84 protein-coding genes, 1 tRNA gene and 3 pseudogenes are annotated in these 100,915 nt (G+C 66.4%); 25 read left to right on the top strand and 63 right to left on the bottom strand.

Annotation, left to right across the window (positions count from 1 at the left end; all coding sequences use genetic code 11):
• The first annotated feature begins 209 nt into the window (after positions 1–209).
• Positions 210–638 (top strand): OsmC family protein, encoded by a 429-nt coding sequence (locus ACFTR6_RS16525; protein ID WP_377958657.1) that lies wholly within the window; start codon positions 210–212, stop codon positions 636–638.
• 98 nt (positions 639–736) lie between these two features.
• Here the strand turns inward: ACFTR6_RS16525 and ACFTR6_RS16520 are convergent, their stop codons facing one another.
• The gene (locus ACFTR6_RS16520) at positions 737–4,348 is read right to left on the bottom strand and encodes a S41 family peptidase (RefSeq protein ID WP_377958656.1); all 3,612 of its coding nucleotides are present in this window, start codon (positions 4,346–4,348) and stop codon (positions 737–739) included.
• A 73-nt stretch (positions 4,349–4,421) separates the two neighbouring features.
• Between ACFTR6_RS16520 and ACFTR6_RS16515 the strand changes: the two genes are divergently transcribed.
• Positions 4,422–5,315, top strand: coding sequence for a TIGR01777 family oxidoreductase (locus ACFTR6_RS16515; protein ID WP_377958655.1), 894 nt, complete (start codon positions 4,422–4,424; stop codon positions 5,313–5,315).
• Between the two features lie 58 nt (positions 5,316–5,373).
• On the opposite strand, the gene ACFTR6_RS16510 is transcribed toward ACFTR6_RS16515, so the two are convergent.
• Positions 5,374–7,362 carry a protein kinase gene (locus ACFTR6_RS16510; RefSeq protein ID WP_377958654.1) on the bottom strand — a complete coding sequence of 663 codons (1,989 nt, stop codon included), beginning with the start codon at positions 7,360–7,362 and terminating at the stop codon, positions 5,374–5,376.
• Positions 7,363–7,605: 243 nt separating this feature from the next.
• Here ACFTR6_RS16510 and lipB point away from each other — a divergent pair, with 243 nt between their 5' ends.
• The 4 genes and pseudogenes from lipB to ACFTR6_RS16490 form a co-directional block, all read left to right on the top strand.
• A complete protein-coding gene (gene lipB, locus ACFTR6_RS16505; protein WP_076797993.1) occupies positions 7,606–8,274 on the top strand; it encodes a lipoyl(octanoyl) transferase LipB in 669 nt (222 codons plus the stop codon).
• Positions 8,271–9,290 (top strand): lipoyl synthase, encoded by a 1,020-nt coding sequence (gene lipA, locus ACFTR6_RS16500; protein ID WP_377958653.1) that lies wholly within the window; start codon positions 8,271–8,273, stop codon positions 9,288–9,290. Before lipB ends, lipA begins: the two co-directional genes overlap by 4 nt.
• A gap of 88 nt (positions 9,291–9,378) precedes the next feature.
• Positions 9,379–10,131, top strand: coding sequence for a DUF4191 domain-containing protein (locus ACFTR6_RS16495; RefSeq protein WP_087874073.1), 753 nt, complete (start codon positions 9,379–9,381; stop codon positions 10,129–10,131).
• Between the two features lie 132 nt (positions 10,132–10,263).
• Positions 10,264–10,575: pseudogene (locus tag ACFTR6_RS16490) on the top strand (DUF3817 domain-containing protein); the annotation flags it as partial.
• Positions 10,576–10,596: 21 nt separating this feature from the next.
• On the opposite strand, the gene ACFTR6_RS16485 reads toward ACFTR6_RS16490, so the two are convergent.
• Entirely contained in the window at positions 10,597–11,034 is a 438-nt protein-coding gene (locus tag ACFTR6_RS16485; RefSeq protein WP_377958652.1) for an RDD family protein, read from the bottom strand.
• 316 nt (positions 11,035–11,350) lie between these two features.
• Between ACFTR6_RS16485 and glnA (ACFTR6_RS16480) the strand changes: the two genes are divergently transcribed.
• Complete coding sequence (gene glnA / locus ACFTR6_RS16480) at positions 11,351–12,775, top strand: type I glutamate--ammonia ligase (RefSeq protein ID WP_076797997.1); 1,425 nt, start codon at positions 11,351–11,353, stop codon at positions 12,773–12,775.
• A 119-nt stretch (positions 12,776–12,894) separates the two neighbouring features.
• Here glnA (ACFTR6_RS16480) and ACFTR6_RS16475 read toward each other — a convergent pair whose 3' ends face one another.
• From ACFTR6_RS16475 to glnA (ACFTR6_RS16445), 7 genes are all read right to left on the bottom strand, one after another.
• On the bottom strand, positions 12,895–13,122 hold the full coding sequence (locus tag ACFTR6_RS16475) for a tyrosine-type recombinase/integrase (RefSeq protein ID WP_377958661.1): 228 nt from the start codon (positions 13,120–13,122) through the stop codon (positions 12,895–12,897).
• Positions 13,123–14,179: 1,057 nt separating this feature from the next.
• Entirely contained in the window at positions 14,180–14,803 is a 624-nt protein-coding gene (locus ACFTR6_RS16470) for a hypothetical protein (protein WP_157365084.1), read from the bottom strand.
• A gap of 666 nt (positions 14,804–15,469) precedes the next feature.
• A complete protein-coding gene (locus ACFTR6_RS16465; protein ID WP_377958651.1) occupies positions 15,470–15,925 on the bottom strand; it encodes a hypothetical protein in 456 nt (151 codons plus the stop codon).
• A gap of 283 nt (positions 15,926–16,208) precedes the next feature.
• A complete protein-coding gene (locus ACFTR6_RS16460; RefSeq protein ID WP_076798003.1) occupies positions 16,209–16,724 on the bottom strand; it encodes a GNAT family N-acetyltransferase in 516 nt (171 codons plus the stop codon).
• Positions 16,725–16,730: 6 nt separating this feature from the next.
• Complete coding sequence (locus tag ACFTR6_RS16455) at positions 16,731–17,156, bottom strand: VOC family protein (RefSeq protein ID WP_377958650.1); 426 nt, start codon at positions 17,154–17,156, stop codon at positions 16,731–16,733.
• Positions 17,157–17,177: 21 nt separating this feature from the next.
• Positions 17,178–20,189 (bottom strand): bifunctional [glutamine synthetase] adenylyltransferase/[glutamine synthetase]-adenylyl-L-tyrosine phosphorylase, encoded by a 3,012-nt coding sequence (locus ACFTR6_RS16450; RefSeq protein WP_076798005.1) that lies wholly within the window; start codon positions 20,187–20,189, stop codon positions 17,178–17,180.
• Positions 20,190–20,198: 9 nt separating this feature from the next.
• Complete coding sequence (glnA, locus tag ACFTR6_RS16445) at positions 20,199–21,539, bottom strand: type I glutamate--ammonia ligase (RefSeq protein ID WP_076798006.1); 1,341 nt, start codon at positions 21,537–21,539, stop codon at positions 20,199–20,201.
• 242 nt (positions 21,540–21,781) lie between these two features.
• Between glnA (ACFTR6_RS16445) and panB the strand changes: the two genes are divergently transcribed.
• Positions 21,782–22,687: a 3-methyl-2-oxobutanoate hydroxymethyltransferase gene (panB, locus tag ACFTR6_RS16440; RefSeq protein ID WP_076798007.1), complete on the top strand. Its 906-nt coding sequence runs from the start codon at positions 21,782–21,784 to the stop codon at positions 22,685–22,687.
• A gap of 15 nt (positions 22,688–22,702) precedes the next feature.
• Here the strand turns inward: panB and ACFTR6_RS16435 are convergent, their stop codons facing one another.
• The gene (locus ACFTR6_RS16435) at positions 22,703–22,867 is read right to left on the bottom strand and encodes an SPOR domain-containing protein (protein WP_140416644.1); all 165 of its coding nucleotides are present in this window, start codon (positions 22,865–22,867) and stop codon (positions 22,703–22,705) included.
• A gap of 125 nt (positions 22,868–22,992) precedes the next feature.
• Between ACFTR6_RS16435 and map the strand changes: the two genes are divergently transcribed.
• The 3 genes from map (at position 22,993) to ACFTR6_RS16420 (ending at position 26,015) form a co-directional block, all read left to right on the top strand.
• A complete protein-coding gene (map, locus tag ACFTR6_RS16430) occupies positions 22,993–23,871 on the top strand; it encodes a type I methionyl aminopeptidase (RefSeq protein WP_377958649.1) in 879 nt (292 codons plus the stop codon).
• 81 nt (positions 23,872–23,952) lie between these two features.
• Positions 23,953–24,756: a polyphosphate--glucose phosphotransferase gene (ppgK, locus tag ACFTR6_RS16425; RefSeq protein ID WP_377958648.1), complete on the top strand. Its 804-nt coding sequence runs from the start codon at positions 23,953–23,955 to the stop codon at positions 24,754–24,756.
• A gap of 173 nt (positions 24,757–24,929) precedes the next feature.
• A complete protein-coding gene (locus tag ACFTR6_RS16420) occupies positions 24,930–26,015 on the top strand; it encodes a LacI family DNA-binding transcriptional regulator (protein WP_076798010.1) in 1,086 nt (361 codons plus the stop codon).
• A 73-nt stretch (positions 26,016–26,088) separates the two neighbouring features.
• Here ACFTR6_RS16420 and ACFTR6_RS16415 read toward each other — a convergent pair whose 3' ends face one another.
• From ACFTR6_RS16415 to ACFTR6_RS16385, 7 genes and pseudogenes are all read right to left on the bottom strand, one after another.
• The gene (locus ACFTR6_RS16415) at positions 26,089–27,510 is read right to left on the bottom strand and encodes a glycoside hydrolase family 32 protein (protein ID WP_377958647.1); all 1,422 of its coding nucleotides are present in this window, start codon (positions 27,508–27,510) and stop codon (positions 26,089–26,091) included.
• A gap of 32 nt (positions 27,511–27,542) precedes the next feature.
• Positions 27,543–28,445 (bottom strand): carbohydrate ABC transporter permease, encoded by a 903-nt coding sequence (locus ACFTR6_RS16410; RefSeq protein WP_076798012.1) that lies wholly within the window; start codon positions 28,443–28,445, stop codon positions 27,543–27,545.
• An 8-nt stretch (positions 28,446–28,453) separates the two neighbouring features.
• Positions 28,454–29,452, bottom strand: a complete 999-nt coding sequence (locus ACFTR6_RS16405) for a carbohydrate ABC transporter permease (protein WP_377958646.1) — start codon at positions 29,450–29,452, stop codon at positions 28,454–28,456.
• On the bottom strand, positions 29,449–30,870 hold the full coding sequence (locus tag ACFTR6_RS16400; protein ID WP_377958645.1) for an extracellular solute-binding protein: 1,422 nt from the start codon (positions 30,868–30,870) through the stop codon (positions 29,449–29,451). Before ACFTR6_RS16400 ends, ACFTR6_RS16405 begins: the two co-directional genes overlap by 4 nt.
• Before the next feature lie 465 nt (positions 30,871–31,335).
• Positions 31,336–31,827, bottom strand: a pseudogene (gene nrdR / locus ACFTR6_RS16395) (transcriptional regulator NrdR); the annotation flags it as partial.
• 125 nt (positions 31,828–31,952) lie between these two features.
• Positions 31,953–33,347, bottom strand: coding sequence for a histidinol dehydrogenase (gene hisD, locus ACFTR6_RS16390; protein WP_377958644.1), 1,395 nt, complete (start codon positions 33,345–33,347; stop codon positions 31,953–31,955).
• A gap of 77 nt (positions 33,348–33,424) precedes the next feature.
• Positions 33,425–33,982, bottom strand: a complete 558-nt coding sequence (locus ACFTR6_RS16385) for a hypothetical protein (RefSeq protein ID WP_377958643.1) — start codon at positions 33,980–33,982, stop codon at positions 33,425–33,427.
• Positions 33,983–34,109: 127 nt separating this feature from the next.
• Between ACFTR6_RS16385 and ACFTR6_RS16380 the strand changes: the two genes are divergently transcribed.
• The gene (locus ACFTR6_RS16380; protein ID WP_377958642.1) at positions 34,110–34,634 is read left to right on the top strand and encodes a flavin reductase family protein; all 525 of its coding nucleotides are present in this window, start codon (positions 34,110–34,112) and stop codon (positions 34,632–34,634) included.
• Between the two features lie 30 nt (positions 34,635–34,664).
• Here the strand turns inward: ACFTR6_RS16380 and dnaE are convergent, their stop codons facing one another.
• From dnaE to dinB, 23 genes are all read right to left on the bottom strand, one after another.
• Complete coding sequence (dnaE, locus tag ACFTR6_RS16375) at positions 34,665–38,222, bottom strand: DNA polymerase III subunit alpha (RefSeq protein ID WP_377958641.1); 3,558 nt, start codon at positions 38,220–38,222, stop codon at positions 34,665–34,667.
• Between the two features lie 52 nt (positions 38,223–38,274).
• A complete protein-coding gene (locus tag ACFTR6_RS16370; protein WP_076798020.1) occupies positions 38,275–39,201 on the bottom strand; it encodes an RluA family pseudouridine synthase in 927 nt (308 codons plus the stop codon).
• On the bottom strand, positions 39,194–39,766 hold the full coding sequence (lspA, locus tag ACFTR6_RS16365) for a signal peptidase II (RefSeq protein WP_076798021.1): 573 nt from the start codon (positions 39,764–39,766) through the stop codon (positions 39,194–39,196). The genes ACFTR6_RS16370 and lspA overlap by 8 nt, the downstream gene beginning before the upstream one ends.
• An 82-nt stretch (positions 39,767–39,848) precedes the next feature.
• Positions 39,849–40,541 (bottom strand): DivIVA domain-containing protein, encoded by a 693-nt coding sequence (locus ACFTR6_RS16360; RefSeq protein WP_076798022.1) that lies wholly within the window; start codon positions 40,539–40,541, stop codon positions 39,849–39,851.
• Positions 40,542–40,706: 165 nt separating this feature from the next.
• Complete coding sequence (locus tag ACFTR6_RS16355; protein WP_003801741.1) at positions 40,707–40,994, bottom strand: YggT family protein; 288 nt, start codon at positions 40,992–40,994, stop codon at positions 40,707–40,709.
• Between the two features lie 132 nt (positions 40,995–41,126).
• Positions 41,127–41,657 carry a cell division protein SepF gene (locus tag ACFTR6_RS16350; protein WP_076798023.1) on the bottom strand — a complete coding sequence of 177 codons (531 nt, stop codon included), beginning with the start codon at positions 41,655–41,657 and terminating at the stop codon, positions 41,127–41,129.
• An 89-nt stretch (positions 41,658–41,746) separates the two neighbouring features.
• Positions 41,747–42,484, bottom strand: coding sequence for a YggS family pyridoxal phosphate-dependent enzyme (locus ACFTR6_RS16345; protein WP_377958640.1), 738 nt, complete (start codon positions 42,482–42,484; stop codon positions 41,747–41,749).
• A complete protein-coding gene (locus tag ACFTR6_RS16340; protein ID WP_377958639.1) occupies positions 42,477–43,190 on the bottom strand; it encodes a polyphenol oxidase family protein in 714 nt (237 codons plus the stop codon). Before ACFTR6_RS16340 ends, ACFTR6_RS16345 begins: the two co-directional genes overlap by 8 nt.
• A 67-nt stretch (positions 43,191–43,257) precedes the next feature.
• Positions 43,258–44,490, bottom strand: a complete 1,233-nt coding sequence (gene ftsZ, locus ACFTR6_RS16335) for a cell division protein FtsZ (protein ID WP_076798026.1) — start codon at positions 44,488–44,490, stop codon at positions 43,258–43,260.
• 219 nt (positions 44,491–44,709) lie between these two features.
• A complete protein-coding gene (locus ACFTR6_RS16330) occupies positions 44,710–45,738 on the bottom strand; it encodes a cell division protein FtsQ/DivIB (RefSeq protein ID WP_377958638.1) in 1,029 nt (342 codons plus the stop codon).
• Positions 45,731–47,107 (bottom strand): UDP-N-acetylmuramate--L-alanine ligase, encoded by a 1,377-nt coding sequence (gene murC, locus ACFTR6_RS16325; protein ID WP_377958637.1) that lies wholly within the window; start codon positions 47,105–47,107, stop codon positions 45,731–45,733. The genes ACFTR6_RS16330 and murC overlap by 8 nt, the downstream gene beginning before the upstream one ends.
• Complete coding sequence (gene murG, locus ACFTR6_RS16320) at positions 47,104–48,204, bottom strand: undecaprenyldiphospho-muramoylpentapeptide beta-N-acetylglucosaminyltransferase (protein ID WP_377958636.1); 1,101 nt, start codon at positions 48,202–48,204, stop codon at positions 47,104–47,106. Before murG ends, murC begins: the two co-directional genes overlap by 4 nt.
• An 11-nt stretch (positions 48,205–48,215) precedes the next feature.
• Positions 48,216–49,562 (bottom strand): putative lipid II flippase FtsW, encoded by a 1,347-nt coding sequence (gene ftsW / locus ACFTR6_RS16315; RefSeq protein ID WP_377958635.1) that lies wholly within the window; start codon positions 49,560–49,562, stop codon positions 48,216–48,218.
• A gap of 2 nt (positions 49,563–49,564) precedes the next feature.
• A complete protein-coding gene (murD, locus tag ACFTR6_RS16310; RefSeq protein ID WP_377958634.1) occupies positions 49,565–51,193 on the bottom strand; it encodes a UDP-N-acetylmuramoyl-L-alanine--D-glutamate ligase in 1,629 nt (542 codons plus the stop codon).
• Entirely contained in the window at positions 51,175–52,284 is a 1,110-nt protein-coding gene (gene mraY, locus ACFTR6_RS16305; protein ID WP_076798032.1) for a phospho-N-acetylmuramoyl-pentapeptide-transferase, read from the bottom strand. The genes murD and mraY overlap by 19 nt, the downstream gene beginning before the upstream one ends.
• Positions 52,281–53,753: a UDP-N-acetylmuramoyl-tripeptide--D-alanyl-D-alanine ligase gene (gene murF, locus ACFTR6_RS16300; protein ID WP_377958633.1), complete on the bottom strand. Its 1,473-nt coding sequence runs from the start codon at positions 53,751–53,753 to the stop codon at positions 52,281–52,283. The genes mraY and murF overlap by 4 nt, the downstream gene beginning before the upstream one ends.
• Before the next feature lie 6 nt (positions 53,754–53,759).
• Positions 53,760–55,427, bottom strand: coding sequence for a UDP-N-acetylmuramoyl-L-alanyl-D-glutamate--2,6-diaminopimelate ligase (locus ACFTR6_RS16295; protein WP_377958632.1), 1,668 nt, complete (start codon positions 55,425–55,427; stop codon positions 53,760–53,762).
• A gap of 115 nt (positions 55,428–55,542) precedes the next feature.
• The gene (locus ACFTR6_RS16290) at positions 55,543–57,351 is read right to left on the bottom strand and encodes a penicillin-binding protein 2 (protein ID WP_087874094.1); all 1,809 of its coding nucleotides are present in this window, start codon (positions 57,349–57,351) and stop codon (positions 55,543–55,545) included.
• A gap of 44 nt (positions 57,352–57,395) precedes the next feature.
• A complete protein-coding gene (locus ACFTR6_RS16285; RefSeq protein ID WP_377958631.1) occupies positions 57,396–58,070 on the bottom strand; it encodes a hypothetical protein in 675 nt (224 codons plus the stop codon).
• Positions 58,067–59,065: a 16S rRNA (cytosine(1402)-N(4))-methyltransferase RsmH gene (gene rsmH, locus ACFTR6_RS16280; RefSeq protein ID WP_076798036.1), complete on the bottom strand. Its 999-nt coding sequence runs from the start codon at positions 59,063–59,065 to the stop codon at positions 58,067–58,069. Before rsmH ends, ACFTR6_RS16285 begins: the two co-directional genes overlap by 4 nt.
• Positions 59,066–59,236: 171 nt before the next feature.
• The gene (gene mraZ, locus ACFTR6_RS16275) at positions 59,237–59,665 is read right to left on the bottom strand and encodes a division/cell wall cluster transcriptional repressor MraZ (RefSeq protein ID WP_076798037.1); all 429 of its coding nucleotides are present in this window, start codon (positions 59,663–59,665) and stop codon (positions 59,237–59,239) included.
• A 393-nt stretch (positions 59,666–60,058) separates the two neighbouring features.
• Positions 60,059–60,430, bottom strand: coding sequence for a DUF3040 domain-containing protein (locus tag ACFTR6_RS16270; RefSeq protein ID WP_076798038.1), 372 nt, complete (start codon positions 60,428–60,430; stop codon positions 60,059–60,061).
• 316 nt (positions 60,431–60,746) lie between these two features.
• The gene (dinB, locus tag ACFTR6_RS16265; protein WP_377958660.1) at positions 60,747–61,907 is read right to left on the bottom strand and encodes a DNA polymerase IV; all 1,161 of its coding nucleotides are present in this window, start codon (positions 61,905–61,907) and stop codon (positions 60,747–60,749) included.
• A gap of 141 nt (positions 61,908–62,048) precedes the next feature.
• Between dinB and ACFTR6_RS16260 the strand changes: the two genes are divergently transcribed.
• On the top strand, positions 62,049–62,606 hold the full coding sequence (locus ACFTR6_RS16260) for a hypothetical protein (RefSeq protein ID WP_377958630.1): 558 nt from the start codon (positions 62,049–62,051) through the stop codon (positions 62,604–62,606).
• On the top strand, positions 62,603–63,697 hold the full coding sequence (locus tag ACFTR6_RS16255) for a polyprenyl synthetase family protein (RefSeq protein ID WP_087874097.1): 1,095 nt from the start codon (positions 62,603–62,605) through the stop codon (positions 63,695–63,697). Before ACFTR6_RS16260 ends, ACFTR6_RS16255 begins: the two co-directional genes overlap by 4 nt.
• A gap of 89 nt (positions 63,698–63,786) precedes the next feature.
• Here the strand turns inward: ACFTR6_RS16255 and ACFTR6_RS16250 are convergent, their stop codons facing one another.
• Positions 63,787–64,140: an Rv2175c family DNA-binding protein gene (locus tag ACFTR6_RS16250; protein WP_087874098.1), complete on the bottom strand. Its 354-nt coding sequence runs from the start codon at positions 64,138–64,140 to the stop codon at positions 63,787–63,789.
• A 249-nt stretch (positions 64,141–64,389) separates the two neighbouring features.
• Here ACFTR6_RS16250 and ACFTR6_RS16245 point away from each other — a divergent pair, with 249 nt between their 5' ends.
• Together ACFTR6_RS16245 and ACFTR6_RS16240 are read left to right on the top strand one after the other, a co-directional pair.
• Positions 64,390–65,709, top strand: a complete 1,320-nt coding sequence (locus ACFTR6_RS16245) for a LysM peptidoglycan-binding domain-containing protein (RefSeq protein ID WP_377958629.1) — start codon at positions 64,390–64,392, stop codon at positions 65,707–65,709.
• Between the two features lie 113 nt (positions 65,710–65,822).
• Positions 65,823–68,108 carry a PASTA domain-containing protein gene (locus ACFTR6_RS16240; RefSeq protein ID WP_377958628.1) on the top strand — a complete coding sequence of 762 codons (2,286 nt, stop codon included), beginning with the start codon at positions 65,823–65,825 and terminating at the stop codon, positions 68,106–68,108.
• Positions 68,109–68,200: 92 nt separating this feature from the next.
• Here the strand turns inward: ACFTR6_RS16240 and ACFTR6_RS16235 are convergent, their stop codons facing one another.
• Together ACFTR6_RS16235 and ACFTR6_RS16230 are read right to left on the bottom strand one after the other, a co-directional pair.
• Entirely contained in the window at positions 68,201–69,592 is a 1,392-nt protein-coding gene (locus ACFTR6_RS16235; protein WP_087874101.1) for a class II 3-deoxy-7-phosphoheptulonate synthase, read from the bottom strand.
• 90 nt (positions 69,593–69,682) lie between these two features.
• Positions 69,683–70,453 (bottom strand): 1-acyl-sn-glycerol-3-phosphate acyltransferase, encoded by a 771-nt coding sequence (locus ACFTR6_RS16230; protein WP_076798045.1) that lies wholly within the window; start codon positions 70,451–70,453, stop codon positions 69,683–69,685.
• A 110-nt stretch (positions 70,454–70,563) separates the two neighbouring features.
• Between ACFTR6_RS16230 and ACFTR6_RS16225 the strand changes: the two genes are divergently transcribed.
• From ACFTR6_RS16225 to ACFTR6_RS16215, 3 genes are read left to right on the top strand one after another with little or no spacing between them, the layout of a single operon-like run.
• The gene (locus ACFTR6_RS16225) at positions 70,564–71,352 is read left to right on the top strand and encodes a carboxylesterase (RefSeq protein WP_076798046.1); all 789 of its coding nucleotides are present in this window, start codon (positions 70,564–70,566) and stop codon (positions 71,350–71,352) included.
• Positions 71,349–72,161 (top strand): carboxylesterase, encoded by an 813-nt coding sequence (locus ACFTR6_RS16220; RefSeq protein WP_087874103.1) that lies wholly within the window; start codon positions 71,349–71,351, stop codon positions 72,159–72,161. The genes ACFTR6_RS16225 and ACFTR6_RS16220 overlap by 4 nt, the downstream gene beginning before the upstream one ends.
• On the top strand, positions 72,154–72,852 hold the full coding sequence (locus tag ACFTR6_RS16215) for a hypothetical protein (protein WP_076798048.1): 699 nt from the start codon (positions 72,154–72,156) through the stop codon (positions 72,850–72,852). The genes ACFTR6_RS16220 and ACFTR6_RS16215 overlap by 8 nt, the downstream gene beginning before the upstream one ends.
• A gap of 8 nt (positions 72,853–72,860) precedes the next feature.
• Here the strand turns inward: ACFTR6_RS16215 and ACFTR6_RS16210 are convergent, their stop codons facing one another.
• Complete coding sequence (locus tag ACFTR6_RS16210; RefSeq protein WP_377958627.1) at positions 72,861–74,039, bottom strand: ROK family glucokinase; 1,179 nt, start codon at positions 74,037–74,039, stop codon at positions 72,861–72,863.
• Positions 74,040–74,231: 192 nt separating this feature from the next.
• Here ACFTR6_RS16210 and ACFTR6_RS16205 point away from each other — a divergent pair, with 192 nt between their 5' ends.
• Positions 74,232–76,052, top strand: coding sequence for a long-chain fatty acid--CoA ligase (locus ACFTR6_RS16205; RefSeq protein WP_076798049.1), 1,821 nt, complete (start codon positions 74,232–74,234; stop codon positions 76,050–76,052).
• 33 nt (positions 76,053–76,085) lie between these two features.
• On the opposite strand, the gene ACFTR6_RS16200 is transcribed toward ACFTR6_RS16205, so the two are convergent.
• On the bottom strand, positions 76,086–77,528 hold the full coding sequence (locus tag ACFTR6_RS16200; protein WP_377958626.1) for a hypothetical protein: 1,443 nt from the start codon (positions 77,526–77,528) through the stop codon (positions 76,086–76,088).
• A gap of 162 nt (positions 77,529–77,690) precedes the next feature.
• Positions 77,691–81,086 carry a pyruvate carboxylase gene (locus ACFTR6_RS16195; protein ID WP_377958625.1) on the bottom strand — a complete coding sequence of 1,132 codons (3,396 nt, stop codon included), beginning with the start codon at positions 81,084–81,086 and terminating at the stop codon, positions 77,691–77,693.
• Between the two features lie 357 nt (positions 81,087–81,443).
• Between ACFTR6_RS16195 and ACFTR6_RS16190 the strand changes: the two genes are divergently transcribed.
• Positions 81,444–82,265: a ParA family protein gene (locus ACFTR6_RS16190; protein WP_377958624.1), complete on the top strand. Its 822-nt coding sequence runs from the start codon at positions 81,444–81,446 to the stop codon at positions 82,263–82,265.
• Positions 82,266–82,348: 83 nt separating this feature from the next.
• Here ACFTR6_RS16190 and ACFTR6_RS16185 read toward each other — a convergent pair whose 3' ends face one another.
• The 5 genes from ACFTR6_RS16185 to gcvH form a co-directional block, all read right to left on the bottom strand.
• Positions 82,349–82,945 carry a MerR family transcriptional regulator gene (locus tag ACFTR6_RS16185; protein WP_076798053.1) on the bottom strand — a complete coding sequence of 199 codons (597 nt, stop codon included), beginning with the start codon at positions 82,943–82,945 and terminating at the stop codon, positions 82,349–82,351.
• Positions 82,946–83,196: 251 nt separating this feature from the next.
• On the bottom strand, positions 83,197–83,700 hold the full coding sequence (locus ACFTR6_RS16180) for a bifunctional nuclease family protein (protein ID WP_076798054.1): 504 nt from the start codon (positions 83,698–83,700) through the stop codon (positions 83,197–83,199).
• On the bottom strand, positions 83,700–84,416 hold the full coding sequence (locus tag ACFTR6_RS16175; protein WP_043418625.1) for a MerR family transcriptional regulator: 717 nt from the start codon (positions 84,414–84,416) through the stop codon (positions 83,700–83,702). The genes ACFTR6_RS16180 and ACFTR6_RS16175 overlap by 1 nt, the downstream gene beginning before the upstream one ends.
• Before the next feature lie 22 nt (positions 84,417–84,438).
• Positions 84,439–84,915 carry an FHA domain-containing protein gene (locus tag ACFTR6_RS16170; protein WP_076798055.1) on the bottom strand — a complete coding sequence of 159 codons (477 nt, stop codon included), beginning with the start codon at positions 84,913–84,915 and terminating at the stop codon, positions 84,439–84,441.
• A gap of 146 nt (positions 84,916–85,061) precedes the next feature.
• On the bottom strand, positions 85,062–85,448 hold the full coding sequence (gene gcvH / locus ACFTR6_RS16165) for a glycine cleavage system protein GcvH (RefSeq protein ID WP_076798056.1): 387 nt from the start codon (positions 85,446–85,448) through the stop codon (positions 85,062–85,064).
• A gap of 152 nt (positions 85,449–85,600) precedes the next feature.
• Here gcvH and ACFTR6_RS16160 point away from each other — a divergent pair, with 152 nt between their 5' ends.
• On the top strand, positions 85,601–86,473 hold the full coding sequence (locus ACFTR6_RS16160; protein ID WP_076798057.1) for an Fpg/Nei family DNA glycosylase: 873 nt from the start codon (positions 85,601–85,603) through the stop codon (positions 86,471–86,473).
• 48 nt (positions 86,474–86,521) lie between these two features.
• Here the strand turns inward: ACFTR6_RS16160 and ACFTR6_RS16155 are convergent.
• From ACFTR6_RS16155 to ACFTR6_RS16110, 10 genes are all read right to left on the bottom strand, one after another.
• Positions 86,522–86,598 (bottom strand) — tRNA-Pro (locus ACFTR6_RS16155).
• Between the two features lie 138 nt (positions 86,599–86,736).
• Positions 86,737–88,287: a ribosome biogenesis GTPase Der gene (gene der, locus ACFTR6_RS16150; protein WP_087874125.1), complete on the bottom strand. Its 1,551-nt coding sequence runs from the start codon at positions 88,285–88,287 to the stop codon at positions 86,737–86,739.
• A 10-nt stretch (positions 88,288–88,297) separates the two neighbouring features.
• Positions 88,298–88,981 carry a lysophospholipid acyltransferase family protein gene (locus ACFTR6_RS16145; protein ID WP_377958659.1) on the bottom strand — a complete coding sequence of 228 codons (684 nt, stop codon included), beginning with the start codon at positions 88,979–88,981 and terminating at the stop codon, positions 88,298–88,300.
• Positions 88,982–89,057: 76 nt separating this feature from the next.
• The gene (gene cmk, locus ACFTR6_RS16140; RefSeq protein WP_076798060.1) at positions 89,058–89,771 is read right to left on the bottom strand and encodes a (d)CMP kinase; all 714 of its coding nucleotides are present in this window, start codon (positions 89,769–89,771) and stop codon (positions 89,058–89,060) included.
• A complete protein-coding gene (locus ACFTR6_RS16135; RefSeq protein ID WP_076798061.1) occupies positions 89,771–90,883 on the bottom strand; it encodes a prephenate dehydrogenase in 1,113 nt (370 codons plus the stop codon). Before ACFTR6_RS16135 ends, cmk begins: the two co-directional genes overlap by 1 nt.
• 3 nt (positions 90,884–90,886) lie before the next feature.
• Positions 90,887–92,107: a pseudouridine synthase gene (locus tag ACFTR6_RS16130; protein ID WP_377958623.1), complete on the bottom strand. Its 1,221-nt coding sequence runs from the start codon at positions 92,105–92,107 to the stop codon at positions 90,887–90,889.
• A gap of 107 nt (positions 92,108–92,214) precedes the next feature.
• Positions 92,215–92,844, bottom strand: a complete 630-nt coding sequence (locus tag ACFTR6_RS16125; protein WP_377958622.1) for an SMC-Scp complex subunit ScpB — start codon at positions 92,842–92,844, stop codon at positions 92,215–92,217.
• The gene (locus ACFTR6_RS16120) at positions 92,841–93,680 is read right to left on the bottom strand and encodes a segregation and condensation protein A (protein ID WP_377958621.1); all 840 of its coding nucleotides are present in this window, start codon (positions 93,678–93,680) and stop codon (positions 92,841–92,843) included. The genes ACFTR6_RS16125 and ACFTR6_RS16120 overlap by 4 nt, the downstream gene beginning before the upstream one ends.
• Positions 93,681–93,685: 5 nt before the next feature.
• On the bottom strand, positions 93,686–94,585 hold the full coding sequence (locus ACFTR6_RS16115; protein ID WP_003801831.1) for a ParA family protein: 900 nt from the start codon (positions 94,583–94,585) through the stop codon (positions 93,686–93,688).
• 241 nt (positions 94,586–94,826) lie between these two features.
• Positions 94,827–96,170: a cation:dicarboxylate symporter family transporter gene (locus tag ACFTR6_RS16110; RefSeq protein ID WP_076798065.1), complete on the bottom strand. Its 1,344-nt coding sequence runs from the start codon at positions 96,168–96,170 to the stop codon at positions 94,827–94,829.
• A gap of 140 nt (positions 96,171–96,310) precedes the next feature.
• Here ACFTR6_RS16110 and ACFTR6_RS16105 point away from each other — a divergent pair, with 140 nt between their 5' ends.
• From ACFTR6_RS16105 to ACFTR6_RS16095, 3 genes are all read left to right on the top strand, one after another.
• Entirely contained in the window at positions 96,311–98,047 is a 1,737-nt protein-coding gene (locus ACFTR6_RS16105; protein WP_377958620.1) for an ATP-binding protein, read from the top strand.
• A complete protein-coding gene (locus ACFTR6_RS16100; RefSeq protein WP_087874134.1) occupies positions 98,044–98,757 on the top strand; it encodes a response regulator in 714 nt (237 codons plus the stop codon). The genes ACFTR6_RS16105 and ACFTR6_RS16100 overlap by 4 nt, the downstream gene beginning before the upstream one ends.
• Positions 98,758–98,878: 121 nt before the next feature.
• Complete coding sequence (locus ACFTR6_RS16095) at positions 98,879–99,160, top strand: pentapeptide repeat-containing protein (protein ID WP_377958658.1); 282 nt, start codon at positions 98,879–98,881, stop codon at positions 99,158–99,160.
• Positions 99,161–99,381: 221 nt separating this feature from the next.
• On the opposite strand, the pseudogene ACFTR6_RS16090 reads toward ACFTR6_RS16095, so the two are convergent.
• Positions 99,382–100,371 (bottom strand): annotated as a pseudogene (locus tag ACFTR6_RS16090) (DUF222 domain-containing protein); the annotation flags it as partial.
• Positions 100,372–100,915 lie beyond the last annotated feature (544 nt).

Genomic DNA, 100,915 nt, shown 5'->3' with positions numbered 1-100,915 from the left:
GTTTGTATCTGCCCGTATGTGCCGGCCTCCAACCCCGCCCTGGGGGCCTCCCCCTTCCGCGGGGGCGTCGCCGTCGTCGTTTGGGCGCGTCCGGTCATAATCCTCTGACAGCGGACAACCCGTGCAAGGGCGGCACCGAATCCATAGGATTGGTAGCGGCGGGGCTCGGCAGGTGCCGGCCCCGGATCGAATCAACGTTGAGGAGTGACATGGCTACAACACGCAACGCGCACACTGTATGGACCGGAAGCCTGGTTGAGGGCTCAGGCAACACCACGCTGGACAGCTCCGGCCTCGGCACGTTTGATGTCACCTGGAAGGCCCGCACCGAGGCGGCCGAGGGCAAGACCAGCCCCGAAGAACTCATCGCTGCGGCGCACTCCGCCTGCTTCTCCATGGCCTTCAGCCACGAGCTGAGCCAGGCCGGCTTCACCCCGGAAGAGGTCAACACCAAGGCAGAGGTCGGCTTCCAGCCCGGCACCGGCATCACCGGCAGCCACCTGACCCTGAACGCGCGCATCCCCGGCATCTCCGAGGAGGACTTCCAGCGCATCGCGGAATCTGCCAAGAAGGGCTGCCCGGTATCCCAGGCCCTGACCGGCATCGAGATCACCCTGGACGCCACGCTCGCCTCCTGATCTTAAGTCCCAGGTCTTTCGGGATCAGAAAGGCCCTGTTCCCGCTGGTGCATCCAGTGGGGAACAGGGCCTTCGCTTTTTTGGCTGTGCCGGCTTTTCTAGCTGTGCCGGCGGGCCGGCAGCGGAGCCGGGCGCAGCCGGCGGTAGCCCTCACGGGCCGGCGGCCGGTCCGTCGGCAGCTCCTGCACCATCTCCTTCAGCGCCGTGATGCCGGATTCCAGCTGCGGGTCCTGGCGGGCCGCGTAGGCGTGCGGCGGGAACGTCACCTCAATGTCGGGAGCGACGCCGTGGTTTTCGACGCTCCAGCCCACGCCTCCGCCGAACCAGGTGGCGTACCGGGGCTGGGTCACGCCGGTCCCGTCGGCCAGGGTGAACCGGTTATCGATGCCGACGACGCCGCCCCAGGTTCGGGTGCCGATCACAGGGCCGATGCCCCGCAGCTTGGAGACCTGGGTGATGATGTCGCCGTCGGAGCCGGCAAATTCGTCGGCGAGGATGATGACGGGACCGCGCGGGGCGTGGTGCGGATAGGTCCGCGGCTTTTCGCCACGGGGCATGCTCCAGCCGGTCACTTTGCGCCCGATCAGTTCGGCCACGAGCTGGGAGGTGTGCCCGCCGCGGTTGCGGCGGACGTCCACGATCAGGCCGTCCAGCGCCGTCTCGGTGTCCAGGTCCCGGTGCAGCTGCGCCCAGCCGTTGGCCAGCATGTCCGGGATGTGCAGGTAGCCGAACTTGCCGTCGGATGCCTCACGCACCGTGCGGCGGTTGGCATTGACCCAGTCCTGGTACCGGAGCCGCTCCTCATCCCTGATCGGGACGACGGCGATGCGACGCTGCTCCCCCGCTGCCGGGCCGTGGCCGGCGCCGTTGCGAATGGTCAGCTCCACCGCACGCCCGGCCGCGCCCACCAGCTGCATGGCCGGGGTCAGCGAATCCGTGAGGCGCACGCCGTCGATCGCCAACAGGACGTCGCCTGCCTTGGCGTCGGCGCCCGGCCGGGTCAGGGGCGATGTGGCCAGCGGGTCCGATGATTCGCCGGCCAGGATGCGTTCGATTTCCCAGCCTTCGCCGGTGAACGCGAGGTCGGCGCCCAGCCGGCCCTGGCCGTTGCTGCCGTTTTCGGTGGCAGCCGCAGGGCGCACGTAGGCGTGCGACGTGCCCAGTTCGCCGTGCAGCTCCCACAGCAGGTCCACGAGGTCGTCGTAGGATCCGAGCCGGTCCACGATGGGACGGTAGCGGGCGTGGACGGAATCCCAGTCCTGACCCGCCATGTCCTCGGTCCAGAAGAAGTCGCGCTGCAGCCGCCACGCCTCGTCGAACGCCTGCCCCCACACGCTGAGCGGATCCATCAGGACGCGGATGCGGGTCAGGTCCACCTTGACCACCTGGCCGGAGTCCTCGTCGGCCTTGGCGTCCGAGGGCACCACCCGGATCTGCTTGTCGTGGACCAGGACCACCTTCTTGCCGTCGCCGGAGAGGCGGTAGCTTTGCAGGGCCTCCACGAGGGTGGTGGTCTTGCGCTTGGCCAAGTCGAAGCGGACCAGGCTCGGGGCGGCGTTCTTGTCCTCCAGGCTGGCCCTGCCCTCCCCGGTGACTCCGGCGAGGGCGCTGTCGAGCCACAGCAGCGCACCGTCGGCGGCGGCCAGGGCGGAGTAATTCCCCTGCGGGACCGGGACGCTGATCACCCGGTGGGCGAGGCCTTCTGCGTCCACCCTGACGGCGGGCACGGGCTGCCCCTCAGCGGCCGCGTCAGCCTGAACTGCTCCCTCGTCCTCCCCGTCGGCGCCGTCTGGCAGCGCCACGCTGGGCCCGAACGGCGAGGCGGTGTCCGCTGCCAGGGCCACGAGGTAGGGCTTGATCGGGCTGGGGAAGGACAAGTCAAAGGAATGGCCGTCGTACACGGGATCAAAACTGCGGTTGGAGAGGAAGGCCAGGAACTTGCCGTCCGGGGAGAACGACGGCGATTCGTCCCGGAAGCGCCCGTCCGTCACCTCGACGATCGCTGGCTTCCCGGCCTGGCCGTCAGTGCCTTTGGCATCAGTGGCTTGGGCATCGGCGGCTTTGGCCTCCGCAGCGGCGGCGCGGACCAGCCGCAGGCGGCTGCGCGACCCGAATGACGTCACGGGTTCGGACCAGGCGAGCCAAGCGGAGTCCGGCGACCACGCGAGGTCCTCGATGCTGCCCTCGCCGATGCTGGTTACGGCGGTCAGCGTGCCGTCCCGGGTGTCAGCGATGTACACGTCCCCGAACGCGGTGCCGACCGCGAGCCAGCGGCCGTCCGGGCTGGCTTCCATCGCACTGGCCCGTGTTGGTTTGGGGAACCGGACCGTGAAGGGGCTTGATCCGGCCGCAACACTGCCGGTGGCCTGGCTGGCCGCGGTCCCGGCTGCTGCCTCCGCGGGAGCGAGGTCGGCGGCGGCGTCATCGGCCACCGGATGAGTGGCGCGGGCACCGGCGGCACCTGGCCCAGCTATGCCGGCGGCGGAAACGGGCCTGGGCAGGGACACGGGCGGGGACACTGCCTCCTGCTGGACACCGGCGGATGCAGTCCCGGCGGCAGCGCCGGCATTGACAGCTGCGGCCGGTTTTGCAGCGCCGGCCGCGCCATCGTGGGCAGGAACCTGCGGGGCGACTTCCCGGATGAAAAGGGCTTCATCGCCGTCGTGATCCGCCACGTAGGCGATGCGGCCGTCCGGAAGGGGACGCGGCAGGCGGGCGCGCACGCCTGCCGTAGCCTCGACCACGCGGGACGGGCCGTCCTTGTGCCGCAGCCAGTGGATTGTTCCATGGGACTCCACCGCGCTGGCGTCCCCCTTGGTGTCCGGCCGCACGTCACCGAGGTGCTTGGAGACCTTGAGGAGCGCAGGACGGCGGCCCTGGGACGCCGATCCGAGCGTTATGTCCAGCCGGACAGCGTCCGATCCAAGGTCATGCAGCAGCCAGAGTTCACCCGCCGATTCGAAGACCACGCGCTTGCCGTCCGTGGCGGCGTGGCGGACATAGAAGTCCTCGTGGTCGGTGTGGCGCCGCAGGTCCCCGCCGCCAGGCAGGACCGAGTACAGGTTGCCGTAGCCTTCGTGGTCCGAGAGGAAGGCGATGCGCCCGTCCACCCACATGGGGTCGGCGAGGTTGCCGTCGAGTTCCGGGAGGAGCCGCTCGAACTCGCCGTTGCCGTCACTGTCGATCCAGAGCTTTCCGGCGGTGCCGCCACGGTAGCGCTTCCACCAGGCCGGCTCGCGGGACAGCACGCTGCCCACCACCACGGGCTTTTCGTCACCGAGTTCCGGGCCGAACGCCACGGACTCGACCGGTCCCAGCGGCAGTTCCTCAGCCCAGCCTCCCTCCGTGGACAGCCGGTAGGCGTGGGTGTGGCGGCTCTCGGCCTGGCGGAAGGCGCTGGTGACCACGATGTCCCCGGCAGGCGTAAACCCCTTGACGCGGGTGGTGCTGTGCCCGAAGAAGGTCAGCTGGCGGTATCCCCCGCCGTCGACGTCGGCAATGACCACCTCCGGGGCCGTCCCCTGCACGACCGTCCAGACCAGCTTCTTTCCGTCCGGCGTGAAGCGCGGGTTGCGGGCCGGAAGCTGGAGCGACGAAACACGCCACGCACGGCCGCCGCTGATGGGGGCAATCCACACGTCGTCCTCGGCCACAAACGTGACCAGATCGCCGTGAACATGAGGGAACCGGAGGTAACTCGAAGAGGTCATCGTTCGATCATAGTCAAGGTGCGCCTGGCCATCCGGGAAGTGCCCCGCCGTGCCGGACATGGTGAGATGGATCATGCGCATCGTCATGGCCGGCGCCTCCGGGCTCATTGGAACCGCACTCTCTTCCCGCCTCTCCTCAGACGGGCACGACGTCGTCCGGCTGGTCCGCCGGGCGCCGTCGTCGCCGTCGGAGATCCCCTGGGATCCCGCCACCGGAACCCTGGATCCGGCCTGCCTGGACGGAGCCGACGCCGTCATTAACCTCTCCGGCGCGAACATCGGCGCCAGACCGTGGACGCCACACCGGATCGATGAGCTGTTCCGTTCACGGCTCGACCCCACCCGCACGCTCGCGGCAGCCATGCGCCGCCTCGACTCCCCGCCGCTGACCTTCATCAGCCAGTCCGGGGCGGGCTACTACGGCGACGCCGGCCACGACCTTTTGACGGAAAGCGCCCCTGCAGGGCAGGGCATCATGGCGCGCATCTGCGTGGAGTGGGAAGCGGCAGCCCACGAAGCCCCCTCAGGCGTCCGCGTGGTAACGCCACGGACCGCCGTGGTGCTGAGCAGGTCCGGCGGAGCCCTGGGCCGCCTGCTGCCCCTGCTGCGGGCCGGCATTGGCGGACCGCTGGGCAGCGGCCGGCAGTATTGGCCGTGGATCACGCTCCCCGACCTCAGCTCCGCGTTCGGGTTCCTCCTGACATCCGGGACCTCGGGCCCCGTGAATGTGGCGGCGCCGGAAACCTCGGATGTGAACACCCTGGTGGCCGCCCTGGCAGGGGCGCTCCACCGTCCCGCCCTGCTGCGCGTGCCGGCCCCGGCGCTGCGCCTGGTCATGGGCAAGCTGGCGGATGAACTCCTGCTCGCCAGCCAGCGGATCGAGCCCACGCTGCTCCAGGACAGCGGGTTCACCTGGCAGCATCCGTCGATCGCGAGTGCCGCCGATTGGGTGGCCAGCGACAAGTAGTCCCTTCGCTGCCAGTCCGCCTTCTGTTTCAGGACGCTTCAGCCCGCCTCAGGCCGACTCAGTCCGCGAGGATATCCGCGATGCGCCAGCGCCCCTCCACCTGGACAAGCACCAGCCGCAGCCGGACAGCCTGCTGCGGTGCGCCCGTCGCCCCGACTCCGCCGTCCACTCCCTGCTCCTCGTAGCCCGTCGCCGACGATGTCGCGGCCACCACCGCCCTTGTGGGCGTGCTTTCGGGCAGGCGGCGGAGACCGGTCAGGCTGGTCCTGAACCCGGCAAGCACTGTTCCGGATCTCTCGAGACGTGTGCGGATTGCCCGGTCCGCGGCATGGGCAGGGGTGTTCGGTGCGTTGACGTCGTCGAGCCAGTTCAGCCTGCCGTCCCGCAGCGCCAACGAACGCAGCTCCGCCAGGCCGCGCACCGCTTCGACGGGATCCTTTGCCGCGAGCTGCCGCCGTACGTCATCCGGGACGCCGGCTTGTTGCTGCACAGCGCCCTGCGGGGATCCGGGGCCGCCAGCCGGAAGGACGCCTTGGCCGCTGGCGGCTGGTTGCCCGGTTTCCGGGCCCGGATTCTGCGCCACTGGGCCTGACTGCTGTGCAGCGCCGGGCAGTTCCACGCCAGGCAGTCCCAGAAGTGCGGCGCCGGAAAGTACCGCCGCCGTACACGCACCGCCCGCCACGGCCAGCCGCCGGCTGCGGCGCCCGGCGCCGACGGTCCTGCGGACCCGTGCGGGCGAAGCGACAGACGCCGTGCTGTCCGTGGTTCGCTTCTCTGCGCTGTCTCTGACGGAGGAGCGCCTGTCGGATGAATGCCTGACGGAGGAGCGCGTAGCGGAGGAGTGCCCGACCGCTATGTGTCTGCCTGCAGCAAGTCTGGTTGCAGTCTCTCTGCCAGCAGTGTGTCTGGCTGCAGTGTGTCTGGCTGCCCGGCTGACAGCGTCCCGCCGGCCGGTCGCGTGCCCAACGCCTTGGTTGAGCCGGGCAGACCCGGACCCGGATTCCCTTGCCACCGCACGCGGGAGCGGTGGCAAGGGAACCGCGGTTTCGCCGCGCGGCGACAGCCGGATGACGGCCCTGACCCAGCCTGTGGTCTTCAGCCGTCTGGCCCAGGAGTGGAGGCAGTTCCGGAGCCGTCCACCGGGCGGCGGGAGGGGCCGTCGCGTCAGCAGCTCTGGCAGGACGGTGTCATGCACTGAACGGGACAGGTCTACGGGGACCGCGGCCGCGCTGCAGTACACGGCCCTGGCAAACTCACCCGCGGCGGGACGTTGCCGCCGGTCATCGCTGAGGCCCGCCTCCAGCGCTGCCGCCAGCTCGGCGGGGACTTCCGGAACAAGCAGGGACAGCGGCGGCCTGGCCGCTGACGGCGGTGGAGGCTGGCCGGTGAGACAGTACCAGCCCAGTGCAGCGGCCGCGTAGACGTCGCGTCCCGGCTGGAGTCCTGCCCGGACCGCATCCAACGGAGCCGGATCCGCGAAGCCGTCAGTACGCTGGTCCGGAACTCCGGAGGCGTCGCCCACCATCCGCGCGACACCCAGGTCGGCCAGCAGAGGCTTTCCGTGGGCGGTGAAGAGAACGTTGCCGGGTGCCACGTCGGAGTGAGTGAACCCTTTGCCGTGCAGATAGCCCAGAACCTGCGCGATCGGCGTCAGGACGGTGACGGTCTCGCCGACGCCCAACCGGCCCCTCGCGGTGACCAGCTGCTGGAGGGAGCCCCCGGCGGCATAGTCCATCAGGAGCCCGAAGCTGCCCTCCTGGGGTTCACCGGTTCTGACAAGGCCGTAGGCCTTAACCAGGTGTTCGTGGTCCAGGACGGACATCACCAGGAGTTCACGGCGGACATCCTCCTCGCGGGCGGTTCCGCCACCGGCTTCGAGAGTGCTGGATCCCTCGCTGCCTGCCGGCCTGCCGAAGCACTTCAGGGCCAGCTTCACTCCTGTGGAGTCCTGCGAGACCAGCCACACTTCGGCATTGCCGCCGTGGCCCAACCGGCGGCAGACGGAGTAGCCCTCGACAGCAGGCGCCTCCCCCGACGGAACCCGCATTTGCGCTCTCTGGCTTTCCGGGCTGAAGCTCTCCTGGCCGGTGCATTCGGGATTGTGATGCTCCAAGTTCTGCTGGTCCATGGTTAAGGAGTACCGGAAAGCCGCATTTCCTGCAGAAGTTATCCACAGGCAGACCTGGCCGTTTGCCCGGCACCCGGGATGGCGCGGAATGTGACCGGGAACAGGGTGAGAGCTTGGGCACACTATCGGGCAGGATGGCGGCTGAGGTCTAAGCTGGAATGCATGACTCTTGAGTTCACAAAGCTCGGTCTTGCCCCGGATTTCGTCGATTACAGCCACGCCTGGGACATCCAGCGCGAAATCCATGAAAATGTCCTGGCCGGCAAGGCCCCCAGCACAGTACTCCTCCTCGAACACGCCGCCGTCTACACGGCCGGAAAACTGACAGAGGATCATGAGCGGCCGTTCGACGGCACCCCCGTGGTTCCCGTGGACCGCGGCGGCAAGCTCACCTGGCACGGACCGGGCCAGCTCATCGGATACCCGATTATCAAGCTGAAGAACAAGGCCGGAATCCGTGACTATGTGGAGCGCCTGGAGGCCGTGATCATAGCGGTCCTCGCTGACTACGGCATCGCTGCCGTCCGGATCAAGGGCCGCGCAGGTGTGTGGATCGAGGCGGATGCCAAGGGTCCCGACCGCAAGATCGCCGCCATCGGAATCAGGGTCAGCCAGGGCGTCACTATGCACGGATTCGCCATCAACTGCAATAACGACCTCGCACCCTACGGCCAGATCATCGCCTGCGGAATCACGGATGCCGGTGTGACCACCATCGCCCAGGAAACGGGCCGCGATGTGTCCCCGGCCGATCTCGTTTCGCGGATCATCGAGGAACTGCGCAACAATGAAGACGCCCTAGTTGCAACCCCCGAAGGAGCTCTCCTGTGACCCTGGCACCAGAAGGCCGGAAAATGCTGCGGATCGAGCAGCGCAACGCGGCCACCCCGGTGGAACGCAAACCGGACTGGATCAAGGCCAAGGTCCAGATGGGCCCGGAATTCGTCGGCCTGAAGAACCTGGTCAAAAAGGAGGGCCTGCACACCGTCTGCGAAGAGGCCGGCTGCCCCAACATCTTTGAATGCTGGGAAGACAAGGAAGCCACCTTCCTCATCGGCGGCTCCGAATGCACCCGCCGCTGCGACTTCTGCCAGATCGACACCGGCAAACCCTCCCCCGTGGACCGGTTCGAACCCACCAAGGTCGCCCGCTCCGTGCAGTCCATGCAGCTCCGGTACGCCACCGTCACCGGCGTCGCCCGCGACGACCTCGAGGACGAAGGCGTCTGGCTCTACGCCGAAACGGTCCGCAAGATCCATGAACTGAACCCCGGCACCGGCGTCGAACTGCTCATCCCCGACTTCTCCGGCAACCCCGGCCACATCCGTGCGATCTGCGACTCCAAACCTGAGGTGTTCGCGCACAACGTCGAAACCGTGCCCCGGATCTTCAAGCGCATCCGCCCCGCGTTCCGCTACGAACGCTCCCTGGACGTCATCACCCAGGGCCGGAACCTGGGCATGGTCACCAAATCCAACCTCATCCTGGGCATGGGCGAAACCCGCGAGGAGATCTCCGAGGCCCTGCGCGACCTGCACCAGGCCGGCTGCGACCTGATCACCATCACCCAGTACCTCCGCCCGAGTGAGCGGCACCTGCCCGTGGACCGCTGGGTCAAGCCCCAGGAATTCGTGGACCTGCAGCACGAAGCCGAAGAGATCGGCTTCCTTGGCGTCATGTCCGGGCCCCTGGTCCGCTCCTCCTACCGCGCCGGCCGGCTCTGGGCCACCGCCATGCGCAAAAAAGGCCGCGACATCCCCGCCGAACTCGCCCACATCGCCGAGGGCATCCAGGACTCCGGAACCACCCGCCAGGAAGCCAGCACCCTGCTGGCGGCGCACCAGTAGCACCAGGCATTTCCCACGGTCAGGGGCCGGACACCGGAACATTCCGGCGTCCGGCCCTTTGTCGTGAATCACGTAGAATTAAGGCACTATGGCGAAATCCCCTGACTCCAGCAACAACACTCCTGCGGCCGCTGACGCCTCCAAGCGCGGACTTTTCGGGCGCAAGCCCAAAACCGTGAAGGCGAAGAAGCCCAGCCGGCTCAAGCAGATCCGCGAGGTCTTCAACATGACCCGCCGCCACGACCCCATGGTTCCGTGGCTCATGCTGCTGGCGTTCCTGGGCGTCGTCGCCGTCAGCTTCCTCGTCGGCTTCCTTCTGGACAACTGGATCACGGGCCTGATCATCGGCATCCCGCTTGGTTTCCTGGCGGCCACGCTGATCCTGTCGCGCCGGGCCGAACGTGCTGCGTTTGCGCAGATCGAGAACCAGCCGGGTGCCTCGGGCGCCGCGCTGGGCACGCTCCGGCGGGGCTGGATTACCGAGGAGCAGCCCGTGGCTGTGAACCCGCGGACCCAGGACGCCGTTTTCCGCGCGATCGGGCGTCCCGGCGTCATCCTCGTTAGTGAGGGACCCACGCATCGCGTGCGCCCGCTGATCGAAGGCGAGCGGAAAAAGCTGGCCCGCATCCTTCCCAACGTCACCATCCACGTCATCGAAACAGGGCGCGGTGAGGGTCAGGTCCCCATCAGCCAGGTGGCGAAGAAGATGAACAAGCTCAACAAGGAGCTCACCAAGACCGAGGTCAGCGCCGTGTCCAAGCGCATTTCATCGCTGGGCACCCGCCTTCCGATCCCCAAGGGCGTGGACCCCTACAAGGCCCGCCCCCAGCGCGGACGCTAATCCGCCTGAACCGCCCCGGTGGCCGCCGCATCTGCGCCGGCCCCGGGGCGTTTCCTTTGAGCGGCAGGTTCCATTTGAACCAAATGCTGCAAACCAGCCAGACCCCAGCAACTACAGAAGCCGGAGCCTCCTGTGAAATTCCCGTCCCCGTCCGCCGTCATCCGTGCGTTCCGCCTGCTTGCGGTCGCCGAGGCCTTTAGCTGGGCCGCCCTTCTGGTCGGCATGTACTTCAAATGGATCGCCAAGACCACCGAACTCGGCGTGGAGATCGCCGGACCCGTGCACGGTGCACTGTTCATCGGCTACAGCGTGGCGGCCCTCGTCCTGTGGCGGCTGCAGCGCTGGCCATTCGTCGTGGCGCTGTTTGCCGGCCTCTCCGCAGTCTTCCCCTTCGCCACGGTCCTGTTTGAGCGGTGGGCGCTCCGCCGCGGGCACCTCTCGGCCCGCCAGCTGGATGCGGACCAGCTACATGCGGACGAGGACCGTGTTCATGGCCTTGTCATGGAGCCCGCGCTGGTCGGGGTCGAAGATGACCGCAGGGATCACCAGGCAGAGCAGGACGGTGCGGACGAGGGCGGCCAGCGGGCCGGCCGCTGAGCCGTCCGGCTTCACCACGTGGATGCCCATGGCACGGTGGCCGATGCTGTAGCCGAGGGTTCCGATCAGCAGGATCTGTTCAACTGCGAATACGGCGAGCGTGGCCATGGAGTTGCCCGACAGGAACACGTTGCTGATCAGCAGGGCAATGGTCCAGTCAATGATGATCGCCAGGATCCTGCGGCCAGCGCGGGCCATGGATCCGGGGCCTGATTCGGGGAAGCCCAGGCGTTCCCCGGGGTACCTGGAAATGCCGGAAGTGTCCGGTCCGGTGAGCCACGAACCGATGTCTTTGCGATCTACCACCTACCAAGTTTAGCGAGCCACGTGCGGCCTCGTTTACCCAAGCGCCTGCGGTCCTGTTACCCAGGCGCCGGCGGCAGGGAACGTTCACACTCTGGATGGGCGTGGACCACAGTGTGGACTCCGTATAGCGTTTACATATCAGGAGGTTCTGTAACCTGCCGGAAACAATGTGGACACGGACGGGAAATCCCGAATCCCTAGGGTGGTAACAGTTGCCAGCGAGCCGGGAGCGGGGCACTTTTGTGCTTCCGCCCCGTGGATTGCGCCGGACCACTTGGCTTTTCAGCCAGTTATTACATATGCGTAAGGAGCATAGATGTTCAAGACTGCGGACGAAGTCCTCAAGTTCATCAAAGATGAAGACATTCGGTTTATCGATATCCGCTTCACCGACCTCCCCGGCGTTCAGCAGCACTTCAACGTGCCCGCCAAGAGCGTGGACGCCGACTTCTTCGTCAACGGCCAGCTGTTCGATGGCTCTTCCATCCGCGGCTTCCAGGGCATCGCCGAGTCTGACATGCAGCTCATCCCGGACGTCACCACCGCGTTCCTGGACACCTTCCGCATGGAGAAGACCCTTGCGCTGAACTTCTCCATCGTGAACCCCCGCACGGGCGACCCGTACCACCGCGACCCCCGTGGCGTGGCAGAGAAGGCTGAAGCCTACCTCGCCTCCACCGGCATCGCCGACACCGCGTTCTTCGCTCCCGAAGCAGAGTTCTTCGTGTTCGACAACGTCCAGTACCAGTCCTCCCCCGAGGGCAGCTTCTACAAGATCGACTCCGAAGAAGCCCACTGGAACACCGGCCGCGAAGAAGAGGGCGGCAACCTGGGCTACAAGACCCCCGTCAAGGGCGGTTACTTCCCGGTTTCCCCGACCGACAAGCAGGCCGACCTGCGTGACGCCATGTGTGTCGCCCTGGACGAGGCCGGCCTCGAGGTTGAGCGCAGCCACCACGAAGTTGGCTCCGCCGGCCAGGCCGAGATCAACTACAAGTTCACCACGCTGACCCACGCGGCTGATGACCTGCAGAAGTTCAAGTACGTCATCAAGAACACCGCCGACGCCTGGGGCAAGTCCGTCACCTTCATGCCGAAGCCGGTCTTCGGTGACAACGGCTCGGGCATGCACTGCCACCAGTCGCTGTGGAGCAACGGCGAGCCGCTGTTCTACGACGAGAAGGGCTACGCCGGCCTGTCCGACACCGCCCGCTGGTACATCGGCGGCCTGCTGAAGCACGCCGACGCCGTGCTCGCGTTCACCAACCCGACGGTCAACTCCTACCGCCGCCTGGTCAAGGGCTTCGAGGCCCCGGTCAACATGGTGTACTCGCAGGGCAACCGCTCCGCCGGTATCCGCATCCCGATCACGGGTTCCAACCCGAAGGCCAAGCGCATCGAGTTCCGCGCTCCGGACCCGTCCTCCAACCCGTACCTGGCCTTCGCTGCCCAGCTGATGGCCGGCATTGACGGCATCCGCAACCGCATCGAACCCCCGGCTCCGATCGACAAGGACCTCTACGAGCTGCCCGCCGAGGAAGCCAAGGACATCCCCAAGGCTCCGGGCACCCTCGAGGAAGCCCTGGAGGCCCTGCGCGAGGACAACGAGTTCCTGCAGGCTGGCGGCGTGTTCACCCAGGACCTGATCGACACCTGGATCGAGTACAAGTACGAGAACGAGATCCGCCCGCTGTCGCTGCGCCCGAACCCCTACGAGTTCGAGCTCTACTACGGCGTCTAGCTAGATCACGCGGCTAAAGCGGCCGTAGTCCGCAGGCAGTCCGCAAGAATCCCGCTACAGAAAAGGCCGGCCCCAGGTTTCACCACCTGAAGCCGGCCTTTTTACTTCCCCGCATGCGCCTATGCCCGCTGCTCACTCCGTGAGTTCAGCCGCTCCCCTAGCACCTTGGCGACAGCCGCTCTGGCGGATTCCTCCTTATCGGGCCACATACGCCCGTAGGTGTCCAGCGTGGTCTTTGCCGATGAATGTCGCAGGCTCTTCTGAACAACCTTCACGTCAAGGCCTTGGGCAATAAGCAGTGAAGCGAAGTAGTGCCGAAAATCGTGGAACCTGAAGCCCTCCGGCAGGTCTTTGACAGTTGCCCGCGCCTCTCGGAAATAGTGCTCGAGGCGGTACGGCGACAGGGCCCGCTCCCCACTCGTCGGTAACGAGCGTTTCGCTCCCCCACTTCACATGGTTTACCGACAGCTCGAGGCACAGAATCTGAGGGATCGGGATTGGCGTCCTGGACTCCTCAGTCTTGAGCTCCACGCCGGGATACTGAATGGCGGGTGAGATAAGTCCGCGCATGAAGTCCACGTCGGAAACACGCAGCGCCACGGCCTCAGCAACGCGAAGCCCTGCGAACGCGGCTAGTAGAACGGCGGGACGTTGACCAGCCGGCATCGCATCATGTAACGCCCACACCTGCTCGGTGGTGGCGACATACGGCCTCTGTTTTCCGGCCTTCGGCGCCGTGCGCCGACTCAACGGCGACTTTGGCAGCAGCCCGTCATGGACGGCATCAGAAAAAAAGCTGCCCCATCCGGGAGTGCAGGGCGTACACCGTAGAATCAGCCAGACCTTCGGCACTGAGTTTCGCCGTCCACGCCTTGACCTCGGATGGCCGCACACTCTTCAGCGCACGTTCCCGAAAGCATCATTAATGTGGCGTGGTGAAACAGGACGTTGCAGCGCTCCCGCGGCTGCTAGGGAACATGGGCCGCCGACGCGGATGTATTGGGTTCATGCCCATGTTTCCCTTGCCGGCGTCGAGTATGACTTTCTGGCGCCGGAGGTGGAGGGTGACCGTGCCGACATTCGTTCTTGGGAGTATGGGCACTGGCCGAGGGTGGAGGCTGCTGTTCCGCTGAAGGGCGGCGGCAGCGTCAAGGTGTATGCGGAGGCTATGCGCTGGGGACCAAACCAGGTCACTGCCCGGTGGCAGGATGACGAGGGCGTTACCACTCGGCTTGGATCCCCGCGGCCAACGTTCGCCGCCTCACAGCCTCGGAGTGGGACATCATCCAATATCACCAATGCCCGCCCGAACTACGCTCCATCCAATGGGGAAAGCGGCTCCCCGGATTCCTGCCAGAGTAGACGTGCGCAGCGGTGCACCGCACTATTAGCCCGGCCGGTGGCTCAGGACGACAGGACCTTGCTAGCGTTATCGGCGAACTTCTGACGTAGTTCCACGATCTTTACCCGTCCGTTTCGGTCTACGCGGTCTGTCAGCGCCTGGAACTGAGCGCTCGATCCGTTGTAGTTTGTCAGCATCAGGTACCGCTCATACAGCTCGGTCGTCAGCGCCCTCGCCGTATCTTGAAGATCCTGTGGGGAAAAGAATTCCATACCCCATGCCGAATTGACGAACTGCCTGTTCTTCACTTCCAGTTCAGTTAGGTAGGCGTTCACATTGTGGGTCTCCTGGTGCGATAGGGCATACAGATAGTCCAGTTGTGCGTCCTCAAACAACCTCGAGTTCGTCAGGAATTCCTTGTAAGAAGTCGCACGCTGATCCCTCAGAAATTCATCACGTTTCCGCTTGTTCTCTTCCTGAATGCTTCGTTCAGTGGACTGCTGTGCCCGGTTCGCGGCGTTTTCGCTCGCTTGGTAAGCCATCTGTGCATTGACTACAGAGAAGGCTCCGCTGATGAGGGAGCCAGCTAAGACCCCAATCAAACCCCACAGGGCCGGATTTCTGTCTTTACTCGACTTCGTGCCCCCCGGCGTCCCTGAGTCGAGCGATTTATCGCTTGAACTCATAGTGAAAAGGATAAGCCCGTTACGGATTTACCGGAATGAATACGAGAGGACATTGCCGGACCTTGGGCCTATTGACGGTCGAACGTGGGAACCCGCTGTCTGGATGGGTGACTCGACCGCCGGTTAGCATCTACCCATGACAGATACCCCTGACACGACAAGCACAGTTCCTGAGCCTGGTAGGGATGATGGGCGGAGGGGCAGGTACCCGGCGCATCTGGTGTTGTGGAACCTTGACGATGTTGTTCGAATGTTGGGTATTAGCCGCAGCACGGCTTATCGGCACCTGAAAGAAAAGCCTTGGTCGCATCACCGTATCGGCACGGATCTTAAGTTTTCTGAGGCGGACATTGAAGTTATCCACGCCCTATATAAGCAGCCGGTGCCTGAACCGCGGAGGACGCCGCGTGTCGGGACACGGGCAAACCGAGCCCGTAGGAATAGCGGCAAAGATCACCTCTAGTCCGCAGAGAGTCCGCAAAAAGTCCGCAAGAAGTCCGCAAACCGTCGAAATCAAACAACCATTGCCAACAACAAAAACCGCGGAATCTAGCGGTATGCGGCATCATCCGACAACAGCCAACCAGGTTGTTTTAGTTCGAGCTCTACTACGGCGTCTGGTCTGACTCGTCTGACTATTTTTCCCGGCTATGCGCCACGTTCCGGTTATGCACCCCGGCAGGATTCGGCTGCGTACCGTCCCCAGAGCGAGTCCGGACCGGTGCCGCCAAAGGCCTCCCGGTCATCCCGCAGCGCGCGGCACAGAACGGGTGAGTCCGCGAAACTCCGGCGCATGTACGCCTCCCAGTCCGTCTTCTCGGACGTGAAGGCCTGCGTTCCCATCTGGTACTTCAGGTGGGCAAAGTGATCCAGGATCCGGTGGGCCGTCGCTTCGGCCCGGCCCGCCAGCTGCTGTGCCTCCTGCTTCGCCGCAGGATCCCGGATCGCCGCCGCGTCCGGCAGCTCCTGGCGGTGCCAGAAGTAGGGCTGCAGGTCCACGTTGTCCACGAAGATCCTGTCGATTTCCTGTTGCTGGGCATAGAGGGAGGACGCGGTGCTGCTTTCCAAGGTGCTCCTGATGCCGAGGTACTGGTAGGCCGCCGCGATGAGCGTGGCGGCCACGCCTGCCCCGATGAGGAGCAGCTCTGCCCTCCTGAGCCTGCGGGCACCGTTTCCCTTCGCGCGCGCCCGTGCGTGATCCTCATCCTGGCGCCGTTGGTGCGCCGAAAGCTGGCTCCAGGCGTGCTGAGACCGGGAGCCAGCCTGTTCCGGCGAGTGCCTCCGAGACGAAGACCCTTTCAAGCCTTCCCCCCAACAAGGTTTGAAGTGCACTGCCAAGACCCAGCGTAGGCACGCCCCCGTGCCGGCGCAACGTTCCGGCGGTGTTTTCGGGCAGGTTCGACGGTCAGAAGGCGGCGTACATGGTCCGCTGCGGACCGGCCTCGCTGCCCAGATAGGCGCCTTTGTCGGCAAAACCCGCCTTCAAGTACGCTCCCTGCCCGGCGGGGTTGTGCTCGTTGACTGAAAGCACGACGCCGGCCTGCCCGCCTCCCAGCCTGGCTGTCAGTTTGGCGGCCGCCGCCACCGCCGCTGAGGCTGCCGCCTGTCCCAGGCCCTGGCCCTGCCGCCGCCTGTCGATCAGGAACCCGCGCAGCAGCCATGCGGAGTCGTCGTCGGGCCAGCCCGCGAGGCGGGCTGCCCCCGACTGCAGGGTCAGCACCCCGGCTGCCCTGCCGCCGGCCTCGATGACATAGGGCCTGCGGGACGGGTCCTCGAGCCCCGCCAGCATCATGCGCAGGGGGTCGCCCACAAACTCCTGCTGGCCAGGGGCGAGTTCCAGTTCCGCCACCGCACCCAGCTGGATGGCCCGGGCATCGGCATCCAGGTCGCGCAATGGAATGAGCCATACGTCCGGACACATACGCTGTCAGGAAGCAGGTGCCGTCCCGTCCGCGGGCGGGCCTGCCGGATCCATCCACATGACCTCCCACAGGTGCCCGTCGGGGTCCTGGAAGCTGTGGCTGTACATGAAGCCGTAATCCTGCACCGGCTGTGATTCTGTTCCGCCTTCTGCCAAGGCCTTGCTCACCATCTGGTCCACAGCCTCCCGGCTGTCCACGGAGAAGGCCATGATGGCTTCATGGGCCGAGGTTGCGTCCACAATCTCCTTCGAGGTGAACGTCTTGAAGAACTTCTCCACGAGGAACATGACATAGGCGTCGTCGTTGATCACCATGCACGTGGCGTTCTCGTCCGTGTAGTCCTGGTTGAACGTGAAGCCCAGGGCGGTGAAGAAGCGCGTGGACCGGTCGAGGTCCTTGACGGGCAGGTTCATGAAGATTTGGGTAGCCATGCGCCCAAACCTAGCACCGGTTTACTGGCCGTAGAAGACCTTCTCAAAGACCCCCCGGGCACGCCTGCTCACCCGCAGATAGTTCTCCTCGAACGCCGTGGCCATCCCTTCCTCGTAGCCGCACCATCTGGCCACGGCCTCCAGGTCGCGGCGGGACGAGGGCAGCAGGTCGGAGGCGCGGCCCGTCCAGATCACGTTCGCAGAACGGATCCGGCTGGCGAGCCGCCACGCGTCGGCCAGCAGGGCGGCGTCACCGTCTTCCAGCAGCCCGAGTGACGCAGCCGCGCGGAGGGCCTTCAGTGTGGATGTGGTCCGCAGTTCGGGATGTTTTCCGGCGTGCTGCAGCTGCAGCAGCTGAACGAGCCATTCCACATCGCTGAGGCCGCCCCGCCCCAGTTTGAGGTGCCTGGCGGGATCGGCACCGCGGGGAAGCCGCTCGGACTCAACCCGTGCCTTGATGCGCCGTATCTCCCTGACATCCGCGTCGGAGACGGTCTCCGGGTACCGGATGGGATCGATCAGCTTCACGAAGTCGGCCGCGAGCCCGTCGTCGCCGGCGATCGGCCGGGCACGGAGCAGTGCCTGCGCTTCCCAGATGAGCGACCAGCGGCGGTAGTACTCGCTGTAGGACTCCAGCGACCGCACCATGGCGCCGCTCTTGCCCTCCGGGCGGAGGTCGGCGTCGACGGCCAGGACCCGCTCAGCCATGATCGCCGGCTTGAGCGGCTGCGTCAGGAGGCTGGACACGTGGGCCACGATCTTGGCGGCCTGCTGCTGGGCTTCGTCGTCGGAGGCACCGGGCAGCGCACGGTGGACGTACAGGACATCGGCGTCTGACCCGTAGCCGATCTCCTGCCCGCCCTGCCTGCCCATGGCCACCACCAGCACCGAGGTCTTCAGCGGGCCGGCGGCGGAGACAATGTTTTCTGCCACCCGCAGGGCACCCAGGATGGCGGCCCGGTCCGTTTCGGCCAGCGCCTCCCCCACCTGGTCCTGGGCGAGGAGCCCGGCGCTGTCCGCGATGGCGATCCGCAGGATTTCCCGGCGGCGGATGAGCCGGATGAGGCGCATGGCGCTTTCCGGGTCGGCGTGCCGGGACATCTTGGAGGCGATCTCGCCCCACTGGGCCTCGAAGCTGAGCGGCGTCAGGTCCTTGTCCGTTCCCAGCCAGGACACTGATTCCGGCGATACTTCGAGCAGGTCGGCGATGAGGCGCGAGTTGGAGAGCATGTGGCACAGCCGTTCGGCGGCTGCGGCCGAGTCGCGGAGCATGCCGAGGTACCAGTGGGTTGTGCCGAGGGACTCGCTGATCCTGCGGAACGCGAGCAGCCCGGCGTCGGGGTCTACGCCCTCGGCCAGCCAGCCGAGGAGGATGGGCAGCAGCTGCCGCTGCAGCGCGGACCGTCGGCTGACCCCGCCCGTCAGTGCCTCGATGTGGCGGAGGGCGCCCTGCGGGTCCCGGTAACCGAGCGCCGCGAGCCGGCCCTGCGCGGCTTCCGGCGTCAGGCGCGCATCCTCGCTGCTGAGCTTTGCGGCCGTGTTCAGGAGCGGACGGTAGAAGATCCGGTCGTGGAGTTCGCGCACCGAGCGCTTTGTCCGCTGCCACGCGGCCAGCAGCGCATCCGGGTGGGGCCGGTCGGTGGAGAACGGTCCCAGCACCGCCTTGGCGAGGGTCCGGAGGGCTTCCTCTTTGACGGGCATCAGGTGGGTGCGGCGCAACTGGAAAAGCTGGATGCGGTGTTCGAGGAGCCGCAGATACCGGTAGGCGCGGTCGAATTCGGCTGCGTCCGCCCGGCCGATGTAGCCGCCGGTCGAGAGCGCAGCGATGGCCGACGTCGTGTCCCGGCGCCGGAGCGATTCGTCTGATTTGCCGTGCACGAGCTGGAGCAGCTGGACGGTGAATTCAACGTCGCGCAGCCCGCCCCGGCCCAGCTTGATTTGCCGCTGTTCCTCGGCCGGGGGGATGTGTTCGGTCACCCGGCGGCGCATGGCCTGAACAGATTCCACGAATCCGTCCCGGCTCGCCGAGGTCCACACGAGCGGTGAAACGGCCTCCTCGTACCGGGCGCCCAGCTCTGCGTCACCCGCAATGGTCCTGGCTTTCAGAAGTGCCTGGAACTCCCAGCTTTCCGCCCAGCGGGCGTAGTAGCTCTGGTGTGAGGCGAGCGTCCTGACCAGCGGGCCGGACTTACCCTCCGGGCGGAGGTTGGCGTCAACTTCCCACAGGCCCGGTTCACGGGCCGGGGAGGAAATGGCGCGCGAGATGCCGGAGGCCAGCGCCGTGCCGATGGTGTTGGCCCGGGCGTCGTCCAGCTCCCCTGCCTCCACCACGTAAATGACATCGACGTCGGAAATGTAGTTAAGTTCGCGGGCACCGCACTTGCCCATCCCGATCACTGACAGTGCGACGTCGGCGACCTCGCCGGCGTCGAACTTTTCCGCCGCTTCAGCGCGGGAGACCGCGAGGGCGGCCTCGATGGCGGCCCCTGCCAGGTCGGCAAGTTCGGCACCGACGGCGGGCATGAAGTCCAGCGGGTCAGCGGCGCAGAGGTCCTTGACGGCGAGGTCCACCACGCCCCGGCGGTACGCGGTGCGCAGTGCCTCATAGGCCTCCGGGCCGGCGATGCCTGCCACCGGACGGGCGGCGCTGGGGTCGGCGCGGACGGACCTGAGCAGCTGGGCGCGCAGCTCGGCGGGGTCTGCCGGGAGCGGTTCCGGACTGGCGTTCACGCTGAACGCGTCCAGGTGCTCCGGACGCCTGATCAGGAACTCACCAAGGGCCTCGCTGGCGCCCAGGACCCGGTACAGCGGTTCGCTCACGTCCGTGTCCGCCGCTGCCAGCTTCCGCAGGTCGGGGTGCTTTTCGATCAGCCGGACAAGCGACTGCAGGGCGGCATCCGGGTTGGCCGCCAGTTGCAGGCCGGCAAACAGGACATCCTGGTCAATGCCCTCCAGCTCGGGGGCGGCGAGGAACCGCTCCCCCTTCTCCAGGTCACTGAAGCCGGCGGTAATGAGCCGGCGGGCCAAGCTCACCGCGGCCGCCTACAGAATGGCCAGGTTGCGCTGCAGCTCATAGGGGGTGACCTGCAGGCGGTAGTCCTGCCATTCCGCGCGCTTGTTCCGAAGGAAGTGCTCGAAGACCTGTTCACCCAGGATCTGCGGCATCAGTTCGGAGTCCTCCATGGCACGGATTGCGTCATGCAGGCTGGCGGGAAGGGGGTCATGTCCCATTGCCCGGCGCTCGGCGGAGCTCAGCGACCAGATGTCGTCCTCCGCCGCGGCGGGCAGTTCGTAGCCTTCCTCGATGCCCTTCAGTCCCGCACCCAGAAGCACCGCGTAAGCCAGGTAGGGGTTGGCAGCGGAGTCGATGCCGCGGTATTCGATCCGCGCGGACTGTCCCTTCCCGGGCTTGTACAGCGGGACCCGGACGAGGGCGGAACGGTTGTTGTGGCCCCAGCTCAGGTAGCTGGGCGCCTCTCCCCCGCCCCAGAGGCGCTTGTAGGAGTTCACGAACTGGTTGGTGACCGCCGTGAACTCGGGGGCATGCTTGAGGATGCCCGCGATAAACTGGCGCGCCGTCTTGGAGAGCTGGAACTCCGCGCCCGCCTCGAAGAAGGCGTTGGTGTCACCTTCGAAGAGCGAGAAGTGCGTGTGCATGCCGGAACCCGGGTGCGCGGTGAAGGGCTTGGGCATGAACGTGGCGTATGTGCCCTGCTGCAGCGCCACCTCCTTGATGACGGTGCGGAACGTCATGATGTTGTCCGCAGTCTGCAGGGCGTCGGCGTAGCGCAGGTCGATTTCGTTCTGGCCGGGGCCGGCTTCGTGATGGCTGAACTCCACGGAGATGCCCACGGATTCCAGCATGGTCACGGCCGTGCGGCGGAAGTCCTGGGCCACGCCGCCGGGCACGTGGTCAAAGTAGCCGCCTTCGTCCACCGGAATGGGTGATCCGTCGGGGCCGGGCTCCTGCGACTTGAGCAGGTAGAACTCGATCTCGGGGTGCGTGTAGCACGTGAACCCCATGTCGGCTGCCTTGGCGAGGGTGCGCTTGAGGACGTTGCGGGGGTCCGCCGCGGAGGGCTCGCCGTCGGGAGTAAGGATGTCGCAGAACATGCGGGACGTCTGCTCCGTCTCGCCGCGCCACGGAAGGATCTGGAAGGTGGACGGGTCCGGCTGGGCCAGCATGTCCGACTCGAAGACCCGGGCCAGGCCCTCGATGGCTGAGCCGTCAAAGCCAAGGCCCTCATCGAAGGCACCTTCGACCTCGGCGGGTGCCAGCGCCACCGACTTGAGCGAGCCCACGACGTCGGTGAACCACAGGCGCACAAAGCGTACGTCGCGCTCTTCGATCGTGCGCAGGACAAACTCTTGCTGGCGGTCCATTAAGCCTCTTCTCCGGTCTGCATCCATGCCCTGGTCCGTCCACAACGGAGCAGCGGCAGCTCACGAATCACTTTACTAAGCATTTAGGTGTAATGCTGGCCGGGCTCCACCGCGTAACACAGCGTTAACACGCGGACGGTGAACGGCAAGCCAAGGACAGGCAAACCGGCTATGACACGAATCACCCATGATCCCGTGGCGCCCGGTGGCTAGCACAGCGGGTCGCGGACTACGCTCTTGGCATGGCCTCAACCAGCAGTCCCGATCCAAGCACGTCCGCTGAAGTACCTGCACCTTACGGGAACGGCCCCGCAGCAGCTGCGGCACCGGCGTCGGAACCCGCCAAAAAGCCCCTTTCCCGGATCCGCACGCACCACCTGCAGCAGGCCAAAACCAGCGGCGAACGCTTCGCCATGCTCACGGCGTACGACCAGTACACGGCTGAGATCTTCGACCAGGCCGGCATCGAGGTCCTGCTGGTGGGCGACTCCGCGTCCAACAACGTCTTCGGCAACGAGACCAGCCTGCCCGTCACCGTCGATGAACTGCTGCCGCTGTGCCGTGCGGTCACCCGTTCGGCCAAACGGGCCCTGGTGGTGGCGGACCTCCCCTTCGGCAGCTATGAGGTGTCGCCGCAGCAGGCCGTTGCCACCGGCGTGCGTTTCCTCAAGGAGGGCCTCGCGCACGCCGTGAAGCTCGAGGGCGGCAAGTTCTACGCTGACACCGTCAGGGCGATGGTCCAGGCCGGAATTCCGGTCATGGCGCACATCGGCTTCACGCCCCAGAGTGAGCATTCCCTGGGCGGCTACCGCGTGCAGGGCCGGGGCGACGACGCCGCGCGCCTCATTGAGGACGCCGCGGCGCTGGCCGACGCCGGCGCGTTCTGCGTCCTCATGGAAATGGTTCCTGCTGAAACAGCAAAGGCCGTGGACGCCGCCATCCCCGTGCCCACTATCGGCATCGGCGCGGGCAACGCCACCACGGGCCAGGTTCTGGTCTGGCAGGACATGGCGGGCCTCCGCGGCGGCAGGATGGCCAAGTTCGTCAAGCAGTACGCGGATCTCCGGACCATGCTGGGCGACGCCGCCAGGGCCTATGGCGACGACGTCCGCTCGGGACAGTTCCCCGGGCCGGAACACTCCTTCTAAAAGCGGGAGTTCCTTTCAGTCCTCGTCGCCCTTTTCCCAGGCTTCATTGCGGGCCTTGACCTTCTCGAGGGCGTGTTCCGCCTCTTCCCGCGTCTTGTACGGACCGATCAGCTGGGTCCAGTCCGACATCGCGTCTTCCTCCACCATGTGGGTCTTGACGTTGTACCAGTACTCGGGCATCGGGATTCCTCGCTTTCCGGTTTAACAGCAGGCCGGGGCCGTGATCCACGTAACTTAACCCGCAACGGCTGGCACCGGGCGCATTAATTTACATGGCGTTCTGTACTGCCTTATATGATCAATCTATGCCTTCCTTAGCCTCGACCGCACCCACCGGCACGCTTACGCCGGGAACCGTCAGCCCGCAGCGGCCGGTTCCCGCGTCGATCCCGCGGCCTGAGTATGTCGGCAAGCCAGGCCCGGCCAAATTCACGGGCTCGGAGGTCAAGTCACCCGAGACCATCGAGAAAATCCGGGTGGCGAGCAGGATCGCAGCCCAGGCCATCGTGGAGGTGGGCAAGCACATCCGGCCGGGCATCACCACCGACCAGCTGGACGCCGTCGGCCACGAGTTCCTGCTTGACCACAACGCGTACCCGTCCACGCTGGGGTACCGCGGCTTCCCCAAGTCGCTGTGCTCTTCGCTGAATGAAGTGATCTGCCACGGCATTCCGGACAGCACAGTGGTGCAGGACGGCGACATCATCAACATCGACATCACCGCCTTCATCGGCGGGGTCCACGGCGACACCAACCACACCTTCCTGGTGGGCGATGTGGACGAGGAGTCGCGGCTGCTGGTTGAGCGGACCAGGGAGTCCCTCAACCGTGCCATCAAGGCCGTTGCCCCCGGCCGCCAGATCAACGTCATCGGCCGCGCCATCGAGTCCTACGCCAGGCGTTTCGGCTACGGCGTTGTCCGCGACTTCACCGGCCACGGCGTAGGCGAGGCCTTCCACACCGGACTGATCATCCCGCACTATGACGCCGCGCCCGCCTACAACACCGTGATCGAGCCCGGCATGGTGTTCACCATCGAACCCATGCTGACCCTCGGCACCATCGAATGGGACATGTGGGCCGACGACTGGACCGTAGTAACCAAGGACCGCAAGCGCACCGCGCAGTTCGAACACACGCTCCTCGTCACCGAATCAGGTGCCGAAATCCTTACCCTTCCCTGACGCCAGGCGACCGCCCGCGTCTTTGAGGGCAATTCACCCTTGCCCAACCCGAGCCCCTACCCTGCCACGAACGGAATCCCATTGGCCAAGAAGGACGAAAAGACCCGCAAGAACGCCCCGCTGATCGGTATCGACATCGGCGGCACCGGAATCAAGGGCGGCATCGTAGACCTGAAGAAGGGCAAGCTGATCGGCGATCGTTTCCGCTTGGCAACCCCGCAGCCGGCCACGCCGGAAGCGGTGATCGAGGTCGTGGCCAAGGTCGTCGAGGAACTCTCGGCACGTCCCGACGCGCCGGCTGCGGACAGCCCCATCGGCGTGACGTTCCCTGGCATCATCCAGCACGGCGTGGTCCACTCCGCCGCCAACGTGGACAAGAGCTGGCTCAACACGGACATTGATGCGCTGCTCACGGCGCGCCTTGGCCGGCCGGTGGAGGTCATCAACGACGCCGATGCGGCCGGCCTGGCCGAAGCCCGGTACGGTGCAGGCGCCGGAATCGGCGGCACTGTCCTGGTCATCACGCTGGGCACCGGCATCGGTTCCGCGTTCATCTTCAACGGCCACCTCGTGCCTAACGCCGAACTCGGCCATCTGGAAATCGACGGCTTCGACGCCGAAAGCAAGGCGTCCGCAGTAGCCCGGGAACGGGACGGCCTCAGCTGGGAAGAGTACAGCGTCCTGCTGCAGCGTTACTTCTCCCACGTCGAGTTCCTGTTCTCCCCCGAGCTCTTCATCGTCGGCGGCGGCATCTCCAAGCGCGCCGACGAGTACCTGCCGCGACTGAAGCTGCGCACGCCGATCGTTCCTGCTGAGCTGAAGAACGAGGCCGGCATCGTGGGCGCTGCCCTGGAGATCGCCGTCAAGCACGAGCTGGCGAAATAGACCCGCTTACCCCAGCAAGCCCGAAGGCGGCAGACAGGATGTCTGCCGCCTTCGGCGTTTCGTCAGCGCCGCCCACAACGGGTGCGGACAGCCCACAACAATGCGGACAGAGCTCACACGAGTTAGGTAAACTGCAGCCAGGCAGTGATATTCACACACCAAAGGATGAGCCCATGAAGCGCAAGGCCACCGCCCTCGACGTCGCCAAGCTGGCAGGCGTCTCGCGGAGCGCTGTGTCGCTGGTGCTGAACGGCCGCGGCAACGGCAATGTGGCGCTCGAAAGCCAGCAGCGGATCCGCGATGCGGCCGCTGCCCTCAACTACTCCCCCAACAAGATCGCGCTGAGCCTGCGCAACCAGCAGTCGCGGATCATCGGAATCGTCTCGGACCAGGTGGTCACCAGCCCGTTCGACGGCAACATCATTGCCGGCGCGGACGCCGTCGCCCGGGAACACGGCTTTGTCACCGTGGTCATGGATACGGAACTGGACGAGTCCCGCGATGAAAGCGCCGTCGAAACCCTGCTGGACCGCCAGGTGGACGGCCTGATGTACGTGACCGTGGGCCTGCGCCCGCTGCATGTGCCCCCGAACATGGCCCGGGTCCCGTCGATCCTGGCCAACTGCTTCGATGACCGGCCGAACGCCGGGCTGCCGGCGGTGATCCCCGACGAAGTCCGCGGCGGCCGGGAAGCTGCCGGGCACGTCATGGGCCTTGGCCACCGGGACATCGCCTTCCTTGCCGGCGACTCCCTGACCCCTGCCGCGCCCCGCCGGATCGAGGGCTACCGTCAGGCCTTCAGCAGCGCCGGGATGCCTGTTAATGAGGACCGGGTCCTCCAGGTGGGCTGGGACATCGACGCCGGATTCCACGGCGCCATGAAACTCCTCGATGGCACGGAGCCAGGGGCTCGGCCCACCGCCATCCTGTGCGCCAACGACCGCCTGGCCATCGGCGTCGTGCTGGCCTGCTACCGTCTGGGCCTGAGTGTCCCGCAGGACGTGTCGGTCATGGGCTACGACGACGAATTCCGTGTTGCGAAGACCATGGTCCCGGCGCTCAGCACCATGGCCCTGCCGCTTCGGGAGATGGGGGCGGCGGCCATGACGTCGCTGCTCGCCGAGGTCGGGTCCGTCCCGGGCGGAGAGAACCCCGACGACGGGGCGCCGGCTACCGCCCCCAGTTCCGCAACCGAGACCATGGTTCCCTGCCAGCTGGTGGTGCGGGACTCCACCGGGCCGGTCCCCGCCGGGCGCTGACCTGGCCGGACGCTCCAGCCCGGCCGGCCCGGCCGGCCCAGCCCGGCCGGCCCGGCCGGGTCAGGCCGGCGGGCTAGGCGGGCTGCGTGAGTTCCCAGACGTCGGCCGCAGCTCCCGCGGGGAGGCGCAGCTGCCATTCCTCACCCGCTGCCGGGTAGGCCCGGAGCGTCGTCGCGACGGAACCGGCCCGGTAAACCTCCACGAGCGAGGCATCCACGAACACCCGCAGCTCCTCCCCCGGCCGGATGTTCCCGCTGAAAACGGTCTGGCTGTTGCCGTTGCCGGCCAGCAGGAGTTCGACGGCGGTGTCCGGCGACTCTAATGCACCTGCCGTCACCACGGCCTCGGCAAAGCCCGGCAGTGTCACCGTCCCCGAAGCCTGGCTGGCGCGCAGCGCTCCACGGTAGGCATTCACCTCGGGGGCGGGGCTGACGGCCAGGGAACCATCCACCACGGAAAGCTCGCGGGGGAACGTCAAAACCCCGGCCCAGCCGGCGGCATCGATGTCCTCCTGGCTGCGGCCGCGCCGGCCGTCGCGCCCCGGGCCCTCGTTGGCCCAGCCCCACAGCAGGGCCCGGTCCTCCAGAGCCACCACCTGCGGAGCGTAGAAGTCGCGGCCAAGGTCCGACTTTCCGCCGGCCCGGGGCGTGAACACGGGCAGTCCAGTCGCGGGGTCCTCGGTCAGCGACCCGATCAGGTGGCCCACCCCGTTGGCGTGCTCGTGCGCGTCACCGGAAAGCCACAGCGAGAACATCATCACCCAGGTGCCCGGTTCTGTGGAGCTGCCATCGGGCACGCGCACCAGCTGCGGGCACTCCCATATCTCGGCCGGGGTGAACTCCGAGGCCACCGGGTGGTCGGAGGTCAGCCAGATGCCTTGGTACTTCCAGTCGGACATGTCCTCCACGCTGTACAGGAGCAGTGCGGCCTGCCCCGTGGCCAGCCCGGCGCCCTGGATGGCGTACCGCTTGCCCTTGAACGTGAAAATGAACGGGTCCCGTACCGCCGTCACCATCCCGTCCACCGGCATTGTGGCCGCCACATGCCCTGTCTGTTCCCAGTGGACCAGGTCCTCCGAGCCGCGGGCGATGACCACCTGCGAGTGGCCGCCGTCGCTGCGGACGCCGGAGTAAGCTGCGGTGGGAACACCGCCGTCGTCCGTCACCACGCCTGTCCAGCAGCCGTACTCGTCCGGGCCGCCGTCCTGCGGGCGGAGCGCGACCGGGTGTTCCTCCCAGCGGACCAGGTCGGCCGAACTCACGTGGCCCCAGGCGATCTTGTGGTGCCGGGCCGAGTCCGGGTTGTACTGGAAGAAGACGTGGTACCGGCCGTTGATGAAGCTGATGCCGTTGGGGTCGTTGATCCAGCCCTGTGCGGGGCGCGGGTGGAACCGGGGGAAGGCGGGGTCGGGGTGGGTGGCGGCGACATCGGCAAAGTGAACGGTGTTGGAGTGAACGGTGTTGAAGTGAACGGCGGCGAGGTCCGGGGAGGGCATGGCGGGGCCTTTCGGGCTTGAAGGAATTGGGGCTATTTGCCGGTGCCGGCCGTGAGGCCGTCCTGCAGTGCACGCTGGCCGAAGATGAAGACCACCAGCGCAGGAATCATGGACAGGACCACGCCTGCGAGCACCACTGAGATGCTGCCGGTGCCGAGATTGCCCTGGAGCGAGACGAGTCCCAGCGGGAGGGTGAAGTTCTGTTCGGAAATGGTGAGGATGAGCGGGCGGAAGAACTCGTTCCAGTGGAAATTGAAGGCGAGGATTCCCACGATCGCCATGCCGGGCAGCGCCAGCGGCGCATACACCGAGCGGAAGGTGCGCCAGGGGCTGGCTCCGTCAATCGACGCCGCCTCGGCAAGTTCGGCCGGGAGGCCCATGAAGTACTGGCGCATCAGGAAGGTGCCGAACGCCGTCGGAATGGCCGGCAGGATCAGGGCGAGCAGCGTGTCCGACAGGCCCATGCCTCGGATGAGCATGAAGACGGGCACAATCGTCACCTGCACGGGCACCATCATGGTGGCCAGCACGATCGAGAACAGCGCCCCGCGGCCGCGGAACTTCAGGTGGGCGAACGCGTACCCCGCCAGCGCTGCGGAAATCATCTGGCCGACTGCGATCAGCCCGGTCACCAGGGCACTGTTGAGGACGAGGAGGACGATGTTCAGCTGCTGGAAGACCTCCCCGTATGAGGTGAAGTCCGGGTTCCAGGGGATGAACGACGGCGGCAGCCTGAAGGATTCCGACGGCGAACGCAGCGACGTGGACAGGGTCCACAGCACCGGGCCCAGCGTCAGGGCGGCCGCGAGCACCAGCAGGAGGATCCGGACGGCGAAGCTCCAGTTGAACCTTTTCCGGCTGGGCGCCGTTACGGGGAGGCCTTCGGACAGCCGGGGGGAATGTCCGGCCAGGCCGTGGTCAGTTGTGGTTGTCATGGCTGGCCTTACTGGTAGAAGACGAATCGTTTGCTGAGCCGGAACTGTGCGGCTGTGATGGCCATGATGATCAGCGTGAGCAGCACGCCAATCGCGGACGCCTGGCCGAATTCGAGCCGCTGGAAAGCCGATTCGAAGATCACCATGACGGCGGTCCGGGTGGAGTCGCCGGGGCCGCCGCGGGTCAGGACGTAGGGCTGGTCGAACAACTGCAGGGCGCTGATGATGGCCATCACTGAAGCCACCAGCGTGGTGGGGCTCAGCAGCGGCAGGGTCACGTGGAGGTGCTTGCGCCAGCCGGTGGCGCCGTCAATCGAGGCCGCTTCGTACGTCTCGCCGGGAATGGAAGCCAGGCCGCCGATAAACAGCAGGAAGGAGAAGCCGAAGTTCTGCCACACGTAAACAAGGATCACGACGGCGGCGGACCCGCCCGGTGTGGTCAGCCAGGGCACCGCGGGGATGCCCGCGAGGGACAGGAACCAGTTGACCACGCCGAACTGTTCGTTGAAGAGGTACCGCATGAAGATGGACACCGACGCGGCGGAGAGGATCAGCGGAAAGAAGAACGCGGACCGGAAAAACACGCGCAGCCACGCCGGCATCTTCTCCTGCACCATGATCGCCAGCGCCAGTGCGAGGCCCAGCTGGAGGGCCACGGCCACCACCACGAAAACGATGGTGTTCAGGAATGACACGCGGACGGTGGGGTCCTGGACGACTTCGGAGAAGTTGTCGAAGCCAACAAAGGCGGGCGCCGAAATGATGTCCCACCGGAAGAAGGCCAGGACCACGGAGGCCACGATGGGGATCAGCGTGAACATGCCCATGCCCAGGATGGTGGGGGCCAGGAAGATCCAGGCCAGCCAGCGCTGGCTGTGCCTGCCGTTGTTTCCGCGCGGGGTGCGGGCGCCGGGGGCGCCGCCGGCGCCTTCAGTACCGGCCGCCGTCGTGCTCCTGCGCTTTACGGCCCGCTTGGGCCGCTCCCGCGATGGCGTGGTGGTGCTCATGACTGCCTCCTCAGGGCAAGTTCAAGGTCGCGCTGCATGGAGGCGAGGGCCTGCTTGAGCTGCCGCTCGTCCCCGCTGACTGCGAGCGATACGTTTTTCATCAGGGCCGTTTCGACGGCGGCCTGCTGGGGCGGTGCCGGGATGGGGCCGGTGGTCGGGAAACGGTCCAGGGTGTCGTAGAAAACCTTCCAGTGGGCGGGCCCCTTGCCGGCGTACAGCTGTTCGTTGACCATGGATCGGCGCGCCGGCGTCGTAATCGGGTTGGGGAAGATCAGTTCCATGGCCTCGCGGCTGGAGCTGAACTTGACCCATTCCCAGGCTGCATCCTTGTCCTTTGCGGTCTTCATGATGGCGTAGCCGGCGGTGCCGAACTGGTGGCGCTGGGTCTTCCAGCGCGGGAAGAACTGGACGTCGAAATCGTTCGCGCCCATGCCTGCCTCGTGCAGGCCCTGCACCCAGTAACCGCCGGCGGGCGTGGTGCCGATCCGGTTGGAGGCGAACAGGCCCACCAGGGAGCTGCCGCCGCCTTCCTCGGGGCGGACGCCCAGGCCGTCCTTGACCAGCCCGCGGAGGTAGTCGAAGGACTCAAACACGCGGTCGTCGTCGGCATTGGGTTCCAGCCACTGGTAGCCGCCGGAACGGAGGCTGCGTGAGGGGTCGTCGGCGTAGAAGCCGTCCCAGAGCCACTCGCCGCCCGCCGACCTGGTCTCCTTGAGGAAGCTGGTGTCGTTGGCGTAGAGCCACGGCACCACGCCCCCGAAGAGGCGGTTGGTCCAGTAGTAGGGCGTGAAGTCCGAGGTCCGGGCCTTGCGCATGGCCGCGAGGCTGTTGCGGAAGTCCAGGTGCGTCCAGTCGTCCGCCGGCCGCTCCAGTCCGGCCTGCGCAAAGGCGGCGGAGTTGTAGTACATGTTGGCCGCGTTCCAGTCCATCGGGAGCTGGTAGAGGCTGCCCTTGTACATGAAGGCTTCCACCAGGCTGGGGTGGACGTCATCGAAGAACTCCTTCATGTCCGTGGCGTCGCGACGGATGTATTCGTCCAGCGGGTGGGCAAGCTTTTCCGCGAACAGCTGGGCGCCCTCGGTGGCCACGTACACTACGTCCGGCGGAGTTCCCGCGGCCACCATGGTGAGGATCTTGGTGAAGAAGTCTTTCCAGTCCACGGCCTGGATGGCCTGGACCTTGACCCTGAGCTCCGGGTGGAGCCGGGTGAAGGCGTTGATGGCACGCTGGCGGGCGGCGGCGTCTGCGGCGGTGCCCATAATGGCGATGCTGAGGCTGTTGTCTCCGCGGCCCGGAATGTCGGTGCCGGAGAGCCGGGGCCACGACGCCACGGTTGCTCCGATGATTCCCGCGCCAAGGGCACCGAGGGCGGTGCGGCGGGTGATTTCCCGCAGGTGCCCGTTTGGAACTCCGGTCATGTTCGTTTTCCTTCCTAACACGTGTTAGGAACTGTAGAGGAGTCACCTAACACGTGTCAAGCATCACAAGGGAACGTGCAGGGAGTCCTGCCCGCATTTATGGATTTGCTGCCCGGCGGCATCCCAGGATGGACGCCCGCACGGGGATGCCTAGCAGTCTGGAGCGTCAAAAGGAGCCGATAAGGCAGAAGCACCCGGCCTTGACCCGGTCGGGTGCTTCTGGTGCTTACGCATCGGCCGCCTGCGGCGTCTGCACTGGAGCCGGTGGCGGCTGCGGCTTCCCCTCCGCTGCCGCCACCGGAGATTTTAGAGCGTGCTCTTCGCGGTGTTCTTCGCTGCCGGGCTCTTGCCTGTACTCTTCGCGTCGGCGTGCTTGGCGTCCGGGTTCTTGGCGTCCGGGGTCTTCGCATCCGGGCTCTTGGCGTCCGGGCTCCTGACCGCGGAGTCCTTGTCCCCGGGCTCGGACGCCTTGCCCCCGGCCCCGGGGGCTGCCGCCTCCTTGGCCTCGGCGTCGGACTCGTGCCGGAGCAGCGCAATGGCTGATTCGAAGTCCTCGAGCGATTCAAACGCCTGATAGACGCTGGCGAAGCGGAGGTACGCCACCTTGTCCAGCTTCTGCAGCGGACCGAGGATGATCAGGCCAACCTCGTGGGCGTCGATTTCCGCCGCACCGGAGGCCCGGATGTTCTCTTCGACTTCCTGCGCGAGCATGGCGAGGTCGTCCTCGCTGACGGGCCTTCCCTGGCAGGCCTTGCGCACGCCGTTGATGACCTTGCTGCGGCTGAAGGGTTCGCCGACGCCGGAGCGCTTGATCACGGACAGGCTGGTGGTTTCCACGGTGGTGAAACGGCGCCCGCACTCGGGGCACTGCCGGCGGCGCCGGATAGCGGAGCCGTCATCGGCCATCCGGCTGTCCACCACGCGCGAGTCAGGGTTGCGGCAGAACGGACAGTACATGTTGTTCCTCCCCCGTTCTTTCCCCGCTGTTTAACAGACGCTTCCGGCACCATTTTACGGCTACATATGGCCGAATAACAAGCCTGTAATTACTACATGTAGTGGGTCACCACTACATGTAGTGGTCAGCGCCCAGCCTGGAAGCGGACCGTGACCGCATCGCCGTGCGCCGGGAGATCCTCCGCTCCGGACAGGCTGACGATGTGCCCGCTGACCTGCCCCAGTGCAGCCTCCGAGTAGTTGATGACCTGGATGGCGCGCAGGAACGTCGTGACGTTCAGCCCGGACGAAAACGCCGCCGTGCCGCTCGTGGGAAGCACGTGGTTGGAGCCGGCGCAGTAGTCACCCAGGCTGACCGGGCTGTAGTCGCCGACAAAGATGGCACCGGCGTTGCGGATCCTCGCAGCCACGGCGGGAGCGTCCGCCGTCATGATCTCCAGGTGCTCGGCCGCGTACGCGTCGCACGCCGCGATGCCCTGCTCGAGGTCGTCGACAAGCACGACGCCGGACTGCGGACCGGACAGCGCCTCGCGGACCCGCTCGCTGTGCTTGGTGGATGCCGCCTGCAGTTCCAGCTCCTCACGGACGTCCGAGGCGAGCTTGAGCGAATCCGTGATCAGGACCGAGGCAGCCTTCGGGTCGTGCTCGGCCTGGCTGATCAGGTCGGCGGCAACGAAGGAGGGACGGGCCGTGGAGTCCGCAAGGATGGCGATTTCGGTGGTACCTGCCTCGGAGTCGATTCCCACCACGCCCTTGACGAGGCGCTTTGCTGTGGCCACGAAGATGTTCCCGGGCCCGGTCACGACGTCGACCGGTTCCAGCGCGGCGGCGCCGGCATCACCGGGCACACCGTAGGCGAAGGCGGCGATGGCCTGCGCCCCGCCGATGGCGTACACCTCGTCAATACCCAGCAGCGCCGCGGCGGCCAGGATGGTCGGGTGCGGAAGACCGCCAAAGTCCTTCTGCGGCGGCGACGCCAGCGCGATCGATTCCACCCCTGCGGCCAGCGCCGGAACGACGTTCATGATCACGGAGGACGGATACACCGCCAGGCCGCCGGGAACGTAGAGTCCCACGCGTTTAACCGGCACCCACTTCTGGCTCACCACCGCGCCGTCGCCGAGGGAGATGTCGACGTCGGCCGGGCGCTGCCCGTCCGCGAACCGCCGGGCGCGGCTGATGGACTCTTCCAGCGCCGAACGCACGGCCGGATCAAGCCCTTCGAGGGCCGACTGGAGCGCCTCGGCCGGAACACGCGGGTGGGCCTGCTCCACGCCGTCGAACTTCTGCGCGAAGTCCGCAAGGGCGGCAAAGCCGCGCTGCCGGACAGCCGTGATGATGTCCGTGACCTTCTGCTCGGCGTCCGCGACCGTCTGCTGCCGGGCCCGGGGCACCGCCTCGCGGAGTTCGGCCAGGCTGAGGCTGCGGCCGCGCAGGTCAACGGTGCGGAAGTCGACGGCGGGGATATTCTGGCGTCCCTGCGAATCTGGGCTGGTGGGGCTGTCCGGAGAAGTGGTCACCGGTTCATTTTACGCGCCGCCGCTCCGGTCCTGATTCTGTTGCCGGCCCTTGTTGCGGCCGTTAGTTACAGCGGCCGTTACTGCCAGGTGCGGGCGTCATCCGCGTCGTGGTCCGCGGAGGTGCGCAGGAGCCCGATGATGCGCAGGACGAAGAAGCCGGCTGCGACTGCCGCGGGCCACAGTACGAGGACAGTCAGGGACCGCAGCGAGAAGGCAACACTGGCGTTGGCCGATGTGTCCTGCGGACCGCCCAGCCAGCCGCCCGCCAGCACGCCGGTCTGCCATGCCAGGACAGCTGCAGCGGCGCTTGCCGCAACGGAGAGCAGCAGCAGCCGCCGCGTTCCGCCGTCGCGCCGGCCGGACAACAGCACAGCCACAAGGCAGCCAGCCAGCACGAACAGTCCGGCCAGCACCAGGTCCCGGGGCAGCCAGCCCTGGCTGTTGGTTCCGGATGCCAGCGCCGCGTTTCCCGACATGAGGTTCTTTCCGCCCGGGGCCAGGAGCCACCACAGGAGCCCGGCCGGAATGCCTGCCGCGATGATTCCCGACACCCATAGCCAGTCCCGCCGTGTACCCCGGCGGATGCCCCGGGCCAGGTCGGACGAACGGACCGGAGGGGGTGCAGGGTGGGTCATGAAGAAACGTTAACAAATGTGGCCGGCAAATGTTGGCCGGCGGCCGCGGCACATGCCTGCCATCCGCCGGTGTGCCCCATCGGGCCGGAAGCCCAATAGTCTTGTAGTAGAGGCACAACCGGCACGGATGAAAGCAGGGAGATCGATTTCAGTGACGTCAGATGAAGCCGCCTTCGAGGGCACGTTCAAAGAGATGTTCCGCCGGCATGCAGCAGGCGTTGCCATCATCACCGTGAACTACGACGGCGTCCCTTACGGCTTCACGGCAACCTCAGTTGCCTCGCTGTCCGCCAAGCCGCCGCGCTTCACCTTCAACATGGCGCGCAGTTCCAGCTCGTGGCCGGCGGTCGCCAACACCACCTACATCGGCGTGCACATGCTGGGGCTGGAGAACCAGGAACTGGCCGACCGGTTCGCCCGGACCAAGGAACGCTTCGCCGGCGACCACTGGGCCCACGGACCCCATGACGTGCCGGTGCTCAAGGACGTTGCCGGCTGGCTGATAGGCAAGATCCAGATGCGCCTGTCCTTCGAGAACAACGCGGTCGTGGTGGTCGAGGTGGTGGAAGGGCAGGTCGGCGAGGACGGCTCACCGCTGCTGTACCACTCGGGAACCTACGGCCAGCCGGTTCCGCTCGACTACGAAATCTAAGCGTCGGGGCTACCTAGGCGTCGGGGCTACCTAAGCGTCGAGGCAGGCCGGCCCCAGCAGCACCTTGAGGTCGCCGAACAGCGACGGGTTCGGGTTCACCCGCAGGTGCACGGGAAGTGCCATGACCTCGATGCGGCTGTCGCCCTGCAGGTTCACCCGCACCTCGGAGTTGCCCCGGTGGTTGCGCAGCACGTCCCCCAGTTCCGTGACCACGGCCTCGGTGGCCTTGTGCGTGGGCATGGTGATCACCAGGGGTCCGTTGGTGCCCTGGCTGAGGTCCGGCACGGAGAGCTCCATGCAGTTCAGGGTCACGGCACCGTCATCGCGCCGCTGCAGCCGGCCCTTGACCACCACGATCAGGTCCTCGGCAAGAACCGAGGCGATCGGGCCGTAGACCTGGCCGAAGAACATGACCTCCATGGAGCCGCCGAGGTCCTCGATCTCCGCCCGTGCGTAGGCGTTGCCGCTGGCCTTCGCGATCCGGCGGCTCAGGGAGGTGATCATGCCCGCGATGGTGACGATGGCGCCGTCGTGCGGGCCGTCCTCGGCGATGATCGAGGTGATGGACTGGTCGGCGTGCTGGCTCAGGACGCCTTCCAGGCCCTGCAGCGGGTGGTCAGAGACGTACAGGCCCAGCATGTCGCGCTCAAACGCGAGCTTGTCCTTCTTCTCCCATTCCGGCAGGTCGGGGATCTCGATACTCAGCGATGACTCGGACTCGGCCTCATCGAAGCCGGCAAAGAGATCGAACTGGCCGATGGCCTCGTTGCGCTTGAGAGTGATGACGGAGTCGATGGCTTCTTCGTGGACCATGGCCAGCGCGCGGCGGTGGTGGCCGAGCGAGTCAAAGGCTCCGGCCTTGATCAGGGATTCAATGGTGCGCTTGTTGCACACCACCGCCGGGACCTTCATGAGGTAGTCCTTGAAGGAGGTGTAGGCGCCCTCCTTTTCCCGTGCCGCCACCATGGCCTCGACGACGTTGACGCCGACGTTGCGGATGGCGCCCATGCCGAAACGGATGTCCTCCCCGACCGGGGTGAAGTTCAGTGCCGACTCGTTGACGTCCGGCGGCAGCACCGTGATGCCCATGCGCCGGCATTCGTTCAGGTAGATCGCCGACTTGTCCTTGTCGTCGCCCACCGAGGTCAGCAGCGCGGCCATGTACTCCGGCGCGTAGTGCGCCTTCAGGTACGCCGTCCAGTAGGAAATCACGCCGTACGCGGCGGAGTGGGCCTTGTTGAAGGCGTAGTCGGAGAAGGGCAGCAGGATGTCCCACAGGGTCTTGACGGCCTCCATGGAGTAGCCGTTGTCCTGCATGCCCTGGGAGAAGCCGGCGAACTGCTTGTCCAGCTCGGATTTCTTCTTCTTGCCCATCGCGCGGCGCAGAATGTCTGCCTGGCCCAGGGAGTAGCCGGCGAGTTTCTGCGCCACGGCCATAACCTGTTCCTGGTACACGATCAGTCCGAACGTGCCGCCGAGGATCTCCTCCAGCGGCTCCGCCAGCTCCGGATGGATCGGCACGACCTCCTGGATCCCGTTTTTGCGCAGCGCGTAGTCGGTGTGGGCGTTGGCGCCCATGGGGCCGGGCCGGTACAGCGCCAGCACCGCGGAAATGTCCTCGAAGTTGTCAGGCTTCATGAGCTTCAGGAGGGAGCGCATGGGCCCGCCGTCGAGCTGGAACACACCCAGCGTGTCACCCCGGGCCAGCAGCTCGTAGGAGGCCGCGTCATCCAGCTCCAGCGTTTCGAGGTCCAGCTCGATGCCGCGGTTCATCTTGATGTTTTCCAGGGCGTCGGAAATGATCGTGAGGTTCCGCAGCCCCAGGAAGTCCATCTTGATCAGGCCAAGGCCCTCGGACGTCGGGTAATCGAACTGCGTGATGACCTGGCCGTCCTGGAAGCGGCGCATGATCGGAATGACATCGATGATGGGGTCCGAGGACATGATCACGCCGGCGGCGTGAACGCCCCATTGCCGTTTCAGGCCCTCGATGCCCAGCGCGGTTTCGAAAACCTTGGCGGCTTCGGGATCGGTGCTGATCAGCTGGCGGAAGTCCCCTGCCTCGCTGTAGCGCTTGGCATCCTTGTTCTGGATGTCGGCGAGCGGAATATCCTTGGCCATCACGGCAGGCGGCAGTGCCTTGGTCAGCTGCTCGCCCATGCTGAAGGGATAGCCGAGCACGCGGGAGGAGTCCTTCAGCGCCTGCTTGGTCTTGATGGTGCCGTAGGTGACGATCATGGCCACGCGCTCGTCGCCGTACTTGCGGGTCACATAGTCGATGACCTCAGGGCGGCGCCGGTCATCGAAGTCGACGTCGAAGTCAGGCATGGAGACGCGGTCCGGATTGAGGAAGCGCTCGAAGATCAGGCCGTGCTGCAGCGGGTCAAGGTCGGTGATACGCATGGCATAGGCCACCATGGAGCCTGCACCGGAGCCGCGTCCCGGGCCCACGCGGATGCCGTTGTTCTTGGCCCAGTTGATGAAGTCGGCCACCACAAGGAAGTAGCCGGGGAACCCCATGGACGTGATGACGCCAAGCTCGTAGTCTGCCTGCTTGCGGACGTTGTCCGGGATGCCCTTGGGGTAGCGGTAGTGGAGTCCCTTGTCCACTTCCTTGACCAGCCAGGACGTTTCGTCCTCACCCTCCGGGCAGGGGAACCGGGGCATGTAGTTGGCGCCGGTATTGAAGGACACCTCGCACCGCTCGGCGATCAGCAGCGTGTTGTCGCACGCTTCCGGGTGGTCGCGGAACAGTTCACGCATTTCCTGCGGGGACTTCAGGTAATAGCCGCTGCCGGAAAACGCGAAACGGGAACCGCCGTTGTCATAGGTCGGCTCCAGCAGGGTCGAGCCGGACTGGATGGCCAGCAGGGCCTCGTGCGCCTTGGCGTCGTGTTCGTGCGTGTAGTGGAGGTCGTTGGTGGCAACGAGCGGAAGGTTCAGTTCCTTGGCCAGCCGCAGCAGGTCGCCGGTGACACGGCGTTCGATGTCCAGCCCGTGGTCCATCAGCTCGCAGAAGTAATTCTCTGCGCCGAAGATGTCCCGGAACTCCGCCGCGGCCTCCAGCGCTTCGCGGTACTGGCCGAGCCGCAGCCGGGTCTGGATCTCGCCGGACGGGCATCCGGTGGTGGCGATGAGCCCCTCGGAGTAGGTGTTCAGCAGTTCGCGGTCCAGGCGTGGCCATTTGCCGAAGACGGAATCCAGGGAGGCGATCGATGATGCCCGGAACAGGTTGCGCATGCCCTTGTTGTTGTAGCTGAGCAGCGTCATGTGGGTGTAGGAGCCGCCGCCGGAGACGTCGTCCTTCCGCTGGCTCTCATCACCCCAGCGGACGCGGCTCTTGTCCCCGCGCGCGGTCCCCGGCGTTACGTAGGCTTCGACGCCGATGATGGGCCTGATGCCCTTGTCCGTGGCCTTCTTCCAAAAGTCGAAAGCACCGAAGAGGTAGCCGTGGTCGGTGGTCGCCAGCGCGGGCATTCCCAGCCGCTCGGTTTCGTCGAACAGCTCCCCGAGCCGGGCGGCGCCGTCCAGCATCGAGTACTCGGTGTGGGTGTGGAGATGTACAAACGAGTCATTGCTGGAAGTCACCGGACCATTCTAGTGCCGACCCCCTGACAATTAATGCCGGCGTGCCGCAGGCTCAGGCCTTGCCGGACCCCAGGACTTCCAGCGCATAGGCGAGGTCCTCGGGGTACTCGCTGGTCACGGTGATGCGCTCCCCGGTGCGCGGGTGGTCAAAGCCCAGTTCACGGGCGTGCAGCCACTGCCGGGTGAGCCCCAGGGTGGCGGCGAGCCGCGGATCGGCCCCGTAAGTGAGGTCGCCGGCACAGGGATGGCGGAGGGCAGCGAAATGGACCCGGATCTGGTGGGTCCTGCCGGTCTCCAGATGCACCTCCACCAGGGTTGCCTTGCCGAACGCCTCGAGGACCTCATAGTGGGTCACCGACGGCCGGCCGTCCTCGATGACGGCGAAACGCCAGTCGTGGCCGGGATGGCGGCCGATCGGCGCGTCGATGGTGCCCTGCAGGGGATCCGGCAGGCCCTGGACCACAGTGTGGTAGACCTTGTCCACGGTGCGTTCCTTGAACGCCCGCTTGAGGGCGGTGTAGGCGGGCTCCGTCTTGGCCACCACCATCACGCCTGAGGTCCCGACGTCGAGGCGGTGGACAATGCCTGCACGCTCCGGGGCGCCGGATGTGGAGATGCGATAGCCCGCGCCGGCCAGTCCGCCGACCACAGTCGGGCCCACCCAGCCCGGCGAGGGGTGCGCCGCGACCCCCACCGGCTTGTCGACCACCACAAAGTCGTCGTCATCCAGCAGGATCTTCAGGCCTTCCACAACTTCCTCCACGACTTCAAGGGGATCCCGGCGCTCAGGGACCGTGATGTCCAGCACTGTTCCGGATGCGAGCTTGGCTGACTTGCCCACCGGTTTCCCGCCGCTGGTGACATTGCCTTCGGCGATCAGGGTGGCCGCGGATGACCGCGACATGCCCATCAGCTTGGCCAGCCCGGCGTCGACCCGGCTGCCGTCCAGCTCCTCGGGGACCACGACCCGCTCAGACATTGTCGCCGCCTTCCCGCTTGGCGACGCTGTGGTGGGATCCGTCCAGCGCGATCCCCCGCAGCGTCAGGAGGCAGATGATGACCACCGACGACACAACGGCCGAGTCGGCGATATTGAAGATGGCAAAGTTGGGCAGCTGGATGAAGTCCACCACGTGTCCCATTCCGAACGACGGCTCCCGGAACAGCCGGTCCGTCAGGTTTCCCAGGGCGCCGCCGAACAACAGCCCAAGCGCCAGCGCCCACCACACGGACCCGAGTTTGCGCAGCTGGAACAGGATGGCGACGGCGACCACCACCATGATGATCGTGAAAACCCAGGTCACGTTCTCGCCAATCGAGAAGGCAGCGCCCGAGTTCCTGATGTAGTACCAGTGCAGCAGCGGGGGCAGAACCGGGATCCGTTCGCCCTCCACCATGGTGCTGGTCACCCACAGCTTGGTGAGCTGGTCGAAGACGTAGGCGAACACTGCCAGCCCCGCGAACAGGGACAGCAGGACGCCGCGCCGGGGCCGGGGAGATGATGAGGCTGGATGCGCTGCGTCAGCGGCAAGGTCGTCAGTCATGGTGCTTTCATTCGGGGGACCGTCGTTAATGGCAAAGGCCGGTGGCCGAGGAATCCTCAGCCACCGGCCTTCAGAATACGTGCTAAACGGCGGCGCTGCTGCTTTCGCCAACCTCAGGGGCGGCAACGGAACCGCGGGCGTCGAGGTCGCGCAGCTGGCCTTCGATGTAGGCCTTCAGGCGTGAGCGGTAGTCGCGTTCGAAGCCGCGCAGCTGCTCAACCTTGCGCTCGAGGACCGAACGCTGCTGCTCCAGTGCCCCCAGAATCTTGCGGGACTTCTCCTGCGCGTCGTTGACCAGGCTGCTGGCTTCAATCTGCGCCTCGGCGATGATCTTGTCGCGCTGCTGCTGGCCCTCGGCAACGTGGCGGTCGTGCATCTGCTGCGCCATGGCCAGCAGGCCGGCAGCGGACTCGGAGACGTTGGTGCTGGTGACGGGTGCCTGGGCTGCGACGGGCGCTGCCTGCTCGGTTTCCTTCTTCTTGGCAGCTTCGGCGGCCTTGGCCTCGGCTTCTGCCTTCGCGCGTGCTTCGTCCTTTTCGGCCTTGGACGGCGTGGGGACCTTCTCGACGACGGGGGCGACGGCGGAGGTGGCTGCCGGCGATCCGGAGCCGACTTCGGCGAGCTTCTTGCGAAGTTCTTCGTTCTCCTGGTTCAGGCGCCGCAGTTCGACGACGATCTCGTCCAGGAAGTCGTCAACTTCGTCCTGGTCATAGCCTTCGCGGAACTTGGTCGGCTGAAAGCGCTTGTTGACAACGTCTTCTGGCGTCAAAGCCATCTGGTCACCTCGTTGGTCTAGTTCGTCAGGAGGCCTTCCGGCCGTCAAAACTACGGTACCTAAATATGGTCTGGTTCCTCTAATTCAACACCGTGGCGTCGAACAAAAGGTCTTTTGCGCCCGGGGATCCCAGCGGATCCCCCAGCGCCGCAAGCTGATATGAAGTTATGCAAATGACTTGGTGATCGCCATGGCAATGCTCAGGCCGATGAACAGCACCAGGAACCCGAGGTCCAGCGATACGCCGCCCAGCCGCAGCGGCGGGATAAGGCGGCGCAGGACCTTCAGCGGCGGATCGGTCACTGAATAGACCGCATGGGCCGCCACCAATGCTACCCCGCGGGGACGCCATTCCCGGGCGAACATCTGGACCCAGTCATAGACGAGGCGGACGATCAAGGCGACGAAAATGAACAGCAGGACGATGTAGACGAGCCCGAATAGTATTCCCATGAGCTAACCCATTGTCTCCATGTTCATCGCGGGCACCTCGGTGCCCTGGGGTTCCTGCCTGATTGTGCTGCTCCCCTATTTCAGCACGGATGCCAGGCAGGTGCTTCCCTGCCTGGCATCCGGAGAGCCTTTTTAGCTTTGGTTGAAGAAACTGGCGGTGCCGTCGCTGGCTTTCTTGTCATCTCCGATGACTTCAACGTACGACGGCGACAGCAGGAAAACCTTGTTCGTCACGCGCTCGATGCTTCCGCGCAGACCGAAGACGAGGCCGGCGGAGAAGTCGACCAGCCGCTTGGCGTCCGCCTCCCCCATGTCCGTCACGTTCATGATGACGGGGATGCCGTCACGGAAGCTTTCGCCGATGAGCTTGGCGTCGTTGTAGGAGCGCGGGTGAATCGTGGTGATCTGCCGCAGTCCGGTGGTCTCTTCGCGGCTCGATGCCGCACGCTTGATGGGTGTCACGGGTGCGCGGTATTCCTCTTCGGCAGCTGGTGGCGCTTCACGGGTGACCTCCCGGAGCGGCGCCGGTGCGCGGCGCTCTTCGCGGTCATGCTCCATGGAGTTGTCCTCGTCCTTTTGCTGGGTGGAAAGCTCAGACTCGTAGTGTTCATCGCCGTCGGCGAGCCCAAGATAGATCATTGTCTTGCGCAGAGCGCCAGCCATGGTCGACTCCTAATCGTGTCCGGAAGCGGGCCGCCCAAAAGTCAAGACAGCATTGGAATCCCCGCCATTCTCTTCCAATACGACAGACGCTACCGCACGGCCGGGCGGGAACCGAGAATATCTGAGCCAATTCGGAGGTGTGTCGCACCGAATCGGACAGCGGCTTCCAGGTCCTGGCTCATGCCGGCCGAAATACCTGAGGCGCCGGGGAAATCCCGCTGCAGGCCAGTTGAAATGCCGAGCAGTTTTTCGAAGGCCCGGTCGGGATCCGCCCCGAGTGGCGCCACCGCCATGACGCCTGCCAGGCGAAGGCCGCCCGCGGCTTCAAGCTGCTCCGCCAACTGCGGCACCTCGTCAGGGGCCGCCCCGCCGCGGTGGGCTCCGGCGTCCTCATCCAGGCTCACCTGGATGAAACAGTCGAGGTCGCCGCGGCCGGTCAGTTCCTGCTGGGCGGCCATGGCCCGCTCCAGGGCAGTCACGAGCTGGGCGCGATCCACGGAGTGAACGGCAGACGCGTAGCGGACCACCGTCTTGGACTTCTTGCTCTGGAGCTGCCCCACGAAGTGCCAAGTGAGGTCCAGGCCCTCAAGTTCCTCGGCCTTTGCGGACGCTTCCTGGTCCCGGTTCTCCCCGAAGTCCTTGACCCCGAGCGCGGCCAGCCGCCGCACGTCCTCAGCCGGGTGGAACTTACTGACCACTATCAGCCGTGGCGGGTTGTCTCCGCGGCCAGCCGCCGTGGTGGCACGGTCGATACGCTGGCGTACGGCATCCAGGCGTTCCTGCAGCTGTACTGTCCGGGCATCCCCGGGTACCGCGTTTTCAGTCATGGGTCCACACCAGCCCGGCGAAGCGGCCGGACCGGGAGTCGCGGCGGTAGGAAAACAGGGAGTCGCTTTCAAGCGTGCACGGCCCGCGGTACTCGACGGGAACGCCCAGGGCCTCGAGCTGGCTGGCGGCTCCGCCCGGAAGATCAAGTGCCGGAGTTCCCCAGGACGTGGTTGACCGTGCCGACGGGAGGACGGCAGAGACCTCGTCGCGGAGTTCAGCGGGCACCTCGTAGCAGTTGCCGCAGACGGACGGCCCAAGCCAGGCCCGGATATCGGTGGCGCCGGCGGAGCGCATTTGTTCCACCGCCGCCGGAATGACGCCGGAGAACAAACCGGGCCGCCCGGCATGCACGGCAGCCAGCACCGGGCCTGAAGCAGCGGAGCCCACCAGGACCAGCGGAATGCAGTCCGCCACCATCACGGCAAGCGGCCCGCCGAGCGAAACGAGCGCGTCGGCCGTCGGCGCATCACCGACGGCACCAGAGTCAATAACTTCAGGTTCAACGACAAGGGACACTTCGTTGCCATGGACCTGGTTCATGTACTGGAACCTGCGCGGAGCGACGCCGGTGGTTTCCTCAAGGCGGGCCCTGCGGCGCAGCACCGCGCCGGCGTCGTCGCCCACGTGCAGGGCGAGGTTGCCGGCACCCGTATCGGTGAACGCCACGGACACACCCGGCTTCACTTCAGCACGCCACAAAAACAATCGGAACTCCGGCAGTCAGGGTCAGGAAAAGGGGTAACTGCCGGGCGGATGTCCGCCCGGCAGCCTCCTACTTCAGGAAATCAGGGACGTCGAGGTCGTCAGACCGGCTGCCGGTCAGGTCGGGCTCCACCACCGACGGAAGGTCGACGTCGAAGCCCGAGTCTGCGGGGACAGCCGACGGGCGCTGCTGGCCCCAGCTGCTCAGGCCTGCGGCACCGACACCGGCGTGCACGGGCTGGACGTGGACCTGCTGGTTGCCCGCGGACGGCTGGCTCTGCGGCGCAGCCGCCGGAACGGCGGGGCGCTGCGGCGCAGCCTGCTGCTGCGACTGGTCCATGGACGGCGAGGTGGCCTTGACGTCGTCGAAGCCGGCCGCAATGACGGTGACGCGGGCTTCATCGCCGAGGGCGTCGTCGATGACCGCGCCGAAGATGATGTTGGCTTCGGGGTGGGCAACTTCCTGCACCAGGCGTGCGGCCTCGTTGATCTCGAACAGGCCGAGATCGGAGCCGCCCTGGATGGACAGCAGGACACCGTGGGCGCCGTCGATGGAGGCCTCGAGCAGCGGGGAGGCAATGGCGAGCTCGGCTGCCTTGACCGCGCGGTCCTCACCGCGGGCCGAACCGATGCCCATCAGGGCCGAGCCTGCACCCTGCATGACGGACTTGACGTCGGCGAAGTCAAGGTTGATCAGGCCGGGGGTGGTGATGAGGTCCGTGATGCCCTGGACACCGGACAGCAGAACCTGGTCAGCGGAGCGGAAGGCGTCCAGGACGGAGACGTTGCGGTCGCTGATGGACAGCAGGCGGTCGTTGGGGATCACGATCAGCGTGTCCACTTCGTCGCGCAGGGCGTCGATGCCTGCCTCCGCGGAGCCTGCACGTCGCCGCCCCTCAAAGGTGAACGGGCGGGTGACCACACCGATGGTCAGGGCGCCAAGGGAGCGCGCAATGCGGGCAACGACGGGCGCGCCGCCGGTTCCAGTGCCGCCGCCTTCACCGGCGGTCACGAAGACCATGTCGGCACCGCGGAGGACTTCCTCGATCTCGTCGGCGTGGTCCTCGGCAGCCTGCTTGCCGACCTCCGGATTGGCCCCGGCACCCAGCCCGCGCGTCAGCTCGCGTCCGACGTCGAGCTTAACGTCGGCGTCACTCATCAGCAGGGCCTGGGCATCGGTGTTAATAGCTATGAATTCGACACCGCGGAGACCCACCTCGATCATGCGGTTGACTGCGTTCACGCCACCGCCGCCGATGCCGACGACCTTGATGACGGCCAAGTAATTCTGCGGAGCTGCCACGTTACGTGTCCCTTGTTAGTGTCCAATTGCGAAAACTGATGGAGTCGGGCTTGAAGCCCTGAACCTTGAAGTTCCTAAACCTTAACCCTCCACTTGAAGGTTATAGTTATGTCAAGTAACTCACGTCTGTGACGCTATTTCCTATGCTGGCTACATTCAATAACCGCCACCGCGTGTCGTCCTAATCCCCGTGAAATACACCGGCATCACCTTGTCGCATCACCGTGTCACCGGATGCCGCGGCACGCTCACGTCATAGGTGCTAACCGGGTTCGCGGGGTCGGCCGGCACCTTGAGCAGCGCCTCGAGCACGCGCGCCTTGAGCTCCTTCTCCCCCGCGTTGCCCCAGATGACGGTCTGGCCGTCCAGCAGCTTCAGCTCCACCGCGTCGACGGACTTGGCGGAGGCGTTGGAGAGCTTGGCAAGCACGTTGGCCGGCAGCGCGCCGAGGACCTCGGCGGTGGCCTGGAACAACTCCTTGCCGATGGTGCCGGCTCCGCCGTCAATCACCGGCAGCTTCACCGAGGCGGGGTCGGCGGTGGTGCCGAGCCTCACGCCGTCGACGTCCACGAGCATGTACTCCTTGCCGCGCTTGATGAGGGCGACGGGGACGCGCTCCTGGACCTGCACCACGAGGACCGACGGCGGATGGGCCTGGGTCTTGACGGACTTGATCTGGACGAGCGGCTTCAGCAGCGAGTCGACCTGGGAGTCGCTGACCTGCGGCAGCGGCGTGCCCAGCAGCGGCTTGAGTGCGGCCTGCACCTGGGCGGGCTTGAGGAGCTTCGTGCCGGTGACGCTCACGCTTTGCACCGCCAGCACAGGCGAGTAGATGGCAGCGACGATGAGCCCCGCCACAATGGCAGCGGTGACACAGGCTGCGACGATGACATTGCGCCTGATGCGCCGGCCGCGGGGTTCGGGAAAGGGCAGCACATTGTCCGGGGAAGTACTGGCCGGGGACGCAGTGCCCGGGGACGCGCTGTCCGCCGCCTTGGTTCCCGGTTTGCTTGCGGCCGGGCCTTTCAGCCGCGGCCAGGACGCTTTGGCCGGCGTGTCCTGAGGCTTGCCCTTGGACTGACTCTTCTGTGTCCTGCCGCTCTGTGCCGTGCCCTCCGGAACGACCTTGGAGGCCGTGATCACGGCCGGCTTCCCGCCGTCGGGCTTCACATCAGCCTCCCGGGCAGCATCAGCGTCCCGGGTGGCCGGCTTGGCCGGACGGTAGGTGGGCCGGCGGGTGCTAGCCACCGAGGGACTCCACGATGAGCGGCCCGTAGGCGGTGACGTCACCGGCACCTGCGGTGAGGATGATGTCGCCCGGCTGCGCGGCGGCGGCCAGGGCGGCAACGGCCTCCCCTGCTCCCACCAGGCTGCCGCCGGCGCCCAGATGCTCGGTGATGAGGGCGCTGGTAACACCGGGGATGGGGTCCTCGCGGGCCGGGTAGATGTCCAGCACCAGGGCAGTGTCCGCGGCCTTGAGGGCGTCGGCGAACTCTGCGGCGAACTCGCGCGTCCGGGAGAACAGGTGCGGCTGGAACAGGACGTGCACCTTGTGCTCGCCGGCCACTGACCGGGCCGCGGCCAGCGCCGCGCGGACCTCGGTCGGGTGGTGGGCGTAGTCGTCGTACACGCGCACGCCCCGGCTCTCGCCCTTGTATTCGAACCGCCGCGACGCGCCGGAAAAGTGGGCGAGGGCGGAGGCGGCGGCCTGGGCGTCCACGCCGAGTTCCAGTGCCACCGCCATGGCAGCGGCAGCGTTCAGCGCGTTGTGGCGTCCCGGGACCTGCAGTGCCAGCGGGAACCGGCCGCCCGCCGTCGTGATGGCCACCCTGCCCGGGCCCCCGTCGTCGAGCCGGAGGTCGGCGGCCTCGGACGTGCCGTACAGCACGACGCGGGTATTGCCCTGTTCGCGGGTGCGCAGCGCGAGGGCGTGTGCGCCGGCGTCGTCCGCGCACGCCACCAGCACACCGTCGGCGGGCAGCAGCGCGGTGAACCGGTCGAAGGATTCATACACGGCTTCAGCCGTGCCGTAGTGGTCGAGGTGGTCCGGTTCCACATTGGTGACGACGGCGATCTGCGGGCGGTAGTTCAGGAACGAGCCGTCGGATTCGTCCGCCTCCGCGACGAACACCCGGGAGCTGCCGTTGGCCGCGTTGACGCCGAGCGCGGGCACATTGGCACCGATCGCAAACGAGGGATCCAGGCCCGCGCCCTGCAGCAAAACGGTGATCATGGAGGTGGTGGTGGACTTCCCGTGGGTACCGGCAACAGTCACCACGAGGTCATCGCCCATGGTGGCGGCCAGGGCTTCAGAGCGGTGCAGCACCGGCAGCCCGGCGGCCCGCGCGGCTTCCAGTTCCGGGTTGTCGGCGCGGATCGCCGAGCCGGCCACGACCGTCTGGGTGTCGCCGAGGTTGCCGGCGTCGTAGCCCACGCAGATCCGGGCGCCGGCGGCGGCGAGCTCCTTCATGACCGGCAGGTCCTTGGCATCGGAACCGCTGACGGGAACCCCGCGCGCCACCATGATCCTGGCGACGGCGGACATGCCCACGCCGCCGATTCCGATGAAGTGCACGCGGCCCAGTGATTCCTGGCTGGCTGCTGCGTTGGTGGTCATTTGGATACCGCTTCCAGTACGAGGTCTGCCATGAGCTGGTCGGCATTTCGGATGCCAAGGTTCTCCGCGTTCGCCGCCATCGTGTCGAGCCGGGAGTGGTCCGTCAGCAGCGGGATAAGGCTGGTGCGGACCCATTCCGGGGTGAAATCGCGGTCCGCAACCAGCAGGGCACCGCCGGCATTCACCAGGCCGCGGGCGTTCAGTGCCTGCTCGCCGTTGCCGATAGGCAGCGGCACGAAAACGGCGGGAACACCGACGGCGGCGACCTCGCTCACGGTGGCCGCGCCGGAGCGGGCCAACAGCAGGTCGGCAGCGGCGTAAACGGTCTCCATGCCGTCCACGTATTCGAGCTGCCGGTAGCCGTCGGCGCTGAGCATGTTGCCGTCCGGGTCCATTATGGACTTGCCGCGGCCGGTGATGTGGATCGTCTGCACGCCGGCGGCGGAGAGTGCGTCGAGCGACGCCGCCATGGTGCGATTGATGCTTTGCGCCCCGGACGAGCCTCCGGTGACGATGAGGACCGGCTTGCCAGGCTGCAGGTTAAGGGCTCGCAGGGCGCCCTCGCGCGCGGTTGCCCTGACCATGGCGGAGACTTCGCGGCGCATGGGCATCCCCACGTGGCGGGCATGGCGCAGCGGCGTGCCGGCGAAGGCCACCGCCACGTGCCGGCTCAGCCGCGCCCCGACCCGGTTGGCCAGGCCCGGCCGGGTGTTGGCCTCATGGATGACAATGGGAATCTTCCGCCGCCAGGCAGCGAGGTACATGGGTGTGCAGACGTAGCCGCCCACGCCCACGAGGACGTCCGCCGCGGCGTCGTCGAGGATGCGCCCAGCCTGGCGGACGGCGCCGGCGAGGCGTCCCGGCAGGCGGAGCAGGTCCGCCGAGGGCTTCCGCGGGAACGGGACACGGTCGATGGTGGCCAGTTCCACGCCCGCGGCCGGGACCAGCCGGGTTTCCATGCCGGCGGCTGTTCCGACGGCGAGCAGCCGGGCGTCGGGGCGGGCTTCGCGGATAGCCGCGGCAATGGCCAGCAGTGGGTTGATATGGCCTGCTGTTCCGCCACCGGCGAGGACCACGGACAAGGACTCGGTTTTCATCAGGTGCTGGTTTACGCTTTCGTGCTGGTTTTCTTGCGCCCGGGCTTACGCCACGGGCCGAGCAGTTTCCGGGGACGGATGTTGGGTGCCATCTGCTCGCGGGCCAGTGACAACACTACGCCGATCGCGCAGAGCGACATCAGCAGCGCCGAACCGCCGTAGGAGATGAACGGCAGGGGAACACCGATCACCGGCATGAGGCCGGTAACAACGGCCATGTTGACCGTGCCCTGGCCGAGCAGCCACACCATGATGGTTCCGGCAAGCACCCGGTGGAACAGATCCCCCTGGGCCACCACCACGCGGTAGATGGCCGCACCCAGGATGGCGAAAAGGACCAGGACGACGACGGTCCCCACCAGCCCCAGCTCCTCACCGATGATGGCGAAGATGAAGTCGTTGTGCGCCTCGGGGATCCAGCTGTACTTCTGCCGGCTCTGGCCGAGCCCGACGCCGAACCAGCCGCCGGAGGCCAGCCCGTAGAGGCCGTTGGTGGACTGGTAGTTGGCGTCGATGCCGTCGCCGCAGCTCTGGCCGGTCCACCACGAGGTGATGCGGCAGACCCGGTTGGAGCTGGTCATGGCCATGAAGGCCATGACCGCGCCGAGTCCCACGGCCGCGAATCCGAACAGGTACAGGCGCACCCCGGCGAAGAACAGGGCGGCCGCCGTAATGAGCATGATGATCATGCCGGTGCCCAGGTCGTTCCCGAACAGAACCAGGCCGATGATCCCGCCTGCTATGGGCACCACGGGGACCACGGCGTGCCCCCACCGGTGCAGCAGCGACGCCTTCTTGGCCAGCACGGTAGCCATCCACAAGGCCAGGGCCAGCTTGGCCGCCTCGGAAGGCTGCAGGGTGAAGAACCCGCCGATGTCGATCCAGTTTTTGTTGCCGTTGACGCTGGTGCCGATCACCAGCACGAGCCCCAGCAGGGCGTAGGCGATGATGATGCCCGGCCAGGCGAGGCGCTTCAGCCACACCACGTTGATCCGGGACAGCATGAACATGCCGAAGATGCCGATTCCGGCGAACAGGCCCTGCTTGAGGGCGGCGGTGTAAGGCGACTCGCCCGCGGCGATGGCCTCCACGCTGGACGCCGACAGCACCATCATGATGCCGATGGCGGTCAGGGCCAGCGTGGTGCCGAGGATGAGGTAGTAGGTGGATCCGTTGCGGGACTTGCCGGTTCCTTCGAGGGCGGACCAGAAACGCCGGTACCACCGCCGCAGCCGGCCGGCCGCGGGAAGCCTGGATGCGGGAATCCTCGACGCCGGAGTCGTCGGCGCAGCAGCCTGTCCGGCGTTCTCCCCCGGCCGTTTCCGGGCGGCCGCAGGACGGGTGGGCGTGCTGGCCATTCTTACTCCTTGCCGGTCCGGGCCTCCCCTTCCACGAGCTCGCGGACCGCCGCGATGAAGGCATCGCCACGGTGAGCGTAGGAAGAGAACTGATCCATGGATGCAGCAGCCGGGGCCATCAGCACGGTGTCACCCGAGACGGCGAGCTGTGCCGCCGATGCGACGGCCCGTGCCATCACTGCCTCCCCGGTTTCGGCTGAATCCGGTGTGGCGTCATGTCCGGTTCCGGCTGACTGCACAATTTCAGTGTGGCCTGCCGCCTGCCGGATGACCGGGACATCCGGTGCGTGTCGCTGCAGGGACTCTTCCAGTGATGCAGTGTCCTTGCCGATCAGCACGACCGCCTTCAGACGGCGCGCGTGGTCGCGGACGAGGTCGTCGTAGCTGACACCCTTGGACAGTCCGCCGGCGATCCACACCACCGGATCGAACGCGGCCAGGGACGCCGAGGCGGCATGCGGGTTGGTGGCCTTGGAATCGTTGATCCAGAGGACGCCGTGCTGCTTCGCGACCGGCTGGATGCGGTGGCTCCCGGGAATGTACGCCTGGAGTCCCTCGCGCACGTGCTCGGGGCTGACGCCGTAAGCCCGCACCAGGCCCGCTGCGGCCAGGGCGTTGGCTACCATGTGGCGGGGTGCCACCGGGCCAAGGTCGGACATGGTGGCGAGTTCGGCGGCGCTGTCCTTCCGTTCGGCGATGAAGGCGCGGTCGACGAGCAGTCCCTCCACGACGCCGAGCATGCTGATGGCAGGCGTCAGGGTGGTGAAGGCGACAGCCCGGCAGCCTTCCACCACGTCGGCGTCCTCTACCATGCGCTCGGTTTCGATCTGCTCGTCGTTGTAGATGCAGGCCTTCTGCGTGTTTTCGTAGATCTTGGCCTTGTCGGCAAGGTAGGACTCGTAGGAGCCGTGCCAGTCCACGTGGTCCTCGGCGACATTCAGGCACACGCTGGCCACCGCCGAAACCGACTCGGACCAGTGCAGCTGGAAGCTGGAGAGTTCCACCGCGAAGACGTCATACTCCACCGGGTCGCGCAGGGCATCGAGGATGGGCGTGCCGACGTTGCCCACCGCTATCGCCTTCAGGCCCGCGGCCCGCAGCATCGACTCGGTCAGGCCCACCGTCGTCGTTTTGCCGTTCGTGCCGGTGATGGTGAGCCAGTCGGCGGTTTTCCGGCCCTCGCGGACGCGCAGGCGCCAGGCAAGTTCGACGTCGCCCCAGACCGGGATGTGGGCGCGGGCGGCAGCCGCGAGCAGCGCCTGGTCCGGCCGCCAGCCGGGCGAGGTGACCACGAGTTCGGGCTTCTGGCCGTCAATCTTGGGCAGCGTGCGGACGGCGTCCTCCCCCAGGAGCACGTCGGCCGCGCCGACGATCCGCAGCGTGTCCGCCTTGGCCCGGGCTGTTTCCGTGGTGGCGCCGTCGACCACCACCACGCGGGCGCCGAGTTCGATCAGTGTGTCCGCGGCCGCGAAGCCCGAGACACCGATCCCGGTGACCACAACGCGCAGCCCGGCCCAGTCGGAGTCCCAGCTGACGAGGTCTTTCAGCCGGGCGGAGCCCGTTGCAGCAGGGCCCGTTGCGGCGGAACCTGATGCGTCGGTGTGGGGTACGTTCACAGCAGGACCACCCATTCTGCGTAGAAGATGCCAAGACCCGCGGCGACGAACAGGCCGGCGAGGATCCAGAACCGGACAACCACGGTGACTTCCGCCCAGCCCTTGAGTTCGAAGTGGTGCTGCAGCGGCGCCATCTTGAAGAAGCGCTTGCCCTTGGTGACTTTGAAGTAGCCCACCTGGATGATGACGGAAAGCGTGATGAGGACGAACAGGCCGCCGATGAAGGCGAGCAGCAGTTCGGTGCGGGAGAGGATGGCGAACCCTGCGATGGCACCGCCGATCGCGAGGGAGCCGGTGTCGCCCATGAAGATCTTGGCCGGCGAGGTGTTCCACCACAGGAAGCCCACCAGCGCGGCGCTCATGATGGCAGCCAGCAGTGCAAGGTCCAGGGGATCCCGGACGGAGTAGCAGCCGCTGCCGGCCTCGCGGGGCGAGCCGCAGGCCTGGTTGCTCTGCCAGATGCCGATGAGCGTGTAGGCGCCGAACACCATGATGGCGGCGCCGGCAGCCAGCCCGTCGAGGCCGTCGGTGAGGTTGACGCCGTTGGTGGCCGCGGTGACGATCAGGTTTGACCAGACCACAAAGAGAATGGCCCCGAGCACGGTGCCGCCGAACGCGAGGTCAAGCCACGGGATGTCGCGGACCAGCGAGATCTTGGTGGATGCCGGGGTGACCCCGTCCGCGTCCGGGAAGTAGAGCGCCATGACGGCGAAGATGATGCCCACCGCCGCCTGCAGGATCAGCTTGGCCTTGGCGTTCAGGCCCAGGCTGCGCTGCCGTGAAATCTTGATGAAGTCGTCGAGGAACCCCACCAGGCCCATGCCCACCATCAGGAACAGCAGGAGGAGCGCGGAGGCGGACGGCCCGGGCGACCGGGGGTTCATGAGCCACATGATGAGGTGCGTTGCGCCGTAGCTCAGCAGCACCGAACCCACCACCACGGTGCCGCCCATGGTGGGCGTGCCGCGTTTGGTGTGGTGCGACGTCGGCCCGTCGTCGCGGATGAACTGGCCATAACTCTTGTGCACCAGCAGACGGATGAACAGCGGGGTGCCCACCAGTGCCAGCAGCAGGGCCAGGCCAGCGCCGATCAGAAGTGCAATCACAGCAGCTCGCTCCCTTCATTGGCAGATGTGGGGGTGGCATGTGGGGGTAATGCTATCCGATCGCCCAAGTGCCGCAGTCCCACGCTGTTCGAGGACTTGAAGAGCACCAGGTCGCCGGGTTCGAGCTGCTCCTGCAGCAGTTCGTAGGCTTCGTCGGCGGTCTCGGCGAACATGCATTCGTCGCCCCAGGACCCTTCCTGCACGGCGGAGACGTACAGCGAACGCGCTTCCCGGCCCACCACCAGGAGGCGCGAGATGTTCAGCCGCACCACCTGCGTGCCGACGGCCGTGTGCTCGCGGATCGAATCGTCACCCAGTTCCAGCATGGCGCCGAGCACGGCCCAGGTGCGGCGGCCGCGGCCGAGGTCGGCCAGCGTGCGCAGCGCTGCGCGCATGGATTCCGGGTTGGCGTTGTAGGCGTCGTTGATGACGGTGACGCCGTCGGGCCGTTCGGTCCGCTCCATGCGCCAGCGGCTGGCAGCGGACTGGGAACTCAGGGAGGCGCTGATCCTGTCGGCCGGAACGCCGGCGGAGTGCGCGGCGGCCGCCGCGGCGAGGAGATTGGCCACGTGGTGTTCGCCGATCAGCTTGCTGCTGACCCGGACAGTGGGCTCCCCCGGCACTTCGAGGTCGAACTCCGGGTTTCCTGAAGCGTTGGTGTCCAGCTGGGCCGCCCGGACGGCCGGAGCATCCGGCTGGGCATCCCGGGAGGAAAAACCAAGAACGGCGGCCCGGGTGCGCTCGGCCATGGCGGCAACGCGGGGGTCGTCAAGGTTGAGCACTGCCGTGCCGTCCACGGGCAGGGCCTCGGCCAGCTCACCCTTGGCGGTGGCGATGTTTTCCACGCCGCCGAATTCGCCGGCGTGGGCTGTTCCCACTCCGAGCACCACACCGATCTCCGGACGGACCATGTCGGCCAGGTAGCGGATGTGTCCGATGCCGGTGGCGCCCATCTCGATCACCAGGAACCGGGTGTCAAGACCCGCCTGGAACACGGTGAGGGGCACGCCGACCTCGCCGTTGTAGGAACCCTGCGGTGAAACCGTGGTCCCCTCGCCGGCCAGGATGCCCGCGAGCAGGTCCTTGGTGGTGGTCTTGCCGGCTGAGCCTGTGATGCCGATGACGGTCAGTTGTTCACCGGCCGCCTCGCGGTGGTGCCTGATCCGCCGGACAGCCTCGGCCGCGAGGGCTCCCAGGGCCAGTACCGCGTCCTCGACGAGGACAGACGGATACGTCCGGCCAGCGTCGTCCTTGATTTCACGCTCGGTGAGCGCCAGAACGGCGCCGCGGTCAAAGGCCGCCCCCACAAAGCTGTGCCCGTCTGCGTTTTCGCCGGGTTTGGCCACGTAGAGGGAGCCGGCAACGGCCTCCCGGGAGTCGGTCACCACGGATCCGGGGGTGACGTCGGGGTCGGCGAGCAGGCGGCCGCTGGTGATTTCGGCGATTTCCGCCGCAGTTAGTTCAATCATGTCGGTCTAGGACTCTATCCCGTCGTCTTGGAGAACGGTGAATCCTCGTGCCGTCAAGGCGTTCCGTAGTTCCACCCTGTCGTCGAGGGCAAGGTTGACTCCCTTGACCTCCTGCCACACTTCGTGCCCGCGCCCCGCGACCAGGATGGTGTCCTCCGGAGCAGCGAGGTTGACGGCCTCCCGGATGGCGGCATCCCGGGGGAAAACTTCCATGATCCTGCAGTCGAGCTGCTCGGCTTCCTTGGCGTCCGTCGCCCCCACCAGCACGTCCGCGCGGATCGCCGCGGCATCCTCATCGTGGGGGTCGTCATCGCTGACGATCACGACGTCGGCAAGCCGGGCGGCGATGGCGCCCATGGAAGGGCGCTTGCCCTGGTCGCGCTGGCCGGTGGCACCGAAAACGACGATCACCTTGGAAGCGGGCTCCGGGGAGCGGACCGCCTCCAGGGCCCGCGCCAGTGCATCGGTGTTGTGGGCGAAGTCCACGACGGCGGCCGGCCGGGTGGACACGAGCTGCATGCGGCCGGGAACTGCCACCGTGAAGGGATCCCTGGCGTCCAGTGCTGCCTGCACCTCGGCCGGGTCTGCGCCGCCGGCGAGCACCATGGTCAGGGCCAGGGCCGCGTTGGAGACGTTGAACGCGCCGGGCAGGCCCGTATGCACGCGCAGTTCCGCGCCTTCCCGGCTGCGGAGGATGAACTCGGTGCCGAGGCCGAGGGGCTTCGGGGAGGTCACGGTCCAGTCGGCCACCGCAAAGTTTTCTTCCCCTTCGGGCCGGCTGCCGGGCTGCAGGGTTGCCAGCGTGGTGACCGGGAGCTCAGTCTCGGCGGCAAGCCGCCGTCCCCACTCGTCGTCGACCGTCACGACGGCGGCCCTGGCGCGTCCGGCGGTAAACAGCTCCGCCTTGGTCCGGTAGTACTCCTCCATGGTGCCGTGCAGGTCCAGGTGGTCCTGGGTGAGGTTGGTGAAACCGGCGACGTCGAAGACCACGCCGTCCACCCGGCGGAACGAAACGGCGTGCGAGGAGACCTCCATGGTCGCGGCGTCCAGTCCGCGTTCCCGCATGAGGGCAAGCAGGGCATGCACGTCGGTGGATTCCGGCGTGGTCAGGAGGCTGGGAATCGGGTCACCTCCGGCCAGGATCTCGATGGTGCCGATGAGTCCGGTCTTCTTGCCCATCGCCTGCAGCAGGGCGTTGATGAAGTAGGTGGTGGTGGTTTTTCCGTTGGTGCCGGTCACGCCGAACATCGAGGGGCCCGGGAGGTCCGCGTCCTGGCTCCGGTAGATCAGCTTGGACAGGCGGCCCACCACGCTGCGGGGCTCGGCCACTACAAGGACGGGGACGGCAATGTCATGCCCTACGGCAAGGAGCTTCCCGCCGGCGTCGTCCGTCAGCACCGCGACCGCGCCGGACTCGATGGCCGTCTTGGCGAAGTCAGCGCCGTGCCGGGACGCCCCGGGCAGGGCAACATACAGGTCCCCGCGTTCCACGGTCCGTGAGTTCAGTGAGATGCCGGTGACCGGAATGGATTCGGCGGCCCCGGCCACTGCGACGCCGACTGACTGGCCGATGACACCCAGCTCGACGGCGGCGACGGCGGTGGGCCTGAAGCCGCTCCTGGATGCCTGCCCCTCCGGGGCGTCGGCAGTGCCGGGGTCATGGTGCTGTGACAACTGAATCTCCGTTGGTGCTAGTGGACCACGGACACGACAGAACTGTTTGTCCAGCCGTACCGCGGTCTCTCTTGGCGGGCGTTACGTGGCGTACTGCCTCATTGGGCGTACGCCGTTATTTGGCATACTGGGGCAGCCTCACGGGCGTTCCCTTGGACGGCGGAACGTTGTACATCCGCAGTGCCTGGCCCATGACCGAGCGGAACACGGGGCCGTTGGTGATTCCGTAAATCGACCCCTTGGGACGCTGCAGGACCACCTCAACAATAAACCGCGGATCGTCCATCGGCGCCATTCCCACCATGGAGGCGGTGTAACCGCAGAAGCCGGCGGTCCCGTCATCACAGGGCGATTGCGAGGTACCCGTCTTGGCCCCGACCCGGTAGCCGTCGATCGCGGCCTCCTTGATCTGGCCCTCGGTCACAGCGCTTTCGAGGATGTCCCTGACATCCTGTGCCGTCTCCTCCGAGACCACCCTCCGGGACGGCTTGGCCGCCACCTTCTCCTCTGTTCCGTCAGGGCTGATGTAGCTGTCGATGAGCCGCGGCTGCAGCATCACGCCGTCATTGGCGATGGTCTGGTAGGCGCGGACCGTCTGCAGGGTGGACTGCGAGACGCCCTGCCCGAACAGCACCGTGTACTGCTGGCGGCCGTCCCACTGGTCAGCCGGGGTCAGGATGCCCTTCGCTTCCGCCGGCAGGCCGATCTCCGGTGCCTCGCCGATGCCGAATTTCTTCAGCCAGTCGTAGCGTTGCTCCTTGGTGAGCCGCTGGCCTGCCATCACGGTGCCGGTGTTCATGGACCAGCCCAGGATGCCCGCCAGGGTCCGCTTCTCGGTCCCGTGGGAGAAGGAGTCATCGAACTGCTGGCCGTCCACCACCAGGGACGGCGGGATCACAAAGGTGTCAAGCGGTTTGGCCTTGCCCTCTTCGATGACGGCGGCCGCTGTGATCATCTTTTCCACGGACCCGGGCTCGTAGGCAGCGGTGACGGAGCGCACGCCGCGGTCCTTGGCAGCCACCTTGCCGGGGTCGTTGGGGTCGGGCGTGTTGGTGTCGGCCATGGCGATGATGTTGCCGGTCTTCGCCTCAGAGACGATGATGACACCCCACTCGGCGCTGAGCTTGTCAGTCTGGGTCTGGATGGCCTGCTGGGCGAAGTACTGGAGGTCGGAGTTCAGGGTGAGCTTGACGTCCTTGCCATCCTGCGCGGGCGTCAGTTCGTCGATGCCCACGGGGATACGGAGGCCGTCGGCGCCGATTTCAAACACGCGTTTGCCGGGAGTGCCGCGCAGAATCCCGTCCTGGGTCTGCTCGAGGCCTGCCTGACCGGTGGTTCCGTTTTCCAGGAAGCCCACAATGCCGCCGGCCACTGACCCGTTCGGGTACACACGCTTGCTGGTTCCTTCGGAGAAGATGCCCGGGATCTGCAGTTCCGAAACCCGGTTTTCGACGTCGGGCCGGAGATCCTTGGCCACGATGTAGTAGGTCCTGGTGCCGGTGACGGATTTGCGCACGTCCTCAACGTCCATGCCCAGGACGGAGGCGAGCTCCGCGATCCCCTGGTCACGGGACACGGTAACGAGCTCGTCCTTGCCGTTCACCTTTTCAAGCCGTTTGAAGGATTCGGTCTTGGTGTTTACGGACTGGTCAACGGTGATGTTGTAGCGGATGACGCTGTTGGCCAGCACTGTTCCGTTGGCGTCCAGGATGCTGCCCCGCTCGGCCGGCAGCACGGTGGGGCGCAGCCGGTTATCCAAGGCAGCTTCTGCCATGCCCCCGACGTCAAGCCCCTGGACCAGGAAGAGCTTTCCACCGACCACCAGCAGCAATGCAAGCATGATGCTGAGTCCCAGGCGGAGTCTCTTGGTGGCGTTAGCAACTTTCTTCTTGCCTGTTTTGCCCTTGCCTTGCGCCACGCTCATCCCCTACTGCTTGCCATGCGGGCTACCAGCCGCCTGTTCCTTCCCTACTGACCCGGCGTCCTTTGCTCCGGAGCCGGAATGGTGCCGCCGTTCAGGGCCGCGGGCTTGGCGGCAGCCGCCGGTTCGGCCGGCTTGGCATCCGCTTCCTTGGTCTCCGGCTGTGCGGCCGCCGTTTCACCGGCTGCCGGCACCCTGCTTGCCAGCGGCTCGCCCGAGCTGGCGGGCGGGACCACGTTCAGCTGGCCGGGGACGGCGGGGGCGGCAATCACCGCTCCTGCACGGTCCCCCTTTACCGCCGGCTTGGCATCCCCGCTGACGGTCAGCGTGGAAAGATCGATCTGTCCCTTGCCGGTGGAGGCAACCATTCCCAATTCTGCGGCCTTGGCAGCCAGATTCTGGGGAGCCTCGAAGTTTTGGACCTGCTGTGTCAGGTCCTGGTTCTGCTTGGTGAGCGCCGTCTGTTCGGCACGGAGCTTGACCAGCTGGTACTGCGCTGTGGACACGGAGATGTTGAGCACCAGCACCGCGATCAGCGCCGCTGCCAGCATGCCGAAGCAGAGTACAACAAAAGGAGCGCGGCGCTTCCTCGGCGCGGACCGGACCAGGGAAAGCGGGGTGCGCGCCTTGCGGGCCGAACCCGGAAGGCCGGCCTGCTCACCTATACCCTGGACGCTCGGGCCGGACGGAAGGGCGAGGTTCTTGGCAGCTGAGGTGCTCATGTTGCTCTCCTGGCTCTGATGCGTTCCACTGCGCGCAGCCGGGCTGATGCTGCACGCGAATTCTCTGCGATTTCGACGGCGGTGGGCACCTCGGTGCCCTTGGTCAGGGTTTTGAGTTCGGCCTTGTGTTCTTCAAGCTCCACCGGGAACCCGAGCGGAGCTGATGATTTGGAGCGGGACTGGAAGACGCCCTTGACGATCTTGTCTTCCAGGGAGTGGTAGGACATCACGACGATCCGGCCGCCAAGCGCAATTGCATCCACGGCCGCCGGCACCGCGCGCTCGAGGACGTCCAGTTCCTCGTTGACTTCGATGCGCAGCGCCTGGAAGGTGCGTTTGGCCGGGTGTCCGCCGGACTTGGCGGCGGCGGCCGGAACCACAGCGCGGATCTGTTCGACGAGTTCCCCGGTGGTGGTGAACGGCTTCACTGCGCGGGCGGCGACGATCCTGTTGGCGATGCGCCCGGCGAACTTTTCCTCACCCCACTTGCGGATGATCCTGACGAGCTCTTCTTCGCTGTAGGTGTTGACGACATCCGCCGCCGTCTGGCCGCGGCTGGTGTCCATCCGCATGTCCAGCGGTGCGTCAAAGGAATAAGCGAAACCGCGTTCACGCTCGTCAAGCTGGAGGGACGAGACGCCGAGGTCCATCAGGATGCCGTGGACCTCGGGAATGCCGAGGTCCTCAAGCACCTCGGCGATTTCGTCGTACACGGCGTGGACCAGGTCGGTGCGGGCCGCAAAGGGCTCGAGCCGCTCCCCCGCCAGCGCCAAGGCTTCCTCGTCGCGGTCGATCCCCACGAGGTGCAGGTCCGGGAAACGCTGGAGCATGGCTTCGGAGTGCCCGCCCATCCCGAGCGTGGCGTCGATGACCACCGGCGTTTCACCGCGCGAGCGTGCTGCCTCGAATCCGGGCGCCAACAGATTGATGCACCGGTCCTTCAGGACCGGCACATGGCGTTCGGACGTTGGCTTTGGCTGGCCGGGTTCTGTCACGCCTTCGTCCTTCCTTGAGCGCCTGGGAATCTCTTATGCCGGGTTTCTTGGGCCAGATCCCCATCCGCGCCTATCCCGCTGACTGCCTGGCTCCGGGGAAGTGAGCCAGGTAGCCGGAAGGATGGGCGGCTGGAGATCTCGTCCAAGAAACAAATCCGGACTCGTGCCGGCCTAAAGGATGCCGGCGATGGGGTTGTCGGTCTCGGAGAAGGAGGTTTCCTTCTCCGCCAGGTACGCATTCCAGGCTTGGGCATCCCAGATCTCCGCCCGGGTGCCGGCCCCAATAACGGCCAACTCCCTGCCGAGCCCTGCGTACTCCCGGAGCGCGGGAGGTATGGTCACGCGCCCCTGCTTGTCAGGCACCTCGTCTGAGGCTCCAGAGAGAAAAACCCGGATGTAGTCACGAGCCTGCTTGTTGGAGATCGGTGCCTCCCTGATCTGCTCGTGGACCCTCGCGAATTCCTGCTCGCTGAAGACGTAGATGCAGCGCTCCTGGCCTCGCGTGAGAACAAGTCCGCCGGCAAGCTCCTCACGGAACTTGGCGGGAAGAATGATCCTGCCCTTTTCGTCAAGACGCGGCGAGTGTGTCCCAAGGAACACGTCCCCACCGCCCGTCTGCCGTCAGAAGCCGAACAACCCCCGCGCTGCCACTACCCTCTTACGCGCTCCACTTTACTCCACTTCTCCCCACAGTCAACGTGACACAGGCATTTCTCCGCGGTTTGGAGAAACAGTTTTGCCCGGAATGACGCGGATTTTTGGGCGGGGGTGGGAAGTGGAGGGAAATCGCTCCCTTTCCGGCTCAGCCAGGGTGCCCCGCCCCTCTGTGCGGGATCGTCCAACGGCGGCGGCTCGGGCCTAAATCCGCGGTTTAAAGCGGAATGACCCGCCGTGGCGGGTCATTCCTGGTCTATTTGGCACCCACCGGGGATGACCAGGTGGTGCGAAGTGGAGGCTGGTGCGGGGCAGGCGTGGTGGGAAGTGGAGCAGCGCTCAGGACTCCCCGCGGCGCCTTTCGTCCCAGCGTTCTTCGAGGCTGTTCATGAAGGAGCTCTTACCCTTTGACTTTCGGCCATGCCCGCCGGCCTTCGCTTTGCCCGCCGCAGCGCTGCGCATCGTGGCAAAGTAAACCCCGGCACCCATGACAACAAACCCGAGGACCCCTACGAAGATGTTCTGCAGGGAAACCCCAACAAGGAGGAGCAGCACCCCGGCCAGCGTGGCCAGTACGCCAATCACAATGTGCCGGGTGGACCAGCTGCGGCCGGGATCCGAGCCCATGGAATTGGCGAACTTGGGATCGTCCTCATGCAGTTGCCTCTCGAGTTGCTCGAGCAGCTTCTGTTCGTGCTCCGAGAGCGGCATCACGACCTCCTTAAGTAGGCCAACGTCCAGACAGGTCGGAACCGGTTGTTCCTGCCCCGTCAACGACCGGCATGCCCTCCGGGTTCCCGGCCTGCCAACCTCGGCAAATCCAGGGATCCAAGCATACCGACGCGGCGGGTCAGGTGATCCACACATGTCCAGACGTTCGAAATCTTTGTATCTATAAGGATAGTTTGTTGGGCGCTGTTCTGAAAGACGCTGTTCAACGGCGCCAACGCGCCCCAGGCCTTGAAATGACACTGATCCGCGCCCCTGAATGCGGTTTCCCGATTCCGCTGGTGTCAGCGGAATCACGTCAGTGGCTGCCGCTCCCAGGCTCAAGCAGCCGCGCCGGCAGCACGGACTTGCTGCCGAACTTCTCGGCCACCTTGTCCAGGGCCTGTTCAGCAGCCCGCCAGTTGTCATCGCGCCTGTCAAGGCTCAGCTGAAGGGAGGTCTGGGCGGCGGTCTCCAGCTGTTCCGCCCGGACCCCCACCAGCCGGACCGTCAGCGGCCGGCTGCCGAGTGACTCCAGCAACTGGACGGCCACGCCATAGATGAGCTGCGCGCTGTCCAGCGGAGTGTGGACCGTGCGGCTGCGCGTTACGGTGGAGAAGTCGGCGTACCGCAGCTTGAGGGCCACAGTCCTGGCCACCATGCCCGATGCGCGGAGCCTCTCGGCCGTGCGGTGTGACAGCCGCAGCAGCTCGCGGTGCAGCAGGGCGTCGTCGGCCGTATCCGAGGCGAACGTCTCTTCTGCTCCAATGCTTTTCTCCACCCTCACCGGGGTGACCGTCCGGCTGTCGATACCCCAGGAGAGCCGGTGGACGTGTTCGCCGGTGGCGCCCAGTACCTTCTTGAGCGAGGAGACGGGCGTCGCGGCGACGTCCGCTACGGTGCGGATTCCCATCCGGGCCAGAACTTCCGCCGTCTTGCCGCCTACGCCCCACAGGGCATTGACCGGCAGGCTGTGAAGATACGGCACGGTTTCTTCCGGCCGGATGAGCAGCAGGCCATCCGGCTTGCACCGGGTGGAAGCGATCTTGGCCACGAATTTGCTGGCAGCGATCCCCACAGACGCTGTGATGCCCAGTTCGCTGGCGACCCTCCGGCGGATCAGCTGGCCGATTTCCAGCGGGGGGCCGAGCCTGCGGATCGCCCCTCCCACGTCAAGGAACGCCTCATCGACACTGAGCGGCTCGACGAGCTCCGTGATGGATTCGAAAATGGCCATCAGCTGGCCGGACACCTCGTAGTAGAGCTTGTGCCTCGGCTCGATGATGATGGCCTGAGGACACAGCCGGTGGGCCACTGCCATGGGCATCGCCGATTTCACGCCAAATTTGCGCGCCTCATAGGAGGCTGACAGCACCACGGAGCGTTCCGCCGGAAAGCCAACGATGACCGGCCGGCCTCGAAGGTCGGGACGGGCGCGGAGTTCCACGGAGACAAAAAACGCGTCCATGTCGACGTGCATGATGCTCGCCCGCCGAAGGTCCCGAAGCCGCGCTTCCGCCTGCTCTCTCTCCTCGTCCGGCCCCACGTCTGCAATCCTATGCCCTCCACCCGACTAAACTGGAGGCTGCATCCGGCATCAACACCCAGGAGGACCGCACCTGTGAAGGTCATTGGAACGCTCATGCCTGCCCGCCTTGGGCTGCTCGCCGCGGGAGCGGCCGTGCTGGCGGGGGCGACTGCATGCACGGCACAGGCGCCCGGTTCCGCAACGCCCGCAGCAACAGCGTCGGCCTCCCCGGCTGCCGCGGCAACAAACACGGCGACCGCCACGGCTTCCGCGCCGGCAACAGCCAGCCCGAGCGCCGCGCCCGGCACGTCGGCCACCGTGGGTGCCCTGGTTGCCGGCTTCCCGGCCAAGCTGCTTCCGGTGATGCCCGGGGCGAAGGTGGTGGCCAGCAGCTTCGACAAGTCGGCCTCCCCGGCCACCGCCGCACTGGTGGGTTCAACCTCCGCCAAGCCGGCCGCCGTCGTCGCCTATTACACCAAGGCCCTGGAAGCACAGGGCTTCAAGGCCGTTCCCGGCAACACAGTGGGCAGCGTGGCATCAAAGGACTTCGTGCGCGGGGGAAGCGAGACGGTTAACATCGCTGTCCCCCAAACCGGCGGAATTTCCACCTTCACCATCGGCGCCAACGTGACGCCCGAGTCCGTCAAGTGATGGTGGCCGAGCAGCTTCGCGTCGAGCAGGCGGACTTCGTGGCCGCCGTCGCGGGAAAGCTCACAGATTTTCTGACAACCCGGCAGTCGATCATGAATGCCATTTCGCCGGACATCGATCCCATCATGGGGTCCATCTCCAACCTGGTCACCGGCGGAAAGCGGCTTCGCGCCCTCATGTGCTACTGGGGATGGCGCGGAGCAGGCGGTCCTGCCACAGCCGAGGACATCATCACGGCAGGCGCCGCCCTTGAGCTGTTCCAGGCCGCAGCGCTGATCCACGACGACATCATCGACCGGTCGGATACCCGCCGGGGCGGACCCAGCGTGCACCGCCGGTTCAGCCAGCTCCACGAGTCCCAGGGCTGGGCACTCGACAGCGAACGCTTCGGCCACGCCGCGGCCATCCTGGCCGGCGACCTCTGCCTGTCCTTCAGCGAAGAGGCCTTCACCGACATCGGTGAAACGGCGGCCTCCGGCAGCAGGGCAAGGCTGATCTTCAACCTGATGCGCTCCGAGGTCATGGCCGGCCAGTACTTGGACATCCTGGAAGAGGTGGCGGGGCCGGTCCGGGACCGTGCCGGTGCCGTCAGCCGCGCCCAGTCGATCATCCGTTTCAAGTCGGCCAAGTACTCGACGGAGCACCCGCTCGCCCTGGGCGGGGCGCTCGGCGGCGCTTCTGATGAGCTGCTCCGGGGCTACTCCGCCTTCGCGCTGCCGCTCGGCGAAGCCTTCCAGCTCCGCGACGACGTGCTGGGCGTCTTCGGGGACCCGGTCACCACCGGCAAGCCTGCCGGCGACGACCTCCGGGAGGGCAAGCGGACCGTGCTCGTCGCCTTCGCCCTGGACCTGGCGACCCCCGAGGAGTCTGCGTTTATCGACTCCAGGCTCGGCAGTCCTGACCTGAGCGACGAAGACGTTGCCGAGATCCGCCGGATCATTGCGGACTGCGGCGCGCTGCAGGCCACTGAGGTGCTGATCGAGGAATTCGGGGCGGCAGCGTATGCAGCCCTGGAGCTGCTGCCGCTGGAGGACCTCCCCAAGACCGCGTTGCGGCGGCTGGCGGAGGCGACAGTGAGCCGGGCCGCCTAAACGGCTGGCCCGGCCCGTTTGTTACAAAGCCTGGTCTGTTACCAGTCCGGGTTCATTACCAGGCTGGGTTCACTACCAGGCTGGGTTCACTACCAGGCCAGGGACTGTGCCCGGCGGCGGATTTCTGTCTTGCGTCCTTCACGGAGGGCGTCGATGGGCCGCCCGCGCAGCGACTCGTCAGGGGTGAAAAGCCACCCGATGAGCTCTTCGTCGGAGAAGCCGGCGTCTGCCAGCACCACGATCGTGCCCTTGAGGCTCTCTACTACGTGGCCGTCCTGAAGGAAAGCGGCGGGCACCGAACGGATCTTGCGTTCCCCGATCCGCAGGGCTGCCAGCGCGCGCTCGTCAAGGAGCCCGTGGACTTTGGTAATGGACACATCCAGCATCTGGGCAACATCTGGCAGGGGCAGCCAGTCGCCTACAAGGGTTTCAACAGTACTCACGGGACAAGGTTGCCATGGCGGGCGCCCGCAAGCCTAGTCAGAACGGCGCGCTCCTCGGCCCGCAACATTTTGGCGCGCGACACTCCCAGCGCGCCTGATTTTCCGGGTGAAAACCAATTCTTGTGCTAACCGAGAAATCGTGAGAGATTCACATAGATAACATTCGCACCACGATTAACATCAGTAACATTAGTATCACGAGCAAATGGCATGACCGACAGCAATCGCCGCTGAGAAGAGGACTTTCCCATGACGACGACCCGCTCCACCAAGCAGTCACCCCGGCCGGGCCTGCCCCTGATCGCGGCCACGACAGCCACGCTGCCTGCCGTCATGCTTTCCTCCCTTGCGGTCGCCGAGCCCGCAGCGGCCGAAGCCCGTCCTAAGACGGTCCCTGCGACACTTGCCGCCGCCATCGAGGCTCAGGCGGCTGCAGCTAAAGCGGGTGTGATTCCCGCAGCCTCCGTGCCGGCAGCCCTCCCGTCAGCCCTGCAGCCCACCCGCGTCACCCCGTCGTCCCACACGGTGGTCCGCGGGGACACGGTCAGCGGCATCGCCGGCCGGTATGGCCTCAGCACCTCTGCCGTGCTCAAGCTCAACAACCTCAGGTCGAACTCCGTGATCTACCCGGGACAGCGCATCAAGCTGAAGGGTGCCGCGGCACCGGCGGCGAAGACTGCTGCCGCGCCTGCCCGTACCGCCGCCCGGACGTACACCGTCAAATCCGGTGACACCCTGGGCGGCATTGCCTGGCGGCACGGCGTCAAGCTTTCCCAGGTGCTCAGCTGGAACGGGCTCAAGATGACATCGACCATCTTCCCGGGCCAGAAGATCCGGCTCGGTGCCGGCACGGCCGTTGCGGCTGCACCGACCAAGGCGGCAGCACCGGCCGCCACCCGCTCCGCCTCCTACGTCATCAAGTCCGGGGACACACTGTCCGGTATCGCGGCCAGGCATGGCGTGAAGCTTTCGGCCATCCTGTCGGCGAACCGGCTGAAGGTCACCAGCACCATCTTCCCCGGCCAGAAGATCGCCATTCCCGGCAAGACCGGCTCCGTCCAGCCCGCGTCCAGCGTCACGCCGCTGGTGCCCAGCTCCTTCCTCGGCTACACCTACCCGCCCGCCGTCGTCAGCTCGGCCAACAAGAACAAGGCCCTGCTCAACGCCTCGCCCGTCCCGTCCCTGGCGCAGATGCAGTCCATTGTGGCCGACACGGCACGGCGGATGGGCGTGGATCCCGCGCTGGCACAGGCCTTCGCCTACCAGGAGTCGGGCTTCAACCAGCGGGCAGTGTCGCCGGCCAACGCCATCGGCACCATGCAGGTGATCCCCTCCTCCGGCCAGTGGGCATCTGACCTCGTGGGCCGGAAACTGAACCTGCTGGACCCCTACGACAACGTCACCGCCGGCGTCGCCATCATCCGCCAGCTGATCCGGACCAGCAAGAACCTGGACTACGCCATCGCCGGTTACTACCAGGGCCAGTACTCGGTCAACAAGTACGGCATGTACACCGACACCAAGCACTACGTCGCAGCCATCAAGGCACACCGCAAGAACTTCAGCTGACGTGCCCCACTTGCCCCGGGGCAGGGTCAGACCAGCCCCGGGGAGCATAACGATACGGGTCCGGATCCTATGTTGATTCGGACCCGTTTCCGTGCAGCACTTAGTATCGAAGAGTGCAGGAAAACGCTATAGGCAGTCTCATTGGGTCGCTGGTGGACAACCGCTACCAGGTGAAGTCCAGGTTGGCGCGGGGCGGGATGTCCACCGTTTACGTGGCCACGGACCAGAGGCTGGACCGCGATGTAGCCCTGAAGGTCCTGCATCCGCACTTGGCCAACGACGGCAATTTCCTGGACCGCCTGGCGCGCGAAGCACGGGCTGCCGCTAAGCTCTCACACCCGCATGTGGTGGGCGTGCTGGACCAGGGGCACGACGGTGACACCGCCTACCTCGTGATGGAGTACATCAAGGGGCACACCCTTCGCGACGTCATCAACAGCAAGGGCGCGTTGTCGCCCCGGCTGGCCCTGGCCCTCATCGATCCGGTCGTGGAGGGCCTGGGAGCGGCCCACGCCGCAGGCATGATCCACCGCGACGTGAAGCCGGAAAACGTGTTGATTGCCGACGACGGCCGGATCAAGATCGGCGACTTCGGCCTCGCCCGCGCCGTAACGACAACAACCAGCACAGGTGCCCTGATCGGCACCGTCGCATACCTTTCTCCGGAACTGGTCCTAGGCAAGCCGGCCGACGCCCGAAGCGACATCTACTCGACAGGCATCATGCTGTTCGAGATGCTGACCGGACGCCAGCCCTTCGACGGCGAGGTCCCGATCCAGGTGGCCTACCAGCACGTGAACTCCACCGTGGGTCCTCCCTCCGCCCTCGTTCCCGGCCTGGCGGACGAAGTGGACGAACTCGTACAGTGGTGCACCGCCAGCGACCCCGAGCAACGGCCGGTGGACGGCAACGCCCTGCTGGCAGAACTCCGCCATATCCGGACCAACCTCACCGACTCCGAACTGGACCTGCAACCCCCTGCGGCCGTGCGGGCGGCTGCGGCGGCGGGCGGAGCTTCAGCCACTGCCAGCCACGGCCTCCGCGGGGCCGCTGCACCTCCCGCCCCGGCCAGGAAGCCGTCGCACCTGCCGCAAAACCCGCCTGTTCCCGGCGCCGCGGCTGTCCAGGGAATACCGCCGGTACAGGGAACCCCGGGAAACCACACCGAGGTGCTGTCACCGATCCACGGCGGCGAGGTCCCCCGGGGCCGTCCCACCGAAGTCATTTCCCGTGCCAGCAATCCCACCACCGTGTTTTCCGCCCCGACCTCTTCAAACCCGGCCTCTTCAAACCCGACCTCTTCAAACCCGGCCTCTTCAACTCCCGTTTCATCAACCAACGTCTCTTCGACCAGCAGGCCGGTCCTCCCGCCCTACGGATTCGATGACGATGACAGGGATGATGCCCAGCTCCCCCTGAGCAAACGCGAACAGCGGAAACTGGACCGCCACGAAGAAAAGGCCCGGTCACGCGCCGCGGCCACTCCCGTCCGCACCCTCCGTGAAGGAAACCCCCGGCGCAGGGGCGCGCTCTGGATCGTGGTCATGGTGATCCTCGCCCTGCTTGCCACCGGGGCCGGGTGGTTCTTCGGCATGGGGCCGGGATCCCCCGGGACCGTGCCGTCCGTGGCCAACAGAACCGTGGCGGAGGCACAGAAGCTGCTCCGGGACGCCGGCTTCCAGTCCAGCACCCAGGATGTCTTCGACGACGACGTCAAGGCAGGGCTGGTGGTCGCATCCGAGCCGGGCGCCGGAACGGAAATCCGCAAGTTCCAGCAGGTGTCGCTGTTCGTGTCCAAGGGGCCGCAGCTGTTTCCGCTGCCGCGGCTGACCGGCAAGACGCTGGAGGCGTCCAAGGAGGCGCTCAACGGGGCTGAAATGGCGCTCGGCAAGGTCACCGAAAAGTTCGATGAGGAAGTGCCCGCCGGAACGGTGCTAAGCCAGGCCCCGGCGCCGGGAACGCCCGCGCGGCACGGGACGCCTGTCAGCCTGACTGTCTCGAAGGGCCCGCAGCCCATCCCGGTGCCGGACGTCCGCGGGCAGGACGAGGAAGAAGCGGTACATGCCATTGAAGCTGCCGGCCTCAAGGCCGAGGTAGCAGATGAAACCGTCCACGACAGGAACGTTCCGAAGGGCGCTGTGGTCAGCCAGGAGCCGGCTTCCGGAACCTTGACGAGGGGACAAACCGTCACCCTGACGATTTCCGAAGGGCCCAAGCTCGTCAAGGTGCCCAACTACATCGGCAAGCAGGTCGAAGATGCTACTGAGGCGCTGAGGAAGCGCGGCTTCGAGGTCCGCGTCAACGAAGTCCTCGGCGGCTTCTTCGGCACTGTCCGGGACCAGGATCCCGTGGACACCGAGGTACCGGAGGGCTCCGTCATCACCCTCACAGTGGTATAGCCAGGGCAGTGCAGCCACAGTCCACAAAAAGACCGGCGCCGGGAAGTCCCGGCGCCGGCCTTTTTGTCTGGTTGGAGCTCTCCCGCAACCGCCTAGCGGCGGGTCAGCGCGCCCGCCACGAGGAAGGCCATCTCCAGCGACTGCATGTGGTTCAGCCGGGGATCGCAGACAGACTCGTAGCGGTCGAGGAATGCTTCCTGGTCGATGGGGTCGGCGCCGCCGAGGCATTCGGCCACGTCATCCCCGGTCATCTCGACGTGGAGGCCGCCCGGAACCGTCCCCAAGGCATGGTGCACTTCGAAGAACCCGCGCACCTCGTCGATGACGTCGTCGAAATTCCGGGTCTTGTAGCCGTTGGGCGAGGTGACCGTGTTGCCGTGCATCGGGTCCGTGACCCACAGGACCTGGGCGCCGGAGGCGGTAACCTTCTCCACGAGGGACGGGAGCTTCTCGCGGATGTTGCCGGCACCCATGCGGGTGATGAACGTGAGCCTCCCGGGCTCGCGTTCGGGATCCAGCTTGTCGATGAGGCGCAGCGCGTCGTCGCCGGAGGTGGACGGGCCGAGCTTGACGCCGATCGGGTTGCGGACACGGGACAGGAAGTCCACGTGGGCGTGGTCCAGCTCGCGGGTCCGCTCACCGATCCACAGGAAGTGGCCGGAGGTGCCGTACGGCAGCCCGGTGCGGGAGTCGATGCGGGTCAGCGCGCGCTCGTAGTCAAGCAGCAGCGCCTCGTGGCTCGCGAAGAATTCAACCCGCTTGAGCGCCTCGAAGTCGGCGCCGCAGGAAGCCATGAACTTGATGGCGCGGTCGATGTCGCGCGCGAGCGACTCGTAGCGGGCATGGGCCGGATTCTCGGTGAAGCCCTTGTTCCAGGTGTGCACCAGGCGGAGGTCCGCGAAGCCGCCCTGGGTGAACGCCCGGATGAGGTTCAGCGTGGAAGCGGAGGTGTGGTAGGCCCGGAGCATGCGGCTCGCGTCGTGGGCACGCGACTCGGGGGTGAAGTCGTACCCGTTCACGATGTCGCCACGGTAGGCCGGCAGCGTCACGCCGTTACGGGTCTCATCGTTGGAGGAACGCGGCTTGGCGAACTGGCCGGCCATGCGTCCCATCTTGATGACCGGCATCGCTGCGCCGTAGGTCAGGACTACTGCCATCTGCAGGATCGTCTTGACGCGGGCGCTGATCTTGTCCGCCGTGGCACCCTCAAAGGTCTCGGCGCAGTCGCCGCCCTGGAGCAGGAAGGCCTTGCCCTGGGCCGCCGCAGCGAGACGCTCGCGCAGGATGTCCACCTCGCCCGCGAACACGAGCGGCGGGAGCGCCGACAGTTCCTTGACGGAAGCGTTGAATACCTCGGAGTCCTGCCAGCTCGGCTGCTGGGAGATGGGAAGATCCCGCCAGTTGTCGAGTCCCGGATAGTTGGCCGCACCGCTCTGTGAAGTGCTGGTCAGGGAAGAGGCAGGTTTTGCAGATAGCTCAGTCACACTACTAAGAGTAGAGGGCCGGAGCGGCTTCGGGACACCCGGACTGTCATGCACCCGGCCGCAGCGTCACAGATTTCAGCGCCAGGACACCTATGCTGACCGGGGTGAACCGGGCTCCCCCGGCTCGCCTGGCTGTTCGCCGGGCTTTCCACCGCCGTCGGCATCGCCTTTAACATCTGCCTTGCCCGCGAGCCGGAGCTTAACCACCGACGCGTACTCGTCCACGTATTCCTGCCCGGAGAGGCGCATGAGTTCATACATGATCTCGTCTGTCACGGACCGCTGGATCAGCCGGTCGTCGGCCATCCCCTCGTACCGGCTGAAGTCCAGCGGTTTCCCGAAGATCATGCCGATGCGGCGGATGTTCGGCAGCCGTTTGCCGATGGGCTGGACCTTGTCCGTTCCGATCATCGCCACCGGGATGACGGGGACGCCGGCCTGGAGCGCCAGCCGCGCCACACCCACCTTCCCGCGGTACAGCCGGGAATCGGGGCTGCGGGTGCCTTCGGGGTAGATTCCCAGCAGTCCGCCGTGCGTCAGCACTTCCATCCCCGCCTGAAGCGAGGCTGCCGAGGCCGCCCCGCCGGAACGGTCCATGGGAAGCTGGTTGGTCAGTCGGAAGAACAGTGCGGTCAGCCTGCCCTTGAGGCCGGTGCCCGTGAAGTACTCGGATTTGGCCAGGAAGATGACGGGCCGCGGCACCATCAGCGGCATGAAGATGGAGTCCGAGAACGAGAGGTGGTTGGAGGCGATGATGGCTGCACCTTCGGACGGGATGTTGTCCAGCCCTTTGACCCACGGCCGGAAAAGAGTGCGGACCACCGGCCCCAGGAAGATCCGCTTCATGACCCAATAGAACACGTGTCTTACCTCTCCGGAAGGCTACCGCCGGCGCGTTTCCAGTGGCCCGGCGGCACTGCATGCAACCCTACTCTAGTGAGAATTGTCCCGAACAGTGACACGATGGTTCCATGACAGAAAGCAGCGACCGAACACGGCCCGCCGCTTTCAGCTACGCGGGACACGGAGCCAATGCGCGGATCGGAATCGCGATTTCGCACGGCTTCACCGGCAGCCCGCTCAGTATCCTGCCGTGGGCCGAGTTCCTGGCCGCGCGCGGATTCGCCGTCACAGTTCCGCTGCTTCCCGGCCACGGGACGACCTGGCAGGAACTTGCACAGACAGGGTGGCGGGAGTGGCACGGCGCCTTTGAAGCGGCATACCTGGAGCTGGCAGCCAGAACAGACGAGTGCTACGTGGCCGGCCTCTCGATGGGCGGTGCCATCGCCCTGCTCACCGCATCCCGCCACAGTGTGGCGGGTGTCGCCGTCGTCAATCCCGGCCTGAGCTTTTACGATCGGCGCGTCCAGATCATCGGCCTGCTGAAGTACATCCAAAAGACCACTGTGCCTATAGCCGAGGAAAATCCGACGGCGCCCCATACGGACGACGGCGACTACTCCCTAACGCCGTTGGCGGCGGTTCACCAGCTGAAGAGGCTGTTCGCTGCCGCTGCCCGCGGACTGCCGCGGATCACGGCCCCCGTGCTCGTTTTCAAGTCAGTCAACGATGCTGTGGTGCCACCGACTTCGCTCACTATTATCCGCAAGCGCCTGCGCGCGGCGGCCCTCGACGTGGTGCTGCTGAGGAACAGCGGCCATGTGGCTACGCTGGACACGGACGCCCAGGAAATTTTCGAGTCCTCGGCACGGTTTTTCCAGGTGCATTCCCGCAGCCACGTACCGTCGGAGAAGTCATGACCACTGTTCCCGATCACAGCCCGTTCAGCAGCGTCTTCTCCGGCGAGGGGCCGTCCATCGGCATCGCCCTCTCCCATGGCTTCACGGGCAGTCCGCACAGCCTCCGCACATGGGCCCAGTCCTTTGCCGATGCCGGCTTTGCCGTCAGGATGCCGCTGTTGCCGGGCCATGGCACCACCTGGCAGGAGCTTTCCCGCAGCCGCTGGCCGCAGTGGCACGACGCCATGGACGCGGCCTACCGGGAACTCGAGTCGGAGTGTGACCTCGTCTTCGCCGCGGGCCTGTCCATGGGTGGCGCACTGGCATTGCGCCTCGCCGCCACCAGGCCCGTCGCCGGAGTCATCGTGGTCAACCCCGGCCTGGTCATCGATGACCGCCGCGCCCCGCTGGCCGGCATCCTCAAGCTGGTCCTCAAGAGCACGCCGGCCATAGCCAATGACATCCGGAAACCGGGCGTCGACGAGGGCGCCTATGCACGGACACCTGTGGCAGCGGCCCACGAGCTGAATAAGATGTTCAAGGACACGGTCCGGCTGCTGCCACGCATCACAGCTCCGGTCCGCGTGTTCCGCTCCACAGTGGACCATGTTGTCTCCGATTCCAGCATCATGGCCCTGCGGCGCGGGCTCACCCACGCCCCGCTGCGGCTCACCCACCTGGATAACAGTTTCCACGTGGCCACCCTGGACCATGACGCCGACCAGATCTTCAGCGGCTCGCTGGATTTCATCCGCTCCGTCGTGGCGGACCTCCGCCAGGGATCCGCCGACTCCGCGACATCCAGCCAGAAGGGCGCAACCGATGAATAGGCCCGATTCGAACTCATCCGACCCGAGTGCAAACCAGGACGACGCCGTCTGGCTCGATCTGGTAGCCAGGCTCCAGGGCGACACCCCGGCTCCGGATACGCACAGCACTACGGGCGAGGGGGAACCGAGCGCCTCCGAGCCGCCGCGCCATTCCGGCGGTCCCCGGCACAGCACGGCTGCCAGTGACGACGCCGGCCCTGCACCGGCAGGAGAGGCCGGGAACGGCGCGGGTCCGGAAGGTGCCGCCAAGCGCTTCACCGACTTCGACCCCCTCGGCCTGGCGCCCCGGGCACCGCGGGAGCTGTCAGCCGCCGAGCGGCAGCAGGCTGCGGAGCAGGCGAAGGCCGCCGGGCACGAAAAGGCGGACCGGCGCGAGGACGCTGACCGGCCAGGGCAGGCAGGTATTCATTCCGGCACCGGGGATCCGCGTGACTACACGGTCGAGGACGACGAGGGCGAGTTCATTCCGGAAGAACCCCCTAAGCTTTCGGCCACCGACCCGCTGACAATGCTCGCGTGGCTGGGCGCCGTGGGTGCTCCGATTGCCCTGGTCCTGTCGTCGATGTTCTGGCGCTCCGCGCCGCTGCTGGCAATCCTTGGCATGGTGGCCGTCTTCGTCGCCGCAGTGGTGTACCTGATCATGAAGCTGCCGCAGGAGAAGGACGAGAACGACGACGGCGCCCGGGTCTGACGCTTCCGTCAGCGGTGGGTGCGGCTGCTGACCCGGGACAGGTCAGCGGCGCCGATCAGGCCGGCGTTCGGGCCAAGGGCAGCCAGTTCGATCTCGGCGGCGGGGCGGAATCCGCGGCCGGTAAGGTTGCGGGCGAAGGCCTTGCGGGCCGGGGCCACCAGCAGCTCACCTGCCGCACACAGGCCGCCGCCGATCACGAACTTCCCGGGATCGAGGGCGGCTGCCAGGTTCGCCAGCCCCAGCCCCAGCCAGTTTCCGACGTCCTCCAGGAGCTCACGGGAGGCGGCGTCGCCGGCGATGGCCAGCTCCGTCACCGTGGCTCCGGTAATGCGCTCGGCGCTTCCGTCCACGGCTTTGAGGAGTTCCTGGGCCACGGGAGAGTTCGCCAGGGCCAGTTCCCTGGCCTCCCGGCCCAGTGCGTTGCCCGAGGCGTACTGTTCCCAGCAGCCGCGGTTGCCGCATTCGCACCGGTGGCCGCCCGGCATGATGATCTGGTGGCCGAACTCCCCCGCCACGCCAAACCTGCCGCGCTCCACGTGCCCGTCCATCACCATGGCTCCGCCGATGCCGGTGCCGAGCGTGATGCAGACCAGCCGGTCCTGCCCCTGCCCGGCACCAAAGCGCCACTCGGCCCAGGCTGCCGCGTCGGCGTCGTTGACCAGCATGACGGGGCGGCGCAGCAGGTGCTGCAGGTTTTCCCGCAGCGGTTCGTTCCGCCAGGCGAGGTGCGGGCTGAACAGCACCGTGCCGCCGTCGAGGTCCATCCAGCCGGCGGCGCCGATGCCCACCGAGCGGATCCGGGTGCCGGCGCTCAGTTCTTCAACAAGTTCCACGATGACGCGCTCCACGGCCCGGGGATCGCTTCCCGGCGTGGACCGGCGCGCCTCGCGCAGGATGTTTCCTTCGGCATCCACCACGCCGGCGGCAACCTTGGTGCCGCCAATGTCGATGCCAATGGCAAGTCCCCGCCGGCCCAGCCGCAACTGCTGCCGGAACAGGCGGTGGCCGGCCAGTTGGCGGCTGCCTCCCGTCAGGCCAAGTCCCGGTACCGGACGACGCGGGATGGAGCGCCGCGACGCCGCGCGCCAGTCGGCCCACCTCCCCGCTTCACCGCTCCGGGGACTGGAGCCGCTCCCCGGACCGAAACGGGGCGGGGCTGGCTGCTCAGCGGGCGAGGAGGGCTGCATAGTCCCCCATTCTAGGTGTCGTGTTGGAACGTCTTCGCAGGTAGACACGCAAACGACACGCCCTGCCACCGGCGGCGTACGACCGCCCGCCGTAAAGTTACCAACGGGTAATCGCGATCTGCGGGCTCCCCGCCATGCGACGTACTAAGGTTAGGACTACCCGCTGCGGCAACGGATATCAAAGGAGCTAACGTGCGCGAATTCAGCGTTCCGCCCCTGGCGAACGTCCCCCTGGACAGCAACATCACGGACCTTGTACTGCGCCAGGCAGCGGAGGCTTCCAACCCTGCCCTGTTTTCGCGCCTCGATTCCTCCGGCCAGTGGCAGGACATCCGGGCCAAGGACTTCGTGGCGGATGTATCCGCCTTGGCAAAGGGCCTGATCGCCAGCGGCATCGGCGCCGGCGACCGCGTGGGCATCATGTCCCGCACCCGGTACGAGTGGGCACTTATCGACTTCGCCATCTGGTTCGCAGGTGGCGTTTCTGTTCCTATCTATGAAACGTCCTCGCCTTCCCAGGTCGCCTGGAACCTCGGAGACTCCGGCGCCGTCGCCGCTTTCGGCGAATCGGACCACCACGAAAACGTCATCCGGCAGGCCGCCGCGTCCGAGGGGCTGACTGCCCTGGAGCATGTGTGGCAGCTGGAGGGTGACGGCCTCGACGCCGTGCGCGCGGCCGGAACGGCCGTCAGCGACGCCGAACTCGAAACCCGGCGGCGCTCCGCCGGACTCCGGGACCTGGCCACCATCATCTACACCTCGGGCACCACCGGCCGCCCGAAGGGCTGCGAACTGACCCACGGAAACTTCGTGGAGCTGTCCGAGAACGCCTTGGCCACCTCCCTGAAGCAGGTGGTCAATGAGCAGTCCCGCACCATCATGTTCCTCCCGCTGGCACATGTGTTCGCACGCTTCATTTCCGTCCTGGCCGTGGCCGCCGGAGTTACGGTGGCGCACACCCCGGACATCAAGCACCTGCTGGCCGACCTGCAGAGCTACAAGCCGACGTTCATCCTTGCTGTTCCGCGCGTCTTCGAAAAGGTCTACAACTCGGCCCTAACCAAGGCCGAAGACGGCGGCAAGGGCGCGATCTTCCACAAGGCAACGGAAACCGCCATCGCCTACTCCCGGGCACGGCAGGACGGCGGCGTCGGCCTGGGCCTGAAGATTAAGCACGCGGTCTTCGACAAACTCGTCTACGGCAAGCTCCGTGCCGCCATGGGCGGGGAGGTTGCCCACGCGGTGTCCGGCGGAGGTCCGCTGGGCGAGCGTCTGGGCCACTTCTTCCAGGGCATCGGCCTGCAGATCCTGGAAGGCTACGGCCTCACCGAAACCACCGCGCCCGTCAGCGTCAACACGCCGGAGCGGATCAAGATCGGCACGGTCGGTGCGCCGATTCCCGGCAACAGCGTCCGGATAGCCGACGACGGCGAGATCCTCGTCAAGGGCGCCTGCGTCATGCGGGGGTACTACAAGCGCCCCGATCTGACCGAGGAGTCGTTCGTGGACGGCTGGTTCCGCACCGGCGACATCGGCCAGCTGGACGAAGACGGCTACGTGCTGATCACCGGCCGGAAGAAGGAAATCATTGTGACAGCGGGCGGCAAGAACGTGGTTCCCGCCCTGCTCGAGGACCAGATCCGTGCCGATGCGCTGGTGTCACAGGTACTCGTTGTGGGTGACAACCGGCCGTTCATCGGGGCCCTCGTGACCCTCGATGAGGAAGCCCTGCCGGGCTGGCTGCAGCGGCACGGCCTTCCGGCGGACACGCCCCTGAGTGAGGCTGCGGAGAAGGCCGAAGTGAAGGCCGCGGTTCAGGAGCTCATCAACCAGGCCAACCAGTCGGTGTCCCAGGCCGAGGCCATCAAGTCCTTCCGGATCGTGCCGACCGACTTCACCGAAGCCTCCGGCCACCTGACCCCGTCCATGAAGGTCAAGCGCGCCCAGGTCATGAAGGACTTTGAAACGGAAATCGACGAAATGTACAGGTCGCCGAAGCCCACCCGCGCCTAGGCGCGGCGGCCGCCGTTCCCAGTACCGTCCGCCCTAGCCCCGTCCGCCCTGGTCCTGCTGCAGTTCGTCCACCACGAGTGCGGCGAGCTCGACGGCGGCGGCGCGGGTTGCCGGCTTCAGCTGGCCGAGGCGGATCCGCGAACCTTCCGCCAGGTGCCGGTCATGCGGAATCCGTACCACGTTTTTCACCCGGGACAGGAAGTGCTCTTCGATCTCATCGATGTCGACCAGGGTCCGGTTGCCGGCCGCCATGTTGATGACCACCGTGGCCTTGGCAACCAGATCCTGGCGGCCATGCGCTTCAAGCCACGACAGTGTTTCCGACGCGAGCCGGGCTTCATCCACGCTGCCGCCCGAGACGAGCACCACGGCGTCGGCCTTTTCCAGAGTGCCCTTCATGACTGAGTGCACCATGCCGGTGCCGGAGTCGGTCAGGACGATCGAGTAGTAACGGCCCAGGATGTCGGTAACTGCGCGGTAGTCAGCGTCATCGAAGGCGTGCGCCACGGTAGGGTCAGTGTCCGAGGCCAGGACATCGAGGCGCGAACCTTCGCGCGCGGTGTAGTTGGACAGCTGCGCAAACGAGTCCACTGTGAACCTGTCCTTCACCAGCTGGCGGGCCGTGAAATCAGCCCTGCCCGGTGAACGGTCCGAGAGCGTGCCGCGGTCCGGATTCGCGTCCATCGCGATGACCCGGTCCTCACGCAGTTCCGCCAGCACCATGCCCAGCAGCGTGGAGACGGTGGTCTTGCCCACCCCGCCCTTGCGCGAAAGCACCGGCACATACCTGGTCCGTTCGCCCAGCCGCGTCGCGATCCCGTGCTCCATGGCCCGCTGGATGCGGACCTGGTCCGAATCACCCAGGTTCACATAGCCCAAGGTTGCCTGGTACAGCCACCGGCGCCAGCCTGACAGCGGAGCAGCTGCGGTCCTGGTCAAAAGCCGGTCGGCAGTCAATGCAGAAGCCGGCTCCGGACCCTCGGCACGCTCCCGCCGCCCGGGGAGGTCCCTGATGTCTGCAGCCGGTGCCGGTTGAGCGGCAGCCGCACCGTCTGCCGAGGCTATCCCCGTATCCGCCGTCCCGGTGTCCGCCGTGGCAGCGACGCCTGTTGGGCCTTCACCTGAAGTGGTGGCGCCGGTTGGCTTTGCACCGGAAGAGGCGGCGCCGGCCGGGCCTGCAGTCACGACGGGCATGGCAGCAGTAGCCGGCGCCTGCTGCCCCACTACCTGGTGCACCGGACTCTGGTGCACTGCGCCGGTGACTGCCGGGAGCGATCCGGCGGAGGTGCGGTCCTGGGCGCCGGAAACAGTCACCACACTGATGTCCCCTGCGGCCGCCACACCGGAGGCGGCCACCGGAACGTCATCTCCGGGGATGGTCCCCGTCTCCCCCGCAACCGTTCCGACGCTGCCTTTAGGGAATGAAGGTGCCCGGTCGGGGCGCGGCCCGGGCTTGGGCGTGTTGGTCTGCGTCATGGCTTCCGCTCTGTTTGTCCGGTTGACGATCGGGTTCCGGCCCCCGGAGTGGTCCGGAAATGGCTGTGGGGGCGGCTCGGCGCCGTCCCCACAACATTTTTCTGTTTTCCACCCTACCTGCAGGGCGGCCGCTGGCCGCCCTTCAGGTTAGTCAGCCGGCGTCTATTCGACGACGATCAGCAGGTCACCGCCCTGAACCTGTTCCACGCTGGAAATGGCCAGCCGCGTCACCTTGCCGCCCACCGGCGTCGTGATGGAGGCCTCCATCTTCATGGCCTCGATGGTGGCCACGGTGTCGCCCGCGTTGACGGTATCGCCGGCCCTGACGGTGACCGTCACGGCCCCCGCGAAGGGTGCTGCGACGTGGCCCGGGACGGACGGGTCCGCCTTCTCGGCCGTCTTCACGTTGCTGACCACGGACTTGTCGCGCACCGACACGGGGCGGGACTGCCCGTTGAGCGTGCACATCACCGTGCGCATGCCCTTCTCGTCAGGCTCCGAGACAGCTTCCAGCGACGCGATGAGGCGCACGCCCTTTTCGAGCTGGATGACGTGTTCCTCGCCGCGCTGCAGGCCGTAGAGGTAATCACGGGTGTCCAGCACCGAAACGTTGCCGTACAGCTCCTTGCTCTTGAGGTAGTCCTTGGTTGGCCCGGCGAACAGCAGTCGGTTCAGCGTCTGCTGGCGGGTCTTGGAGTCGCCGCGGAGCGCTTCGCTGTCCTCGGCGCTCAGCTCGGCGTCGCGGACCTTGACGCTGCGGCCCTGGAGGGCTTTGGTGCGGAACGGCTCGGGCCAGCCTCCCGGAGGATCGCCCAGCTCACCGGACAGGAACCCGATGACGGAGTCGGGGATGTCGTAGTTCTGCGGGTTTGCCTCGAAGTCGGCAGGATCTGCGTTCAGCCCGACCAGGTGCAGGGCGAGGTCGCCCACCACCTTCGACGACGGGGTGACCTTGACCAGGTGGCCGAGGATCCGGTCCGCAGCGGTGTACATGTCCTCGATCGCTTCGAAGCGCTCACCCAGGCCCAGGGCGATGGCCTGCTGGCGGAGGTTGGACAGCTGACCGCCCGGGATTTCGTGCTGGTAGACGCGGCCGGTCGGACCCGGCAGGCCCGATTCGAAGGGGGCGTAAACCCTGCGCACGGCTTCCCAGTACGGCTCAAGGGAGCTGACTGCCGCCAGGCTGAGCCCGGTGTCACGTTCGGTGTGGGCCAGGGAGGCGACCAGTGCCGACGCCGACGGCTGGCTCGTGGTACCGGCCAGGGATGCCGAGGCGGCATCCACGGCATCGACGCCTGCATCGACGGCCGCAAGCAGGGTGGCCAGCTGGCCGCCTGCGGTGTCGTGGGTGTGCAGGTGGACCGGGAGGTCGAACCGTTCCCGGAGTGCTGCGACGAGCTTCGCTGCAGCTGCCGGACGCAGCAGGCCGGCCATGTCCTTGATGGCGAGGATGTGGGCGCCCGCTTCGACGATCTTGTCCGCCAGGTCCAGGTAGTAGTCCAGCGTGTAAAGCGTCTCGTTGGGGTCCAGCATGTCGCCCGTGTAGCACAGCGCCACCTCGGCGACCGCGGTGCCGGTGGCGCGGACAGCCCGGATGGCCGGCGCCATCTGGCTCACGTCATTGAGGGCATCGAAGATGCGGAAGATATCGATGCCCGTGGCTGCCGCCTCGTTGACGAAGGCCTCGGTCACTTCCTCGGGGTACGGGGTGTAACCGACGGTGTTGCGGCCGCGGAGCAGCATCTGGATGCAGATGTTCGGCAGGGCCTTGCGCAGCGCAGCCAGCCGGTCCCAGGGATCCTCGCCGAGGAAGCGCAGGGCGACGTCGTAGGTGGCACCGCCCCAGGCCTCCACGGACAGCAGTTCCGGCAGGAGCGTGGAGACCGCGGGGGCGGCGGCCACCAGGTCCCTCGTGCGGACGCGGGTGGCCAGCAGGGACTGGTGGGCGTCGCGGAAGGTGGTGTCCGTAACGGCCACCGCCTTCTGCTCGCGCAGTGCCTTGGCGAAACCCTCCGGCCCGAGTTCCAGGAGCCGCTGACGGGAACCCGGACGGGCCTCGGCGCCGGTGAGGGCCGGGAGCTTGTCCGCGGGGTTGGTGCGGACCGGAAGTTCGCCGTTCGGCTTGTTCACGGTGACATCGGCGAGCCAGGTCAGCAGCTTGGTTCCACGGTCGGCGGAGACGCGGGCCTTCAGCAGTTCTGGCCGCTCGTCGATGAAGGACGTGGCCACGTTGCCAGCGACGAAGTCCGGATCGTCAAGCACGGCCTGCAGGAAGGGGATGTTGGTGGAGACTCCACGGATGCGGAACTCCGCCAGCGCACGGCGTGCCCTGGCCACCGCGGCCGGGTAGTCGCGGCCGCGGCAGGTGAGCTTCACCAGCATGGAGTCGAAGTGGGGGCTGATCTCGGCACCCGAGTAGACGGTGCCGCCGTCGAGCCTTACGCCGGCACCGCCGGCGGAGCGGTAACCGGTGATCTTTCCGACGTCGGGCCGGAAGCCGTTGGCCGGGTCCTCGGTGGTGATGCGGCTCTGCAGTGCGGCGCCCTTGAGCTGGACCGTCTCCTGGGAGAGGCCCAGGTCAGCGAGGGTCTCGCCGGCGGCGATGCGCATCTGCGCCTGGACGAGGTCGACGTCGGTGACCTCTTCCGTGACGGTGTGCTCCACCTGGATGCGGGGGTTCATTTCGATGAAGACGTGCTGTCCGGCGCGTTCGCCCACGGTGTCCACCAGGAACTCGACCGTGCCGGCGTTGACGTAGTTCAGGGCCTTCGCGAACTTCACGGCGTCCCGGTACAGGGCCTGCCGGATGCTGTCGTCCAGGTTGGGTGCCGGAGCGATCTCGATGACCTTCTGGTGGCGGCGCTGCAGGGAACAGTCACGCTCGAAGAGGTGCATGACATTGCCCTCGGCGTCGGCCAGGATCTGGACCTCGATGTGGCGCGGGCGGAGCACCGCCTGCTCCAGGAACATGGTGGGGTCACCGAAGGCGGCGTCGGCCTCGCGCATGGCGGACTTCAGCGCCTCCGGCAGGGCCTCGCGGGTGTCAACGCGGCGCATGCCGCGCCCGCCGCCACCTGCCACGGCCTTGGCAAAGATGGGGAAACCGATTTCATCCGCGGCAGCGAGCAGTTCGTCGAGGTCCTTCGACGGAGCGCTGGACTTCAGGACCGGCACTCCGGCACGTTTGGCGGCCTCCAGCGCCGAAACCTTGTTACCGGCAAGCTCCAGAACCTCCGCGGGCGGACCCACAAAGGTGATGCCTGCGGCCTTGGCGGCACGCGCAAGGTCCGGGTTCTCGGAGAGGAAGCCGTAGCCGGGGTAAATGGCATCGGCACCGGACTCCTTGGCAACCCGCAGCACCTCGTCAACGTCCAGGTAGGCGCGGACGGGGTGGCCCTCTTCGCCGATCAGATACGCCTCATCGGCCTTCTGGCGGTGGATCGAGTTACGGTCCTCATTGGGGAACACGGCGACTGTCTTGGCGCCCAGTTCGTAGCCGGCGCGGAAAGCACGGATTGCGATTTCTCCGCGGTTAGCCACCAGAATTTTGGAAAACATACTGCTCCTGCATCATTGCGGGTGTATCGGTAAGTGGTCACAGTGTGTAAGACGGGCCGGACAGAACACAAATCAGTGTGTCCACCATCACAGAATTATCCGTCATGTCCCGACCATATTCACTGCCTTGCCGTATTTGCTGTTCATTTACGGCAACCTGTGCTGCCGATGAAGAACGACGCCGGAGCGGCGGGACGGCGGGGCATGCCCGGATCCGGATAAGAAGGGATTCCGGCCGAGGTCAACATATGATGAATGGGGCGGCGGAAGCCTGCCCTGTTCCTGCAGCACCTTCCGGGAGCACCGGAACGGAACGTACCCCAACACGGCAACCGGCGTTAGGTATTGGTTTATCAAGTGCAAGTAGTCAGCATCAGCAGCCTCAAGGGCGGTGTCGGCAAGACATCCGTTACAACCGGACTGGCGTCTGCGGCACTGGCCGCAGGCATCCCAACCCTCGTAGTAGACCTCGATCCGCATGCAGATGCCACCACCGCACTGGGGGTACAGCCCAGCGACAGGCTGGACATCGGCCGGATGCTGAAGAATCCGCGCAAAGCCAGGATCGCCGAGAACGTCGTGCCCAGCGGCTGGATCAGCCGGGTAACCCCCAATGGCTCCGGCCCGGCGGTGCTCGACGTCGCCGTCGGCTCCGCGTACGCGGGCATTTACGACCGGCCCGACCTTGGCAAGCGCGACCTGCGCCGGCTGTCCGCGGTTCTGGCCGGCGCCGAGGGCTACGAACTCATCCTGGTGGACTGCCCGCCGTCCCTGAATGGCCTCACCCGGATGGCCTGGTCCGCAAGCAACAAGGTGGCCCTGGTGGCCGAGCCCGGCCTCTTCTCCGTGGCCGGCACCGAACGCACCATGCGGGCCATCCAGCTTTTCCGGCAGGAATTCGCGCCGAACCTCTCCCCCGCCGGCATCGTGGCAAACCGTGTGCGCTCCGGTTCCTCCGAGCACGCTTTCCGGCTTGCCGAGATGCAGGCAATGTTTGGAGACCTGCTGCTGGCCCCGCACATTCCGGAGCAGGCCAACTGGCAGCAGATCCAGGGCGCGGCGCACTCCGTTCACCACTGGCCCGGCGACTCCGCCAAAACCGCGGCCGGACTCTATGACACGCTGCTGGAAAACCTCATGGCCACCAACAAGACCAGCCGCAGCCGGAGCGCCCGCTAGGCGCCGGCGCTGGGTTTAACGCAAGAAGGGCCGCCTCCCGTCTGACTGATCAGTCCGGAGGCGGCCCTTCTGTTTTGAGTCTGCTAGCCAATCTTGCGGGCTGCGCGACGCTTGCTGAGTTCGTCGTCGGGGAACGACTGTTCGCCGGCGTGCTCGCTGGGCAGCGAGGCGAGGCTGCCCTCAACCTCCCGCCACACGCGGCCCACAGCGATGCCGAACACGCCCTGGCCGCCCTGCACGAGGTCAATGACCTCATCCGCGGAGGTACATTCGTAGACGCTGGCGCCGTCGCTCATGAGGGTGATCTGGGCCAGGTCCTCGACGCCGCGTTCCCGCAGGTGCTCGACGGCGCTGCGGATTTGCTGCAGCGATACGCCGGTGTCCAGCAGCCGCTTGACCACCTTAAGAACCAGGATGTCCCGGAAACCGTAGAGCCGCTGGGAGCCGGAGCCTGCTGCGCCGCGGACTGCAGGCTCCACGAGGCCCGTGCGGGCCCAGTAGTCGAGCTGCCGGTACGTGATGCCGGCGGCCTTGCAGGCCGTGGGCCCGCGGTAGCCGGCGTCCTCGTCCAGGACGGGGAGATCCTCAGTGAAGAGAAGGCCTTGGGCACCGCTTGCGGGCACGGCAACGCCGGCCGTCGAGGGTTGCTTCAGCTCGCCTGCTTCGCCTTTCGGACTCACGTGGATCCTCCTTGTCATGAGTTCCCCTGGGGAAGTTGCCGCAACAGCTGCTACGGGCATGAAGTCCGGAAGAAATTCATGCTTGTAATTCGGCCGGAGTAGCACTTTCCAGTGTGACTTGCGCCGCTGTCGTATGCAATGGGAACTTGTACCTCCGACGTTAGGCCTGCCACGGCCCAAGGTCAAAGACGTTCGCATGATTCGCGGGGCGTGTCGAAAGTTTCAGGCTTAACTTTAACCTTAACGTGACCTTAGCCGTCGAAATCCTCGGGTTCGACGTCGTCCAGGAACTCCCGGAACCGGCGCAGCTCACGCTCTTCCTCCACGGTGGGGCCGGGCTCTGTGTCCTCCCCCTCGTCGTGCTCGGTGATGCGCACGCCCGCCTCGTCCATGACAGAGTCGGCGCACCAGATCCGGCACTTGGCGCGCAGTGCGATGGCCAGGGCGTCGGATGCCCGGGAGCTCACCGTGGCCCCGTTGTCGAACTGCAGCTGGCCATAGAAGATGTTGTCCTCCACGGCGACGATGTTAACGCTGACGACGGAATGGCCCAGCGTCTCCACGACGTCCACCAGGAGGTCGTGGGTCATGGGCCGCGGCGGCACCACGCCCTGCTGGGCAAGTGCGATGGCACTGGCCTCCGGCGTTCCGATCCAGATGGGAACGTGCCGTTCCCCGTGCATCTCGCGGAGCAGAACCAGTGGCTGGTTGGAGGGCAGTTCGATGCGGACGCCCACAATCTCGACTTCGATCATCAGATTTCCATCCGCGAGATACGGTCCTGGACAAGGGCCCGGTGCAGGGTAAGGCACAGGTCGCTGATTTCCCGGGCGGCCTCAGCCGCACGGGCCTGAGACGCAGCATCCCTGCGCGAGGTCAGTGTGGCCACGGCGCGTTCCACGAGTCCGAACTCGCGCTCAGCGGCCGCCTGGAAGGGGCGAAGGTGCCGTGGCTCCAAGCCATGGCTCTCCAGCTGGACGCAGGCGCGGGCCACTTGGAGCGCGTGCTCGTCGAACTTGCCGTCGGTGTGTCCGATGAGGCCGAAGCTGAGCAGGGACTGCAGGAGCGGCACGCTGGCGCCGGACTCCGCGCGCAGCTGCTCCTCGCTGAGCCTGCGCGCCTTGTTCTGCAGCTCGGCGGCGAGCTCATCCGAGACGATCCGCGGGGAAACGGTAACCCCGGGCGGAAGGTTCTCGGGCCGCTCGCCCCTGTCGATGGCGTCAAGGTAATCCTTGATGACTTTGAGCGGCAGATACTGGTCGCGCTGCAGCGACAGGACAAAGCGCAGCCGTTCGACGTCGCTGTCCGAGTACTGACGGTAACCCGCGGGCGTGCGCCGGGGATTGATAAGCCCCTTTTCCTCCAGGAACCTGATTTTCGACGCCGTCATGCTCGGAAAGTCATCGCTCAACTGAGCGAGCACTTCCCCGATGTTCAGGACCAGCGGTCCCCGGCGCTCCGGTTGTGCCATTGCCACAGGCAGCCGCTCCGAATCAGACGCGTCCTGCTGCGCGGGCAGGGCTCAGGTAGAAGGTGAGGCGGAACTTGCCAATCTGGACTTCGTTTCCTGACCTCAGTTCCACGCTGTCCACGCGGTCATGGTTCACGTAGGTGCCGTTCAGGCTTCCGGTGTCCACCACCTCGAAGCTCCTGGCGGTGCGCCGGAACTCGACGTGGCGGCGGGAGACCGTCACGTCGTCGAGGAAAATGTCAGCATCCGGGTGCCGCCCGGCCGTGGTGACATCGGAGTCAAGAAGGAAACGGGCACCCGAGTTTGGCCCGCTGTGGGCCACGAGCAGGGCGGAGCCGGAGGGCAGCGCCTCAACAGCAGAGCGCTCCTCCGGGGAGAGCTTGGGTACGATCGTGGGCTCTTCATGGACCGGAGTGAGGTTAATCGAGGTGGTTTCCGAGGCCCTGCCCGCACCTGTGCCGTAATCGCCGTTGGTGTGGTTCTGTTTGCCGCCAACCATGGATTCCTCCTCCTTCGTTGCAGATGTCCCCCTGCAATCAACGCGTACCCGTCCGAAACTGCCTGGCAGCTCCGGTTTGCCGCCCGCCGTCCGGCCGTTGGATTCCATTTCTGGACTCCGCGGCCGGGCAACGGGACCGGTTAGCTTTAGCCTACCTGTTGTTCGTACTCCGATGCACTGAGCAGGGAATCCACCGCGTCAGCTTCGGCGAGCTTGACTTCAATCAGCCAGCCGTCGCCGTACGGATCCGAGTTGATCAGCGCCGAATCGGAGTCGAGTGCCTCGTTCCGGGCCACGATTTCCCCGGACACCGGAGCGTAAATGTCGCTGACGCTCTTGGTGGATTCAACCTCACCCACGACGTCGTTTGCCTTGACAGTGGTGCCGACTTCAGGCATCTGGGCGTAGACGACGTCCCCGAGGGCGTCCTGGGCGAAGTCGGTGATCCCCACGCGGACCACACCATCGGCATTCGGTGCGGACACCCATTCGTGTTCGGCGGTGTAGGACAGATCAGATGGAATGTTGCTCATCAGGGGCCTTTCATCGGGTCGATCACCAATGTCAACGGAGGCGAAGGGAACAGCCACCGGTTGAAAGTATATGCACAACTCCCTGGCTGCCGGATGTGCCATTATGCCCGCCTAACCGCCCACACCGGCAGCCCCTGTGGCAAAGTGGTGCCATGCCGGAACTACCCGAGGTTGCCGCACTCAGCACGTTCCTCGACACGCGGCTGCGCGGTGCGGTGCTGGAGAAGCTGCAGGTCCTGTCCGTGGCTGTGCTTAAGACGGCCGATCCTCCGTACACGGCGCTGGCGGGCCGGGCCATCTCCGGAGTGGAGCGGTTCGGTAAGTTCGTCAGCATCGACGCCGGCGGCCTGTATTTCGTCTTCCACCTCGCCAGGGCGGGCTGGGTCCGTTTCACTGAGAACCCTTCACCCGATCCGCTGCGGCCGGGCAAGGGCCCTATCGCCGCCCGCCTGCACTTTGCCGGGGCGGACGGCGGGAAGATTGGCATCGACCTGACCGAAGCCGGGACCAAGAAGGGCCTGGCAATCTACGTGGTGCCGAAACCAGAAGCTGTCCCCGGCATCGCCGAGCTCGGACCCGATCCGCTGGCCGCCGCGTTCACCCGGGAGATGTTCGCCGAGATCCTCGCCGGGCACCCGCACCAGATCAAAGGCGTACTGCGGAGCCAGAGTGTCATTGCCGGGATCGGCAACGCATACAGCGACGAAATCCTGCACGCAGCCAAAATCTCGCCGTTTGCCATGGCCAATTCCCTGGAGCCCGCGAAAGTCGGGGCTCTGTTCGACGCCATCCACACCGTTCTGGGAGCCGCAGTGGCGCAGGCCCAAGGAAAGGCGCCCGCCGACCTCAAGGATGCGAAACGGAGCGGCATGAACGTGCATGGCCGCGCCGGCCAGCCCTGCCCCGTATGCGGAGACACCGTCCGGGAGGTGTCCTTCGCGGATACCGCACTGCAGTACTGCCCGACCTGCCAGACCAACGGCAAAATCCTGGCCGACCGCAGGACATCGCGCTTCCTCAAGTAGGCAACAAAAAACCCCGCCAACCCTGTATGGGTTGGCGGGGTTTTGTTGTGGTCGGGCTGACAGGATTTGAACCTGCGACCCCTTGACCCCCAGTCAAGTGCGCTACCAAGCTGCGCTACAGCCCGTCAGTTCCGCCGTTCTCCGCCAGATGATTTTCCGAAGAATTTCATCTAAGCAGTCCGGCCGAACCACCTAGAAGAGCTTACACGATTCCGGAGGGTGTCAATGACAATTTCCGGCATTCGCTGCCCGGTGTGTCCTAATTAACGCTTCTTGCCGCGCTTTTCACGCACGCGCATGCTGACTTCAATGGGTGTTCCCTCGAAGCCGAAGGTTTCCCGCAGACGGCGGGTGATGAAGCGGCGGTAGCCCGGGTCCAGGAATCCTGTAGTGAACAGGACGAACTTCGGCGGCCGGCTGGATGCCTGCGTGCCGAAGAGGATGCGGGGCTGCTTGCCGCCCCGGACAGGGTGCGGGTGTGCGGCCACCAGCTCGCCCAGGAAGGCGTTGAGCCGTCCGGTGGGAATGCGCCGGTCCCAGTTTTCCAACGCCAGCTCGAGGGCAGGCACCAGGCGGTCCTTGTGCCAGCCGGTCTTGGCGGAGATGTTGACCCGCGGCGCCCACTCCACGTGCGCCAGGTCCTGCTCGATTTCGCGTTCCAGGTACCGGCGGCGTTCGTCGTCCAGCAGGTCCCACTTGTTGAACGCGAGCACCAGGGCACGGCCCGATTCGATGGCCAGCTGCAGGATACGGACGTCCTGCTCGCTCAGCACCTCATCAACAGCCAGCAGAACGACGGCGACCTCCGCCTTTTCCAGCGCGCTTTGGGTGCGGAGGGAGGCATAGAAGTCGGCGCCCTGGGCCATGTGCTGACGCCGGCGAATGCCGGCAGTGTCCACGAAGCGCCAGGTTTTGCCGCCGAGTTCGATGAATTCGTCAACGGGGTCCCGGGTGGTGCCGGCGGTGTTGTCCACCACCACGCGCTCGGAACCGGCCAGCTTGTTCAGCAGGGAGGACTTGCCGACGTTGGGGCGCCCGATCAGGGCGATCCGCCGGGGCCCGCCGGAGCGCTCGACGCCCTCGACCGTGGAAAACTCCGGGAGCGTGTCCATGACGTGGTCCAGCAGGTCCGCGACGCCCCGGCCGTGCAGCGCGGAGACGGGGTACGGCTCACCGAAGCCCAGGCCCCACAGGACTGCGGAGTCGGCCTCCTGCGCAAAGTCGTCCACCTTGTTGGCGACGAGGATGACGGGCTTCTTGCTCCGCCGAAGCATCTTCATGACGGCCTCGTCGGTGGCGGTTGCCCCCACGGCCGAATCGACGACGAACAGCACGGCATCGGCCAGTTCCACAGCCATTTCGGCCTGCTCCGCCACCCTGGCATGGATGCCGCGGGCATCGTGCTCCCAGCCGCCGGTGTCCACCACTGTGAAGTTCCGGCCGTTCCAGTCTGCCGAGTACATCACGCGGTCACGGGTTACGCCGGGCGTGTCCTCCACCACGGCCTCGCGGCGGCCGAGGATGCGGTTGACAAGGGTGGACTTGCCGACGTTCGGGCGGCCGATGATGGCCAGCACGGGGTCCAGCTTCAGCGGGCCCTCAAGCTCGTCCTCGTCGTGCAGGCCGCTGAGGAGCGCGGCGTCTTCCTCGTCGAGTTCGTAGTCTTCCAGGCCGGCGCGGAGGGAAGCGGCGCGGAGTTCCGCCTCGTCGTCGTCCATGGCCGCCAGATGTTCAGCCACCTGGTCTGTGCCGGTGGGCGTGTATTCGTCTTCGCCGGCGCCGGAGTGGCCGGAAGTTTGAGTCGTATCGCTCATTGCACTTTCCTTAGTGGTGGTCTGCCGGCTGTCCGGCTGCTGCGGTGGAACGTTGGTGCGGTTGGTCCGCTGCGGGCAGTGTCAGCCCGCTGAGCCGGACAGTGTTCCGGACATGCGCGGCCAGGGTGTCGCGGATTTCCGTCGCCGCCCTGTCCATTGAAGCACGGCCGGTTTCATCCGGATTCCGGCCGAGCGTGAGGGGCTTTCCGAAGCTGACGTGCAGCCTGCGGCCGGGTTTCGGGATGCTGTCCAGGTGTTCGCCGCCCTGCCGGGTACCGAGGATGGCCACCGGCACAACGACGGCGTCGGAATTCAGGGCCAGCCATGCCACCCCGTTACTGATGCCGGCCGCGGTGCCGCTCCCCCGGGTTCCCTCGGGCAGGATGCCGATGCAGCGGCCGGCGTCGAGCACGTCCTTGCTGAGCTGGAGGACGGACCGGTCGCCCCTGCGGTCAACCGGAAGCTGGCCCGACGCCGTCAGCACGCGGCCGAGGAAACCTTTGAACATCTCCTTCTTGACGAGGATGTGCATGGGGCGGGGCGCGGCACCGAACATGACGGGACCGTCGAGGAAGCTGATGTGGTTTCCTGCGAAGATGACTGGCCCCGCGGCGGGAACGTTGGATTGCCCGGTGACGGCCGTGCGGTAGACGACGTTGTTCAGGAACCGGCCGACCGGCCGGCTCCACGCCATGGTCCACGGCGCAGGTGTTTTGGCCGCGGACGTTTCCCTGGCGGCCGGCTTCCCGCTCCCTGGCGTCCCGGCGGGATCACTCATGGTTGATGACCTTGGTGACGATGCGCAGCGCGGCGGCCACGGTTTCCTCGAAATCCAGTTCCGAGGAATCCAACGTCACCACGCCGTCCGCCGCCTGGGTGAAGTTCACCACGGTCGAGTCTTTCGCGTCCCGCTGGGTCACCTGGGCGGCCAGCTGCTCGGCGCTTTGGGTTCCGCCGAGCTGGATCCCGCGGCGGCGGAGCCGCGCCTCCTCGCTGGCCGTGAGTAGCATGCGCACCTGGGCAGCAGGCGCGACGACGGTGGTGATGTCCCGGCCCTCCACCACCATGCGGCGGTTGTGCTGTTCGATCAGGGCACGCTGGCGGCGGATGAGTTCGGTGCGGGCGCCGAGCGTGGTGGCGACGGCGCTGACCGCTGAGGAGATGGCCGGCTCCCGGATGGCATCGGTGACGTCGGCGCCGTCGACGCGCACGAACTCGGTGTGCGGGCTGGTGCTGATGTCCAGTGGCAGTTCCTCGGCGGCGAGTTCCACGGCCGAGGCATCGGTGAGGTCCGTTCCGCGGTCGAGGCAGTACCAGGTGAGGGCACGGTACATGGCACCGGTGTCCAGGTAGGCAAGGCTGAGGCGGCGCGCCACTTCCTTGCTGACGCTGGACTTGCCCGAGCCGGACGGCCCGTCGATGGCCACCACCAGCGGACGGCCCAGCCGGAGGGCAGGCAAAGTGTCAAGGAGTTCTTGTGTCATTACTGAAGTACCCGCCATCCACGGTCGCTTAGTGCTTCTACAAGGAGGTCATGCGCGCTGGGCAGCACGGAGATCTCCACCATGCCCACATTCTGCCCGGACGAGTGGTCCAGACGGAGGTCTTCGAGGTTAACGCCGATCTCACCGATCTCTGTCAGCAGCCTGGCGATCTGGCCGGGCCGGTCATCAACCAGCACGGTGAGCCAGGAATACGCCTGCGGCGGTCCGCCATGCTTGCCCGGAATCCGGGCCTGCCCGGCATTGCCTTCACTCATCAGCTGGGCCAGGTCAAGACGGGCTCCGGCGGCCGCCGGGTCTTCCAGCGTTCCGATCAGCCGGTTGAGGTCCTCGCGCACGCCGTAAAGGATCTGCACCACCTTGCCGGCATTCGCTCCCAGGATCTGGACCCACAGCGTGGGGTCGCTGGCCGCGATGCGGGTGGTGTCGCGGAGCCCGTTCCCCGCGAGGGAGAGGGCGTGCATCGGAGTGTCCTGCAGCCGGCTGGCCAGCAGCGAGGACATCACCTGCGGCAGGTGGGAGACCAGGGCCACGGCCCCGTCATGTTCGTCGGCGGTGAACTGGGAAACGAAGGCACCGAGGTCGGTGGCCAGCGCACGCGCGGCCTGGACCGCTCCGGCCGAGGACTCCTCTGTGGGGCATACCACCCACGGCATGGAGGTGAAAAGCTCACCGCGGGCGGCCACCGGGCCGGATTTCTCGCGTCCGGCCATGGGATGGGTGCCCACGTAACGGCTGAGGTCCGCGCCGCGGCTGCGCAGGTCGCGCAGGATCGCCGCCTTGACGCTGGCGATGTCGACGACGGTGGCGTCCGGATAGTCAGCCAGCGCACGTTCCACAACATCCGCCGTGACATCCGGCGGCGATGCGACAACAACGAGTTCCGGGCTCTCGTCTTCGCCGAGGGCTGCCAGCGGCAGGCCGGCGCCGATGTCGACGGCGACTGCCTGGTTGGTGGGCGACGGGTCGGACAGGTAGACGGCGACGCCGCGGCCGCGCAGGCCGAGGCCGATGCTGGTCCCGAGCAGGCCCGTGCCAATGACGACGACCGGCCCATTCAGGTGTCCGCGGCCGTGCGTACGGAATGCCGACATTCCTTACAGCCCCACGGATGCCAGCAGGTGGCCGACTTCCTGCTTGCCCAGGTTGCGGATGCTTCCCTGGCGCTGGTCGCCGAGGCCGATGGGGCCGACCTTGACGCGCACCAGGCGCTGCACCGGGAAACCGACGGCGTCGAACAGGCGGCGGACAATGCGGTTCTTGCCGGAGTGCAGCACCACTTCGATCAGCACGTGGCCCGGGGTCGAGTCGACCAGCCGGAAGGAGTCGACGGAGGCGAAGCCGTCCTCAAGTTCGATGCCTTCCTTGAGCTGCGCGCCGATGCCCTGCGGGAACGGCCCGCGGACCTGGACCAGGTAGGTCTTGGGGACCTCGTAGGACGGGTGCGTCAGCCGGTTGGCAAGCTCGCCGTCGTTGGTCAGCAACAGCAGGCCCTCGGTGGCGACGTCCAGGCGGCCGACATGGAAGAGCCGTTCACCCTGGTTGTTGCGGATGTAGTCGCTGATGCAGGGACGGCCTTCGGGATCCTCCATGGTGGACACCACGCCCTTGGGCTTGTTGAACACCATGTACACCAGCGTGTCATCGAGCTGGATGCGCAGGCCGTCCACGTGGATGACGGCGGTCTTGGGATCGACGCGGACGCCGAGTTCGGTCACGACCTTGCCGTCGACCTCGACGCGGCCCTCGGCGATCATCTCTTCGCAGACGCGGCGCGAGGCGACGCCGGCGGAGGCCATGATCTTCTGCAGGCGGACGCCGTCGGCGTCGTGGAATTCAGACTGGGGCACGTCGGTGCGGGGCCCACGGCCGCGCGAGGGCCTGCGGACCGGTCCCAGGTTCTGGCCGAAGCGTTCGCTTCCGAAGGCGCGTGAACCCGCGGTCTTCGGGGCGGCGGATTTGGGCTTCAGCGCGCCGGGGGTCCCGGGCGCCTTGTTGGCGCCCGGCTTCCGGGCAGCGGCCGCCTTGCGTGCGCCGGCCTTGGCGGCACCTGCCCTGGGCGCGGGTGCTTTGGCGCCCGGCTTCCAGTCGCCTGCAGGCCGGCGGCCGGCAGGGGCCTCGTCGGGATCGATGAAGCGCTCCTCGCGGGGCTTGGCCTTGTATGTGCGGTCGCCGAAGGGACGGTCGCCGCCCTTGGGGAAGTCGCGCTTCCCGGCGCCCGCACTGCGGCCCTGTGCTGCGCCGCGCGCGGCGTTGCGGTCCGGACCTTTGCGTCCGGAGCTGTTACGTGGTGAACCCTGGCGTCCCGCCTGTGTCATGACCCGTCCTCTGTGATTTTGGCCGGCAAAGGTTGTCCAAAGACAACACTAGCCAGCCGTGCAGAATAAATCTGCCCTGGTAAAAACTGCTCCGCAGGCGTGCCCGCCTACATTCTCTCGGCGTCGTAAAACTCTTCAATTCCCTCAAGCCCCGGGAGGTGCGGTGAAAGCTGAGGCAGCTCAGCCACCGATCCGATTCCCATGCGTTCAAGGAAGTACGACGTCGTGCGGTACAGGACAGCGCCCGATTCCGGATCCGTTCCGGCATCCTCGATCAGTCCGCGCTGCGTCAGCGTCCGCACAACAGAGTCAACGTTGACTCCGCGAATTGCAGACACCCTTGCCCGGGACACCGGCTGCCGATAGGCAATGACGGCGAGTGTCTCAAGCGCCGCCTGGGTCAGCCTGGCCGTCTGCCCCTCCAGGACGAAGGCACCGACGACGTCGGCGAATTCAGCCCGTGAGTAGATGCGCCAGCCGCCGGCGACATTCCGCAATTCAAAACCCCGGGGACTGGAAGTGACCTCATGCTGAGATCCACTGCTGCCAGTTTCCATAACCGGGGCTTTAACAGTATAGCCGTCATAGTCGCGCTGCAGGTCCAGCAGCAGCGCCTCGACGGCAGCCACCGTCAGGTTGAGTCCGGCGGCAAGGTCTGCAGCGGAGGCCGGCTCGTCCAGCACCATCAGCACCGCCTCAAGCGCGGCGCGTTCCCGGCCGGTTACTGGATCCGTCATTGCTGCTCCTCGTATTCCTCGCTCAGGTGCTCGCTTGTCCACCCGGTGCCGGCCGCAGTCCAGCGCACGGTGAGGTCGCCGAGCGGCGCAACCTGGTCAAATGCCACCACCTGGTCCCTGAACAGCTCCAGCAGTGCCAGGAAGCGCGCCACCACAACCAGGGTGGATTCGGCGTCGGCGATCAGGGCGCGGAAGGTCAGGGGCCGGCCCTCCTGCAGCCGCAGTCCGATCAGCTCCGCCTGTTCGCGCACACTTACCGGGCTTCCGTGCAGGTGGGCGACGCCCACCTCGGTCGGCACCGGAGCCTTGGGCTTAAGCGCGGCCTCGGCCATCGCCGCGAACTGTGCGGGACTGTGCTTCCAGACGAGGTCCGGCAGCATGGCGGCGAAGTGTTCCTCGAGGGCCACTTGCCGGGGATATCGGCGGGATTCCAGTTCCAGTGTGGCATCCATCAGCGCCGCGACCTGTTTGAAGGCCTTGTACTGCAGGAGCCGGGCAAAGAGGAGGTCCCGGGCCTCGAGGAGGGCGATGTCGTCGTCGTCCTCCACCTCGCCTGCAGGCAGCAGGCGCGCTGCCTTCAGGTCCAGGAGCGTGGCCGCGATGACGAGGAACTCACTGGCCTCATCGAGCGCCCACTCCTCCCCCAGTTCCTGCAGGTTACGGATGTACCGGATGAACTCGTCGGTGACAGTGGCAAGCGCCACCTCGGTGATGTCCAGCTGGTGCTTGGAGATCAGTCCCAGCAGGAGGTCGAATGGGCCGCTGAAGTTGGCCAGGCGTACTTCGAAGCCGGACCGCCTGGTTTCAGCGGGTGGCGTTGCCGGCTCTGCGGTCATCCGGGCTAGGGCGCGCCGCCGCGCGAAATCAGTTCCTTGGCGAGGCGGCGGTAGGCGTCGGCACCCACATGGTTTCCGGCGTAGCTCGTGATGGGTTCGGCGGCGACGGTGGCGTCGGCGAACTTGATGGACCGCTTGATGACGGTCTCGAAGACCTTGTCCCCGAAGGCCTCAACCAGGCGGCTGATGACTTCACGGCTGTGCAGCGTGCGGGCGTCATACATCGTGGCCAGTACGCCGTCCACCTGCAGCCGCGGGTTGAGGCGGTCCTGGACCTTGTCGATGGTTTCGACCAGCAGGGCCACCGCGCGCAGGGCGAAGAATTCGCAGATGAGCGGAATGATCACACCATGGGCTGCGGTCAGCGCGTTGACGGTGAGCAGGCCGAGGGAAGGCTGGCAGTCGATAAGCACGACGTCGTATTCGTCCTCGACCTTCTTCAATGCCCGGTCCAGCACCTGCTCACGGGCCACCTCGTTCACCAGCTGCACTTCGGCAGCGGACAGGTCGATGTTGGCGGGCAGCAGGTCCACGTTCTCCACACCTGTCTGGTGGATCGCCTCGCGGATGTCGATCTTGCGGTCCATCAGGACGTTGTAGACAGTCAGGTCGAGTTCGTGGGGGTTGACGCCGAGCCCGGCCGACAGGGCACCTTGGGGATCAAAGTCCACCAGGAGCACGCGGCGGCCGTATTCGGCGAGTGCTGCGGCCAGGTTGATGGTGGAGGTGGTTTTACCCACCCCGCCCTTCTGGTTGACCATGGCTATGACGCGGGCCGGTCCATGGGAGGACAGCGGCGCGGGCTCCGGAAAATCGCGGTGGGGGCGGCCTGTGGGACCCATGACGGCGTCTTCCAGGTCGAGTTCCGTGCCTTCCAGAGTTGCTGAACCCTGTTCGCTGCTCACGTATCTATCCACACTTTCGATGACGGTGATTTCTTCTGCCGCTGTCTGCCAGCGCCCCTGCTTCTTCCACCCCAAGGTTACAGCGCCCGACACGGCATTCCATGGACCTTGACTTTTGATGGCGTTTGAGCCTTGACCTTGTACTTGAGGTCGAAGGTTACTGCCGGGCAGCAACGAAACCGCCCGCACAGGCAGGGCCTGTGCGGGCGGTTTCGTTGTGTCTGTGCTGGCGCCGGGCCCTTTAGGCCTTGGCGGCGGCGGCGATGGATTCTGGCGTTTCCGCCACGCCGTGGTGGTGCGCCACCATCGTCTGTTCGTCGAACGGATCCTGGCCGGTCAGCACGAGGTTCACCTGTTCGCCGTCGATCTCCTTGACCCAGGTGCCGATCAGCAGGGTGGCGACGGCGTTGCCGGTGAAGTTGGTCAGTGCACGGGCCTCGGACATGAAGCGGTCGATGCCCACGATCATGCCGACGCCGCCGAGGAGTTCCGGCTTGTGGGCCTGCAGGCCTGCAGCGAGCGTTGCCAGGCCGGCGCCGGTGACACCGGCTGCGCCCTTGGAGGCGATGATCATGAAGACCAGCAGGGAGATCTGCGCGCCGAGGTCCAGCGGGGTTCCCATCGCGTTGGCCACGAAGAGCGACGCCATGGTCAGGTAGATGGCCGTGCCGTCCAGGTTGAAGGAGTAGCCGGTCGGGACCGTCACGCCGACTACCGGCTTGGAGACACCCAGGTGCTCCATCTTGGCGATGAGGCGCGGCAGGGCGGCTTCGGAGGAGGACGTCGAGAAGATCAGCAGGTACTCGCGGGCCAGGTACTTCATCAGCTTGAAGATGTTCACGCCGGTGACCACCTGCAGCAGGCCGCCGAGGATGACGACGATGAACACCGCACACGTGATGTAGAAGGCGATCATCAGGGTGAACATGCTCACGATTGCCTGGAAGCCGGTGGCGCCAACCACGGCAGCGATGGCACCGAACGCACCCAGCGGGGCGAGCCACATGATCATGATCAGGATGCGGAACACCAGTGCCTGGCCGTAGCCGATGGCCTTCAGGATCGGGGCACCCTGCGGCCCCATCCTCTGCAGTGCGAAACCTACGAGAATAGCGGCCAGAAGCGTGGGAAGCACCGGAATGTCCCCGGGGATGATGCCGAGCAGGAAGTCCACCGTGCTGTCCGTGGAGGCCTTCTTGTTGGGATCATAGGGCGTCAGCTGGAGCCCCTCACCCGGGTGGATCAGGTTGCCGACCACGAGGCCGATGGCCAGGGCGAATGTGGACATGAGGACGAAGTAGCCCAGGGCCAGACCGCCGACCTTACCCACCGTGGCCGCCTTGGCGATCGAGCCGATGCCCAGCACGATGGTGCAGAAGATGACCGGGGCGATCATCATCTTGATCAGCTTGATGAAGCCGTCACCGAGGGGCTTGAGTGATTTTCCGACCTCGGGGAACAGCAGCCCCACCAGAGCGCCGAGGACGACCGCGGCGATAACGGCGATGTACAGGTAATGGGACTTGTCGAGTCCCTTACGCTGGGCTTTAGCCGGCGCTGCCGACTCTCCTCGTTGAGAAGCCATCTTGTCTCTCCTTATGGATAATCTGGAAGACGCTTCGGCACAATCTCTGGGCTCCGCGCGTCGGTCCCTTGTGACTTCCATCATTCGCCACGGGGTGACTTGGCTCACCGTTGCGTTCATATTGGTCATGGGAGGTGTTGATGATCCACCGCTGGAGCATTGCCAGGCGGCTGTTCGTGGCGAACCTGCTGTTCATGCTGACCCTCACGGCCTTCGTGGGTACTGCCGTTTTCGTTGACGCCCGGGACCACGCCTACGAGGAGGCGGGCAGCCGGATGGGGGTCCTGGCGACATCCATCGCCGACAACCCTCTGGTTCTGCAGGCCGCCGGTACGGCGAACCCGTCGGCGCAGCTGCAGCCTTATACACAGAAGGTCATGGACCATGCCGGGGCGGACTTCATCACCATCATGGCGCCGGACCGGACGCGGTGGACGCACCCGCGCGGCGAGGAACTGGGCCGCCCCTACATCGGTTCGATCGAGCAGGCCCTCCAGGGCCGCGTCTTCACCGAGATCACCGCCGGAACGCTGGGGCCGTCGGTGCGGACGATTGCCCCGGTGAAGGACGACCGCGGTGCAGTCCGCGCGCTCGTGGCCGCCGGGGTGACCGTCAATACGGTGGATGTGGCCTTGTCCGGCAGGCTGCCTGCGCTGTTGGCCGTATCCGGCTCGCTGCTGGTGGGCGGATCGCTCGCGTCCTGGTTCCTTGGCCGCTACCTGCGGCGGGTGACCAGGGGGTGGGGACCCGAGCAGCTGGCCCAGCTTTTCGCCTACTACGAATCAGTGCTCCACTCAGTCCGGGAAGGTGTTGTCCTGATAGATCCCGCCGGAAGGGTGGTCATCTACAACGACCAGGCTGCAGAATTGCTGGGGCTGGAGCCGCGGGAAGCGGAGGACGACCACGAAGCCACGCCGCAGCTCGCCGACCTGCCGTTGGCTCCCAGCTTGAAGGAGCTTTTTGAGTCGGGGCGGACGGCCCAGGATGAAATCCATCTCACCAATGACGGCGTGCTGGTGGTTAATCAGCGCCCGGCAGTGGGTCCAGGCTCCTCCGCCGAACGGCAGCGGGGCCGGTTGTTCGGTACCGTTGCCACCATCCGCGACCGCACCGAGATCGAATCACTGGGCACCGAACTGGAGAGCATGCGGACCCTTTCCGATGCCCTCCGGGCCCAGACCCACGAGCACGCCAACCGGCTGCACACCATGGTCTCCCTCCTGGAGCTCGGACGGACCGATGAGGCCCTCGACTTCGCTACGAAGGACCTCGAGCTGAGCCAGCAGCTGACGGACGACGTGGTCGGTTCGGTCCAGGAACCTGTGCTGAGCGCGCTGGTTATGGGCAAGGCGGCCCAGGCCCATGAGCGCGGCGTGGAGCTGGTGGTCGAGGCTGCCGGGCCTGCCCTCGCTGGAGACCTGGCCGTACAGGACCTCGTCACCGTCCTCGGCAACCTGCTCGACAACGCCATTGACGCCGCCGCGGATGCCCCCGGGCCAAGGCGGGTGGAGCTCCGGGTGGACACGTCGAGTGGCGGGCTGAAAATTACAGTGCAGGATACGGGCAAGGGCATTGACCCCTCCGCCGTGGACGACGTGTTCCGCTACGGTTTCAGCACCAAGCAGGCAGGGGCGTTCGGCCGCGGCCTTGGCCTCGCCCTGGTGAAACAGGCCGTCCAGCGCCTGGCCGGTACCATGACCATCAGCAGCGCGAGCACTGGCGGCGCCCGTTTCGACATCGTGCTTCCTGCCAGCGCCGATTCCGACCCATTGACCGCAGATACACTTCCCCACGGCGCCTTCCCGCCCAGCACTTTCCCCTCAAGCACTTTCCGGCCCAGTACGGCCACACCGAGTCTCCCGGAGGAGCATACGTGACAGACATCCGAGTCCTCGTCGTCGAGGACGAGCCCGTCGCAGCTGCGGCACATGCCGCCTACGTGGGCAGGGTGAACGGCTTCGCGCTGGCGGGAACCGCCCCGGACGGCCAGTCGGCGCTCCGGATGCTCACCGAGTTCTCGGCCGCCGGCACTCCGGTGGAGCTGGTACTGCTCGATATGAACCTGCCGGACCTGCATGGCCTGGACATCGCCCGGCGGATGCGCTCCGCCGGGCACTTCGCGGACATCATCGCAATCACAGCTGTTCGGGAGCTGGCGATTGTGCGCAGCGCTGTCTCCATCGGCGTCGTGCAGTACCTCATTAAGCCGTTCACTTACGCGACGTTCGCGGACAAGCTGGAGAGTTACCGGCAGTTCCGTGACCAGCTAGCGGGACCGCAGGCGGGGTCAGCGAAAGCAGCAGCGTCGCAGAGTGACGTGGACCAGGCTTTCGCCAGCCTGCGGGCCCCGTCCGAGCTGCCGTTGCCGAAAGGCTTGGCCCCCTCAACGCTCGACGCCGTCCGCGACTTTATGAAGGAACAGCCCGGCGCCGTCTCTGCCACTGAGGTCATGACCGCGCTGGGCATGTCGAGGGTCACCGCCCGCCGCTACCTCGAGTACCTCGCCGACGCCGGAACGGTGTCGCGGACGGCCCGGTACGGCGCCCCGGGCCGCCCGGAGAACGAGTACCGCTGGTCCCGGGCCTGACGATTACCGGTAGCGATGGAAAGAGCACCTCTAGGCGGCCGTGGGTGAGGACCAGTAAGGCCAGGGATCCTGAGGCAGGGGTGGATCCAGATCGTCGAGAGCCATTGGAGTCTCGATCCCCGTGGAGTTGTCGGCATCGTCTGGCGGATCCGGAGAGTCAAGCCAGGCGGGCGGTTCCGGCACCTCTTGGCCGGGTGGCGCGCCGAACCAGTCGGGTGGTTCCGGCAAGGCGCGGCCTGGTGGCAGTTCCGGGCAGTCTTGGCTGGGTGGCGCGTCGGACCAGCGCTGCTCAAAGTCGTTGGGCGCAAAGTTGTCCGGGTCAAAGTTGTCCGGCGCAAAGTTGTCTGGCACAAAGTTGTCTGGCCAGGTGGGTGGTTCCCAGTCCTGGTGTTCGGCGGGGTAATGGCGCCCGGATGGGGAGATCCAGCCGGGCGGGTTTTGCCGGGTGGCGCCGACCGGTCTCCACGCCGTGGCGTGTTTCAGTCTGTGGTGTTTGGGGCAGGGCTGGCCGAGGTTGGCCACGCCGGTGCCGCCGCCGTCGGCCCAGGCGAGGATGTGGTCGGCGTCGTTGTCCAGGGAATGGTTGGTGCAGTTGGGGAAGGTGCATTTGGCGTCCCGGAGGCGCAGCCATTGCCGCATGGGTTTGGTGAGCCGGTAGCTGGTGCGCCCGATCTCCAGTGGCGCCCCGTCGCGGGGGTCGGTCAGGACCCGGAAGAACGACGTTGCGCCGTCGGCGACGAGCCGGCGGGCCATGGACGCGGGGATCGGCCCGTACCCGTCGAGTGTGGCAGGTTCCTCGGTCTGGCCGAGCAGCGAGAACACCGGAACCGTGACCAGCACCTGCGCCTGCGCCTGCGGGGACGGCACCTCACCGGCCGTCATCTCGCCGGCAGGGACGGAACCTCCGCGCAAGGAGCCTCCTTGCCCGGAACCAGCTGCCCCACCGGCAATCCCCGGGGCTGGACGGAGCAGCGAAGTGGAAAAGACATCGGCCCGGAGCTGGCTCAGGGTGCGGGTTTCGTTCGGCCCTTGAAGACCACGCGCTATGGCGGTGGTGCGGTTCCAGATCCCGGCGGCCTGGTCCGCGGGCAGGAACGCCGAGAACCAGGCCATGCCGTCCCGGTCCGGGTAGTACTCCAGCCGCCGGTCCTTCACGCTCCTGGAATGCCGGGTTTCAATACTGTCCGGGTGGTGCCGTTCCCGCCAAGACCGGGCCTTCGCCCGGAACCTGCCCGGTGCCAGCTCCCCGGCAAAACAGCCCCGCGCCGCGTTCGGAGCATCAGGATCCAGGAAGTGGGCTTCGAACGCTGCGGCCGCTTCCGGTGACAGCCCTTCGGTCTCATCGCACATGATCCGCGCGTGCTGCCACGAAATACGGCCCACCTGCAGCGCGGCAAGAGTCAACGGCCGCTCCGTGGCCAGGATCTGCGCCTCACACAGCAACGCACCGGCACTGCGCTCACTCACCCTCAGGGCACCGGCCACCTCAGCCGTCACAGACATCTCCCGTGCCGTCGGGTCCTGCCCGCCTGCACCCGGGGCCGCCATCGCCGCGTCCGCCGCGACGTATCCGGTGGCCAGCTGCACCTTCACAGCCGCAAGCCGCGCCTCCATCCCGCCCACCACCCTCAGGCCGTCCAGGCATGCAGTCGCCTGCTCCCCAAGAGGATCAACCGGATCCGGCTGGAAATCCCCGCCTGCCGCACCCGGGTCAGCAGCCCTCCGCAGCCCGGCAGCCAGCGCCAAAGCCGAGGCCCCAAGAGCCTCCAACGCCTCCGCAGCAGCCACGCTGTTATCCATACCCCCAGTATGAGAAGGGGCACTGACATTCTTAGCCAGGTCATCGGAGGTGACCCCGCTGACCCAGCCACCGCCGTCGCTCCCTGATAGAGAAGCCAACCCGCCGGCACCGGGCCCTACGGCCCGGTCTGCGGAGAGTCCCCCAATACCTTCCATAGACCCATTGTGATCAGGGGCACTGACATTCTTGCCCGCGCGATCGGAGGTGACCCCGCTGACCCAGCCACCGCCGTCGCTCCCTCTTACAGAAGCCAACCCGCCGGCACCGGGCCCTACGGCCCGGTCTGCGGAGAGTCCCCCAATACCTTCCATAGACCCATTGTGATCAGGGGCACTGACATTCTTGCCCGCGCGAACG

The organism is Arthrobacter sp. NPDC057009, from assembly GCF_042673905.1.
GTDB lineage: Bacteria > Actinomycetota > Actinomycetes > Actinomycetales > Micrococcaceae > Arthrobacter.
The sequence above is the reverse complement of the archived record's forward strand: the minus strand, read 5'-3'. Positions and strand labels throughout refer to the sequence as shown.

Excerpts from the sequence above, each read along its gene's own strand:
- ACFTR6_RS16525 (WP_377958657.1), top strand. The coding sequence starts at position 210 with ATGGCTACAACACGCAACGCGCACACTGTATGGACCGGAAGCCTGGTT.
- ACFTR6_RS16520 (WP_377958656.1), bottom strand. The coding sequence starts at position 4,348 with ATGACCTCTTCGAGTTACCTCCGGTTCCCTCATGTTCACGGCGATCTG.
- ACFTR6_RS16515 (WP_377958655.1), top strand. The coding sequence starts at position 4,422 with ATGCGCATCGTCATGGCCGGCGCCTCCGGGCTCATTGGAACCGCACTC.
- ACFTR6_RS16510 (WP_377958654.1), bottom strand. The coding sequence starts at position 7,362 with ATGCGGGTTCCGTCGGGGGAGGCGCCTGCTGTCGAGGGCTACTCCGTC.
- lipB (WP_076797993.1), top strand. The coding sequence starts at position 7,606 with ATGACTCTTGAGTTCACAAAGCTCGGTCTTGCCCCGGATTTCGTCGAT.
- ACFTR6_RS16495 (WP_087874073.1), top strand. The coding sequence starts at position 9,379 with ATGGCGAAATCCCCTGACTCCAGCAACAACACTCCTGCGGCCGCTGAC.
- glnA (WP_076797997.1), top strand. The coding sequence starts at position 11,351 with ATGTTCAAGACTGCGGACGAAGTCCTCAAGTTCATCAAAGATGAAGAC.
- ACFTR6_RS16470 (WP_157365084.1), bottom strand. The coding sequence starts at position 14,803 with ATGAGTTCAAGCGATAAATCGCTCGACTCAGGGACGCCGGGGGGCACG.
- ACFTR6_RS16460 (WP_076798003.1), bottom strand. The coding sequence starts at position 16,724 with ATGTGTCCGGACGTATGGCTCATTCCATTGCGCGACCTGGATGCCGAT.
- ACFTR6_RS16455 (WP_377958650.1), bottom strand. The coding sequence starts at position 17,156 with ATGGCTACCCAAATCTTCATGAACCTGCCCGTCAAGGACCTCGACCGG.
- glnA (WP_076798006.1), bottom strand. The coding sequence starts at position 21,539 with ATGGACCGCCAGCAAGAGTTTGTCCTGCGCACGATCGAAGAGCGCGAC.
- panB (WP_076798007.1), top strand. The coding sequence starts at position 21,782 with ATGGCCTCAACCAGCAGTCCCGATCCAAGCACGTCCGCTGAAGTACCT.
- ACFTR6_RS16435 (WP_140416644.1), bottom strand. The coding sequence starts at position 22,867 with ATGCCCGAGTACTGGTACAACGTCAAGACCCACATGGTGGAGGAAGAC.
- map (WP_377958649.1), top strand. The coding sequence starts at position 22,993 with ATGCCTTCCTTAGCCTCGACCGCACCCACCGGCACGCTTACGCCGGGA.
- ACFTR6_RS16420 (WP_076798010.1), top strand. The coding sequence starts at position 24,930 with ATGAAGCGCAAGGCCACCGCCCTCGACGTCGCCAAGCTGGCAGGCGTC.
- ACFTR6_RS16415 (WP_377958647.1), bottom strand. The coding sequence starts at position 27,510 with ATGCCCTCCCCGGACCTCGCCGCCGTTCACTTCAACACCGTTCACTCC.
- ACFTR6_RS16410 (WP_076798012.1), bottom strand. The coding sequence starts at position 28,445 with ATGACAACCACAACTGACCACGGCCTGGCCGGACATTCCCCCCGGCTG.
- ACFTR6_RS16405 (WP_377958646.1), bottom strand. The coding sequence starts at position 29,452 with ATGAGCACCACCACGCCATCGCGGGAGCGGCCCAAGCGGGCCGTAAAG.
- ACFTR6_RS16400 (WP_377958645.1), bottom strand. The coding sequence starts at position 30,870 with ATGACCGGAGTTCCAAACGGGCACCTGCGGGAAATCACCCGCCGCACC.
- ACFTR6_RS16385 (WP_377958643.1), bottom strand. The coding sequence starts at position 33,982 with ATGACCCACCCTGCACCCCCTCCGGTCCGTTCGTCCGACCTGGCCCGG.
- ACFTR6_RS16380 (WP_377958642.1), top strand. The coding sequence starts at position 34,110 with ATGAAAGCAGGGAGATCGATTTCAGTGACGTCAGATGAAGCCGCCTTC.
- ACFTR6_RS16370 (WP_076798020.1), bottom strand. The coding sequence starts at position 39,201 with ATGTCTGAGCGGGTCGTGGTCCCCGAGGAGCTGGACGGCAGCCGGGTC.
- lspA (WP_076798021.1), bottom strand. The coding sequence starts at position 39,766 with ATGACTGACGACCTTGCCGCTGACGCAGCGCATCCAGCCTCATCATCT.
- ACFTR6_RS16360 (WP_076798022.1), bottom strand. The coding sequence starts at position 40,541 with ATGGCTTTGACGCCAGAAGACGTTGTCAACAAGCGCTTTCAGCCGACC.
- ACFTR6_RS16355 (WP_003801741.1), bottom strand. The coding sequence starts at position 40,994 with ATGGGAATACTATTCGGGCTCGTCTACATCGTCCTGCTGTTCATTTTC.
- ACFTR6_RS16350 (WP_076798023.1), bottom strand. The coding sequence starts at position 41,657 with ATGGCTGGCGCTCTGCGCAAGACAATGATCTATCTTGGGCTCGCCGAC.
- ACFTR6_RS16345 (WP_377958640.1), bottom strand. The coding sequence starts at position 42,484 with ATGACTGAAAACGCGGTACCCGGGGATGCCCGGACAGTACAGCTGCAG.
- murC (WP_377958637.1), bottom strand. The coding sequence starts at position 47,107 with ATGACCACCAACGCAGCAGCCAGCCAGGAATCACTGGGCCGCGTGCAC.
- murG (WP_377958636.1), bottom strand. The coding sequence starts at position 48,204 with ATGAAAACCGAGTCCTTGTCCGTGGTCCTCGCCGGTGGCGGAACAGCA.
- ftsW (WP_377958635.1), bottom strand. The coding sequence starts at position 49,562 with ATGGCCAGCACGCCCACCCGTCCTGCGGCCGCCCGGAAACGGCCGGGG.
- murD (WP_377958634.1), bottom strand. The coding sequence starts at position 51,193 with ATGGGTGGTCCTGCTGTGAACGTACCCCACACCGACGCATCAGGTTCC.
- murF (WP_377958633.1), bottom strand. The coding sequence starts at position 53,753 with ATGATTGAACTAACTGCGGCGGAAATCGCCGAAATCACCAGCGGCCGC.
- ACFTR6_RS16290 (WP_087874094.1), bottom strand. The coding sequence starts at position 57,351 with ATGAGCGTGGCGCAAGGCAAGGGCAAAACAGGCAAGAAGAAAGTTGCT.
- ACFTR6_RS16285 (WP_377958631.1), bottom strand. The coding sequence starts at position 58,070 with ATGAGCACCTCAGCTGCCAAGAACCTCGCCCTTCCGTCCGGCCCGAGC.
- ACFTR6_RS16270 (WP_076798038.1), bottom strand. The coding sequence starts at position 60,430 with ATGCCGCTCTCGGAGCACGAACAGAAGCTGCTCGAGCAACTCGAGAGG.
- dinB (WP_377958660.1), bottom strand. The coding sequence starts at position 61,907 with ATGCACGTCGACATGGACGCGTTTTTTGTCTCCGTGGAACTCCGCGCC.
- ACFTR6_RS16245 (WP_377958629.1), top strand. The coding sequence starts at position 64,390 with ATGACGACGACCCGCTCCACCAAGCAGTCACCCCGGCCGGGCCTGCCC.
- ACFTR6_RS16225 (WP_076798046.1), top strand. The coding sequence starts at position 70,564 with ATGACAGAAAGCAGCGACCGAACACGGCCCGCCGCTTTCAGCTACGCG.
- ACFTR6_RS16220 (WP_087874103.1), top strand. The coding sequence starts at position 71,349 with ATGACCACTGTTCCCGATCACAGCCCGTTCAGCAGCGTCTTCTCCGGC.
- ACFTR6_RS16215 (WP_076798048.1), top strand. The coding sequence starts at position 72,154 with ATGAATAGGCCCGATTCGAACTCATCCGACCCGAGTGCAAACCAGGAC.
- ACFTR6_RS16210 (WP_377958627.1), bottom strand. The coding sequence starts at position 74,039 with ATGCAGCCCTCCTCGCCCGCTGAGCAGCCAGCCCCGCCCCGTTTCGGT.
- ACFTR6_RS16200 (WP_377958626.1), bottom strand. The coding sequence starts at position 77,528 with ATGACGCAGACCAACACGCCCAAGCCCGGGCCGCGCCCCGACCGGGCA.
- ACFTR6_RS16195 (WP_377958625.1), bottom strand. The coding sequence starts at position 81,086 with ATGTTTTCCAAAATTCTGGTGGCTAACCGCGGAGAAATCGCAATCCGT.
- ACFTR6_RS16180 (WP_076798054.1), bottom strand. The coding sequence starts at position 83,700 with ATGATCGAAGTCGAGATTGTGGGCGTCCGCATCGAACTGCCCTCCAAC.
- ACFTR6_RS16175 (WP_043418625.1), bottom strand. The coding sequence starts at position 84,416 with ATGGCACAACCGGAGCGCCGGGGACCGCTGGTCCTGAACATCGGGGAA.
- ACFTR6_RS16170 (WP_076798055.1), bottom strand. The coding sequence starts at position 84,915 with ATGGTTGGCGGCAAACAGAACCACACCAACGGCGATTACGGCACAGGT.
- gcvH (WP_076798056.1), bottom strand. The coding sequence starts at position 85,448 with ATGAGCAACATTCCATCTGATCTGTCCTACACCGCCGAACACGAATGG.
- ACFTR6_RS16160 (WP_076798057.1), top strand. The coding sequence starts at position 85,601 with ATGCCGGAACTACCCGAGGTTGCCGCACTCAGCACGTTCCTCGACACG.
- der (WP_087874125.1), bottom strand. The coding sequence starts at position 88,287 with ATGAGCGATACGACTCAAACTTCCGGCCACTCCGGCGCCGGCGAAGAC.
- ACFTR6_RS16145 (WP_377958659.1), bottom strand. The coding sequence starts at position 88,981 with ATGGCGTGGAGCCGGCCGGTCGGCCGGTTCCTGAACAACGTCGTCTAC.
- cmk (WP_076798060.1), bottom strand. The coding sequence starts at position 89,771 with ATGACACAAGAACTCCTTGACACTTTGCCTGCCCTCCGGCTGGGCCGT.
- ACFTR6_RS16135 (WP_076798061.1), bottom strand. The coding sequence starts at position 90,883 with ATGTCGGCATTCCGTACGCACGGCCGCGGACACCTGAATGGGCCGGTC.
- ACFTR6_RS16130 (WP_377958623.1), bottom strand. The coding sequence starts at position 92,107 with ATGACACAGGCGGGACGCCAGGGTTCACCACGTAACAGCTCCGGACGC.
- ACFTR6_RS16125 (WP_377958622.1), bottom strand. The coding sequence starts at position 92,844 with ATGACGGATCCAGTAACCGGCCGGGAACGCGCCGCGCTTGAGGCGGTG.
- ACFTR6_RS16120 (WP_377958621.1), bottom strand. The coding sequence starts at position 93,680 with ATGACCGCAGAGCCGGCAACGCCACCCGCTGAAACCAGGCGGTCCGGC.
- ACFTR6_RS16110 (WP_076798065.1), bottom strand. The coding sequence starts at position 96,170 with ATGGCTTCTCAACGAGGAGAGTCGGCAGCGCCGGCTAAAGCCCAGCGT.
- ACFTR6_RS16105 (WP_377958620.1), top strand. The coding sequence starts at position 96,311 with ATGATCCACCGCTGGAGCATTGCCAGGCGGCTGTTCGTGGCGAACCTG.